The 110,487-nt window shown below is 54.0% G+C and carries 121 protein-coding genes and 11 pseudogenes (2 of these 132 running past the window's edge); 42 read left to right on the top strand and 90 right to left on the bottom strand.

All coding sequences use genetic code 11. The features are described from left to right. The 3 genes in view from RY075_RS11170 to RY075_RS11160 are tightly spaced (each overlapping or abutting the next) and all read right to left on the bottom strand, a layout consistent with a single transcriptional unit that may run on beyond the window. Positions 1–49: the 5' portion of an FAD-dependent oxidoreductase gene (locus tag RY075_RS11170; protein WP_129318644.1), read on the bottom strand. It extends 1,211 nt beyond the left edge of the window; 49 of the gene's 1,260 nt are visible here — the first part of the coding sequence; its start codon is at positions 47–49; its stop codon lies off the left edge, out of view. Then, complete coding sequence (locus RY075_RS11165) at positions 46–765, bottom strand: SDR family NAD(P)-dependent oxidoreductase (RefSeq protein ID WP_023324604.1); 720 nt, start codon at positions 763–765, stop codon at positions 46–48. The genes RY075_RS11170 and RY075_RS11165 overlap by 4 nt, the downstream gene beginning before the upstream one ends. Then, positions 762–1,196 carry a nuclear transport factor 2 family protein gene (locus RY075_RS11160; protein ID WP_003857316.1) on the bottom strand — a complete coding sequence of 145 codons (435 nt, stop codon included), beginning with the start codon at positions 1,194–1,196 and terminating at the stop codon, positions 762–764. Before RY075_RS11160 ends, RY075_RS11165 begins: the two co-directional genes overlap by 4 nt. Positions 1,197–1,454: 258 nt before the next feature. Here RY075_RS11160 and RY075_RS11155 point away from each other — a divergent pair, with 258 nt between their 5' ends. Next, positions 1,455–1,652 (top strand): hypothetical protein, encoded by a 198-nt coding sequence (locus tag RY075_RS11155; RefSeq protein ID WP_003857318.1) that lies wholly within the window; start codon positions 1,455–1,457, stop codon positions 1,650–1,652. Between the two features lies 1 nt (position 1,653). Beyond that, positions 1,654–2,406 (top strand): hypothetical protein, encoded by a 753-nt coding sequence (locus RY075_RS11150; RefSeq protein ID WP_022651152.1) that lies wholly within the window; start codon positions 1,654–1,656, stop codon positions 2,404–2,406. A 56-nt stretch (positions 2,407–2,462) separates the two neighbouring features. Here the strand turns inward: RY075_RS11150 and RY075_RS11145 are convergent, their stop codons facing one another. After that, complete coding sequence (locus RY075_RS11145) at positions 2,463–4,439, bottom strand: alkyl sulfatase dimerization domain-containing protein (RefSeq protein ID WP_032658347.1); 1,977 nt, start codon at positions 4,437–4,439, stop codon at positions 2,463–2,465. A 202-nt stretch (positions 4,440–4,641) separates the two neighbouring features. Here RY075_RS11145 and RY075_RS11140 point away from each other — a divergent pair, with 202 nt between their 5' ends. Continuing rightward, on the top strand, positions 4,642–5,277 hold the full coding sequence (locus tag RY075_RS11140) for a helix-turn-helix domain-containing protein (protein ID WP_032658346.1): 636 nt from the start codon (positions 4,642–4,644) through the stop codon (positions 5,275–5,277). Between the two features lie 42 nt (positions 5,278–5,319). Here the strand turns inward: RY075_RS11140 and paaY are convergent, their stop codons facing one another. From paaY to paaA, 13 genes are all read right to left on the bottom strand, one after another. Next, entirely contained in the window at positions 5,320–5,925 is a 606-nt protein-coding gene (paaY, locus tag RY075_RS11135; RefSeq protein WP_006810541.1) for a phenylacetic acid degradation protein PaaY, read from the bottom strand. A 9-nt stretch (positions 5,926–5,934) separates the two neighbouring features. Further along, entirely contained in the window at positions 5,935–6,870 is a 936-nt protein-coding gene (gene paaX / locus RY075_RS11130; RefSeq protein ID WP_032658344.1) for a phenylacetic acid degradation operon negative regulatory protein PaaX, read from the bottom strand. A gap of 133 nt (positions 6,871–7,003) precedes the next feature. Next, the gene (paaK, locus tag RY075_RS11125; RefSeq protein ID WP_047654567.1) at positions 7,004–8,320 is read right to left on the bottom strand and encodes a phenylacetate--CoA ligase PaaK; all 1,317 of its coding nucleotides are present in this window, start codon (positions 8,318–8,320) and stop codon (positions 7,004–7,006) included. Between the two features lie 26 nt (positions 8,321–8,346). Then, positions 8,347–9,552 (bottom strand): 3-oxoadipyl-CoA thiolase, encoded by a 1,206-nt coding sequence (pcaF, locus tag RY075_RS11120; protein ID WP_338628598.1) that lies wholly within the window; start codon positions 9,550–9,552, stop codon positions 8,347–8,349. Then, complete coding sequence (gene paaI, locus RY075_RS11115; RefSeq protein WP_017693477.1) at positions 9,552–9,974, bottom strand: hydroxyphenylacetyl-CoA thioesterase PaaI; 423 nt, start codon at positions 9,972–9,974, stop codon at positions 9,552–9,554. The genes pcaF and paaI overlap by 1 nt, the downstream gene beginning before the upstream one ends. Then, complete coding sequence (paaH, locus tag RY075_RS11110) at positions 9,964–11,388, bottom strand: 3-hydroxyacyl-CoA dehydrogenase PaaH (protein ID WP_302378547.1); 1,425 nt, start codon at positions 11,386–11,388, stop codon at positions 9,964–9,966. Before paaH ends, paaI begins: the two co-directional genes overlap by 11 nt. A 1-nt stretch (position 11,389) precedes the next feature. Next, complete coding sequence (gene paaG / locus RY075_RS11105; protein ID WP_026080707.1) at positions 11,390–12,178, bottom strand: 2-(1,2-epoxy-1,2-dihydrophenyl)acetyl-CoA isomerase PaaG; 789 nt, start codon at positions 12,176–12,178, stop codon at positions 11,390–11,392. Continuing rightward, positions 12,178–12,945: a 2,3-dehydroadipyl-CoA hydratase PaaF gene (gene paaF, locus RY075_RS11100; protein ID WP_338628597.1), complete on the bottom strand. Its 768-nt coding sequence runs from the start codon at positions 12,943–12,945 to the stop codon at positions 12,178–12,180. The genes paaG and paaF overlap by 1 nt, the downstream gene beginning before the upstream one ends. Then, positions 12,942–14,012, bottom strand: a complete 1,071-nt coding sequence (gene paaE / locus RY075_RS11095) for a 1,2-phenylacetyl-CoA epoxidase subunit PaaE (protein ID WP_045333011.1) — start codon at positions 14,010–14,012, stop codon at positions 12,942–12,944. Before paaE ends, paaF begins: the two co-directional genes overlap by 4 nt. 7 nt (positions 14,013–14,019) lie before the next feature. After that, a complete protein-coding gene (gene paaD, locus RY075_RS11090; protein ID WP_003857347.1) occupies positions 14,020–14,517 on the bottom strand; it encodes a 1,2-phenylacetyl-CoA epoxidase subunit PaaD in 498 nt (165 codons plus the stop codon). A gap of 11 nt (positions 14,518–14,528) precedes the next feature. Beyond that, positions 14,529–15,275, bottom strand: coding sequence for a 1,2-phenylacetyl-CoA epoxidase subunit PaaC (paaC, locus tag RY075_RS11085; RefSeq protein ID WP_302378548.1), 747 nt, complete (start codon positions 15,273–15,275; stop codon positions 14,529–14,531). A gap of 8 nt (positions 15,276–15,283) precedes the next feature. After that, positions 15,284–15,571 (bottom strand): 1,2-phenylacetyl-CoA epoxidase subunit PaaB, encoded by a 288-nt coding sequence (gene paaB / locus RY075_RS11080; protein ID WP_003857353.1) that lies wholly within the window; start codon positions 15,569–15,571, stop codon positions 15,284–15,286. Positions 15,572–15,583: 12 nt separating this feature from the next. After that, on the bottom strand, positions 15,584–16,513 hold the full coding sequence (paaA, locus tag RY075_RS11075) for a 1,2-phenylacetyl-CoA epoxidase subunit PaaA (RefSeq protein ID WP_061856178.1): 930 nt from the start codon (positions 16,511–16,513) through the stop codon (positions 15,584–15,586). Positions 16,514–16,798: 285 nt separating this feature from the next. Here paaA and paaZ point away from each other — a divergent pair, with 285 nt between their 5' ends. The 4 genes and pseudogenes from paaZ (at position 16,799) to RY075_RS11055 (ending at position 24,607) form a co-directional block, all read left to right on the top strand. After that, entirely contained in the window at positions 16,799–18,838 is a 2,040-nt protein-coding gene (gene paaZ, locus RY075_RS11070) for a phenylacetic acid degradation bifunctional protein PaaZ (protein ID WP_338628595.1), read from the top strand. A 196-nt stretch (positions 18,839–19,034) separates the two neighbouring features. Beyond that, entirely contained in the window at positions 19,035–21,308 is a 2,274-nt protein-coding gene (gene tynA / locus RY075_RS11065; RefSeq protein WP_045334809.1) for a primary-amine oxidase, read from the top strand. 168 nt (positions 21,309–21,476) lie between these two features. Continuing rightward, positions 21,477–23,449, top strand: a pseudogene (locus RY075_RS11060) (alkyl sulfatase dimerization domain-containing protein). Between the two features lie 51 nt (positions 23,450–23,500). Beyond that, positions 23,501–24,607, top strand: a complete 1,107-nt coding sequence (locus RY075_RS11055; protein WP_302615454.1) for a GGDEF domain-containing protein — start codon at positions 23,501–23,503, stop codon at positions 24,605–24,607. A gap of 38 nt (positions 24,608–24,645) precedes the next feature. On the opposite strand, the gene RY075_RS11050 is transcribed toward RY075_RS11055, so the two are convergent. Then, a complete protein-coding gene (locus tag RY075_RS11050; RefSeq protein WP_022651146.1) occupies positions 24,646–26,145 on the bottom strand; it encodes an aldehyde dehydrogenase family protein in 1,500 nt (499 codons plus the stop codon). A 241-nt stretch (positions 26,146–26,386) separates the two neighbouring features. Between RY075_RS11050 and feaR the strand changes: the two genes are divergently transcribed. After that, positions 26,387–27,295, top strand: a complete 909-nt coding sequence (feaR, locus tag RY075_RS11045) for a transcriptional regulator FeaR (RefSeq protein ID WP_058659954.1) — start codon at positions 26,387–26,389, stop codon at positions 27,293–27,295. On the opposite strand, the gene RY075_RS11040 is transcribed toward feaR, so the two are convergent. The 3 genes from RY075_RS11040 to RY075_RS11030 are packed head-to-tail and all read right to left on the bottom strand — an operon-like array spanning position 27,296 to position 30,448. Then, a complete protein-coding gene (locus RY075_RS11040; RefSeq protein WP_023324590.1) occupies positions 27,296–27,613 on the bottom strand; it encodes a YdbL family protein in 318 nt (105 codons plus the stop codon). It abuts the gene before it with no gap. Positions 27,614–27,620: 7 nt separating this feature from the next. After that, on the bottom strand, positions 27,621–27,812 hold the full coding sequence (locus tag RY075_RS11035; RefSeq protein ID WP_003857369.1) for a YnbE family lipoprotein: 192 nt from the start codon (positions 27,810–27,812) through the stop codon (positions 27,621–27,623). Continuing rightward, complete coding sequence (locus tag RY075_RS11030) at positions 27,809–30,448, bottom strand: YdbH family protein (protein WP_023314083.1); 2,640 nt, start codon at positions 30,446–30,448, stop codon at positions 27,809–27,811. Before RY075_RS11030 ends, RY075_RS11035 begins: the two co-directional genes overlap by 4 nt. Before the next feature lie 210 nt (positions 30,449–30,658). Here RY075_RS11030 and RY075_RS11025 point away from each other — a divergent pair, with 210 nt between their 5' ends. Together RY075_RS11025 and RY075_RS11020 are read left to right on the top strand one after the other, a co-directional pair. Then, positions 30,659–31,648, top strand: coding sequence for a 2-hydroxyacid dehydrogenase (locus RY075_RS11025; RefSeq protein WP_302378555.1), 990 nt, complete (start codon positions 30,659–30,661; stop codon positions 31,646–31,648). A 659-nt stretch (positions 31,649–32,307) separates the two neighbouring features. Further along, positions 32,308–33,144: an alpha/beta hydrolase gene (locus RY075_RS11020; protein WP_023324588.1), complete on the top strand. Its 837-nt coding sequence runs from the start codon at positions 32,308–32,310 to the stop codon at positions 33,142–33,144. Positions 33,145–33,231: 87 nt separating this feature from the next. Here RY075_RS11020 and RY075_RS11015 read toward each other — a convergent pair whose 3' ends face one another. Next, complete coding sequence (locus RY075_RS11015) at positions 33,232–33,405, bottom strand: addiction module toxin, GnsA/GnsB family (RefSeq protein ID WP_003857379.1); 174 nt, start codon at positions 33,403–33,405, stop codon at positions 33,232–33,234. Between the two features lie 309 nt (positions 33,406–33,714). Further along, on the bottom strand, positions 33,715–33,993 hold the full coding sequence (locus tag RY075_RS11010; protein WP_003857380.1) for a DUF1471 domain-containing protein: 279 nt from the start codon (positions 33,991–33,993) through the stop codon (positions 33,715–33,717). 228 nt (positions 33,994–34,221) lie between these two features. Between RY075_RS11010 and RY075_RS11005 the strand changes: the two genes are divergently transcribed. After that, positions 34,222–34,812, top strand: coding sequence for a DUF4142 domain-containing protein (locus RY075_RS11005; protein ID WP_003857383.1), 591 nt, complete (start codon positions 34,222–34,224; stop codon positions 34,810–34,812). Positions 34,813–34,886: 74 nt separating this feature from the next. Here RY075_RS11005 and RY075_RS11000 read toward each other — a convergent pair whose 3' ends face one another. Both RY075_RS11000 and RY075_RS10995 read right to left on the bottom strand, forming a co-directional pair. Then, positions 34,887–36,983 carry a pyrroloquinoline quinone-dependent dehydrogenase gene (locus tag RY075_RS11000; protein ID WP_058652173.1) on the bottom strand — a complete coding sequence of 699 codons (2,097 nt, stop codon included), beginning with the start codon at positions 36,981–36,983 and terminating at the stop codon, positions 34,887–34,889. Between the two features lie 10 nt (positions 36,984–36,993). Then, positions 36,994–37,359, bottom strand: a complete 366-nt coding sequence (locus RY075_RS10995; RefSeq protein WP_112017979.1) for a hypothetical protein — start codon at positions 37,357–37,359, stop codon at positions 36,994–36,996. A gap of 633 nt (positions 37,360–37,992) precedes the next feature. Between RY075_RS10995 and RY075_RS10990 the strand changes: the two genes are divergently transcribed. From RY075_RS10990 to RY075_RS10980, 3 genes are all read left to right on the top strand, one after another. Then, the gene (locus tag RY075_RS10990; RefSeq protein ID WP_003857388.1) at positions 37,993–39,255 is read left to right on the top strand and encodes an amino acid permease; all 1,263 of its coding nucleotides are present in this window, start codon (positions 37,993–37,995) and stop codon (positions 39,253–39,255) included. Between the two features lie 87 nt (positions 39,256–39,342). Beyond that, a complete protein-coding gene (locus RY075_RS10985) occupies positions 39,343–39,582 on the top strand; it encodes a DinI family protein (RefSeq protein WP_003857390.1) in 240 nt (79 codons plus the stop codon). Positions 39,583–39,731: 149 nt separating this feature from the next. Further along, positions 39,732–40,415: an SOS response-associated peptidase gene (locus RY075_RS10980; protein WP_023324586.1), complete on the top strand. Its 684-nt coding sequence runs from the start codon at positions 39,732–39,734 to the stop codon at positions 40,413–40,415. Between the two features lie 59 nt (positions 40,416–40,474). Here the strand turns inward: RY075_RS10980 and RY075_RS10975 are convergent, their stop codons facing one another. Both RY075_RS10975 and RY075_RS10970 read right to left on the bottom strand, forming a co-directional pair. Then, the gene (locus tag RY075_RS10975; protein ID WP_325773786.1) at positions 40,475–40,966 is read right to left on the bottom strand and encodes a DUF523 domain-containing protein; all 492 of its coding nucleotides are present in this window, start codon (positions 40,964–40,966) and stop codon (positions 40,475–40,477) included. Positions 40,967–41,074: 108 nt separating this feature from the next. Then, positions 41,075–41,878, bottom strand: a complete 804-nt coding sequence (locus RY075_RS10970; RefSeq protein WP_039268873.1) for a helix-turn-helix transcriptional regulator — start codon at positions 41,876–41,878, stop codon at positions 41,075–41,077. Between the two features lie 109 nt (positions 41,879–41,987). Here RY075_RS10970 and RY075_RS10965 point away from each other — a divergent pair, with 109 nt between their 5' ends. Beyond that, a complete protein-coding gene (locus tag RY075_RS10965; RefSeq protein WP_032610216.1) occupies positions 41,988–42,779 on the top strand; it encodes a sulfite exporter TauE/SafE family protein in 792 nt (263 codons plus the stop codon). A 130-nt stretch (positions 42,780–42,909) separates the two neighbouring features. Here the strand turns inward: RY075_RS10965 and RY075_RS10960 are convergent. Beyond that, positions 42,910–43,158: pseudogene (locus RY075_RS10960) on the bottom strand (M3 family metallopeptidase); the annotation flags it as partial. Positions 43,159–43,540: 382 nt separating this feature from the next. Between RY075_RS10960 and RY075_RS10955 the strand changes: the two are divergent. Together RY075_RS10955 and RY075_RS10950 are read left to right on the top strand one after the other, a co-directional pair. Continuing rightward, positions 43,541–43,807, top strand: a pseudogene (locus RY075_RS10955) (SOS response-associated peptidase family protein); the annotation flags it as partial. 600 nt (positions 43,808–44,407) lie between these two features. Beyond that, entirely contained in the window at positions 44,408–45,232 is an 825-nt protein-coding gene (locus RY075_RS10950; RefSeq protein ID WP_072139821.1) for a hypothetical protein, read from the top strand. Positions 45,233–45,469: 237 nt separating this feature from the next. Here RY075_RS10950 and RY075_RS10945 read toward each other — a convergent pair. From RY075_RS10945 to RY075_RS10755, 39 genes and pseudogenes are all read right to left on the bottom strand, one after another. After that, positions 45,470–46,009: pseudogene (locus tag RY075_RS10945) on the bottom strand (DUF4113 domain-containing protein); the annotation flags it as partial. Positions 46,010–46,048: 39 nt separating this feature from the next. Next, positions 46,049–46,371 (bottom strand): annotated as a pseudogene (locus RY075_RS10940) (hypothetical protein). Beyond that, entirely contained in the window at positions 46,371–46,610 is a 240-nt protein-coding gene (locus RY075_RS10935; RefSeq protein ID WP_022650864.1) for a hypothetical protein, read from the bottom strand. Before RY075_RS10935 ends, RY075_RS10940 begins: the two are co-directional and overlap by 1 nt. 82 nt (positions 46,611–46,692) lie before the next feature. Continuing rightward, positions 46,693–47,970, bottom strand: a complete 1,278-nt coding sequence (locus tag RY075_RS10930) for a phage tail protein (RefSeq protein ID WP_338628590.1) — start codon at positions 47,968–47,970, stop codon at positions 46,693–46,695. A gap of 58 nt (positions 47,971–48,028) precedes the next feature. After that, positions 48,029–48,262 carry a cor protein gene (locus RY075_RS10925; RefSeq protein WP_338628589.1) on the bottom strand — a complete coding sequence of 78 codons (234 nt, stop codon included), beginning with the start codon at positions 48,260–48,262 and terminating at the stop codon, positions 48,029–48,031. A 107-nt stretch (positions 48,263–48,369) separates the two neighbouring features. After that, a complete protein-coding gene (locus tag RY075_RS10920; RefSeq protein WP_338628588.1) occupies positions 48,370–49,041 on the bottom strand; it encodes a hypothetical protein in 672 nt (223 codons plus the stop codon). Further along, complete coding sequence (locus RY075_RS10915; RefSeq protein WP_006809146.1) at positions 49,042–49,356, bottom strand: hypothetical protein; 315 nt, start codon at positions 49,354–49,356, stop codon at positions 49,042–49,044. It abuts the gene before it with no gap. A gap of 44 nt (positions 49,357–49,400) precedes the next feature. Further along, positions 49,401–53,264, bottom strand: a complete 3,864-nt coding sequence (locus RY075_RS10910; protein WP_338628586.1) for a DUF1983 domain-containing protein — start codon at positions 53,262–53,264, stop codon at positions 49,401–49,403. A gap of 55 nt (positions 53,265–53,319) precedes the next feature. Beyond that, entirely contained in the window at positions 53,320–53,913 is a 594-nt protein-coding gene (locus tag RY075_RS10905) for a tail assembly protein (RefSeq protein WP_045346858.1), read from the bottom strand. Then, positions 53,901–54,632: a C40 family peptidase gene (locus tag RY075_RS10900; protein WP_332971788.1), complete on the bottom strand. Its 732-nt coding sequence runs from the start codon at positions 54,630–54,632 to the stop codon at positions 53,901–53,903. Before RY075_RS10900 ends, RY075_RS10905 begins: the two co-directional genes overlap by 13 nt. 12 nt (positions 54,633–54,644) lie before the next feature. Next, positions 54,645–55,415, bottom strand: a complete 771-nt coding sequence (locus RY075_RS10895) for a phage minor tail protein L (RefSeq protein ID WP_338628584.1) — start codon at positions 55,413–55,415, stop codon at positions 54,645–54,647. Then, on the bottom strand, positions 55,415–55,765 hold the full coding sequence (locus RY075_RS10890) for a phage tail protein (RefSeq protein ID WP_332971790.1): 351 nt from the start codon (positions 55,763–55,765) through the stop codon (positions 55,415–55,417). The genes RY075_RS10895 and RY075_RS10890 overlap by 1 nt, the downstream gene beginning before the upstream one ends. A gap of 72 nt (positions 55,766–55,837) precedes the next feature. Further along, a complete protein-coding gene (locus RY075_RS10885) occupies positions 55,838–56,134 on the bottom strand; it encodes a DNA translocase FtsK (RefSeq protein WP_181510980.1) in 297 nt (98 codons plus the stop codon). Positions 56,135–56,141: 7 nt separating this feature from the next. Continuing rightward, a complete protein-coding gene (locus tag RY075_RS10880; protein WP_338628583.1) occupies positions 56,142–56,558 on the bottom strand; it encodes a hypothetical protein in 417 nt (138 codons plus the stop codon). A gap of 69 nt (positions 56,559–56,627) precedes the next feature. Then, entirely contained in the window at positions 56,628–59,759 is a 3,132-nt protein-coding gene (locus RY075_RS10875; protein ID WP_338628582.1) for a phage tail tape measure protein, read from the bottom strand. Continuing rightward, complete coding sequence (locus RY075_RS10870) at positions 59,759–60,046, bottom strand: DUF1799 domain-containing protein (protein ID WP_045626282.1); 288 nt, start codon at positions 60,044–60,046, stop codon at positions 59,759–59,761. The genes RY075_RS10875 and RY075_RS10870 overlap by 1 nt, the downstream gene beginning before the upstream one ends. A 17-nt stretch (positions 60,047–60,063) precedes the next feature. Beyond that, positions 60,064–60,402, bottom strand: a complete 339-nt coding sequence (locus RY075_RS10865) for a phage tail assembly chaperone (protein ID WP_058683392.1) — start codon at positions 60,400–60,402, stop codon at positions 60,064–60,066. 65 nt (positions 60,403–60,467) lie between these two features. After that, positions 60,468–61,400 carry a phage tail tube protein gene (locus tag RY075_RS10860; RefSeq protein WP_180252533.1) on the bottom strand — a complete coding sequence of 311 codons (933 nt, stop codon included), beginning with the start codon at positions 61,398–61,400 and terminating at the stop codon, positions 60,468–60,470. Between the two features lie 46 nt (positions 61,401–61,446). Then, a complete protein-coding gene (locus tag RY075_RS10855) occupies positions 61,447–61,893 on the bottom strand; it encodes a phage tail terminator-like protein (protein ID WP_338628580.1) in 447 nt (148 codons plus the stop codon). Next, complete coding sequence (locus tag RY075_RS10850) at positions 61,883–62,482, bottom strand: hypothetical protein (protein ID WP_265185569.1); 600 nt, start codon at positions 62,480–62,482, stop codon at positions 61,883–61,885. The genes RY075_RS10855 and RY075_RS10850 overlap by 11 nt, the downstream gene beginning before the upstream one ends. Positions 62,483–62,484: 2 nt before the next feature. Continuing rightward, positions 62,485–62,838, bottom strand: coding sequence for a hypothetical protein (locus tag RY075_RS10845; protein ID WP_022651630.1), 354 nt, complete (start codon positions 62,836–62,838; stop codon positions 62,485–62,487). Position 62,839: 1 nt separating this feature from the next. Next, on the bottom strand, positions 62,840–63,274 hold the full coding sequence (locus tag RY075_RS10840; protein ID WP_252052527.1) for a DnaT-like ssDNA-binding protein: 435 nt from the start codon (positions 63,272–63,274) through the stop codon (positions 62,840–62,842). A gap of 50 nt (positions 63,275–63,324) precedes the next feature. Next, positions 63,325–63,642 carry a hypothetical protein gene (locus RY075_RS10835; RefSeq protein WP_233132488.1) on the bottom strand — a complete coding sequence of 106 codons (318 nt, stop codon included), beginning with the start codon at positions 63,640–63,642 and terminating at the stop codon, positions 63,325–63,327. A 39-nt stretch (positions 63,643–63,681) separates the two neighbouring features. Beyond that, entirely contained in the window at positions 63,682–64,818 is a 1,137-nt protein-coding gene (locus RY075_RS10830; protein WP_044704670.1) for a P22 phage major capsid protein family protein, read from the bottom strand. A gap of 16 nt (positions 64,819–64,834) precedes the next feature. After that, a complete protein-coding gene (locus tag RY075_RS10825; protein ID WP_338628573.1) occupies positions 64,835–65,587 on the bottom strand; it encodes a DUF6651 domain-containing protein in 753 nt (250 codons plus the stop codon). A gap of 320 nt (positions 65,588–65,907) precedes the next feature. Beyond that, positions 65,908–67,014 carry a hypothetical protein gene (locus tag RY075_RS10820; RefSeq protein WP_338628572.1) on the bottom strand — a complete coding sequence of 369 codons (1,107 nt, stop codon included), beginning with the start codon at positions 67,012–67,014 and terminating at the stop codon, positions 65,908–65,910. Position 67,015: 1 nt separating this feature from the next. Continuing rightward, positions 67,016–67,906: a terminase family protein gene (locus RY075_RS10815; protein WP_338628571.1), complete on the bottom strand. Its 891-nt coding sequence runs from the start codon at positions 67,904–67,906 to the stop codon at positions 67,016–67,018. Next, positions 67,884–68,873 (bottom strand): terminase small subunit, encoded by a 990-nt coding sequence (locus tag RY075_RS10810; RefSeq protein ID WP_338628570.1) that lies wholly within the window; start codon positions 68,871–68,873, stop codon positions 67,884–67,886. The genes RY075_RS10815 and RY075_RS10810 overlap by 23 nt, the downstream gene beginning before the upstream one ends. Before the next feature lie 219 nt (positions 68,874–69,092). Then, positions 69,093–69,323, bottom strand: coding sequence for a hypothetical protein (locus RY075_RS10805; RefSeq protein WP_333013327.1), 231 nt, complete (start codon positions 69,321–69,323; stop codon positions 69,093–69,095). A gap of 1,096 nt (positions 69,324–70,419) precedes the next feature. Then, on the bottom strand, positions 70,420–70,689 hold the full coding sequence (locus RY075_RS10800) for a hypothetical protein (RefSeq protein ID WP_338628566.1): 270 nt from the start codon (positions 70,687–70,689) through the stop codon (positions 70,420–70,422). A 7-nt stretch (positions 70,690–70,696) separates the two neighbouring features. After that, positions 70,697–71,326 (bottom strand): glycoside hydrolase family 19 protein, encoded by a 630-nt coding sequence (locus tag RY075_RS10795; RefSeq protein ID WP_332971798.1) that lies wholly within the window; start codon positions 71,324–71,326, stop codon positions 70,697–70,699. Continuing rightward, positions 71,323–71,604 carry a phage holin family protein gene (locus RY075_RS10790; RefSeq protein ID WP_000220248.1) on the bottom strand — a complete coding sequence of 94 codons (282 nt, stop codon included), beginning with the start codon at positions 71,602–71,604 and terminating at the stop codon, positions 71,323–71,325. Before RY075_RS10790 ends, RY075_RS10795 begins: the two co-directional genes overlap by 4 nt. Continuing rightward, positions 71,601–72,005 carry a putative holin gene (locus tag RY075_RS10785; RefSeq protein ID WP_338628565.1) on the bottom strand — a complete coding sequence of 135 codons (405 nt, stop codon included), beginning with the start codon at positions 72,003–72,005 and terminating at the stop codon, positions 71,601–71,603. Before RY075_RS10785 ends, RY075_RS10790 begins: the two co-directional genes overlap by 4 nt. A 486-nt stretch (positions 72,006–72,491) precedes the next feature. Further along, a complete protein-coding gene (locus tag RY075_RS10780; protein WP_338628564.1) occupies positions 72,492–73,307 on the bottom strand; it encodes an antitermination protein in 816 nt (271 codons plus the stop codon). Then, positions 73,304–73,444 (bottom strand): YlcG family protein, encoded by a 141-nt coding sequence (locus RY075_RS10775; protein WP_338628562.1) that lies wholly within the window; start codon positions 73,442–73,444, stop codon positions 73,304–73,306. Before RY075_RS10775 ends, RY075_RS10780 begins: the two co-directional genes overlap by 4 nt. Continuing rightward, entirely contained in the window at positions 73,441–73,797 is a 357-nt protein-coding gene (locus RY075_RS10770; RefSeq protein ID WP_332971802.1) for a RusA family crossover junction endodeoxyribonuclease, read from the bottom strand. Before RY075_RS10770 ends, RY075_RS10775 begins: the two co-directional genes overlap by 4 nt. After that, a complete protein-coding gene (locus tag RY075_RS10765) occupies positions 73,794–74,075 on the bottom strand; it encodes a hypothetical protein (protein WP_017692886.1) in 282 nt (93 codons plus the stop codon). The genes RY075_RS10770 and RY075_RS10765 overlap by 4 nt, the downstream gene beginning before the upstream one ends. A 2-nt stretch (positions 74,076–74,077) precedes the next feature. Further along, positions 74,078–74,278 carry a hypothetical protein gene (locus RY075_RS10760; protein ID WP_032645668.1) on the bottom strand — a complete coding sequence of 67 codons (201 nt, stop codon included), beginning with the start codon at positions 74,276–74,278 and terminating at the stop codon, positions 74,078–74,080. A gap of 5 nt (positions 74,279–74,283) precedes the next feature. Beyond that, on the bottom strand, positions 74,284–74,883 hold the full coding sequence (locus RY075_RS10755; RefSeq protein ID WP_332971803.1) for a DUF1367 family protein: 600 nt from the start codon (positions 74,881–74,883) through the stop codon (positions 74,284–74,286). A 1,078-nt stretch (positions 74,884–75,961) separates the two neighbouring features. Between RY075_RS10755 and RY075_RS10750 the strand changes: the two genes are divergently transcribed. Then, entirely contained in the window at positions 75,962–76,249 is a 288-nt protein-coding gene (locus RY075_RS10750; protein WP_142977187.1) for a hypothetical protein, read from the top strand. 66 nt (positions 76,250–76,315) lie between these two features. Here the strand turns inward: RY075_RS10750 and RY075_RS10745 are convergent. The 4 genes and pseudogenes from RY075_RS10745 to RY075_RS10730 all read right to left on the bottom strand — a co-directional run. Further along, positions 76,316–76,542: pseudogene (locus RY075_RS10745) on the bottom strand (DNA cytosine methyltransferase); the annotation flags it as partial. Positions 76,543–77,326: 784 nt separating this feature from the next. Further along, positions 77,327–77,545 (bottom strand): hypothetical protein, encoded by a 219-nt coding sequence (locus RY075_RS10740; protein WP_338628556.1) that lies wholly within the window; start codon positions 77,543–77,545, stop codon positions 77,327–77,329. A gap of 235 nt (positions 77,546–77,780) precedes the next feature. Next, entirely contained in the window at positions 77,781–78,053 is a 273-nt protein-coding gene (locus tag RY075_RS10735; RefSeq protein WP_338628554.1) for a hypothetical protein, read from the bottom strand. Beyond that, positions 78,043–78,296 (bottom strand): annotated as a pseudogene (locus RY075_RS10730) (DNA polymerase III subunit theta). The gene RY075_RS10735 and the pseudogene RY075_RS10730 overlap by 11 nt, the downstream one beginning before the upstream one ends. Positions 78,297–78,318: 22 nt before the next feature. Here RY075_RS10730 and RY075_RS10725 point away from each other — a divergent pair. Next, on the top strand, positions 78,319–78,555 hold the full coding sequence (locus RY075_RS10725) for a hypothetical protein (protein WP_332971805.1): 237 nt from the start codon (positions 78,319–78,321) through the stop codon (positions 78,553–78,555). An 18-nt stretch (positions 78,556–78,573) separates the two neighbouring features. Here RY075_RS10725 and RY075_RS10720 read toward each other — a convergent pair whose 3' ends face one another. From RY075_RS10720 to RY075_RS10680, 9 genes are all read right to left on the bottom strand, one after another. After that, the gene (locus tag RY075_RS10720) at positions 78,574–79,293 is read right to left on the bottom strand and encodes a DUF551 domain-containing protein (RefSeq protein WP_338628551.1); all 720 of its coding nucleotides are present in this window, start codon (positions 79,291–79,293) and stop codon (positions 78,574–78,576) included. Next, the gene (locus tag RY075_RS10715) at positions 79,293–79,625 is read right to left on the bottom strand and encodes a hypothetical protein (protein WP_332971807.1); all 333 of its coding nucleotides are present in this window, start codon (positions 79,623–79,625) and stop codon (positions 79,293–79,295) included. The genes RY075_RS10720 and RY075_RS10715 overlap by 1 nt, the downstream gene beginning before the upstream one ends. Further along, positions 79,622–79,882, bottom strand: coding sequence for a DUF977 family protein (locus RY075_RS10710; RefSeq protein ID WP_045629615.1), 261 nt, complete (start codon positions 79,880–79,882; stop codon positions 79,622–79,624). Before RY075_RS10710 ends, RY075_RS10715 begins: the two co-directional genes overlap by 4 nt. Before the next feature lie 3 nt (positions 79,883–79,885). Further along, positions 79,886–80,572: a DUF1627 domain-containing protein gene (locus RY075_RS10705; RefSeq protein ID WP_332971808.1), complete on the bottom strand. Its 687-nt coding sequence runs from the start codon at positions 80,570–80,572 to the stop codon at positions 79,886–79,888. Between the two features lie 11 nt (positions 80,573–80,583). Beyond that, positions 80,584–81,276 carry a replication protein P gene (locus RY075_RS10700; protein ID WP_338628547.1) on the bottom strand — a complete coding sequence of 231 codons (693 nt, stop codon included), beginning with the start codon at positions 81,274–81,276 and terminating at the stop codon, positions 80,584–80,586. Continuing rightward, positions 81,260–82,252 carry a replication protein gene (locus RY075_RS10695; protein WP_332971828.1) on the bottom strand — a complete coding sequence of 331 codons (993 nt, stop codon included), beginning with the start codon at positions 82,250–82,252 and terminating at the stop codon, positions 81,260–81,262. The genes RY075_RS10700 and RY075_RS10695 overlap by 17 nt, the downstream gene beginning before the upstream one ends. Positions 82,253–82,365: 113 nt before the next feature. Continuing rightward, positions 82,366–82,680, bottom strand: coding sequence for a hypothetical protein (locus tag RY075_RS10690; RefSeq protein ID WP_338628545.1), 315 nt, complete (start codon positions 82,678–82,680; stop codon positions 82,366–82,368). Between the two features lie 8 nt (positions 82,681–82,688). Then, a complete protein-coding gene (locus RY075_RS10685; protein ID WP_006811599.1) occupies positions 82,689–83,231 on the bottom strand; it encodes a toxin YdaT domain-containing protein in 543 nt (180 codons plus the stop codon). Positions 83,232–83,233: 2 nt separating this feature from the next. Beyond that, positions 83,234–83,461: a YdaS family helix-turn-helix protein gene (locus RY075_RS10680; protein WP_047654311.1), complete on the bottom strand. Its 228-nt coding sequence runs from the start codon at positions 83,459–83,461 to the stop codon at positions 83,234–83,236. A gap of 104 nt (positions 83,462–83,565) precedes the next feature. Between RY075_RS10680 and RY075_RS10675 the strand changes: the two genes are divergently transcribed. The 11 genes and pseudogenes from RY075_RS10675 (at position 83,566) to RY075_RS10625 (ending at position 90,313) form a co-directional block, all read left to right on the top strand. After that, a complete protein-coding gene (locus RY075_RS10675) occupies positions 83,566–84,000 on the top strand; it encodes a helix-turn-helix domain-containing protein (protein ID WP_080386850.1) in 435 nt (144 codons plus the stop codon). Between the two features lie 114 nt (positions 84,001–84,114). Then, positions 84,115–84,295: pseudogene (locus tag RY075_RS10670) on the top strand (hypothetical protein); the annotation flags it as partial. Then, positions 84,295–84,480, top strand: coding sequence for a DUF1482 family protein (locus RY075_RS10665; protein ID WP_338628542.1), 186 nt, complete (start codon positions 84,295–84,297; stop codon positions 84,478–84,480). The pseudogene RY075_RS10670 and the gene RY075_RS10665, both read left to right, overlap by 1 nt. Before the next feature lie 9 nt (positions 84,481–84,489). Next, entirely contained in the window at positions 84,490–84,648 is a 159-nt protein-coding gene (locus RY075_RS10660) for a YdaE family protein (RefSeq protein ID WP_032654607.1), read from the top strand. A gap of 85 nt (positions 84,649–84,733) precedes the next feature. After that, positions 84,734–85,021: a DNA breaking-rejoining protein gene (locus tag RY075_RS10655; RefSeq protein WP_072140058.1), complete on the top strand. Its 288-nt coding sequence runs from the start codon at positions 84,734–84,736 to the stop codon at positions 85,019–85,021. A 122-nt stretch (positions 85,022–85,143) separates the two neighbouring features. Next, positions 85,144–85,686, top strand: a pseudogene (locus RY075_RS10650) (RecE family exodeoxyribonuclease); the annotation flags it as partial. A gap of 1,425 nt (positions 85,687–87,111) precedes the next feature. Then, positions 87,112–88,077, top strand: a pseudogene (locus tag RY075_RS10645) (RecT family recombinase); the annotation flags it as partial. A 34-nt stretch (positions 88,078–88,111) separates the two neighbouring features. Then, positions 88,112–88,594 carry a hypothetical protein gene (locus tag RY075_RS10640; RefSeq protein ID WP_072140056.1) on the top strand — a complete coding sequence of 161 codons (483 nt, stop codon included), beginning with the start codon at positions 88,112–88,114 and terminating at the stop codon, positions 88,592–88,594. Positions 88,595–88,633: 39 nt separating this feature from the next. Then, positions 88,634–88,876, top strand: a complete 243-nt coding sequence (locus RY075_RS10635; protein ID WP_072140055.1) for a DUF4060 family protein — start codon at positions 88,634–88,636, stop codon at positions 88,874–88,876. A gap of 59 nt (positions 88,877–88,935) precedes the next feature. After that, a complete protein-coding gene (locus tag RY075_RS10630) occupies positions 88,936–89,193 on the top strand; it encodes an excisionase (protein WP_072140054.1) in 258 nt (85 codons plus the stop codon). Next, the gene (locus RY075_RS10625) at positions 89,174–90,313 is read left to right on the top strand and encodes a phage integrase Arm DNA-binding domain-containing protein (RefSeq protein WP_072140053.1); all 1,140 of its coding nucleotides are present in this window, start codon (positions 89,174–89,176) and stop codon (positions 90,311–90,313) included. The genes RY075_RS10630 and RY075_RS10625 overlap by 20 nt, the downstream gene beginning before the upstream one ends. Before the next feature lie 150 nt (positions 90,314–90,463). Here the strand turns inward: RY075_RS10625 and dcp are convergent, their stop codons facing one another. Continuing rightward, the gene (dcp, locus tag RY075_RS10620) at positions 90,464–92,497 is read right to left on the bottom strand and encodes a peptidyl-dipeptidase Dcp (RefSeq protein WP_338628540.1); all 2,034 of its coding nucleotides are present in this window, start codon (positions 92,495–92,497) and stop codon (positions 90,464–90,466) included. Between the two features lie 143 nt (positions 92,498–92,640). Here dcp and ydfG point away from each other — a divergent pair, with 143 nt between their 5' ends. Continuing rightward, complete coding sequence (gene ydfG, locus RY075_RS10615) at positions 92,641–93,387, top strand: bifunctional NADP-dependent 3-hydroxy acid dehydrogenase/3-hydroxypropionate dehydrogenase YdfG (protein ID WP_003857402.1); 747 nt, start codon at positions 92,641–92,643, stop codon at positions 93,385–93,387. Between the two features lie 90 nt (positions 93,388–93,477). Continuing rightward, entirely contained in the window at positions 93,478–94,164 is a 687-nt protein-coding gene (locus tag RY075_RS10610; protein WP_003857403.1) for a GntR family transcriptional regulator, read from the top strand. A gap of 35 nt (positions 94,165–94,199) precedes the next feature. Here RY075_RS10610 and RY075_RS10605 read toward each other — a convergent pair whose 3' ends face one another. Then, positions 94,200–94,631 (bottom strand): universal stress protein, encoded by a 432-nt coding sequence (locus RY075_RS10605; RefSeq protein ID WP_003857404.1) that lies wholly within the window; start codon positions 94,629–94,631, stop codon positions 94,200–94,202. A 287-nt stretch (positions 94,632–94,918) separates the two neighbouring features. On the opposite strand from RY075_RS10605, the gene ydfZ reads away from it, so the two are divergent. Further along, entirely contained in the window at positions 94,919–95,122 is a 204-nt protein-coding gene (ydfZ, locus tag RY075_RS10600; RefSeq protein WP_003857405.1) for a putative selenium delivery protein YdfZ, read from the top strand. A gap of 44 nt (positions 95,123–95,166) precedes the next feature. On the opposite strand, the gene RY075_RS10595 is transcribed toward ydfZ, so the two are convergent. The 5 genes from RY075_RS10595 to RY075_RS10575 form a co-directional block, all read right to left on the bottom strand. Next, on the bottom strand, positions 95,167–96,630 hold the full coding sequence (locus tag RY075_RS10595) for a mannitol dehydrogenase family protein (protein ID WP_003857406.1): 1,464 nt from the start codon (positions 96,628–96,630) through the stop codon (positions 95,167–95,169). A gap of 223 nt (positions 96,631–96,853) precedes the next feature. After that, complete coding sequence (locus RY075_RS10590) at positions 96,854–98,233, bottom strand: MFS transporter (RefSeq protein ID WP_058659950.1); 1,380 nt, start codon at positions 98,231–98,233, stop codon at positions 96,854–96,856. A 73-nt stretch (positions 98,234–98,306) separates the two neighbouring features. Next, on the bottom strand, positions 98,307–99,326 hold the full coding sequence (locus RY075_RS10585; RefSeq protein WP_023314072.1) for a Zn-dependent oxidoreductase: 1,020 nt from the start codon (positions 99,324–99,326) through the stop codon (positions 98,307–98,309). A 14-nt stretch (positions 99,327–99,340) separates the two neighbouring features. Continuing rightward, positions 99,341–100,555, bottom strand: coding sequence for a D-mannonate dehydratase ManD (manD, locus tag RY075_RS10580; RefSeq protein ID WP_023314071.1), 1,215 nt, complete (start codon positions 100,553–100,555; stop codon positions 99,341–99,343). Between the two features lie 111 nt (positions 100,556–100,666). Further along, positions 100,667–100,993 carry a YnfA family protein gene (locus RY075_RS10575; protein WP_003857412.1) on the bottom strand — a complete coding sequence of 109 codons (327 nt, stop codon included), beginning with the start codon at positions 100,991–100,993 and terminating at the stop codon, positions 100,667–100,669. A 150-nt stretch (positions 100,994–101,143) separates the two neighbouring features. Here RY075_RS10575 and RY075_RS10570 point away from each other — a divergent pair, with 150 nt between their 5' ends. Both RY075_RS10570 and speG read left to right on the top strand, forming a co-directional pair. Further along, the gene (locus tag RY075_RS10570; protein WP_023300007.1) at positions 101,144–101,482 is read left to right on the top strand and encodes a DUF1283 family protein; all 339 of its coding nucleotides are present in this window, start codon (positions 101,144–101,146) and stop codon (positions 101,480–101,482) included. Continuing rightward, positions 101,482–102,042 (top strand): spermidine N1-acetyltransferase, encoded by a 561-nt coding sequence (gene speG / locus RY075_RS10565; protein ID WP_003857416.1) that lies wholly within the window; start codon positions 101,482–101,484, stop codon positions 102,040–102,042. Before RY075_RS10570 ends, speG begins: the two co-directional genes overlap by 1 nt. A gap of 17 nt (positions 102,043–102,059) precedes the next feature. Here the strand turns inward: speG and RY075_RS10560 are convergent, their stop codons facing one another. After that, complete coding sequence (locus RY075_RS10560; RefSeq protein WP_003857419.1) at positions 102,060–102,770, bottom strand: YnfC family lipoprotein; 711 nt, start codon at positions 102,768–102,770, stop codon at positions 102,060–102,062. 192 nt (positions 102,771–102,962) lie between these two features. On the opposite strand from RY075_RS10560, the gene RY075_RS10555 reads away from it, so the two are divergent. The 7 genes from RY075_RS10555 to RY075_RS10525 all read left to right on the top strand — a co-directional run bounded on the left by RY075_RS10555 (position 102,963) and on the right by RY075_RS10525 (position 109,358). Then, positions 102,963–103,817: a benzoate transporter gene (locus RY075_RS10555; protein ID WP_109948835.1), complete on the top strand. Its 855-nt coding sequence runs from the start codon at positions 102,963–102,965 to the stop codon at positions 103,815–103,817. Positions 103,818–103,919: 102 nt separating this feature from the next. Beyond that, complete coding sequence (locus RY075_RS10550; RefSeq protein ID WP_003857424.1) at positions 103,920–104,225, top strand: DUF1161 domain-containing protein; 306 nt, start codon at positions 103,920–103,922, stop codon at positions 104,223–104,225. Between the two features lie 130 nt (positions 104,226–104,355). Further along, a complete protein-coding gene (ynfE, locus tag RY075_RS10545) occupies positions 104,356–106,794 on the top strand; it encodes a selenate/tellurate reductase subunit YnfE (protein WP_338628537.1) in 2,439 nt (812 codons plus the stop codon). A 10-nt stretch (positions 106,795–106,804) separates the two neighbouring features. Beyond that, a complete protein-coding gene (locus RY075_RS10540; protein ID WP_017384545.1) occupies positions 106,805–107,422 on the top strand; it encodes a DMSO/selenate family reductase complex B subunit in 618 nt (205 codons plus the stop codon). Between the two features lies 1 nt (position 107,423). Then, complete coding sequence (locus RY075_RS10535; protein WP_022651056.1) at positions 107,424–108,278, top strand: dimethyl sulfoxide reductase anchor subunit family protein; 855 nt, start codon at positions 107,424–107,426, stop codon at positions 108,276–108,278. A 44-nt stretch (positions 108,279–108,322) separates the two neighbouring features. After that, positions 108,323–108,937 carry a Tat proofreading chaperone DmsD gene (dmsD, locus tag RY075_RS10530; RefSeq protein WP_015570619.1) on the top strand — a complete coding sequence of 205 codons (615 nt, stop codon included), beginning with the start codon at positions 108,323–108,325 and terminating at the stop codon, positions 108,935–108,937. 109 nt (positions 108,938–109,046) lie between these two features. Then, positions 109,047–109,358: a YebG family protein gene (locus tag RY075_RS10525; RefSeq protein ID WP_032634159.1), complete on the top strand. Its 312-nt coding sequence runs from the start codon at positions 109,047–109,049 to the stop codon at positions 109,356–109,358. Positions 109,359–109,533: 175 nt separating this feature from the next. Here the strand turns inward: RY075_RS10525 and catA are convergent, their stop codons facing one another. After that, complete coding sequence (gene catA / locus RY075_RS10520; RefSeq protein ID WP_032104928.1) at positions 109,534–110,211, bottom strand: type A chloramphenicol O-acetyltransferase; 678 nt, start codon at positions 110,209–110,211, stop codon at positions 109,534–109,536. A gap of 85 nt (positions 110,212–110,296) precedes the next feature. Beyond that, positions 110,297–110,487: pseudogene (locus RY075_RS10515) on the bottom strand (LysR substrate-binding domain-containing protein); its annotated part runs 229 nt beyond the window's last position; the annotation flags it as partial.

Raw genomic sequence — 110,487 nt, 5'->3', positions numbered from 1 at the left:
AGGCACAGGTTAACCCGGCGATGCCGCTGCCGATAATTGCGATTTTCATGGTCGCACCATCCTGCGCAGCAGTGCGCGCTGAAGTACATCGGGCAGGCCGGAAAGCAGGCGCAGCGCCAGGCTGAACCCGGCGGGAAACGCGATGTGATCCTTCCCTTTTGCCAGACCGCGACGAATGGCGTGGACGGCGTCCCCCACGCTGACCCGGCCCGGCATCGGGAAATCGTTTTTGCGGGTCAGCGGCGTGTCGACAAAACCGGGTGAAACGACCGTGACGGCAATCCCTTTCGGTTCCCAGTCGAGGCGCAGCGTGTCGGCAAACCAGGTTAACGCCGCTTTAGAGGCCCCATAGGCTTCGGCTCGCGGGAAGTGAAGCCAGTGCGCCATCGAACTGACCAGCACCACGCGGTTGCCGGATACCAGCTGCGGCTGCAACGCCGCAAGGCAGTTTACCGGCCCCATGAAATTGGTGGTCATGACCCGCGCCACCAGCTCGGCATCCACCTCGCCGCGGTCGAGATACTCGCAGGTTCCGGCGCAGAGAATCACCGTGTCGGCAGCACAGTCCGCCAGCGCCTGGCGACAGGCGTCCCTGTCTGTCATATCGAACAGGCGCACCGTGATGTTGGGGCTGTGCTGATGCACAGCGGCCAGACGTTGCGCATCGCGCCCGCAGGCAATCACCCGGTAACCATCGTCGGCAAAAGATTTCGCCAGCCCCGCCCCGATGCCCGAGCTTGCGCCGGTGATCAGAACCGTTTTCATGATTTCACTCTCCGCTTCACGCCGCGTACGGCCCAGCCGAGTATCGGGAGATGTTCGTAAATCATCTCTCCGGCATCGTAGTAATCCCGCTGGCGAACAATGCGATCGTCGCGCATGTCTACCACGGAGCAGCCCGGCAGCTGTCGCACTGCACCCCGGGCAATACGCGGGTGCGACCAGTGCATCATCCAGGTGACCACAAAGCGATCGCCCTGCTGCAACGGCGCATCAACGGTAAAGCGACAGTGCTGGACGTTAGCCAGCAAGTGGGTGAAATAGCGCTGGATCGCGAACACCCCGCTATGTTCGCCAAAGGGATCGATAAGCGTGGCATCGGCGCGATAAATCCCCGCCAGCGCCGAAGGTGGCTGGGTATCCAGCGTGGCGTAGTAATCAACGAACCGACTGATGACGGACGGCAACGTGCTCATGGGTCACATCCTGGGTGTAAACAACGTAGCAAATCGCATAATTTAAACTTACACAATTAACGTTATTTGTCCAAGTTTGCGCAGATATATTTTTTATTCTTATTATTTTTCAAAGACCTGAAATGTTAACTCGCGCAACAATTTTGTGCATAAAGTTTAATTTCGCCGCCAGGCTGCCGTTTTTTTAGGGATAACCTTAAGGCAAAGGTGCCATTTATCTTCCAGACTTATCCTTTTAATTCATAAGGATGTCACGCGATGAAACATTTACTGATGACGCTCTTTTCCAGCCCGGAATCCTTGTTGCAGGTCATGAGTCACCAGGAAATTATCGAAGCCGTAGAGGATGGCGACCGCATCATCATCGATCAGGATGGAAACGCCTCGGTTAACTACAAAAGCCACGAGGTGCGGCAGGACTTTCTGCGCCATGTCAACGCGCTGAAGAGGGCCTGAAATGGGAACGGCAATATTCATGGTATTGATGGTATGCGGGTACTGGTACACCAGCCGCGACCTCTCAACACGGTTTAAAATCAAGCGCTCCTTTGGCTGGGACGTCTATTTTCTTGTGGCGCTGTATGGCTGTATTTTTGTTCTTCAGGGAGTGATCGCCACCGGCCTGTTGTGGCTGCTGTTGTTCGCCCTCTCCGCCGCCGATAACACGTTCCATTTCACGTCTGCAAAATATGCCGACTGGCAAATTGATTTTATGAACTGGAGCTTCCTGGGGATTCAGGCCCCGGTGGTGGTAATGCTGACCTTCGCGATCCTGTTCTGTCTCTACCGCTCGAACTGGGCCGGGAGCGCGCGGCTGGACGGCGAAGGCCGAAAAAAGCTCTACAAGCGGCTGGCGCAATCGAGCGGGATTGAACAGCTGCTCTATCAGTGCATGGAGGAAGGTGAACTGGCGCACGTCACGCTGAAATCGCGGCGGATCTATATTGGGATGATCCATACCGCCACGCTGGAGTATGAAAAAACGGCCAATATCGTGCTTATTCCGATGCTGAGCGGCTACCGTGACGGGAAAAACATGCAGCTCTGTATCGAACATAACTACAGCAAATGGTATGCCGAGCATGACATTACGCTCGATTCAGAGCCCAAAAGCGCCATGGATTTTCGCAAAGTGATCATGCTGGATCAGATCGAGAGTATTTCGCTGTTCGATCCGGCAAGCGCCAGCGCGCTGGCAATGCGTGAATAAAAAAATGGCGCCTTATCGCAACAAGGCGCCAGGATTAACCAGGATGAACGCTAAACTTATGGCGTCACAATATTGAACCAGAAGTCAAATGTGTCCATGTAGCTCAGCATCTCTTCCAGCTTCGCCCCGTTTCCGCTCACCTTCACGTCACCCTTATCCATCGCCTGCTTCAGCGTCTCTTTCTTAAGGATGATGTTGTTCAGCGTGGTACGGTCCAGCGTGATGGTTGCGTCAGCATCCTTCGCCTGCGCGTTGGCGGTATGGTTCAGCACGCCGTTTTCCAGCTCCAGCTTGTATTTGCCGCCATCCTTACCGAGATCGACATTGAAGATCGCCTTCGCGTTACCGGCCCGTACCCCGTTGATGTGCACACCCAGGTAGTCGAAGAACATTTCCGGGGTCATCGCCCGCACGGTATCCGGGCTGGCGGTGTTCGGCGTCGGCAGCTTCTTCACGCCATTACGCAGTTCTTGCGCGCCGGTCAGGTAGAAGTTACGCCAGGTGCCCGCTTCCGCCTGGTAACCTAACTGCTCCAGCGCGTCGGCTTCCAGATTACGGGCAGCCTGGTTGTTAGGATCGGCAAAGACCACTTTGCTGACCACCTGAGCAACCCAACGGTAATTACCCTGCTGATAATCCGCTTTGGCTTTCTGCATGATGGCATCAGCGCCGCCCATGTACTGCACGAACTTCTTCGCAGCCAGTTCAGGCGGCAGCTCGTCGAGGGTTGCCGGGTTGCCGTCGAACCATCCGAGATAAAACACGTAGGTGGCTTTGACGTCGTGGCTAACGGAGCCGTAGTAACCGCGGCTCGCCCACTGTTTTTCCAGCGATTCCGGCAGTTTAAACTCGGCGGCGATCTCGTCGCGGGTGAGCCCCTTGTTTGCCATACGAAGGGTCTGGTCGTTGATGTAGCGGTACATATCGCGCTGACCTTTCATCAGCTTGACGATATTCTCGTTACCCCAGGTCGGCCAGTGGTGCTGCGCAATAATCACTTCCGCGTCCGCGCCCCAGCGCTCAATGGCGGCGTTAATGTACTTAGACCAGGCCAGCGGGTCGCGGATTTTCGCGCCGCGCAGGGAGTAGGTGTTGTGCAGAGTATGGGTCACGTCCTCTGCGGCCTCGATCATTTTCTTCTCTTTGACATACCACAGCATCTCCGACGGAGCTTCTGAACCCGGCGCCATCATAAAGTCGTAGGTCAAACCGTCGATCACTTCTTCCTGACCGGTATGGGTAATGTAGTCGGTCGGCGGGATGAGGGTGACAGTACCCGCAGAGGTGGTGGTGCCAAGGCCTGCACCCACCTGGCCTTTTGCATCCGGCTTCAGCAGGTTGCCGTACATATAGCTCGCACGGCGGCTCATCGCGTTTCCGGCCATAATGTTTTCGGAAACCGCCTCTTTCATAAAGCCATCCGGCGCGTAGATTTTCACTTTGCCAGACTTGACGTCAGCTTCGTCAACCACGCCGCGCAGGCCGCCATAGTGGTCAACGTGGCTGTGGGTGATCACCACAGCGACGACCGGTTTCTTGCCGCGGTTTGCATAGTAGAGATCCAGCGCTTCTTTCGCCGGTTCAGCGCTTAACAGCGGGTCGATAACGGTAATGCCCTTCTCGCCCTCAATGATGGTCATGTTGGAGAGATCGAGATTACGGATCTGATACACGCCGTCGGTGACCTTAAACAGCCCGCCAATGTTGATCAACTGTGACTGACGCCACAGGCTCGGGTTTACCGTATCCGGGGCTTTCTCACCCTCTTTCACGAAATCATATTTCGCCGGGTTCCAGATAACGTTCCCCTGCTCGCCTTTAATCATGTTTTGTGGCAGCGGGGCGATAAAACCTTTATGGGCGTTCTCAAAGTCGGTTTTATCGGCAAACGGTAATTTGTTATACAGGGCGTTATTTACCTGCCGGGTCGTGGCAGTGGCATCCTGCGGCTGCACTTCCGCAAACGCGGAAAGCGACAGCGACGTCAACACACCGGCAAGCGCCAGATGTTTAGCAATTAGGGTTAATTTCATTGAATGGCCTCATAGATTAATTGCGCCGCCTGGATATTTACTGTTGGCGGATAATTTTAATGCGAACTCATTGACGACCATTCTAAACAGAATACCTTTCCATCATAGTCCCATATGGGACTGGTTATTTATGGGTTCGTAATTCGGGGCCTATTGCTGCTATACTCGCTACCACGGCAAACGTTGCGGGGAGAGGCTTAGCGTGAATTTTCAGGATATCCATACCTATTATCAGCAACTCAATATTGGGCAATTTTTTCCGCACATGCTTTGTAAAGGCGAGACCTTAACCGTTGCCGCAAATAAAAAACTCACCGTCGAGCATGGCTATATCTATTTTTGCACTGAAGGGTCGCTGACGATATTAATGCCTGATGATGGCCTTAATATTGGCAATACTATCGAGTATATGCCGATAGGGTTAATGGAAAGGTATTGTCCACTGGCGAAGTATGAATATCGCAGCAGTGCGAAGGTGAAGCTGGTGAGAATATCCTGGGTCGACTTCGACCAGATATTTTTCCAGGGCGGGCCTGAGCGCATGCAGGCGCTGGCCACCATACTGACCTACATGTCCATATTTACCATCGACCTGCACAATGAACGCAGGCAGGTCACCAGCTACCAGACCATCAAACCAATGCTGTACCGCTATCTCTATCGGCAGGAGACCCACACGGGAGAGAATGAGGGCCTGGCGCTGTTTATCATCAAGCGCACTAACCTGTCACGAACGCATGTCTTTCGCGTGCTGGCAGATCTAAAAGCCGGGGGCTATATCACCATGAAGCGCGGAAAGCTGGTGTCGATTGACCGGCCCCTGCCGGATGCGTATTGAGCTCATTTTCACGCCTTGATCAACGTGCGGGAGCGAACAGCCTTATTTATCCCGGCCAGCCGACTTGGGCCGTAAATTCTCATCGAAGACCAGCCGTTTGCGTCCTGGCTCTTCTTCCCGCAGCGGCTCCACCTGGTGCAGCGTCTGCTTACAACGGTCCACCAGCACCTGATACTCCCGCGTGCCCTGCTTTTTCCACTCTATTTCCTGCGCACTTAGCTCACGAATCGCTTTCGCCGGACTGCCAAGAATTAAGTGATTCGCAGGCATTTCCGCTTTGGCCTTCACAAACGCCGCCGCCCCGACGATGCTGTTTTCGCCGATCGTCGCCCCGTCCATCACCACCGCATTCATCCCCACCAGCGCATTACGGCGGATAATGCAGCCGTGCAGGATCGCACTGTGGCCGATATGCCCGTCCTCTTCCACCACCGTGTCCTGCTCCGGAAAACCGTGCATCACGCAGTTATCCTGAATGTTCGCGCCGTCTTTCACCACGATCCGGCCAAAATCACCGCGCAGGCTGGCGTTGGGACCCACGTAAACGCCTTTGCCGAGGATCACGTCGCCAATCAGCACCGCGGTCGGGTGAACATAGCTCTCTTCAGGCACGACCGGCGTCAGACCATCAATTTGATAAACAGGCATACCCTCTCCTTATGTGATATTCAGACCACCAAAACGCTGGTGATAAAGCGTGCCGGGAGCGGGCAGCTCGCCCACGGAGGTTTCCCCCTTCTCACTGACAAACGCCAGGGCTCCCGCCGCCACGCGCTGGTAGATGTTAATGCACAGCTGTCGTGCGCTCTGTCCCGCCCAGTGCGCAGGAAGTAACTCCTCCGGCAACAGCGGATCTTTCAGCACCACGCGACGATAAAAATGAATGAGTAACAGCTGGATCTGGAAGCAGCGTTCCGGGGTCAAATCCTCAGGCGGCGCTTCTTTCAGCAGCGGCAACAGCGGACGGAACGAGCTGATAAACGTTTCGTACATCGCGTTTTGTTCGGTCAACTGCCAGCACTCTTCCACGCGGGCTCGTAACGCCGCACGTGATAAGGCCAGCGGTGAATGGGCCTCAAAGAAAATGACGTTTTCCGCCACGCCCGCATCATGCAACAGAGACTGCACGTCCGCCAGGTTCTGCGACGGCGAGGCCATCAGGCTCGGCGCCAGCGTGCCGAACCCTTGCCAGATGAGCTGTTTTTTCACGTCCGCGAGCGTGGTTTTATCCAGCCCCTCGGAGAGCAGCAGCAGCCATTTACCATCCCACGCCGGCAGTTCCGCACGGTAGATTTTATTTTCCGCGCGGCGGGTCAAACGCAGCCCCTTGTCGCTGAGACGGTAAAAGCTGCGGCGGCCAATGCGGGACACATCCAGCCAGCCCTCTTTGTTGAGGCGAAACAGCGCGGTGCGCACAAAGCGCTCGCCAAATCCCATCCCTTCCAGCAGGGCCGCCAGGCTGCCGAGCCAGATCTCTCCGCCGCGGTGCGAAAGCGCGTCGCCATACAGTGAGGAGATAAGCGACGTTCCGCTGACGGGAACAGAGCTGACTGCATGCTGGATAAAGGCTTCAAGTTTATTCATGTGATTCATTCTTTTGTTATTTTTTTCCTGGATGAATCATAGCATACGAATCTGGGGTGTACCCTCACCCTAACCCTCTCCCAAAGGGAGAGGGAACTTAATACACCCTCTCCCTTTGGGAGAGGGCTGGGGTGAGGAGAATTCAACCGTTGGCTGCCACTTTACGCAAATCAAACACCCGGCAAGCTTTACCCTCGGAGCGCGGTATGCTGCCACAGTTAACGATCATCACGTCGGTCGAGATCCCCACCATCGATTTAATCCGATGACGCAGCTGATGGCAGACCTGACAGCGCTGCTCATGGGTCAGCGTTAAGCTGCTCTGTTTCAGCTCGACCTTCACCGAAAGTGAATCAAGATGCCCGCGGCGGTTCACCTCCAGCTGATAGTGTGGCGAAAGATGTTCGAACTTAACGATCTCCTCTTCCAGCTGTGACGGGAAGACGTTCACGCCGCGAATGATGAGCATGTCGTCGCTGCGCCCGCTGATGCGATCCATCCGGCGCATGGTGCGTGCAGTGCCCGGCAGCAGGCGCGTCAGGTCGCGGGTGCGGTAGCGGATCACCGGCAGTGCCTCTTTGGTCAGGGTGGTGAACAGCAGTTCGCCCTGCTCGCCGTCGGCCAGCGGCGTGCCGTCATTCGGGTTGACGATCTCCGGGTAGAAGTGATCTTCCCAGATGGTCGGGCCGTCAGCGGTTTCAAGACACTCCATCGCCACGCCCGGCCCCATCACCTCGGAGAGACCATAGATATCCAGCGCGGTAATGCCCAGCCGTTTTTCAATTTCGCAGCGCATCGCCTGCGTCCACGGCTCGGCGCCAAACACGCCGACGCGCAGGGAACAGGCGCTGGCGTCACCGCCCATCTGACGCTCCAGCTCTTCAATTAAATTCAGGCAGTATGAGGGCGTCACCATGATCATATCCGGCTGAAAATCGCGGATCAGCTGCGCCTGCTTCTCCGTCTGGCCGCCGGACATCGGGATCACCGTCGCACCCAGACGCTCGGCACCGTAGTGCGCCCCCAGCCCGCCGGTGAATAGCCCGTAGCCGTAGGCCACGTGAATTTTATCCTTCGCGCTGCCCCCGGCGGCGCGCAGGGAACGGGCAACTATATTGGCCCAGTTGTCGATATCATTCTGGGTATATCCCACCACGGTCGGCTTTCCGGTGGTGCCCGACGAGGCGTGGATGCGCACCACCTGCTCCATCGGCACCGCAAAGGTATCGAACGGGTAGTTGTCGCGCAGATCCTGCTTGGTGGTGCACGGGAATTTTTGCAGGTCCGCCAGCTCGTTAAAATCGTCAGGGTGAACGCCCGCGGCGTCAAACTTGCGTTTGTACATCGGAACGTTGTTGTAGGCGTGGTTCAGCGTCCACTTCAGGCGCGCGGTCTGCAACGCCTGCAATTCATCAATGGACGCGGTTTCGATCGGATCAAGCTTTGTTGTATTTATCATCGCAGGGTACTCACATTATTGTTCGCTCAAACACGCTCAAGGATCATGGCAATGCCCTGACCCACACCGATGCACATCGTACACAGCGCGTAGCGCCCGCCGCGTCGGTGCAATTCATTGCTCGCGGCCAGCGCCAGTCTGGCACCGCTCATTCCCAGCGGATGACCTAACGCGATCGCCCCGCCATTCGGGTTCACATGCTCCGCGTCATCCGGCAAACCCAGCTGACGCAGCACGCCCAGCGCCTGTGCGGCGAAGGCTTCGTTAAGCTCAATGACGTCCATATCGGTGATACTGAGTCCGGCACGTTCCAGCACCTTACGGGTGGCGGGAACCGGGCCTAATCCCATCAGACGCGGCTCGACGCCCGCGGTCGCCATGGCCACAATGCGGGTGCGCGGGGTTAACCCCTGTGCAAGCGCCATCGGCTCGCTGGCGATAATCAGCGCCGCCGCCCCGTCGTTCACGCCGGAGGCGTTCCCCGCCGTCACCACACCGTTCTTGCGGAACGGAGCTTTCAGCGCGGCAAGCTGTTCAAGGGTGGTTTCGGCGCGCGGATGCTCGTCCACGCACACTTCCGTTACGGCACCTTTTTTCCCCGCCATCTGTACCGGGATAATCTCCTGCGCCAGAACGCCATTCTGCTGCGCCCGCGCGGTGCGCTGCTGGCTGCGCAGGGCAAATGCATCCTGATCGGCACGGCTTATATTTAACAATTCCGCTACATTCTCTGCCGTTTCCGGCATGCTGTCAGTTCCGTATTGCTGATGCATGAGCGGATTCACAAATCGCCAGCCGATGGTGGTGTCGAAGATCTCCGCCTGACGCTGAAACGCCGCGGTGGCTTTGCCCATCACGAACGGCGCACGGGACATGGATTCGACGCCACCGGCGATCAGCAGCTCGCCATCCCCGGCCTTAATGGCGCGTGCCGCAAAGCCAAGGGCATCCAGACCGGAGCCGCACAGGCGGTTAATGGTGGTACCGGAAACGGTCTGAGGCAGCCCGGCCAGCAGCGACGACATGCGCGCTACGTTGCGGTTATCCTCTCCCGCCTGATTTGCGCAGCCGAAGATCACATCATCTATGCGCTCCAGATCGAGCTGCGGGTAACGCGCCAGCAGCGCACGCAGCGGCACGGCCCCTAAGTCATCGGCACGCACGCTGGATAATCCTCCACCGTAGCGACCGATCGGGGTACGCACACCCTCACAAATAAATGCGTCACGCATCAGGCTTCTCCTGTCACACTGCCGCCGGTGCGGTGCGATTTCCCGCGAAAAAGAGCGACGGTTTTCTGGTGTTGGTTCTGAATTTCAATGTCGTATACGCCGGTCAGTTTGCCCTGATGCTTCACCCGCGCGGTAGCGGTCAGCTTATCGCCGGCAAAGCCCGGACGCAGAAAATCGATGGCGCAGCCTGAGGCCACCGCCGCCAGCCCCTGACTGTTGCAGGCGTAGGCAAAGGCGGTATCGGCCAGCGAGAACAGCTGTCCGCCATGGCAGGTTTTATGCCCGTTGAGCATCTGCGGGGTGATGGTCATGGTCACCACCGCGTAGCCCTCGCCCATGTCGATAATGTCCATCCCCATCGCCTGCGCGCAGGCGTCCCGTTCGTACATCGCGCGGGCGTTATGCCAGGCGTTATGACTCATAGCTACTCTCCAGAAGCGCACGCTGGCGCAGCAGTGAACAGGGGCGATAGCGTTCCTCGCCGTAGTGACGTTGCAGGTTCTCCAGCAGCGTTAACAGACGCTGCCAGCCAAGGCGCTCGCCCCAGGCGATGGGCCCGCAGGGATAGTTGACCCCTAAGCGCATGGCGGTATCGATGTCTTGCTCGCTGGCGACCCCTTTTTGCAGGGCGTCCAGCGCTTCGTTGGCAATCATCGCCACCGTGCGCCAGATCAGCAGGCCGGGGTAATCGGCAATCTGTACCACCCGTTTCTGCTGGTGCTGCAACCAGTAAATGGCTTTCTGCGTGGCGGCGTGCGGGTTGCCGGGTGCGGCGGCTATCAAGGCCACATCCCGCTCGATGCGGTCGACCACCACCACCGGGCAGCCGTGGCGCAGCGCCAGCGACTGCGCGGTCTCACCCTGCGTTTCGATCAGCAACAGATCGTCAATTTCCGTGACACCGTCACTTCTTCGCTGTACGCGCATGGGGTTGAAGCTGTCGCTGACCGGGGCGAGCCAGCTGACGGTGGGTTTGTCCTCCAGCCAGCGGTAAACGCCCTGCCCGCTTTTCTTACCCAGACGCCCCGCCAGCACCAGCTCCTGCTGCACCAGCGACGGCAGAAAACGACGCTCCTGCCAGAAGGCATTAAACACGGAGCAGGTCACGGCAAAGTTGACGTCCTGACCAATCATGTCCGTCAGCTCAAGCGGCCCCATCGGGAAGCCTCCGCCGTCTCGCAGGGCGGCGTCAATCACCTCGGGCGTTGCCACCTGCTCTTCCAGCGCGCGCCAGGCTTCCGAGTAGAACGGGCGCGCCACGCGGTTGACGATAAACCCCGGCGTGGACTGGCAGCGTACCGGCTGCTTTCCCCAGCTCAGCGCCAGCTCGCACAGCGCATCGGCCACTTCTGGTGAGGTCGCCAGCCCGCTGACCACCTCCACCAGCTTCATCACCGGGGCAGGATTGAAGAAGTGCAGCCCGGCGACGCGTTCAGGGTGGTTTATCTCCGCCGCAATCGCGGTAACGGAAATGGACGAGGTATTGCTGGCGAGCAGCGTCTGCGGCGGGCAAACCTCTGCCAGCTGGGTAAACAGCGCCTTTTTCACTTCAAGCCGCTCGGAGGCCGCCTCGATCACCAGATCGGCTTTCGCCAGAGCACTGATATTCGTCACCGGCGTCAGGCGGGCGAGGATCTGCTCCCCGGCGTCGGCAGAGAGTTTTCCACGCGCAACGCGTGAGGACAGCCGCTGGCGAATGCCGTCGACGGCGCGGGAAATCGCCGCTGCGTCAATGTCGTACACCAGAACCGGATGACCGTGACTGGCTGCCACTTCGGCAATCCCGGCGCCCATGGTGCCGCTGCCAATGACGGCGACCGTATGGATATTCACCATCTTATTTCCCCGTAAAGTTCGGCGCGCGTTTTGCCAGGAACGCGCTGACGCCTTCCCGGTAGTCGTCGCTGCGTCCGGCCAGGCGTTGATAGTCGCGCTCCAGATCAAGCTGGGCGTCGAGGGTGTTGGTTTCGGCGGCATTGATCGCCTGCTTGATCAAGCCCAGGCCAAAGGTCGGCTGCGAGGCAAAATGCAGCGCCATCTGCTGTGCGGTGGCGGAGAGCTGCTCGTCGTCCACCACCTGCCAGATCATTCCCCAGGCCTGTGCCTGCTCGGCGCTGAGCTTATCGCCCAGCAATGCCAGCCCCATGGCGCGGGCGCGTCCGGCCACGCGCGGCAGCAGCCAGGTGCCGCCGCAGTCCGGGACGAGGCCGAGCTTGCTGAAGGCCATCACAAAACTGGCGGAGCGCGCCGCAATCACCATGTCGCAGCCGAGGGCCAGCGTCGCCCCCGCGCCCGCCGCCACGCCGTTAACCGCGCAAATCACCGGCTTCGGCAGTTTTGCCAGGCGGCGCACCAGCGGGTTGTAAAAAGTCTCAACGGACATGCCCAGATCGGGCGCCGGGCCGTTCGGGTCGACGTTACGGTCGTTAAGATCCTGCCCGGCGCAGAAACCGCGTCCTGCCCCGGTGATCAGCAGGCAGCGGATGGCGTCATCGCGCTCGGCCTGCTTCAGGCATTCGGAAAGCTGCTGGTGCATGACGTCGTTAAAGCTGTTCAGGCGCTCCGGGCGGTTCAGCGTAATGGTCATTACGCCCTGCTCAACATGGCTCAGAATAGATTCCACAATTAGCGTCCTTTAAAGTCTGGGGTGCGTTTTTGTAAAAAGGCGTTGATCACTTCCCGGCGATCGTCGGTGGCCGCGAGCAGCGCAAACAGCTGACGCTCCTGCGCCAGCCCGGCCTGAAGCGGGACTTCCTGCGACTGGCGAAGCGCCTGCTTCGCCGCCTGTAGCGCCAGCGGCGAATGGCGCGCCATCAGCGCTGCCTGCTTCAGGGCGTACTCCAGCGTCAGCGAGGCCGGATAGACGTCGCTGACCAGCCCGGCGCTGTGCGCCTGCACCGCCGTGATGCTTTCGCCCGTCAGCACCATTTTGCTGGCCAGCGATTTGCCTACGCTGCGGATCAGCCGCTGGGTGCCGCCTGCGCCCGGCATGATCCCGAGGGTGATTTCCGGCAGGCCAAAACGGGCGTTATCGCCAGCAATCACGACATCGCAGAGCAGCGCCAGCTCACAGCCTGCCCCCAGCGCGAAGCCGTTTACGGCGGCAATCAGCGGTTTGGTGAAGGCGTTGATCCGCGCCCACAGCTGCGGACGGATATCGTTCAGGGTGGCGGGCAGGTCTTTCTCCGCCATTTCGTTGAGATCGGCCCCGGCGGCAAAGCAGCGTTCGTTGCCGTACATCACGCAGACGGCGATCTCAGCATCCGCGGCGGCGGCCTCAAGCTGCTCCGCGATTTGCAGGAGCAGCGCATTGTTGAGCGCGTTGCGCGCCGCCGGACGGTTAAGCGTTAGCTGCAACACGCGGCCATGACGGGTAACAATCAGTTCGCTCATGCCATCCCCTTCGCATCAAAATCGACGATAACGTCGGCGGTTAACGGCAGCGCCTGACAGCTCAGCACATAGCCTGCGGCCAGCTCGTCCGGCTCCAGGCTGTAGTTGGTCGCCATATCGACTTTCCCACGCAGCACTTTGCATTTGCAGGTGGCGCATACGCCGCCCTTGCAGGCGTAAGGCAGATCCGCCCCCTGACGCAGGGCCGCGTCAAGAATGCTTTCGTCGTCCGCCGTCAGGGTGATCTCCCTGTCGCGCCCGTCCTGACGGACGGTGACCTTCTGGCCATCGGCCTGCACGCTGGCTGTCCGTTTAACGGCGGTACCCGGCGTGTTAAAGCGCTCAAGATGGATCGCTTTTTCCGGCATACCCAGCGCTTTAAGCGCCGCTTCGGCCTCATCCATCATCGCCGACGGGCCACAGATGAAGGCTTCATCGTACTGACGGAAATTCACCAGCGTTTTTGCCAGCGCCTGGAGCTTTTCCCCGTCAATGCGGCCATGGAGCAGATCGCTGTCGAGCGTCTCCTGGCTGAAGATGGCGATCAGCTGTAAACGCTGCGGGTATTTATCTTTCAGGTCCGCCAGCGCCCGGCGGAACATCATGCTCTGGCTGCTGCGGTTGCCGTAAATCAGGGTGAAGTGGCTGTGGGCTTCAGTGGCCAGCGTAGCGGACATAATCGCCAGCATCGGGGTGATCCCGGACCCGGCGGCAATCGCCAGATAGTGGCCTTCGCGTTCGGCCTGCGGCTGGTAGCCAAAATGCCCCTGGGGCACCATCACCTCCAGCGCCATGCCCGGTTTGATCTCGTCCCGGGCATAGCGGGAAAAACGTCCGCCCTCGATGGCTTTGACCGCCACGCTGATCTCACCGCACGCGGTGCTTCGGCAGATGGAGTAGCAGCGGCGCAGTTCATCCCCGCCAGGACTGGCTTTCAGGGTCAGATGCTGACCGGGACGGAAGCGGTACGCCTCCTGTAACGCCTGCGGCACCGCGAAGGTAATGGTCACCGCGTCGCGGGTTTCGGGCTCCACTTTTGCCACTATTAATGAATGAAACGTTGTCATGGCAGCCTCAAATACATTTGAAATAATCGAAGGGCTCACGGCAGGTATTGCAGCGGTAGAGCGCTTTGCAGGCCGTGGATCCAAATTCACTGATAAGCGAGGTATCGGTGCTCGCACAGCGCGGGCAGCTCACCTCCGCGGGAACGTGGGCATGGCAGCTATGACCAACAGGCGGGCTGATGCCATATTCACGCAGGCGCCTGCGGGCATCGTCGGTCATCCAGTCGGTGGTCCAGGCGGGCTCCAGTTGCAGCACAATATGTACCGGGCTAAAGCCGTTTCCGGTCAGGGTTTCGCGGATCGCCCCCAGTAGATGCTCCGTTGCCGGACAGCCCGAATAGGTTGGCGTGAAGCCGATAACCCAGCCTTCCCCCTGTGCCTTCACGCTGCGCACCATGCCCAGGTCGGTGATGGTCAGCACCGGCACTTCCGGGTCGGGGATCTGGCTTAACAGCGCCCAAATCTGCGGGATTTGTGCAGGCGCGATGTCGACGAGGCGTTGCATGGCGTCCTCCTTTACCACTGCTGGCCGGGGTAAACGCGCTGGAGATACTGCATCTCTGCCAGCATCGGCCCGAGGTGTTCGGTATGTAGCCCCTTCTTACCGCCCGTGCGATACGCCACCTCTTCGGGCACGCGGAGGGTGGCTTCCGCCAGGCCAGCAAACACTTCGCGCTCCCACGGGTCCCGCAGGTCGCGCGGATCAACCGCCACGCCGTCATCAATTAGCGCCAGCTCGACCTCGTCAGCGTCGAACAGTTCAGCCGTAAAGCGCCACAGGCTATCCACCGCCTGCTGCATTTTTTGTGCGGAGGTTTCTGTTCCGTCCCCCAGCCGCACCAGCCAGCCGCGGCTAAAGCGCAGGTGATAGCGCGCCTCCTTAATGGCTTTTGCCGCGATGGCGGCAAGCTGACTGTCGCTGCTGTGGATCAGCCGCTCGTAGAGCGCCACGTTCCACGCATCCATCAGATACTGACGGGCAATGGTGTCGGCGAAGCTGCCGTTTGGCTGTTCCACCAGCAGCAAATTGCGGAACTGACGCTCATCGCGGCCATAGGCCAGGGTATCTTCATCACCCTTACCTTCCCGTTCAGCGGCGGAGGTCAGGAAATTGCGCGCTTGCCCGAGCAGATCAAGGCCGATATTGGCGAGCGCCAGGTCAATTTCCAGCTCCGGCGCGTGGCCGCACCAGGCGCCCAGACGCTGTGAGAGCACCAGACCGTTGTCGCCCAGACGCAGGGCATAAGCAGATACGTTGTTCATCCCCAACCTCACATATGCTCGATACCATCAGGGATGGTGTAAAACGTCGGATGGCGGTAGACCTTGCTTTCCGCCGGATCGAAAAACTCCCCGCTCTCTTCCGGCTGGGAAGCGACGATTTCACTCGCCTTCACCACCCAGATAGAACAGCCTTCGCTGCGGCGGGTATAGGCATCGCGCGCGTTTTCCAGCGCCATGCGGTCGTCGGCAGCGTGAAGGCTGCCCACATGCCGGTGCGACAGCCCCTGCTTCGAACGGACAAAAACTTCGTATAACGGCCAGTAAACATTGCTCATGGTTGATTCCTCTTATGCGGCCTGGCGAGCGCGTTGTTTTTCTGCGTGGGCCAGAGCGGCTTCACGCACCCATGCGCCGTCGTCCCAGGCTTTACGTTTTGCGGCCAGACGTTCGTGGTTGCAGATCCCGCGCCCGTTGATCACCTCGTCAAATTCCTGCCAGTCGATTTCGCCGAAGTGGTAGTGACCGCTCTCTTCATCGAAACGCAGGTCGGGATCCGGCACGGTCATGCCGAGCATCTCCACCTGAGGCACCGTGTTGTCCACGAAGCGCTGGCGAAGCTCATCGTTGCCAAAGCGTTTGATCTTCCAGGCCAGACTGCGGGCGCTGTTTGGGGAGTTGTCGTCGTTGGGTCCGAACATCATCAGCGCGGGCCACCAGAAGCGGTTGATGGCGTCCTGCAACATCTGCCGCTGGGCTTCGCTACCCTGCGCCAGCGCCATGCAGGCCTCAAAACCCTGACGCTGGTGAAAGCTCTCTTCTTTACAAATTTTCACCATCGCCCGGGCATACGGGCCGTAAGACGTACGGCACAGCGCCACCTGGTTCACAATGGCCGCCCCGTCCACCAGCCAGCCAATGACCCCGATATCGGCCCAGCTCAGGGTTGGATAGTTGAAGATGGAGGAGTATTTCATCTTGCCGTCGAGCATCTTTTGATAGATGTCCTCCCGGGCGCAGCCCAGCGTTTCCGCCGCGCTGTAAAGGTACAGGCCATGTCCGGCTTCATCCTGCACCTTCGCCAGCAGAATGGCTTTCCGGCGCAGCGTCGGTGCGCGGGTGATCCAGTTCCCTTCCGGCAGCATGCCGACAATCTCAGAGTGGGCGTGCTGTCCAATCTGGCGGATCAGCGTCTTGCGGTAGGCATCCGGCATCCAGTCCTGCGGCTCGATGGCCGTCTCCTGTGCGATGCGTTGCTCAAAGCGTTGTTCTTGCGTCACATAACCACCTTTGTGATTCGTTAAATCACCACAAATAGCAAAATGGTGAATCATTTGGTTTCTTAAAAGTTACACAAAGGTTAAATATAACCCCAAGAAGCGTTTGTTTATTTTGTGACGACGCTCGCAAGCCTTTTCATGAAAGGCCGATGGCGCAAGGCTTTCTGTTGGTCAGGCCAAGCAATACAGATCACAACGTTAACAATTCATTAAAACTCAGCTTGATTTTTATGATTCGAGATCAAACTATTTATAGTGAAATCACGAAACATCTGGAGAGAAGAAATGCAGCAGTTAGCCAGCTTCTTGTCCGGCATCTGGCAATCAGGCCGGGGCCGCGAGCGCACCATCACCCACGCCATCAGCGGGGAAACGCTATATCAAGTCACCAGCGAAGGGCTGGATATGGCGGCCGCGCGCCGTTACGCCATTGAACACGGCGGAGAAGTGCTCCGCGCAATGAGCTTTATCGAGCGCGCCGCCATGCTGAAGGCGATGGCCAAACATCTGCTGAGCCAGAAGGATCGGTTTTATGCCCTGTCAGCCCAGACCGGCGCGACGAAGGCTGACAGCTGGGTGGATATTGAAGGCGGTATCGGCACCCTCTTCACCTACGCAAGCCTCGGCAGCCGTGAGCTGCCGGACGATACCCTGTGGCCGGAGGATGAGCTGATCCCACTGTCGAAGGAAGGCGGCTTTGCGGCACGTCACGTGTTAACGTCGAAATCCGGCGTGGCGGTGCATATCAACGCGTTCAACTTCCCGTGCTGGGGGATGCTGGAAAAGCTCGCGCCCACCTGGCTTGCCGGGATGCCCGCCATCATCAAGCCCGCCACCGCCACCGCGCAGGTGACTCAGGCGATGGTGAAAGCGATCGTGGAGAGCGGACTGGTGCCGGACGGCGCCATCAGCCTGATCTGCGGTGGCGCGGGCGATCTGCTGAACCACCTCGACAGCCAGGACGTGGTGACGTTTACCGGGTCGGCCAGCACCGGGCAGAGCCTGCGCGTCCACCCGAATATCGTCGCACATTCCATTCCGTTTACCATGGAAGCAGATTCTCTTAACTGCTGCGTGCTGGGTGAGGACGTGACGCCGGAACAGCCGGAGTTTACGCTGTTTATCCGCGAAGTGGTGCGCGAGATGACCGCCAAAGCCGGGCAAAAATGTACCGCCATCCGCCGCATCATCGTGCCGGAAGCGCAGGTTGAAGCCGTCAGCCAGGCGCTGATTGCGCGGCTGGAGAACGTGGTCGTCGGCGATCCGGCCCAGGAAGGGGTGAAGATGGGGGCTCTCGTCAACAGTGAGCAACGTGCTGACGTGCAGGAAAAAGTCGATCATCTGCTGGCCTCGGGCTGCCAGATCCGTCTGGGTGGTAAAGCTGATTTGCAGGCGCCTGGCGCATTCTTCCCGCCCACCCTGCTGTTCTGCCCGCAGCCGGACGAAACCCCGGCCGTTCACGCCACCGAAGCCTTTGGCCCCGTCGCAACCCTGATGCCCTGCCGTAACACCGAGCACGCCATGCAGCTGGCGCGGGCGGGCGGCGGCAGCCTGGCGGGAACGCTGGTTACGGCAGATACCCGCGTGGCGCGGCAGTTTATTGCTGGTGCCGCGCGCGCCCACGGACGCATTCAGATCCTCAACCAGGAATCCTCGAAAGAATCTACCGGCCACGGTTCACCGTTGCCGCAGCTGGTGCACGGTGGTCCGGGACGTGCGGGCGGCGGCGAAGAGCTGGGCGGCCTGCGCGCTGTGAAGCACTATCTTCAGCGCACAGCCATTCAGGGCAGCCCGTCCATGCTCGCCGCGATCGGTAAACAGTGGGTCCGTGGCGCGGAGGTGCAGGAAGATCGCGTTCATCCGTTCCGTAAATACTTCGAGGAGTTACAGCCGGGCGACAGCCTGCTGACCCCGCGTCGTACCCTGACGGAAGCGGATATCGTGAATTTTGCCTGCCTGAGCGGGGATCATTTCTACGCCCATATGGACAAAATTGGCGCGGCGGAGTCGATTTTTGGTGAGCGCGTGGTACACGGTTATTTCCTGATTTCCGCCGCGGCGGGGCTGTTTGTCGATGCCGGGGTTGGGCCGGTTATTGCCAACTATGGCATGGAAAACCTGCGCTTTATCGAGCCGGTCAAGCCGGGTGATACCATTCAGGTGCGCCTGACCTGTAAACGTAAAACGCTGAAGAAACAGCGCACTGCCGAGGAAAAACCCACCGGCGTGGTGGAATGGGCTGTGGAGATCTTCAACCAGCACCAGCAGGCCGTGGCGCTCTACTCCATCCTGACGCTGGTGGCGCGCCAGCAGGGTGACTTCTGACACACCTCTTTCTTGCCGGGTGTCGCTCCGCTTACCCGGCCTACAACTACCTGACCGGGGGTGTGATGCACCCCCGCTCTTTTTTAACCTGGCAAGACTGACAAACAACCTGGCAGATGCAGGCAAACGCTTTTCGTGCGCGCCTGTCAGGATAACGCTGACACTACACAATAAACACAACAAGATGAGGTCTGCGATGGGAAGCAATTCTTCTTTTTCTGCCCGTAGAACGGCACTGGCCATGGCCGTTGCGCTCTGTTGCGCCTGGCAATCCCCTGTTTACGCTCACGGCAGCGAGGCGCATATGGTCCCGATGGACAAAACGCTTCAGGCGTTTGGCGCGGACGTGCAGTGGGATGATTACGCCCAGATGTTCACCATCGTCAAAGACGGTGCCTTTGTGAAGGTCAAACCCGGCGCAAATACCGCCATCGTTAACGGCAAACCGCTGACGCTCCAGGTGCCCGTGGTGATGAAGAACAATAAGGCGTTTATCCCGGAGACCTTTATCAACGATGTCTTTCAGTCCGGTCTTGATCAGACATTCCAGGTTGAAAAAAGCCCCCACCCGTTAAACGCGCTGACGGCTGATGAAATCAACCAGGCCGTAGCAATCGTGAAAGCCTCAGCGGATTTTAAACCCAATACCCGCTTTACCCAGATTGCGCTGGCGGAGCCAGAAAAGGCCAAAGTCTGGGACTTTGTGCTTAACGGCACGGCGGTGGATGCGCCCCGCCAGGCCAATATCATCATGCTTGATGGTAAACACATCATCGAAAGCCGGGTGGATCTGAAGGAGAAAAAGATCCTCCGCTGGGAGCCGATCAAAGACGCGCACGGCATGGTGCTGCTGGATGACTTCAATACCGTGCAGCAGATCATCAATGAAAGCCCGGAGTTTGCCGCCGTGCTGAAAAAGCGCGGCATTACCGACCCGAAGAAAGTGATCACCACCCCGCTTACCGTCGGCTTTTTTGACGGCAAGGATGGGCTGAAACAGGAAGACCGCCTGCTGAAAGTGATCAGCTATCTCGACGTGGGCGACGGTAACTACTGGGCGCACCCGATCGAAAACCTGGTTGCGGTGGTGGATCTCGAGCAGAAGAAAATCCAGAAGATTGAGGAAGGCCCGGTCGTGCCGGTGCCGCTCACGCCGCGCCCTTATGATGGCCGTGACCGCGTTGAAACGGTGAAAAAACCGCTGGAGATTATCGAGCCGGAAGGCAAGAACTACACCATCACCGGGGATAGGGTGCACTGGCAGAACTGGGATTTTCATCTGAGCCTGGACTCACGCGTCGGCCCGATAATCTCCACCGTGACCTATAACGACAACGGCAAAAAGCGACAGGTGATGTATCAGGGGTCGCTCGGCGGCATGATTGTGCCGTACGGCGACCCGGATATCGGCTGGTACTTTAAAGCCTACCTGGACTCCGGCGATTACGGCATGGGTACCCTGACCTCCCCGCTGGTGCGCGGCAAGGATGTTCCGTCTAACGCCGTGATGCTCAACGAAACCATCCCGGATTACACCGGCGCGCCAATGGAGATCCCCCGGGCGATCGCCATTTTCGAGCGTTACGCCGGGCCGGAATATAAGCATCAGGAATTAGGAAAACCCAACGTCAGCACCGAACGCCGCGAGCTGGTGGTGCGCTGGGTCAGCACCGTGGGTAACTATGATTACATCTTCGACTGGGTATTCCACGAAAACGGCACTATCGGCATTGATGCAGGGGCCACGGGCATTGAAGCGGTGAAAGGCGTGCAGACGAAAACCATGCATGATGCCACCGCGAAGGATGACACCCGATACGGAACGCTGATCGACCATAATATTGTCGGTACCACCCACCAGCACATCTACAACTTCCGTCTGGATATGGACGTGGACGGCATCAACAACAAGCTGGTGGCCATGGATCCCGACGTCAAACCGAACACCGCTGGCGGACCGCGCACCAGCACCATGCAGGTTAATCAGTATGATATTGATACCGAACAGCAGGCGGCGCAGAAGTTTGACCCGGGCACCATCCGCCTGCTGAGCAATACCAGCAAAGAGAACCGCATGGGCAACCCGGTCTCATATCAGATCATCCCTTACGCGGGCGGTACACACCCGGTAGCGTCCGGCGCGAAGTTTGCCCCGGACGAGTGGATTTATCACCGCCTGAGCTTTATGGATAAACAACTGTGGGTAACGCGTTACCATCCCGACGAGATGTACCCGGAGGGAAAATACCCGAACCGTTCCACGCACGATACCGGCCTCGGCCAGTACAGCAAAGATAACGAGTCGCTGAACGACCAGGATAACGTCATCTGGATGACCACCGGCACCACCCATGTCGCCCGTGCCGAGGAGTGGCCAATAATGCCGACGGAATGGGTGCACACGTTGCTCAAGCCGTGGAATTTCTTTGACGAGACGCCAACGCTCGGCAAGAAAAAAGAGCAGAAATAACCCACCGACCGGGCGTAATGCCCGGTTTTTCATCCGCTTACTTGCTGAATTACTCTCCCCGATTATAGTTATTGTTACCTCGCTTAATCCTTTTGCATTTCTTGACACACTTTCACCAGGATTCGAAGTCTCCACAAACAACGTCACAGTTTACTGAGAGGTTTTAGGATGAGAATCAATGAGATCGTCAGGAGTCTCGCGCTGGCGGGATGTTTTATTTCTACCAGTTCCGCCTGGGCCGCAGAAGCACCTAAGGATGCCAGCGCAGCAACGCAACAGGCCAACAACGCACTCTTCAACCAGCTTCCTTTCTCCGATAACACCGATTTTACCAACGCCCACAAAGGGTTTATTGCCCCGCTGCCTCAGGAAATTATCAAAGGGGAGCAAGGCAACACCGTCTGGGATCCTCAGCAGTACGCTTTTATCAAAGAAGGCGATAAGGCGCCCGACTCGGTTAACCCGAGCTTATGGCGTCAGTCCCAGCTGATCAACATCAGCGGTCTGTTTGAAGTGACCGAAGGCGTCTACCAGATCCGTAACCTCGACCTGTCAAACATGACTATTATTGAAGGTAAAGAAGGCATTACCGTGGTCGACCCGCTGGTGTCGGCAGAAACGGCCAAAGTCGGGATGGATCTTTACTATAAAAATCGCAGTAACAAGCCTGTGGTCGCCGTTATTTACACCCACAGCCACGTTGACCACTATGGCGGCGTGCGCGGCGTGGTGGATGAAGCAGATGTGAAGTCCGGCAAGGTGAAAGTCTACGCGCCCGCCGGATTTATGGAGGCCGCCGTCGCGGAGAATATCATGGCGGGTAACGTCATGAGCCGCCGCGCCAGCTATATGTACGGCAACCTGCTGAAGCCGGATGCGAAGGGCCAGGTCGGCGCGGGTCTCGGCACCACCACCTCCGCCGGGACGGTGACCCTGATCGCCCCGACCAATATCATCGAGAAAGATGGTCAGAAAGAGGTGATCGACGGCCTGACCTATGATTTTATGCTCGCGCCGGGATCGGAAGCGCCTTCTGAGATGCTCTGGTATATCGAAGAGAAAAAGCTGATCGAGTCTGCGGAAGATGTCACCCATACCCTTCACAACACCTACTCCCTGCGCGGTGCGAAAATTCGTGAACCGCTGCCATGGTCGAAATACATCAACCAGGCAATTGTACGCTGGGGTGATAAGGCCGAAGTTATCATGGCGCAGCACCACTGGCCGACCTGGGGCAACGAGAATGTGGTTAACCTGCTAAAAGCCAGCGCGACCTGTATCGCTACATTAACGACCAGACCCTGCGCATGGCGAATGAAGGGCTGACGCGTGACGAGATCGCCGCCAACTTCAAGCTGCCGAACTCCCTGGCCAATACCTGGGCCAACCGAGGCTATTACGGTTCAGTCAGCCATGACGTCAAAGCCACCTACGTGCTCTATTTAGGCTGGTTTGACGGCAACCCCGCGACCCTGGATGAACTGCCGCCTGAAGAAGCCGCGAAGAAATTTGTGGAGTATATGGGAGGCGCGGATGCCATCCTGAGCAAAGCGAAAACCGACTTTGACCAGGGGAACTACCGCTGGGTGGCTCAGGTGGTCAGCAAAGTGGTCTTTGCCGATCCAAATAATCAGGCCGCGCGAAACCTGGAAGCGGATGCGCTGGAGCAGCTGGGTTATCAGGCTGAATCAGGCCCGTGGCGTAACTTCTACCTGACCGGCGCCCAGGAGCTGCGTAACGGCGTGGTGAAAGGACCGACCCCGAACACCGCCAGCCCGGACACCGTGCGCGCGATGACGCCAGAAATGTTCTTTGACTATCTGGCGGTGCACATTAACGGTGAAAAAGCGGCGGATGCAAAATCGGTGTTTAACATCGACCTCGGCAGCGACGGCGGTAAATACAAGCTGGAACTGGAAAATGGCGTGCTGAACCACACGGCGAACGCCGAAGCGAAAGACGCTGACGCGACCGTGACCCTCAACCGCGATACGCTGAATAAAATCATCCTGAAAGAAGTGACGCTTAGACAGGCGCAGGATAATGGCGATATCAAAGTGACCGGCGATGCCGCAAAACTCGATGCCATGCTCGGTTACATGGATAAATTTGAATTCTGGTTTAACATTGTGACCCCGTAAAGGCAGCACTCGCGGGCGGAGGTTCCGCCCGCTCAAGGAAAATTCTCTTCAATGGAAAAAAGACATCCAGCCACACCCGAACCCGCGACATGGCCTACCCGTAAATCAATGGTTGTTCACGGGCTGGCCGTGAACCTGCCGTGGCTCGCCTTTGTGAATGCCAGCTTTGCCCTTATGGTCCTGCTGCGCAATTCGCTGTTCGGCCATATCGATGCCCTCCTGCACATCAGCCCGCCTCTGCGGCAGATGATAGACGCCTCCATGCTGGGCGTGGTGATCCTTTCCGTGGCGCTGGTGATCATGGCCTGGCGCCACATCCGCGGCGTCAGCGCCGTTTTGTTTATGTGCAGTCTGCTGTGGTCGATAAGTTGTTACTGGTTTATCAACGTGTTACATCTTCCGCATCCCTGGACTATATTCGTTACCCTGCTGATGGCCGGTATGACCGCGCTCTATTTTCACCCGGTGGCACTGCTCTGCTTCACCGTTCCGCTATGGATAAGCCTGCCCGTTGCCAGCATGCTGCTGAATCAGGAAATTAATTATCGCTTCGCCGGGCTGTGGGTGGTGTTCACCTTCATTCTCGTGTGCGGGCGCTATATCCTGTTGAGTTGGTTTGAAGAGGCGTGGCGTCGCAACCAGCAGAATCAGCGTTTAATTTCGCGGCTGGATGCGCTGGCCCATCAGGATCCGCTGACGAAAACGGCCAACCGGCGGGCGATGGAGCTGGTGCTGGAAAACGCCGTGGAGCAAGGTAAACGCTTCGCGGTGCTGATGCTGGATGTCGACTACTTCAAACTGTATAACGACACCTATGGTCACCAGGCAGGAGACGCGTGTCTCGCGAGGGTGGCAGAGGTGCTGAACACCTCGGTGCGCACGCCAGAGGATGTGGTTTCGCGCTACGGTGGTGAGGAGTTTGTGGTGATCCTCTTTGACTGTGAAGAAAGCGTTGCTGAGAAAGTCGCCGCGCGGATCCAGGCTGGCCTGCGCACCGCAGCCATTGCGCACAGCGCGTCGAAGGTGAGTGAATGTGTGACGGTGAGTATGGGCATTGCCGGCTATACCGCAGGACTGGCCGGCCCGGAAATCATCGCCCGCGCCGATGCGGCGCTGTACAGGGCAAAGGAGGCCGGGCGGGATCGGTGGTCGCGTTAAATATTGCCGGGTGGCGGCTACGCCTTACCCGGCGTTTTTTAATACCGCACACACACCGACTTGGTTTCACACCAGCCATCCAGCCAGTCGGGGCCGAAATCGCGCCCGGTGCCAGACTGCTTCATGCCGCCGAACGGCAGGTTGGCGTCTATCAGCGTGTGGCTGTTCACCCACACGGTTCCGGCCTGTAACCTGTCGGTGTACGCCAGCGCTTTACTGATGTTCTGCGTCCAGACGCTGGCCGTTAAGCCATATTCAGTGTCGTTCGCCAGCTGAAGCGCCTCTTCCCCGTCGTCCACACGAACCAGGTTCACCACCGGCCCGAAGACCTCTTCACGCGTCAGTCGCAGATGATTATCCGGGTTGACCACCAGCGTTGGCGAAACGTAATAGCCTTTGCCGTCTGGCCCCCGGTTCCCGGCGATCAGCTCCGCATTGTGCGCCTTCGCCTCATCCAGGAACGCCTGAACCTTATCGCAATGGGCGCGCGACACCAGCGGGTTGATAAACGCATCCGGCGACATGCCCGGCCCGACGCTCAGAGATTTCACGGCCTGTTCAAAGCCGCTGACCAGCGTGTCGAACAGCGGAGCCTCAATATAAATACGCGAGCTGGCCGCGCAGACCTGCCCCTGATTCAGGAAGCTGCCGGTCATCAGCCCTTCAATTACCCACGCCGGATCGGCGTCTTTCAGCACGATGGCCGGGTTTTTGCCGCCCAGCTCCAGCGTCACGCCCGTTAGCGTATCCGCAGCCACGCGGGCAATCTGCTTGCCCGTCGCCGTCGAACCGGTAAAGCTTACTTTGGCAATGCGCGGGTGCGAGGTTAGCGCCGCGCCACAGACGGCGCCACTACCGGTCACCACGTTGAACACGCCATCCGGGATCCCCGCCTCGCTCGCCAGTTCCGCCACCCGTAACAGGGTGAGCGGCGTGGTTTCCGAGGGTTTGATCACGATGGAGCAACCTGCCGCCAGCGCGGGCATTACTTTCCACATGCCAATCATCAGCGGGAAGTTCCACGGCACAATCCCCGCCACGACTCCCACCGGCTCTTTACGCGTCCACGCCTGATAACGCGCGCCCTGCGGCAGTGGAATCGAGAGATCGAGGGTTTTACCGGCAATTTTGGTGGTCAACCCTGCCGTGTAGCGCATCCAGTTCAGGGTGCATCCCACCTCGAAGGCGCGGGAGATGTTAATGGATTTCCCCTGCTCCAGGGTTTCGAGCTGTGCCAGCTCTTCGCCATGCTGTTCCACCAAATCGGCAAACCGCAGCAGGATGCGTTCCCGCTCTGCCGGCAGACGCCCTGCCCAGCTTCGGGCGACAAAGGCGCGCCAGCCAGACATCACCGCACGATCGACATCATCGACGCTGGCATCGGCGGTGGAGGCAATAACCTCTCCGGTCGCCGGGTTGTAGACGTTCAGGCGCTTTTCGCTGTCGGATGCCGCCTGACGCCCTTCAATCCACAGGCCGTGCTGGCGATCTAAAAACTGCTGCACGCCTGGCAGGATGGCGACGTGTGATTCGGACATAGGATACTCCTTCGTTATGCTTCGCAGGGTGTGTATGCAGTCTAAGAGGGGAATCGCATTCCTGCTTTTGTCTGTGTGACATTCGCTTTGTCAGCTGTGACAGGCTCCGCAAATCGTGATAATTCCCGCTTATATCGCTATAACCGTTGAGTGTTCTTTCCTATAGTCAGCCTCGTAGCCCTGACAAAATGCAACATAAATGCAACAATGCGAAAACAGTGACGGTGCAGCGAGAACATCAATGGCGTGTGCAAGCGAACAGGACAATTTTCAGCAGTGGCTGGCGCAAATTAACCAGGTTTGTGGGCGCTTTGCGGCACGTCCGTTAGAGGGGGCGTTTCTCGGCGAACTGGAAACCAGCTATACCCAAAGTCTGAAGCTGAGCACGGTGACCGCCGCAGGCGTTAACCTTTTTCGCACCCGTCAGGAGATCAAAAACGGCAACGACGCCTGGTTCTACACCGTGTTTCAGCTGGAAGGCAGCGCCGGAATCGAACAGGACAACCAGCGCGCGATGCTGAAAGCCGGGGATATCACGCTGATTGACGCCTCCCGCCCGTGCTCCATTTACTGGCAGGAGCGTTCCCGCCAGATTTCGCTGCTGCTCCCGCGACAAATCATTGAGCAACACGCGCGTTTTCAGGAAGTGAGGTGCGCGCTGCCCCTCTCCAGCAGTCTGCCTACCGTACAGCTGAGCTACCGACTGCTACAGGAGAGCATGGGCAATGCCGATCTCAGCGCCAGCGAAAGCGAAGCGGCGCTGGAGGCGATGGTGTGTCTGCTGCGTCCGGCCTTCCAGCAGCAACACGAGGTGCTGCCGCGCAAGGAGCGTCAGTTCCGCCACGTTCTGTCCCTGATTGATGATCATATTCAGTCAGAGGCGTTAAGACCGGAGTGGATAGCTTCAGAGAGCGGCATGTCCGTGCGGAGCTTGTACCGCATGTTTGCCGGGAAAGGGCTGGTGGTGGCGCAGTATATTAAGAACCGTCGCCTCGATTTATGCGCTCAGGCGCTGCGTTCCATCAGCGATGACGAAAAGCTCGCGGGCATTGGCTACAGCTGGGGCTTTACCGACCATAGCCATTTTTCCACCGCCTTTAAGCAGCGTTTCGGGGTTTCGCCGGGTGAATACCGTAAGCGTTACCGCTAGTTACTTTTTTAGCCACTTGCCGTTAATCCCCTTCACGTATTCACCCGGCTGGGCGCGCGCCACCAGCTTTTGTCCCGCCATTTTCGCCACTTCGTCGACGGGCAAATTATTGCTGTCAGCTAACTGCTGGTAACTTTCCGTGCGTGCGGCGTTGATACGGCTCACCAGCGCCAGGGTTTCAGCGTCGTGCTGAACGGGCGCAAGATAGCCGCTCAGGGTTTCCCCTACGCGCCCCTGGACACGTGCATCGTTGAGCGTAAGCGTGGCGGCGTGAACGTTCATCCCCAGCGCCAGTAACATCAGAGCTAATCGTTTCATGGCATACTCAGAACAGATCGCTGCGGGATTTCAGCAGGGCTTCAACGTCTTTATCCACCTTGATATGGATTTCATGCTCAATTTTCACGTTCATGTTGATAGTGATCGGCTCTTTGGGCGCCGCCACTTCAATGCGCGGCGTGCAGCCTGACAGCAGCGCGACGACGGCCACGGTGAGTACACCAGCCCTCTTTTTCATTGTTGTTCCTCACTTTCCTTGCCTGTCGAACCGCGGAGAAGGGGTATCGCCGCATGTTGCTCAAACCATGTTTGCAGATTGTCCCCAAAGCGCAGGCTGCGCCAGAGGGTAAAAATGTTCTCTTCATGGGTGTAATTCAGGTTTACGAAACTGCTTTTGCCCTCGACGCGGCTGGTGCCTTTAATGGCCGCCTGCATGGTTAACACGCCCAGATTATCCACATTGAGTTTTGTCCACGACTGCGAAATTTCCATATAGCGGAGCCAGTTGATCGCCGCCCCGGCAACCACGTTGTCTTTCACAATGGCATCCGCCGTGTCCTGGTCGATGCGCAGCGTCATCGGCCCCGGGTTGGTCAGCCAGCCATCTTTAATGATCCATTTTTCATTGTCCAGCCAGAACGGCAGCGCGCCGCTCACCGGGCCGGACATGGCAAACTGCTTCGGATTCACCGCGCTTATCAGTTCGCTGGAGGAAATATTATCCACGCGTAGTAAAGCCGGATCGTGCTGCGGCATTCTCAACTGCTGCATGGTGATTTTCCCGCCGAGCGCTTCCACCTTCACGTTGGTGAGCAGGAGCGGGTTCGCTTCGGTCCAGGGATAATCGCCCTGGAGATCCGCGGTGATATTTCGGGCTGTGACCAGGTTTTTTACCTCGTCGATTCGTAACGTTACCGGCCCGCGCGTGCCCAGCGACCAGGTACCCTGGCTTAAGCGGAACGGCAGAACAAAATCAACGCCGTTGATTTCGTTATCCGGCATCCACGCGCTGCCCGCTTTCAGCACCCCGTGCCCCCCGGCCTCAAACCCCTGATCGGAGGCCGCTGAGAAAGCCACCTGTGCGTACATTTCGCCGCCGCGCAGGGTCAGTTTCCAGTCTGGCGGGATCAGCGGCTGGAACACCGTAAGAGACTGTTTTGGCCACCAGGCCTGACCGCGAAGGCGTTCGCCATCCCAGCGTCCATTCACCTGGACCGGGCCGATGTCGTCCGCATGCAGGTTCCCTTTAAACTGGAACACCGTCGGGTCTGTCCCGTCAACGCTGAAGGTCAAAACGGACGGCGGCAGCACGCTTCCGCCCGAGAAGCTTGTTTGCCCGGCATTGAGCGCGAGCGCGCCGCTAAAGGTGGGGTTATCCGGGTCCCGCGACCAGCGCACCGGGTGATCCAGCACCAGGCGCGGCTTGCTGACCAGCATCGTACCGTACTGCAATTTGTCGAACCCCGTGGAAAGATCGGTCAGTTCGATAACGTTGTCGCGCCACTCCCCGGTTCCCCGGACATCCCAGCGCGCGTTCATCGGCGTGAAATTCCCTTTACCCCAGTAGCGCCACTGCCACAAACCGTTGTCCGGTAAAAAGTCGTTAGCCTGGCCGTCCAGATGCAGTTCAAAATCGCCCATCTCGTTTTCATGCGCCCGCAGAATGGCTTGCAGGCGGCCGTCCACGCCCTTCTGCGTGAGCTTCACGCCTGCCAGCGGCCAGCGGATCTCATCGATATCCAGCGAGTCGATGATGCGCCCGCGCGAGCGCAATAATGCGCCGGGTTCAAACGTAAGCTGCGGATCGTAAAGGCTGCCGGTCAGCTTCGCCGGGAGTCTGGCATACAGGATCAGATCGTTTTGCTTGGCTTCCCCGCTCAGGTGCAGCGGCATAGCGCTGTTTTCCATACTGAGCGAGCCGGGACCGATATTCAGCACCGCGTTGCCCTTCCCCGCATCCCCCTGGGTCAGCACGTTGAGCCGCCCTGTGAAGGTGGCTTTCTCCAGCCCCTGCTGCCAGTTATCCACTTTCAGCCCGACGCGACCGCTCATCGGCATACCGGAGGCTGACCAGTTCCAGCGTCCGTCGCTGACGGTTAACTGCTGAGCGGTGATCTGCCACGGTAAATCGAGCAGTGGATCGGGGTTGTCCCGCGCCATGACCACCAGCTGGCCCTGATTGTCCTCCCAGTCCAGATCGGCATCGACCAGCGAGGATAACTGTGGCACGTTAAAGGTCGCGACCGTATGCCCTTTCACCGGCACGCCGTCCGGTACCAACGGCAGGGTAAATTCACCGATCAGCTTCACGGGCTGCGGCTGATCCGGCAGTTGCACATCGAACTGGCTGATGGAGAGCGTCTGGCCGCGCAACTGCCCCTGAATGCTCACCTGCTCGCCGTTATAAGTGATGTCCTGGCGGGCTGGCGTGAGTGAAGCATGCAGCTCACCCTCCCACTGCTGCCAGGGAGAAAGGGTAAAGCGGTGGATGGTCAGCCAGGTGTTGGGCAGGATGGCCTGCCACTGCGCCAGTGTTTTCGGCGCCACCGTTGAGGACGCTGACTGCGGTAATTTGCTCAGGCAGACAGAGTTAAGTTCAAGTGCGCCAATATCCAGATCCCAACGGCTGGGGTGTGACAGGGTCACGTTTTCCACGCGGGCAATTTCGCACTCTTCTACCAGATAGCGGAGATCGGGGATGATCAGGGCGTGGCGCGTGAGCCGTGGGCTTTCTTCAAACGCGATGCGCGTTCCAACAGGGAGCCAGATCCCGGCGAGCGTGGGTACCCACTGGGCGAGCGTCATCAGCAGCGTCAGCGGCACGAGTAATAGCAGCAGTAATAGCGCGATTGCGGCTTTGTATTTACCCTTCATGGGCAGTTAATATCCTGATTTTGCGAAAAAAATAAGCCGTTCTTGCCGCTCATTGTCGCATGTTTAGCCAGTCAGTTGAAGGTAATGCCATTTTTAAGAGTAGATGCTCTACAATAATTCATAGAACTTATTGATTTCAATGAATTTTGAAAAATTGTAAGATAATTTTAAACATGCTAACGTGGTTCCAAAATCACTGGAGAAAGTCTTATGAAACTCGCGGTATATAGCACAAAGCAGTACGACAAAAAGTATCTGCAACATGTTAACGAGACGTACGGTTTCGATCTTGAATTTTTCGACTTTCTGCTGACTGAAAAGACGGCTAAAACCGCTCACGGCTGCGAAGGCGTGTGTATCTTCGTTAACGACGACGGTAGCCGACCGGTGCTGGAAGAGTTGAAAAAACAGGGCGTGAAATACATTGCCCTGCGCTGCGCGGGCTTTAACAACGTCGATCTCGATGCCGCCAAAGAGCTGGGTCTGGAGGTCGTTCGCGTCCCAGCCTATTCTCCGGAAGCCGTGGCTGAACATGCCGTCGGGATGATGATGTCGCTCAACCGTCGTATTCACCGTGCCTATCAGCGTACCCGTGATGCCAACTTCTCTCTGGAAGGGCTGACCGGCTTTACCATGTATGGTAAAACCGCAGGCGTGATCGGTACCGGCAAAATTGGTGTGGCCGCCCTTCGCATCCTGAAAGGATTTGGCATGCGCCTGCTGGCGTTTGATCCGTACCCTAGCGCCGCTGCGCTGGAGCTGGGCGTGGAGTATGTCGATCTGAAAACGCTCTTCTCGCAGTCTGATGTTATCTCCCTGCACTGTCCGTTGACCCCGGAAAACTATCACCTGCTTAACCAGTCGGCGTTCGACCAGATGAAAGACGGCGTGATGATCATCAATACCAGCCGCGGTGGACTGATCGACTCTCAGGCCGCTATCGAAGCGCTGAAAACGCAAAAAATTGGCGCGTTGGGTATGGACGTGTATGAGAACGAACGCGATCTGTTCTTTGAAGATAAATCTAACGACGTGATTCAGGACGACGTGTTCCGTCGCCTGTCGGCCTGCCACAACGTGTTGTTCACCGGCCACCAGGCGTTTCTGACCGCCGAAGCGCTGATCAGTATATCGGAAACCACGCTGGGGAATTTACAGCAGCTTGATAAGGGCGAAGCGTGCCCTAACGCGATCGTTTAAGACCGTCAGGCCGGGTGGCGGTAACCTCTGCCCGGCCAATAACAAGCCCATCAGAAAAATAAGCACAGGTTAACTATTAAGACGGGTAACGTTCATCGTAAATATAACAATCAAGGATATGACTGTTCCGGTGTGACCATGTCAGAATGAGACTCTGATGAAGGCTGCGTGATTTGCTGCACTATCGTAACCAGTTGTTCAAAAACAGCTCTCATTTGCGTCGGGTAGGTTAAAGACAACCAGGTTGCCAGCACTGCTCCAGCCAAAAAGCCCAACTTCATACACCATCCCTAATAAATTCAGCGAGATACAAGCTTTAACGTATGTGTGGTGCCGGGTGCCTCCCGGTGAGTCGTTGGTCAGCCACCTTGACCCGCTACTGATTGCCTAAGCTACACGTGCTGTTTAGCCCCTCCGCACAGGGGGATTCACCACGCGAGAAAAATAACACAGTGCCCCGACTGGTTTAGGGGATATTTCGTTTAAAAATAAATAATGACCATACAAAATTAATCTATAACTGTTTTCAGGAACCCTTCTACACTTTAAGCGGATATATCAGTAATAAGATTAATATAAGTCAGTTTTATTACGTCCCTAAATGCTGGGCTATTTACTTAGCCTTTACACATGTTGCCATTAGCAGAGGAGTCTGAAATATGGCATTCGTAACAACGAAAGATGGTGTCAGTATTTATTACAAAGACTGGGGTCCGAAGGATGCGCAGCCGATCGTTTTCCATCACGGCTGGCCGCTGAGCGCCGATGACTGGGATAACCAGATGCTCTTTTTCCTTGCAGAAGGTTTCCGCGTCATCGCCCTCGACCGTCGTGGTCATGGTCGTTCCGATCAGGTGAGTGAAGGTCATGATATGGATCATTATGCCTCCGACGCCTCGGCCGTGGTCGAAAGCCTTGATTTGCGTAATGCAGTGCACGTCGGCCACTCCACCGGCGGGGGCCAGGTCGCCAGATACGTTGCGAAGTACGGCCAGCCTCAGGGGCGGGTGGCCAAAGCGGTACTGGTCAGCGCCGTTCCTCCGCTGATGGTAAAATCAGACGCTAACCCCGGCGGAACGCCCATTGAGGTGTTTGACGGCTTCCGCCAGGCGCTGGCCGCTAACCGCGCCCAGTTTTACCTCGACGTCGCCAGCGGTCCTTTCTATGGATTTAACCGAGACGGAGCAGAGGTTTCGCAGGGCACAATTCAGAACTGGTGGCGTCAGGGAATGATCGGTAGCGCCAAAGCCCACTATGAAGGCATTAAGGCGTTTTCAGAGACCGACCAGACGGACGATCTTAAAGCCATTACGGTTCCCGTCCTTGTGTTGCAGGGTGATGACGATCAGGTCGTCCCCTATAAAAATGCCGCCCTTCTACAGGATAAGCTGCTCGCAAACAGCGAACTCAAAATTTATCCAGGCTTCCCGCATGGGATGCATACCACGCATGCAGATACCATAAACGCCGATATACTGACATTTATTCGCTCATAAAGACGATGATTATCCATAATACAACCGGGCATCACGCCCGGTTTTGTATTGCGGCAAGAATTGAGCAACCATTTCAGGAAGAAACGCCTACAGGAGTTTGATTTTTACTTCGTACCCCTCGAGGCCCGTCATGGCCTCACGAGCGATAAACTCTATTTCAGAAACTTCCTGCCCTGTTTTTTTTCGTAACTCTGCAATTTTTTTGGCTATAAGCGCTGAAATCTCTTCCTCTGCCTTTTGTGTCAGTGCGTCAACTTTCATCTTTACCTCTTACGACCGTTAACTGTATCCATTCTCTAAATGGTTTTAACCATAACCCTTTGTAAAGCGTAGACTATCTGCGTTACGTATGCTGCATTAACCTTAAGATGAGCAGCATGATGGAGCCGTCACATTTAAACATGCATTTATGTTGCATTATTTGAACAAGCTGTTATTGTCCCAAAGCCTTAGAGCACATAAACATAAGAAAAGTTTTGACTTAAACTCGCCCCGCATCAGGGGCATTTTTTTTGGCTGTCTGTAAACAAAAAACCCGCCAGAAGCGGGTTTTTGTGGTATTCGAGAAAATTATTTAAAGACTTCTGCGACGGCCTGGAAGTTAGGGCCATGCTCGCGGGCAGCGATAATGACGTAGTACTTCCCGCCCTTCTCGTCTGCCAGTTTTGAGAGTTTTTGATGAAGATCTGAAGGTGAAGAAATTTGTCCACCTGAAGCCCCTACAGATACATTACCAAGGTATTCAAGTTTGAAGTGGTGCGCTTCATCCTTGGAAATCATATCTGCCGCAGATGCGCCGAAGCTTGCTACTGTTAAAGCCAATACACTCCCTAATAGTGCTTTTTTCATATCATTCCTCCTGTTGATGAATCTATATATTTAACATTAGCACCAAATATGTAAATGATCCGTATCAATATTGTAGAAGAATTGAGCATCACGACCAGCCATCACTGACCTGAACGGCGGGTGCAGCAGTTTCATCTACTATACTGACCCTTGTAGTGAGCATTTATCTGTCCGGTTGCGCCTGAAGCAACCGAAACTTACCTGTACCATGACCATCAGGAGAACAATATGCACACGAGTAAAACCCTGAAAAGGCTGCTAGCCGTATCAGCAGTTGCAGCAATGTTCAGCACCGTTGGCGTACAAGCCCAGACGACAAGCGCCGCACAAACTCAAACTGCGGGCAAGGCTCAACCGGACGCCAGACTCAGCTCCGGCGACGAGAAAGCGTTGAAGGACATGGCGCAGGCCAATATCAACGAAGTCGCCGCCGCCAGGCTCGCCCTGGACAAGGCCCAAAGCAGTGAAGTGAAAACATTCGCTCAGAAAATGGTCGACGATCACGGCGCCGCGCTGACCAAAGTCCAGACCGTTGCCCAGAAAAAGGGCGTGGAGCTGCCGACCGAACCAGACGCCGCGCATAAAGCCCTGAACTCAAGGCTGGAAAACCAGCGTGGTGACGCTTTTGACAAAATGTATATGGAATATGCTGGCGTGAAGGACCACGAGAAGGTGCTGTCGAAGCTTAAGAGCGACGCCAGTAAAATCGACGATCCGGATGTGAAGGCTCTGGCCAACGAGCACACGCCGGTCGTTGAGCAGCATCTGAAGTCCGCCGAGCAGATGTCAACCCACTCCGGCGCATCAGCCGATAAATAACGCGTCGGTAAAACGACAATTGCAAAACAAAGTGGGGCCCGCAGGCCCCACGCTTATTTCCCCTTCCTGATGAATTATTCCGGCAAGGCGTAGACCACCACCTGATCGCCCACCTGATCCTTCAGGATCGTATTCCCGCCTGCCACGAAGGCCACATACTGGCGACCTTTATATTCATAGACGGACGGGTTCGCTACTGCCGGCGCTTCTGCCTGATCGGACCACAGCTCTTCACCGCTCTCGACCGAGTAGGCACGCACTTTGGCATCCATTGAAGCACCGATGAAGATCACGCCACCCGCCGTCACTGCCGGGCCACCAATGGTAGGTGAACCCCAGCTCTCCGGCATGAAGAAGCCATACTGCTGGGAGGCACCAACCGGACGACGCCATTTCACATCGCCCGTATGCATGTCCAGCGCCACGATTTCGCCAAACGGCGGCTGCCAGCACGGCATGCCCAGCCAGTTGCTCGCCACCAGCAGACGCATACCGTACGGGGCGCCTTCCTGTGGGGCAAAGCCGCTTTCGTTACCTGAGTCTTTGTCTGCGTTATCGTAATCTTCGCGGCTGTAGAGCTTCACGTACTGGACGATATGCGAGGTGTTGACGATGGCGATCTGTTTTTGCGGATCGAACGCCACCCCACCCCACTGTACGCCGCCAGCGCTATCAGGATAGGTTAGCGTGCCTTCGCCCTTTGTGGTCGGCGGAGTATACATTCCCTCATAGGTCAGGTTATCCCACAGACGGGAGCACTGGCCGCCACCGACGATATCCGCCAGCTTCCAGATTTCCGGTTTTTTCGACTGGTCGAGCAGCGGCGCGGGTTTGGTCGGGAACGGCTGCGTGGGCGAGAGAACTTCACCCTGAACCGAACCATCACCCTGCGGAACCGGACGTTCTTCGATTGGCCATACGTCCTCCCCCGTCAGGCGGTTAACCACGAACAGGAAACCCTGCTTGGTGGCCTGAATCAGCGCCGGGATCTGCTTGCCGTCTACGGTGATGTCCATCAGCGTCGGGGCGGAGTTAATATCGTAATCCCAGACGTCGTGGTGTACCCATTGACGGGACCAGACCACTTTACCGGTGTTGATGTCCAGCGCGGTGGTCGAGGTGCCAAGCGGAATAGCGTCCACGCGGTTGCCGCCCCAATAGTTGGGAGATGGCGATGAAACCGGGAGATAGACCAGCCCGTTGGCCTCATCGGCAGACATGTGCGTCCAGACGTTGGCGGTACCGGTACGCTTGCGAATCTCTGCCGGGATCGCCTCAAAGGTCCATTCAAGCTTACCGGTCTGGGCGTTGACTGAAAATACGGTGCCCGGAGGGGCTTCGGCATAGGCCCAGTCCTTCCCGGCCCAGCCCACCAGCAGATGGTTGCCGACAACGGTTGGCGGTTGCAGGACAGAGAGCGGATACTTCGCGTTAACGGTATTCCACTGGTTCAGATCCAACACGCCGTTATTCGCAAAGCCGCTGCAAGGTTTGCCTGAATCGGCGTCCAGCGCAAAGAGCTTGCCGTCAACGGTGCCCATATAAACCATCTTCTGGCATGCCTCTCCGCTCACCGGATTTTTGGCCTGCCAGTAGGAAACGCCGCGGTTTTTCAGCACTGGCTGGGTCAGCGCCTTGCGCGACGATTTCGTGTCATAATGCCACTTCTCTTTACCCGTCCCCGGATCCAGCGCAATCAGGCGATCGAATGGCGTGCCAATGTAGAGCGTATCGTTGGCGAAAATGGGCGTTGCGGACCAGACGGTAGCTGGCGTATCGCCTTTACCATCCGAGACGTCGCCGGTATGGAATTCCCAGACTTTCGTTAATTTCCCGACATTATCCGCCGTAATTTGGGTCAGGGGGCTGTATTTCTGCGCGTTAAGCTGGCCGTGGAAGCTGTCCCAGGTGGGCGTGCCGGGCACCAGCGGCGTCGCGGGCTGGCTGGCCGAGGCGACTTTCTTTCCGTCACCGCTGCCGGTTGAGGCATCGTCGGTGGTTTTTGTGGTTCCGGGTGCCTGCTGATCGGCGGCATCAATGTTAAGCGATTCATGGGTCCCCTGAGAGGCCTCAGTGGCCTTATCCTGCGCCTGTAGCGCGAGCGGAGCGACCAGCAGCGCCAGCGCCGTCATGCTGACTTTTATGAAGGGATAATGCTTATCGTTGTGCACGGGCGGCTCCTCAGCTTCTGACGCGATGGTTGTAACGGGCGGAATGGCTGCTCAGCATAATCAGACCTATCAGGCCGACCACCATGGCTGCCGTTATGATGTACTGGTGCAGCAGCGCGGCGGCAAAACCAATACCCGCCAACACCACCAGGGTGACAATAATCAGGAAAAAGCGCGCCCCGCGACGCGATGCCGCGCGTAGCATAACGGTCAGGATCGCCAGCACTACGCTGGCAATGACCACGCCCAGTGCGCCAATGGTGCCAGTGACGCCGGTAAGCGGCGTCCACCAGGCGTATAGCGCCACCGCGAAGGCTATTATCGCGGTCAGCAGCAGCAACATGCTGCCGACCCGCGAGGATTGAGAATGCAACATACCAGGAATCCCCCTCTAAAAATGCAAAATTGACCATTATTAAGGCGTTTTCGTGGATATATGCCCCTGCTGCCCGCCGCTATTAAGGCAACGCGACGTGTGGAGCGGCGGCATATTTCACTAAACGTAACTGAGTATAGAAGAGGATTTTTTTATGGGGCGTTTAATAGCAGGCATAAGACGCCTTGTGCCCCTTCGCCACCATAAAGATAGCGTTATGTTACAAGACAGTTCGAAAGCTGCGAGCAGGTTACGTGATTGTCTATATCCTGTTTTTTAATTTGAGGCATAACGGGATAATTTTCCATCCAATAAAATAATTAAATAAGCCCCCCTTCAATATGATGGCGCCTTATGTTACTTAATAAAACAGGGTATTTATTCTTTAATTAACAGACGTGCAGGCAGGGAAAGTCAGTCGTTATTTGTTCGTTAATTTAACAAATCCCCTTCTTAATTAACCGCCTGTTAAAGCATCGTCAAAGAATAACGATAGTTATTGCAGGCATACACATAAGGTTTACGGTATGCGAAATCAAACCCCTCCCACCCGTGGTGTAATGGCGCAGCAACGACTACAGGCAGATAAAAACTAAATAAGTCGTCGCTCCTCTAACAACGCGGTAAAATATGATGAATAAAGCCACCACTCTCTCAGCTAATATTACAACACGCTCTAACTGGCACTGGCAGGATAACATCTGGACGCTGGGCCTCTACGGTACAGCCGTCGGGGCGGGAACGTTGTTCCTGCCCGTGGAAATCGGCACCCGTGGTCCGGTTATTTTCCTGGTCATGCTCCTGCTGGGGCTGCCGTTATCCCTGATCCCCCATTTACTCCTTTGTCGTGTGTATATGCGTGAAGAGAAGACTGAAAACGGCACGTTGCCGATCTTCGGCTCCTTCTTCAGCGGACGGGGTGAAAAGCTGATCACCCTGTTCTATTGTGTGACCTTCTTCCCGGTAACCCTGGTTTACGGGGTGGCGCTGATTAATGCGCTGAGTAATTTACTGGTGGAGCATCTGCATATTACCGCCCTCAGCCGTGGGCCATTGTCGTTTATCGTGGTTGCTGCGCTGTATGTGGTGCTTAGCAAGGGCCGGGACAGAGTCGTGGCCATTATGAGCGCACTGGCGCTGCCGTTCGCGGCATCTGTACTGCTGATCGCCGTATCACTTATCCCGGGATGGCATCTGTCTAACCTGACCGATACGGCCGCTGAAATGAACGCCACGCCGCTGCCGGTAACGCTGAAAAATATCTGGCTGACGCTGCCGCTTATTACCTTCTCGTTTTGCTGTGCGCCTATGGTCTCCCCGCTGAGCTCTTACTACCGGGAGAGGAAAGCGGAGGGCGAGAAAAAGGCACTGTTCGTGATCCGCATCGCCTATTTAGCCATCTTCGCCAGTATCCTCTTTTTCGTGCTGAGCTGCGTGCTGGGGATCCCGCATGACAACTTTGTACGGGCGAAGGCGGAAAACCTGAATGTGCTGTCCGTGATGAAAGGAAACGGTGATTTCAGCCTGATTTACCACATTGCCCCGCTCATCGCTATCATCGGTATGACGAAATCCTTTCTCGGCGTAGGCCTGTCGGTCGCACAAACGTTTGGCCAGCTGGCTGCCAGCGTATCCGGCAAAAAGGCCAGCGCCAGCAAGCGGCTGGCCTCTCTGGCGCTGTTCCTGCTGACCTATGGCATTGTTTATGCCAATCCGGATGTGCTCAGCCTGATTGAAATGTTCTGCGGACCACTGATCGCGGTGATCCTGTTCCTTATCCCTGCGTACCTCATATACACCCGCCCCTCGCTGGCGGAGCTTCGCGGCGTGACGGTGTTTCTGGTTGTTCTGGGCGGACTGGCAACGCTGTCTGCATTGCTCTGGACAATGCTTTAGGCTGAACGCCGTTTGACTGTACCCATATACAGTAGTATTTTACGTTCAGGCTGAATCACATGCGTAATATCCATAAGGTAAACAATCATGTTTGTGGAACTGGTTTATGACAAGCGAAACGTACAGGGGCTGGAGGGAGCCAGGGAAATCATCCTGGCCGAGCTGACTAAACGCGTGCACCGGATTTTTCCTGATGCCAGCGTGACGGTTAAGCCAATGCAAGCGAACGGCCTGAACAGCGACGCCAGCAAAAGCGACCGTGAAAAGCTCAACCGCATGCTCGAGGAGATGTTCGAAGAGTCGGATATGTGGTTGATACAAGAGTAACCGGGCGCAAAGCCCGGCTCTGTTTTCAACTAACAATACCCCTGTGTATTCAGGCCGCGATTTTCCAGCATCGGTTCAATCTCAGAAGCATGCCCACGCGACTTTTTCTCCCTGCCCTATACTTTCAGTCTGACTGACTGGAGGTTTCTATGTGTGGACGTTTTGCACAAGCCCAAACCCGTGAAGAATATCTGGCTTACCTGGCCGACGAAGGCGAACGCGATATCGCATATGACCCTGAACCCATTGGCCGCTACAACGTTGCGCCCGGTACCAAAGTGCTGCTGTTAAGCGAACGTGACGAACAACTGCACCTCGATCCGGTATTCTGGGGCTACGCGCCTGGATGGTGGGACAAAGCACCACTGATTAACGCGCGTGTAGAAACCGCAGCCACCAGCAGAATGTTTAAACCTCTTTGGCAGCATGGCCGGGCGATCTGCTTTGCCGATGGGTGGTTCGAATGGAAAAAGGAAGGCGACAAGAAACAGCCGTATTTTATTCATCGGGCCGACGGGCAGCCGATATTCATGGCGGCGATCGGCAGTACGCCGTTTGAGCGCGGCGATGAAGCCGAGGGATTTCTCATAGTGACCTCTGCTGCGGATAAAGGCCTCATTGATATACACGATCGACGGCCGCTGGTTCTGTCGCCAGAAGCAGCAAGAGAATGGATGCGACAGGATGTTGGCGGGAAAAAAGCGGAAGAGATCATTGCCGACGGTACAGTACCCGCCGACGAGTTTATTTGGCATGCTGTAACTCGCGCCGTGGGGAACGTGAAGAATCAGGGGGCGGAGTTAATCGAGGTGGCTCATAAAATGGAAAAATGAGCTGCATACCCATTATGACCAGGAAGCAATGCCGCTCGGCGTTAATCCTGGAGAATCGTTCATTCCCTTTCTTCAATCCAGTTCACAAGCTCCGCAAACTGAGTTTCTGAAAATACCGCAATACCATGCTCGGAGAGTAATGACGCTGCCACTCCCATACCCGATTTACGCTGATTACTGAAAGAACCGTTGTAGATAAACTGAGTTCCGCACGTTGGACTACCATCAGTTAACAAAGCAGCAGTACATCCTGCTTCTTGTGCTGCTCGCAGAGCCAGCCAGGCTGCAAGTTGATAATGCCCGGTAACATCTGTTCCGGTGTTTTCAATTATACTGGCTTGTCCACGCATTACGTCTTTACCCTCAGCAGACATAATCTCAGCGGGTGGTCTCGGAACAGGTAGCCCCGCAGCCAACTCAGGGCAGTGGATCACCAGTCGCTGCTCCTGTTGCCAGCGAGCAAGTTGATGAGTCATCTGCGCTTTCTCTTTCCCGTTATAACGGACTTTAAGGCCCATCAGGCAGGCACTGACCAGTATTTTATTTATCATTATTTAATAGTATTAAGATCCAAAACGCCTACGATTTTAACACCTTAACCCTTCTCATGAATTAAAGAATTTGACGTGGCAGCCTCTTTAGCTGGTACATAGCTGACGCTATGATCGGTGCCCTGTCCCGTGGAACTTTTTGAATAATGCCGGGTGATAATACGAAGGTGGCTGTCCTGTGACACGGCGGAACATCGTTGCGAAGGATGATGCATTATCGTATCCAAGAGTCAAGGCTACTTCATTTACGGGTTTTCCCGTTATCAACAATGCCAGCGCGCTAACCACGCATGCTCGTTGGCGCCAGACAGAAAATGACATGCCCATTTGCTTAAGGAAATGGCGACGAAAGGTGCTGTCGCTCATGAACAGCGCATTTGCCCAGCGCTCTGCTGGATCATGGATTGAGGGATTGAGTAAAAACGCCTGACAAAGAGCCAGTAGGGCCGGATGTCGCGGCAGCGGAATATCGAATTCGCGAACCGGCATAGCCGCCAGCTCCAATATCATCAGATTTATCAGTGCACGGTCACGCGTGCTTTCATACAGTGGCGGTAAATCCACTGACTCAAGCAATAGCTGACGTAATAATGGCGATACGCTAATAACTTCACAACGAGGATATTTTAAGAAGGCATTCACGAAATCTGGTTCTATATACAGACTGCGAGTGGTCACGCCAACAAATTTGACGGCGTGCATAGTTTCGGGTGGGATCCAAACAGCATGTTGTGGAGGAACAATCCACTCTCCATCCTGGGTTATGACATGCATTAATCCGGTCGCGCCATATAGCAGCTGCGCGCGGCGATGTTTGTGCTGTGGCAGCATAAATCCCTGCACATAGTCATTGCCTATCGCTACCACTTCACGATCTAGCTGCTCGACCTCTTCAATCTTTACGTTGCGCACACCCGTCTCCTTATGACCGATTTACAAAGGTAATTGAGCGCGGCGCTAATGGGAAGCAGGACGCTACCGGTATAAGCTGCGAAATCATTTTCAGGTCGAGGGTATGATTTTGAATGATATCGCAATCATTGCGTTGGCAGGCTTTACTACCGGTATTACCACCGTGCTTTTTGGCTTTGGCGGCGGCTTTGTCGTAGTACCATTCGTTTATCAACTAATGCTACGGCAGACCGAACTGGCACTAAACGCCATGCATATCGCGGTTGCTACCTCTACATCGGTGATGATATTTAACGCGGGCTGGGTCACCTATCGAAACTGGCGAGCTTGCGAGCTTTCATCGCAAATGTTATTCCCGTTACTATGGTTTATAGCCATTGGGGCTATCGTGGGTTCCTGTCTGGCAGGAATATTTAGTGAGAGTGTTGTTCGCGCGCTGTTCATTTTCTACATGCTGGCAACAATCAGCGATTGTTTGTTGCGTAAGGGTTTTCTCGGAGGAAGTTCTCTGCGTCGCTTGTCATTTCCTGTAGTAACGGGCGGCGGAGTGACCATTGGTATGATAGCCGCATTGCTTGGCGTGGGCGGAAGCGTAATGACGGTACCCCTGTTACGGCGCCATGGTTATGCGATGCGTGAATGCATTAGTGCTTCTAATCCGCTTTCCCTGCCCGTCGCGCTATGTGGTGCCGTGACGTATGCAGTTATTGGCTGGCAAACTATTCCTGTGAATGGATTTCTCGGTTTTATCAACCTGAAAATTTTAGGTATGTTGGTACTAACAGGCTGGGCAGGAATAGTTTTTAGCCGTCGGGTTATACCTGCTGTACCTGATATTTGGCACGCACGAATCTATGTCATGCTGCTGTTCCTGGTGTTACTGGCGATGCTATTTCAGTAACCCTCTTTTATCGCAGCGACTAATGGCCCGTAATTATACCTGTCTCAATGTACCTTTCAGACACAAAGCGGACCAAAGCGTACAAAAAACCGGGCCTCGCGCCCGGTTCTGTTTACACACTAAAAAAGCCTTACGCACTCAATCCGCGATTCTCCAGCATCGGTTCGATCTTCGGATCGTGCCCGCGCCAGTTCCGGTAAAGTTCAGCTAGATCAGTGCTGTTGCCGCGGGACAAAATCGCCTCGCGGAATGTCTGTCCGTTTTCGCGGGTCAAACCACCCTGCTCGACAAACCACTGATAGCCATCGTCCGCCAGCATTTGCGTCCACAGGTAAGCGTAATACCCCGCCGCGTACCCGCCGCCGAAGATATGGGCGAAGCATACTATCCAAATATCGTTTTTATTCTTTCTAAACAATAAGTTAACTTGTAATTAAGGCATTGATTTGCACCATTTTCACTACTAATAAAACCTCATGCTATTCAGTAGGTTGTGTATCGTTTTGGGGAAGAATCTCTCTCAAAAATGCCCCTTCACCCACTCTAAACATTCGCATTTCGTTCAATTAACGAACGACAACCGCTTCGGGACGTAAATAGCCCAACACTTTAACATTGCCTAGCTCCTTGCAGTTTCTCAACGACCAGCTTTACCGTCTACCTGACTTCCAACGTGCCCCTGTTTCAAAATCATAATGTTTCGGTGCGCACCTCTTTTTCTCCCTGGCCTATACTTTCAGTCTGACTGACTGGAGGTTTCTATGTGTGGACGTTTTGCACAAGCCCAAACCCGTGAAGAATATCTGGCCTACCTGGCCGATGAAGGCGATAGTGACATTGCCTATGACCCGGAACCTATCGGCCGTTACAACGTGGCGCCAGGCACAATAATTCTGTTGCTTAGCGAACGCGATGAGCAGTTACATCTCGATCCGGTGTTCTGGGGCTACGCGCCCGGTTGGTGGGATAAGGCCCCGCTGATAAACGCGCGCGTCGAGACTGCGGCCACAAGCAGAGCGTTCAAACCTCATGGGCAATAAGAATAGCCCTACTACATCGAGCGGACTTTATTCACGGCATCTATCGTCAATCAGCCATTCTAAGGGTACAATTCATATTCAGTATTTTCTGAATGTGACATCAATAAAATGTTTGTGTAAATATTAACCACTTCGAGTAAAAAAACACCTCGTAACAAAAGAACAATGAAATTGATTCACAATGTTATATTCAGACATTTTCACTTGAAATTGATAGTTCGCGATAGAGACTCCATTTATCATTACTTTCGCTTTCCTTAAATGAAGTTCACATGATCACCCTCATATCTATCGACCAACATTTATTCAATAGGTTTTATAATCACAGGTGTATTCAGCTCTAAACTGTATAATGTAAGCTACTGTACCAACAAAAATTTAGTAAGTTTTTTTAGTTATTTAACTTGCCCATGCAATGAATAGTAGCTTCAAATGAAAATATCACAAAACATCTAATTAAAATAGCAACGAATATCCTTACACTAACTGAGGTATAAAATCCTTTAAAAAACAAAAGTATTACTCATTAATTGACAAACCAAAAACTCCAATTAAACTTACATACTAAATTTAATTAATGGTTGTCAAATGCTCACATATATTGAAAAGACTCTTATAAAAAAAGAAATTCTTAAAGGTCACTCAACATTTAAATTTAGAGTTAAAAGATTCAGCCTTGCAAATGAATTGGCTTATAATTCCAACCCGTCTTTTTATAACTATTGCACAAAGCAAAAAAGACTAGATGCAATAACATTACTTTGCCGTGGTTTCTTTATAGGAAAAGATGAAACCTTATCCATCACAAAAAAAACATGCAATGATAATTTTGGCATCAGTGAGAACAGCATCACCTCAATAATCAACACATTAAGCGTAAAAAAAAGCATCACTATTTCAAGAAAATATCATGATAGGAGAGAATTGTTAATTGAACCCACTAATAAAGGGATAACAGAAATGTTTTTGTTCTTTATAAGAGTGTCGTTTCCAAGAGTAAAGAGAAGTGATTATGAGGATCTAGTTGCAATTAAAAGTGGGAATATATATAATAAAGGACTCATTAATGTAATTAGTAATTACTCATCTCATCTGGTTCTTGGCTACTCGATTACTTCTTTTGTGCCCTTAACGAAAGTTTTCCTAGAAAGAGTCGGTGGCCGCATAATCATGTTCCATCTTTATAATCAGATTATTGGTTACCATTCCAGTCTGTATAAAACTAATTGCACACGCTCATCCTTATACTCTAAACTTAAGATCTCCAGACCTCAAATTAACAGGATTTTATCTTCTGCTGAGGAAAATAAGCTTTTATCAATTGACAACTCAGGCCATATTTTTTTGAACAACAGCTTCGTCAACCTTATTGATGATTATTTTGCGGCACTAATGTCACTTAATCAATATTAGTTGAGGTCATATTAACATCAGACCTCATCGTTTACTATGATAGATTACGTTTTATGATACGAGAATATTTAAATTATAAATATCATCAAATGTAATTTTGTCCGGTTTCGCATCGCGGATCTTTCCAAATATATCTTCCTTGCACGACTTTAATCTCAATCTAAGATTATTCAATTAAGTTACTCGGATAGAAATCATATTGATGATTCGAACTATTGAAATAAGTATAGCTTAAAATCAACGCACTTTCAGAAGGTCGGTGAACCTGGTGGTGTAGCGCGGAGAAAGCATTTCACGCTTCATCTGCCATTGCTGCTGAATGCCCTGGCCGGCAAAATAAAGAGTTCCTTTCCCATCTTTCGCGTTCAAGTGATCCAGCACTTCCATTAACTTCTCGCTACCAGCTCGAGGCGCTCTGTCGTCGAACAGGTTGAGCTGGGCCACACCCTAGCTGAAGAAGTCGCCCAGCATAATACCTGCCTTCTGGTACCGGTTTCCGTCTTTCCAGATTTTGTCCAGGCACTTTACCGCGGCGTTGATGATGTCTCTGCTGTCCTGCGTTGGCGTGAGCAGCCTTACCGATGCGCTGTTTCCGTAATATGGCTCATTAAGGGCAAATGGTGAGGTCTTAACGAAAGCGGATATAAAACGGCAGTACTGATGCTCACCACGTAGCTTTTCAGCTCCACGGGCCACATAGCTGCAAATCGCCTGTCGCATTTGCTCATAGTCAGTAATGCGTTCGCCAAACGATCGGCTGCATATGATCTCCTGTTCATCGAGTGATAACGAGTGGCTACGGTTAAGCAATGTAAATTAAATTGTTGGGCAGTCATCATCACCCAGCGCGCGGTTGATGAAGAACGTCACCCTACCCAGCACTTCCACTCCTTCAAGCGCTGATTCCTCAATCGCTTCACCATCATCCGTAATGAGCGCCATGCCCATGAGATTGCAAATTGTGTGTGGCCGTCGCACAAAATTAACAACACATCTCCTGGCCTTTTTTTCGTGGCTGGCTCAATGACTGCAAACCCAACATCTGTTTCAAGCACCCTGCTTTCGGCCCCTATGTTGCACAGAACGGATGGAGAAAGTTGGCGTTCGACGTAATCGGTAGCAGGTGATGCAAATCCCATTAGAGAACTCTCCCCATGTTGCGCAGGATCCAGTATCTGTTATCACTGCCGTCTGTCGTCTTGTCAGCGAAGCCTGGCTGATTGCGCTCTATCCATGCATTGGCGTCGGCTCGGGTGAAGTGCCAGTTAAAACCACGCAACTTTTCTATAAAGCTGTCTGTTCTCAGGTAGCGGTAGCCCTTTGGGTTAAGCTCTATGGCCGCAATAAAGGCGGCCTGAATATCTGAAATTCGGGGCATAATCTGCACTCCCTTTATTACTGTGTTTATATACAGTAGTTTCAAATGGAATGCAGATCAATTTGGGTTCGCCTATTAATTTTTAAGGCTGAATGTCCTCAGGCTGCTCTGTCAGTTCAAGAGAAGCTTCGGAAGCTCTTGTTTTCCAGATGCTATCCTCTGGCATATCGAGGCGAACGTCGATCCAGCTATTGGCAGGAACATCTATAAGAGCCCCTTTCGTTTTAACAATTTCGCCTTCTTCGTTGAGTATGTATTTCCGCTTAAAAAGCCGAATCGTCAGCCCACCGCTTTCTGTCTGCTCTGCTTCAACAACACCCAGCTCCCCCATGCCGCCAGGGTCCATAGGCGGGAGGAGTTGCCAGCCAGAAGAAGCCAGACCGGCTGAACCGGTAAGCGTATAAACACCTACATCAAGACGAGAAATACTGATTCCTTCAGCTTCTGCATTCGCCGTACCGCATCCGCACCAGATAAAATCATTTTCATCAATATCTGTGCGCTGATTCTCGTTCTGAGATTTCACGATTCTGGCCACCGGCGAAGCTGCTTTCAGCGTGCCATCGGAGGCTTTAGTGGTATTTTCAGAAGTGTAAACAACTGAGCCTGGCTTCACGGACAGCATTGTTGAGAATGCATCGGTGCCATTATTTCTTCCTGCGATTTGGTAAGAGACGGCACCACCAATGCCTGCAACACCTGCCCTGAAGCGAGGAGTACCGTTAACCATCACTGTATGAGCCCATACACTACCAACAGTTGAAAGTCCTTCAACGGTGAAAGCGTAAGGGTTACCGGCAATACCGGCGATATTCAGGGCATTTGTTAACGTACCACCGCTAAGACTAAGAGCACCAAGTGCTGTTAGTGCGTCATTAGCTGTTTTCGCTCCCGTACCGCCCTGATCGATGCTGAGAGCAGTTGTTAATCCGCTCAGGCTGGTAATGTCTTTGTTTGCACCTTTCTTCGCCAGCGATTTTTGACCCGGTACGGTAACGGCAGTGCCATTGATAGTTATGGTGACATCAGATGTCCCGTTCATTACATCAGCGAACCCGCTCATGTAGCGCTGGTACATCGTGAAGGTTTCAGCGATATCCTGCGCCAGACCATCCACGCTCAGACTGTCACTCAGAAGAATGGCAAATCGGGTTCCGGCGGGAACTGCTGGGTTAGCCGCTGGCGTTACGGTGAGACTTGTTGCGCTGCCAATGGTGGTAATCTGAAATACCTGCACAGGGCTGGTCATTGCAATAACGGTACATCCGTTACGAATAAGAGATCCAGCAGCAGTGAAGTTTGTGCCGGTACCTGTAAGTGTGTTTCCGCTGATGGCGATAGTGCCAGTAGTATAAATCATGTTTTCTCCAGGCAATAAAAAACCCCGCCGGAGCGGGGTTTGTTCAAAACTGAATGGGTTAGTGGCAGGTGGTGCTGGTGAACGTGTTGGCGCTCACCCATGACCAGTTAAAGGGATAACCAGCTCGGTACTGCGTCTGATTGTTTTGTTTACGGACTCCGTAGATCTGGACGCCGCTTTCCTGTCCGCCGACCAGGGCTGTTCCGGTGCATACGGGTTGCTGCTTCTCAATAACGCCAGCGCAACCGGAGAGCAATACCGCTACCGCCAGGCAAAGAATCATATTTTTCATAGGGGTTATATCCCAGGGCATTCATGGAGCTACACAATAACAATATGAATCAACGGGATATAATTGATTTGGTAGATCAATTATTCGAAATTGATCGCTCAAAACGATCAATCATAATTGGCGCAGTTAATGGCCATAATCACGTTCCTCAGATTCGAATACGCGACGTTTTGAAGGTTGCCGCCGGGGGTTGTCTGCGGCCTGGCGAATATCCGCGTATTGCTTCCCTCAAGTTTTGCCATGCTCTTGTATATGGCCGAGTATGGCTGCGGCTGACCGCCAGCCGATATAACCCCGGTAATTAGCCCCAGCATGGCAGGCATACAGGCCCACTTCCCCGCCAGAGTTGTATTGATGTTGTATCCTGAGCTGGCATCCACCCCGGCGGTACCGAGGGTGACAACATCGCTCAGCGTGCGCGTTTCGTTTGTTAAAATCAGCGTCCCTGATGCATCCCACACAGCCAGCCCGTAGTCTGGCTTTGTCTGCGGGAAAATAGAGAAAAAATAAACGTACGCTGTGCCGGTTGCATTCGGTCTGAGAAAATCAATCGTGATGGTGTTCCCGCTTATCGTCTGAGTGATTTCGACCTCTACCGTGCAATGAACGAAGGCGACAACAGGCTGACCTGCGGGGAATGTGTGCGTCACTCTGGTATTAAACCCCGATGTTCCCTGAAGTGCCGCTGTCTTTCGTTCCTGTAGAGCGATTGGCGAGCTGTTCGCGGTCACCCATACTTCCCCGCTGGTCGTCGTCAGTAAAACGCCATACTCCGCCATTTATGCCCTCTCGATCTGGAAAATGAGATAAGCCGCTGCCGCAGGCTCAGTCCCTGCTGAGTAGTCGGTATCGCCTGCTGCTGACACTGTTGCGGTTCCCCCTGAAATGGTGATCTTCCTCCGACTCGTACCAAACTGATCGCCGTTCATGCTCTGAAAATAGGTCAGCCTGCAACCCGGTGGAAGCGCTACGGTGTAAGAGCCTGTTTTCTGGTTCTGGGCCAGCTGGAGATAGCCACAAACGCTGACAGGCTTAACGCCATAGTTATTTACATTGCCTGAGGCGTCCCATGTCTGAACCCCATATTCCGCCATCCAGTCCTCCTGAAAAAAAAAGAGGCCCCGTAAGAGGCCTCCCGTTACCATGTTCCCGTGATTCTCCCGATCTGCACCCTCAACACATTGTTGGCATCCTTGACACTGATCGTTTGATTAGTCTGCTTCATGGCTCCCTCACCAGCTGTCGAACCGTAGTTCTCAAACGTACCTCCCTTATCCAGCCTCCATCCGACTGAGCCAGCGACATAGTTATTGGACTGGATGTAGTTGCCGATCTTGGCGTTGCTGATGGTGCCCTCACCTATCAGCGCGTCTCTGATGAACACCTGCCCGTTCTGAATAACGAACGGAAGCGTAACGGTCGCTCCGGCCTGGTGAGTAACGGCGAAGCGGTCAGCCAGGAAGATAACCTGCGACTGCATGCCGGACGGCGTATTCTCCACGCCGATCCCCATCCCTGCCGCGTAAAGCTGACCATTGCTGGATAACCCGACCTTGATGCTGTACATCGCCTTCAGGTCGCCGTTGACGTTCGCAATGGCCTGCGCGTTGGTGGTGATCGCTGAAGTGTGCCCGTTGATGGTCGCCGTGATGCCGTTTATCTGCGTCGCGGTGGCCTGCTGGTAATCGGAGAACGTCTGATTCAGGCTGTTGATGGATGCCTTGTTGCCGTTCACGTCAGTCTGCAAACTTAGCAGCGAACGTGCTGTTGCCTCCCTGTCGCTTGCCATGACGTTATCAATACGATCGATGCCGGCCTTGCTGTCACCGTACTGCGCACTGAGTCTCACCCGCTGATCAACCTGCGCCAGCGTACTCGTTATTAGCGCGATAGCGTTATTCTGGATGCCGCCGCTGGCAGTATCGGTTCTTGCTCCCAGCTCCTCCAGGCGGGATGCCATTGATGAAGTCGTGTCTGTGACAACCTGTCGCAACGTGGTGATATCAGCAGTGTTTTGTGAGCTGGCTTGTTCAGCCGCATCTGCCTTACCTGATGCAGCGTCAGCTTTACTCGAAGCCGAATCAGCTTTATCAGAAATGACCTGAGTGCTCGCAGTGAGCTGATCAACAGCAGTAGCCCTCGCCTGAGCTTCATCTGACAGAGCCTGCCTTACCTCGGTAACTCCCGCCTCGTTCTGCGCAGTTTTTGCCTCAAGACGGGTAACATCCGTTACGCGCGCCTCCGTTTCAGTAGCGATCACCTCCCGGAGCTGTTCGAATGTCGCAGAGTTAGCGCCCTGTTGGGCTGTCTGGCGCACGACAACATCGGCAATAGCCAGCGCGTTTCCGATGATTGCTTCAGCGGTCTGCTTGTTCGAGCCAACCGCAGCAGCAAGGCCGTCCGCGTTCTCTTTGATTGCATCAGCCAGTTCTGCCAGTTTTCCGCTGCTGTCCACCGCGTTCTCGATCAAGTCTTTGAACGTATCGGAGCCTTTCATGTCCTCCAGGATTGCATCGGTGATATCGGATACATCGATGCTGGCCTGCCCGCGCACCCAGTCGGTCCATCCGCTCTGATTCCCGATCCTGTCGACAAGCCGCGCCTGGTACCAGAATTCCTGCCCCGCCTTCAGCCCCATCTGCTGATAAAGTTTCTGCGGATACGGTACAGATGCCAAAAGCATCGGATTCGAACCGTCAGCGGCAATGCTGTATTGCAGCTCAGTGCTCAGGGTGTCGCCGGTATTAGTCGGGAATCCCCAGGTGACGTTGATTCCGAATACGACGTCTTCGGAGGCCTTAAGCCCGACAGGTTTGGGTACCTCACCCGCGCGTCCCTTCAGGTGTGTAAGCGCGGAAGTTGCCCAGAGACTCGATGCACCGCCGGAGTTGATCGCGCGCACACGGACCAGATAATCACCCGCGAAGATGCCAGGCACTTCGATATTGCGAAGACCGGTCTCCGGTACGTTAACCCACTCATTGTCGCCGCGCTTCCACTGCACCCGATAGGCTATGACATCCGCCTGTGGTTTGCCGTTCTTGTCGACCGGCGCATCCCAGGATGCCGTCAGGGTAGTCACTCGCTGCCCCTGGCGCACTGCGTCATAGTTCGCTACCACGATATTGGTCGGCTGGTTGACGAGGCCGGTTGGTATCAGACTAATTGGCGGCGTGTCCAGGCGGGCATTGTTATCGACCGCATCATATTTTGATGCGTTATATTCGGCCCCGGTGATTGTGAAGGTGTTTTCTTCATCATCAAATCTCAGGTTCGTAACGCGGAAGTATTGCAGGCGCAACTGCCCGGCATCGATGACGAATACAGCGTTGGGTAACGGCTCTGCCGTGAAAGGCGTGGCGACCACCAGCTGCGTGCCGTTTACGGCCTGGATCACCCTGCTCTCAACGGTACCGCCCTGTGTGCGGATCATCAGTGTGTCACCCGCAACGGCACTGGTTCCCCGATCGGTTGTCACAGCCTTCAACCCGGCGTTATATCTGGTTATACGCCCGCCATAAACACGCCCTGAAAGGCGTTCGTCAGCAAATGCAAACACGGTACCCGGCACGTAGACATAGCCATCAAGCCCGGTCTGTAGCGTAATAATCCGGTCGAGTGAGTTGGAATACACCGCCCACCCGCCACGGCGCTGTGCTTCGCTCTCGCGCGTACAGCCGATTGCGGTGATCTGCGTCTGCTTAAACTTGAACTGCTTAACCAGGTCCGGGAACATCACCGCTGTTGTGCGGTCCTGATAGTGATTGTCAGGGTCGCTGAAGTTAATCAGCGCGCTGGAGAAGCGGGTCTTTTCACTGCCGCTCGAGTAAACCGGTTTGCCCACCACCGAGGCGCGGGTAAGGATTTGCAGCTTCGACGTATCCGCCGGCATGTCCGAGACAACATTAAACATGTTGTTGCCCCAGAACGTCATGCCATTGAACCCTGCGGCGATGTCTTTGATTACCTGCCACGCATCTGCCTGCGACTGGATGTAGACATCAAACATGAAGCGCGGCTCGGTACCGTCACCACCCTTCCCGTCAGGTACTTTTTGATCGCAACGCTGGGCAATACGGTAAAGCTCCCACTTATCCAGCATCTGCGCCGTGACGCGTCGGCCAAGACCGAAACGCGGCTCAGTGAGCACATCGAACCAGATCCATGCTGGGTTATTCGTCCAGCCCCACTTAAACGTCCCGTCCCATGTGCCGCTATAGGTTCTGGCTATCGGATCGTAATTCGAAGGGATGCGGATAATGCGCCCCTTAGGCTTACAGGAAACCTTCGGGATATTGTTGAACGATTTGGCGTTGAACGACACATACAGCAGCGCCGTATGGGGATAACGCAGGCGCGCATCAATCACCTCAGTGATTGCCTGTACCTGCGTTTTATTCTGCAACATCTGGCTGGTGCTGTCGTCGGTGTCGCGTACCACGCGGATCTGCCAGCCTGTACTGGCTTTCGGAAGATTAATGCGATGGGTCAGTTCATAGAGAGAACTGAGTTTCTCTGTCACGGTTCTTGTCATGACCGTAGAGAACGCACCACCATCTACAGCAAGATCGATATGGTACTTTACGGTAGTGCCGACAATATCCCCGTCGTTTTCCTGCTGCTGCAAACCCGGAATACCAATGCGAACGAGCACAGCGTCAATCTGGGTGTTACTCAGCGCGCGCGTCCAGGGCGTGGCTTTTGTCAGCGATACGCCAACCGTAGTTTCGTTCTCCACTGCGGGAAAACCCGGAATCGGCGTCTGGGTCTGTGTTCCCGGCCGAAATGCCCAGGAAACGTTTTCAAAGTTCATCGTTCCGTCGGCGTTTCCCAGCGGCGTACCGTCCAGGAAAATGCTGGTCGCATCCAGACCACCAGCAAACTCACCTTCCCCGAGCGCCAGCAGCATGCGGCAGCGCGCCATTGACTGCGCCGAATCAGGCTGTTCTACAGGTGTGTGCTGCTTCTGGCTGCCACCCTTTGCACCAGTGATCGCTTCCATATTACATCCATAAAAAAAGCACCCGACTGGGTGCTTGATATTCAGAAAGGTGTTATCAGATGTCTTCAGCGACTATGCCTGCACTGATGATGGCGCCGCCGATCTCTCGCTCACCATAAAGAAGCGCGACCGGGTTTCCCATCGCAAGGGTATTCACTGAACCACCGAAGGCATAAGAGGGTTTATTGTCAGGATCGTCTCGCCCCTGTAACCCTTTGGGCTGGGGAGAAAGCATCTGGTAGATGCCGCCGGCCATCATACCGATGCCAGCAGAAATCATGGCTCCGCCTACTGGTGTAGCCCAGCTGTACGAAAGGCCTGTCACCACGATACCCGCGACGACCATTACAGCGCCAAGGATCGTCTGGAATAATCCTGCTTTTTTTGCCCCCTCCATTACAGGAGCAATACGAATATCGCTGTCACCACCCAGCTCCTTGAAATCCTGTTCTCCGATGTTGCGTTTGCCACGAAACACCGCGAAGGTCATGCCGTTTTTTTTGGCATTCATCAGAAAGCTTTCCAGTCCGTCGAAGTTGATACACAGAGCTTTGACAGCTTCGGCAGATGTCTGCACTGCCAGCCGGTGAACGCGCCCAAACCGGGCGCCCAGTGCGCCATACAATCGAATCGTGGTTAAACGCGCCATGGCTTTATCTCCTGCGGCAAGTTTTTGTGACGAACGCAGATCATCGTGCGGTCTTTGAAATAGCCTCGGGCATACGGGGTAATGCAGGAAGGCTGGCCGTAAAGGTGGTGGAGCAGTTCACCTTCTTCAGTGATGATGCCCGCGTGGTTCCACTTATCAGAATCAATCTGCATGATGACCATGCAGCCTGGTGCCGGATCGCACTCGACGAACCCTTCCCGCTCCCAGTTTTCGAAATAAAGGTTGTCCGGGTACTGGCTTTCCCACCACGGGTAATCGACGCGAAAATCGTTCAGCGTGACGCCCTGGATGGCGTGCCAGTCCATAATCAGCCCCCAGCAGTCATTCGAGCCCAGGATAAACGGACGCCCAATAAGCGGCACCGCCTCCGGCATTATCTCGGCGTATTCATCGCTGTCAGGTGAGTAGATCCCCCAGATCACGCCGGAGTTGTTGCACTGCTGGCGATCCAGATCGGACGGAATAGGCCGGGCACCGTCGCCCGGGTGGGAGTGGATGACGCGAATAATCGTCCCGATATCTTCGGCGTTAGCCCAGTGCTCGCCGTCGATGCGAAAATGCTCTGTCGGATTTTCGTGCGTATTCGGAACAGGAATGTAGCGCTGGCAACGGCCAGACTGAATAATGAAGCCACAGCACTCACGCGGAGATTCCTCCAGTGCATGCGCCCGGATAGCTGCCATTATGGTTTTATTCATTGGTACGTCCGGTTATCGGGTGAAGAGAACGGTTGCCGGGAAGCCACCAAAATCGAGGATTGCAGAGTTGGGATCGGTCAGGCCAGCGCCAAATCGTTTACGGCAGTCACTGAGGCAACCGCCACATACATCAAGGGCAGGATCTGATACCTGATTCCCTTTCGCGTCGAAATACGCAGTGCCGTTATAGGTGCATCCATCGCCGCTGCGATACTGACCGCGCAGCGCCCATTCACAAAGCGATGTGATTTGTCGGGTGGGGATCACAAGGCTCTGCAAATCGGCTGGGCTGCTGAGTGCCCAGGTAACCACCTCATCATCTTCGGAGGTTTTGGTGTCAAGCCAGAAGGTCTGAAGTGTAAACATTGACGAATCAGCTGTAGGGTTTACGCCACCAGGGTAATTTACGGCATCGAGATAGACCGCATAGGTATCGATAATGCTCACTTTGGCGTTAACCATGTCCTTATATTGCAGGCACAGCGCAGTGATATGGCCGTCAAGGTTTGAGACGCTTAGGGTGGGCTCCGCCGCCTGGTCTGTTGAAAGCTCCAGGCCTGAAACCTGAAACGGCCAAAAATCGTAGGTGTTGCCACCGAAGACGATTGGCTTGGGTCCGAGCTTTTGTTCATCTCCATTGGCAACATCGATCTCTTCGGGTGTATGGGGGAAAGGTGCGTAGTGGAATCGGTGGATCCCGCCACTGAACTCTGAGGCGTCAACTTCAACCAGGCGGACCCTGCCACCCGGCGCCAGCATAGCCGCCTGATCGACTAATGCCATTATGCGTACACTCCGTAAGCCCGTTTGATAGTGAACGTCAACTCAGCATATTTGCTGCTGATCTGCGTTTTACGAACCGAATCGGCTACGACGCGGTAAAGTCCCTTCTCTTCACCTGGCGGCGTAATGATGAAAGCCTTCACGGTATGAGCAAGGAGGAAATCACGAATCCTGTCCACTTCTGACTCGGTGCTTGTGTGCTTCATGGGCACCTGAATAGCCGTGGAGTTAATCCCGTTATCGGCCACCTGCTCATAGCCATCACCGAACTGCGCTGCGCGTACGGCCTGGCTATATTCAATCGCGCCAGCACCGAGCTGCGAGCGCCAGCTATATGTTTCAACTGCCATATATACTCCATAAAAAAAAGCCCCGCATTTGCGAGGCTGTAATTCTGTTTGGTTACCGTGAGGGGGCTAGGTTCATTTCTTACCAGGAAATAAGATTACATTTGTCATGTCAGGCTCTTCATCAACAGCGTCTTTATATTGCCTGAATAATGTAAGCCCGCTTTCAAGTTCTGAGCAGAGCACTGTGCGATTACCATCAAATCCTTGAGGTGATACAAGGCCGATGTTTTCCATTAGTTCAACGAGTTGTCCTGCCCGGTTGTAACCTATTCGAAAATTTCGCTGAATGCCCGATATGGAAACCTTCTGATTGATAACAACCCACTCAATTGCGGGTTCGATCAAAGGATCATCAAAGTAATTATCCATAACCAAATTACTCCGAAGGGGTTGGGCCGCAGCGGCTGACATAAGAGTTTCCGTCGAGATCTATCCACGATTCATCTCTTCCATCGGAATAAATAGCTTTCTCTCCTACTTCATAACTCACGCCTTTGGAAAACATCCCTTTCGAGGTCATCTTTAGATGAACATAAAAAGGATGATAACCTGCATACGCACCAAACCCATTTTTACCAGAGACTCTGCCACATACGAAACCACTGACAACATCCCCGGACTCCTGGTTTTGGTCCATGTTGAACCTTACCATTTTAAACTTGGCGCTATCCGGGTCCATCAACCCATTCGCAATTTCTTGCTGCCCAAGTTGTAGTGCTTTTTCCTCGGAAGGTTTACACGCAACAAGTGCGATGCAGGCTAAGCTTAAACAAAGAATTTTTTTCACAATCATCCCCTGAGTATCATATTTTTTTTCTAATAATAACCAGGGGATATGAGAATGTAACGCGATGAGATGATATTACTTTTTCACAAAGCGCCCACCGATAGCACCATCATCCCTGATGGCTCGGATGATGCCTTCCTGTACGTATTGCTTCATCCTCTCCGCTAACGCCCGGGCTGCCGCATCGCCCCCCCCGCTAGTATTTGCTGTCGCGTTACCTTTGTTATCGACATAGATATCCACGTTGATTTGATGCCCAGAACCACCAGCGCCATCCGCCCTCACACCGAGACGCCCGGCAGAATCCCGAGTTAGCGGCATGATAGCTTCTTCACCAGCCTCTGCGAATACACCGCCTTTCGCAAATTTCGATGCGCCCTGGAAGGTGAAATACTGAGGCGTATCGTAAACACCGTTAACATATTTACTGAGACCTGGGGAATCATAGACGCCACCTTTAGCGTTGAAGGTTACCCCAGCAGCGGCGTTTGCATATGCACCACCAGGCGTACTGCCACCACCACTGCCACCGCTTATCCAGCCCATTGCTGCCTGTACAGCATAGGCGACCAGCAGCCGGTTAGTCACTTCGGCGATCATCTTCAACATGGATTTGGTGAATTCTTTGAAGCTGGCTGTACCAGTTGTGACCAAACTGGTTAGCATGTCGGAAAGGCCACTGAATGTGGATCCAGCCACGTTACGCATTGCTTCGAATGTGTTAGTTGCAGAATCCGCATAATCAGCCCATCCGCGCTTTGCTCCAGCCTGCCAATTACTGCGAAGTTCGTCTTCTTTCCGGTATGTCTCTTCCTGCTGAGCCAAAACTTTTTTTTGCGCGTCAGGATTGAAGGCATAGGTCTCAGACAAACGCTGACGTGTTGCCGCCCGCTCCGCCTCTCTGGTTGATGTCCCTTTAGCCGCTGCGTCAATTTCCGCTTGCTTAGCTGCCTGCTGCTGAGCAAATTTTGTTGCCTGATCGGCAAGGGTGTTCAGTTTCTGCTGTTTGGCAATCTGATCGCCCAGTGCGGCATTAATATCAGCCTGAGCGAGAAGTTTATCCTTATTGGCGAGAAGTGACTTCTCATCAATGGTAAGCGCACGGCCTTTTGGATCATTTGCCGTTGACTCGAGAATACTGATTTTGGAAATCAGTTCCCATTGCTGCTTACGCTGCTGGCTAATCACATCGTTGATATCACGATGTTCCTGGAGCGTTTTTAGCTGCGCTTGCAGAGCTAAAGTCTCAGCATTGTAAGTGTCGGTTGAGCGATCACCAGCAGACACCTTAACGGCTGGAGTTTTGGGCGTTTTATTTGGGTGAAACTGTTTGTTTATCGCGTCGACTGCCTGTTGGCGTTGTTGATCACTCCATTTATCAGGAGCAAGTGCGACATTTTTCCACAATTCAGAAAGGGCTTTACTACGTTTCTCTTGCCAAGTGGCAGATTGCTCGAGGATGCGGTTTCTATAAATCAGCGCATCGGTGCGCTTATTATCAACCTCTATACCTTTTTGAACAGAAACATTGATATCTTCCTGAAGCTGTGCGGCTTGCTGAAGTGGCCCTATCTGCGCCTTCAAAGCGCTTATCGCAGATAATTGTGCCTTCCTACGAGCGTCATATTCCTTATCATTACTGCTCGTATCATAGCTGTACCCATAGCCTTTGCGCTGCCGTTCTGGAAGCAGCGCCTTTTCTCGCTCAGCCAACTCTGCCTGCATTTTCCGAAGCATATCATTTGGAGCATCAGGGCGACCGATATTCAGAAGCTCGTCCCACATCCCCTTGAGTGCTTTACTGACGCTGCCAGCGGCCCTCTCGATTAATCCCATATTGTCGAGGATTTGCTGGCTGCGCCTCTGCTCAGCCTGGCTGTAGGCTTTGGCTGCCGCTTCCGCTGCGTCCTCTTTTTCACCGCGCCGCTCCAGTGATGATATGTAGTCGTATTGCGAAGATGTCAGAAAGTGAAGGGTCGAATTAAGATCTTCTGCCGCCTTGGTTGGGCTGGCATATAGCTTTTGGAAGTTCTTAATAGTGGTATCTACAGACTGGCCGGTGGCCTCCTGCATAGCCAATGCCGCTCTTGTGACTGTTTCGAGCTGATCGGTTTTAAACGTACCGGCCCCAACCACCTCTGCGAGCGTACGAGCAGCTGCGGCTACTTTACCGCTTGAACCACCAATTTTTTGGGCCAGGTCTGCCAGTTGGCTCGCCGATCTAGCAGAATAATTCCCGGTTAATATGAGCTGCTTATTAAACTCCCCAGCTTCTTGACTGCCTTTGTACCAAGCTACAGCTATTGCTCCAAGGCCAACCACTAGGCCGCCAATACCCACTGTCACCGGATTAATGAAACCAATCAGAGTGCGTAAATAATCGCCTACACCAGTCAGCGCGCCTTTCACTCCACCAAACTGGTCTTTAATCTGCCCGCCCTGTTGCAGCAGGATCAGGAACGGCGACTGACCGCCAGCCAGTTGCGTGGCGATATCGGTGAACTGTGCCGGAAGCGTACGCATCGCTGCGCTGTACTGGCCAACGGAGATTCCAGCGCGCCGGGCAGCAGCTTCCTGCCGGGATAGCGCCTCCGGCAGAACGTCAGCGACACCAGAGAGGCGTTCACGCGTCTGGTTAAGGATTGTGTTGAAGTGCTCAAACTGAGCGCCGTTGATACGCCCGGCTTCGAAATGTGCCACCAGCTGTGCGTACTGTTCATCCAGTGAGTTGAACGCACGGACTGTCGGGTCGATGGAACCCAGCAGGTTCTTTAACGCTGCGGACTGCTTCTCTGCCGCCTGGGTAGCGGCTAATTCGGCCTGAGCGCGCGCCGCGGCTTCTCCGGTATCGGTCAGCTTGAGACGGGTGTCGTCCAGGATTTTGTTGTAAGCCTGAAAGGTCTCGGTATCCAGGAAACCTTTGGCCTGAAATTTCCGCAGTGATTCTTGCTGCTCATCCAGGCGGTTTAAGGCCTTGGTAACCGGGTCGATATTCTCGAGCAGCCCTTTGAGCGCGTTCTGCTGCTCTTTCAGCCCTTCGCTGCCCTGCTTCGCAGATTCAGCCCCAGCGCGGAATACGCTATTCAGGTCATCGGCTTTATCTACGGCACCAGCAGCCGCCTCGCCGAGCCTATCCAGTTCATTGCTGGCTGTTTTCAGGTCGGATACATCGGCCCGCAAAGTAATCGAGGCGATTTGGTCAGTCATTATTTCGTCTCCTTATGCATTACCTTGAGAGCCTCGCTTTCCATAATCTGAAGGTCAGCCATGCAGGCCGCCGCATCCTCAACCCCGTGTAACTCGAACATCCAGGGGAGAACGTTATAATCAAGGCCGGTCGCCCCGCTCGCGCCGACGCGCCACTGGGTTGCCAGGGCAGAGAAGATGGTGAAAGACTTCCACACAGAGGGCAGGATCCCCACCTCTTCCTCCACGTCCTCAGGCGTCAAACCAAAAGCGCTCAGCTCCGCGAGCGTCGGTCCCGGCGTGTACAACGCTGCGGCGACCTGCCTCAGTTTTTTTCGCGGATACCCATCAGCTCTTTGGTGTATGCCAGACCGATGCTGTCGAACGCGCGTGGATAGTTCCGCAGGAGGACAATAACGTTCTCGCGGTTAAACTCGTCCGGCAGCGCCCACCCCTCGACAATTTCCATGAGGTAGTCGGCCTGCGGCTCGATAGCAGCCTTTTTACCTTCAGCATCCTTTTGCAGCTTTTCGTCCATAGAGCGCAGCTCTTCAAGCGTTTTATGGCGGAAAGTGAACGTCAGCTTGCCGTCTTCGGCACCAGCGCGTGGAATGCTCGCGGTCACAGAAAAAGTTGGGTTGGGGATCAGAGAAAATTTGGTCATTACGGTTCCTAAAAAAGACTTTGGTTTCAGTAGCGAAGAAAGCCCGGCGTACCGGGCCTGATTGGTTAGCTGACCGTGACGGCGCAAGCAGCAGAGGTGATAGTTTTACCCGCCGCGTCAGTGACTTCGCAGGTGTAAGAACCAGCATCACCGGATACCACAGATGGAATGTTGAACGTCGAGGCGGTTTTGCCCGGAATAGCGGTGCTGCCTTTCTTCCAAACGTAGGTGTAAGGTGCTGAGCCGCCCTTCATTACCACCGCCAGATCCAGCGCTGCGCCTGTGGCAACCGATTTGGTGGCCGGCAGGTCGGTCAGGAACGCCAGCGGCGTCACGGATGAATCGGCGATCGGGTAAATCTGCATGTCCGATTCGAAGTTCATGCGCGCCTCGTTACTTTCCACGGCGTTGATTTCCGTGCGCGGTACGCGCTGGAACGATACTTTGGCTGAGTAGAAACGATCGGCTTTGCCGCGTGGGTTATGGAACCAGACCGCCGTTGTGTCGCTGGAGTCATCCAGGTCAATGAGGCGTTTGTAGATCGCCAGTTGAGGGTCGTGTGCAAAGGTGTAAACCTGAACCACCGCGTTTTTAAACGTTGGGATGGTTCGCGCTTTGTCATCTTCCAGGAACTGCACGCTGATGGTCTGCTGGTCACCACCTTCAGTTGATAGTGTCATCACCTGAGGCATGGTGATCCATGAGTCGATTTTGCGCAGCGTGCCCGCGCCAGTGCCTGCCGGGAATTTGGTGGTGTCGGTAGTATCGAATGCTTCCAGCACGATTTTATTACTGGTCACCGATTTTACGCGCAGCACCATGTTATCAAGCTTTAACCAGCCGGAACTCACCTGAACTACGTCACCGGCCAGAATGCCGGAGGCCGATGCAACGGTCAGTTCGCATTCCGTCGCGTTAGAGGCTGCGGTAAAGGTGATTGGGGCTTGATAGGCCTTGGCCACGTTCACACGCGAGCCGTTAGGGATTGCGAATGCCATAGCACTCTCCTGAATTTAGGTAATAAAAAACCCGCCATCTGGCGGGTCAGTAGTCAGCGCGGTACTGCATGCTGACGGGAATGGTGTAGGTTATGGAGCCACTGGACCCGTTGGGCGCCGAGGTTGGCCGGTCCTGGATGGGTTGTCTCACCTGCGGCGGCCCGTTGATGTAAACCGTCAGATCACCGTCCACCAGCGGCAGTCCTTCAGGGAATGCATCTGCCACCGACTGGGCAAGCCCTCTCGCCTGGCTCACGCCTGAGCCTGCGGGAGTAATGATGTTTACCTGCAAGATCCCCTGATAGGTACGCATCAGACCTTCTATGTCCTGACCTACAGTTTGTGCAGGTAAAACATAAACACAGGCGTATGGCGCATCCGGTGGATCGAATACAATATTCGGCCAGGCGATCGGCAAGCCGAGAGAAGCCGTGATTATGGCTACCCGGCTCTCCAGCAGGTCAGCTATTCGCATGGACTGATCACCGACCATTGCGTACCTCGCTCATTGCCTCTCGGAAATATTGCGCAGCATCCAATGCGGTCAGTCCGACCATGCCGCCGGGCGCCTGATTCGAATGACCATTCTCCAGCGCCGGGGCATATGGCAGGTTATTGGTGAAGTAAATCGAGTTCACCTGCCCCACCCGGAACACTTCGAGCACCGCCAGCCCGCGGGAGTTGGAACCCTGCCCGGAAGCATCTGGGGTATCGTTCGTCTCTGTAGGCTGGCTGTCGAGACCCACATACCAGTTATTTTTGAATCGCCCGCCGACATAACCCTCTGGCTTTTTGATGTCCATCGAATCGTTGACACGCAGGCCTCGCCTGAGCCGACCTGCTTTTGTAAGGTTGGCCGGATCATCACGCAGCGCCGCGTTATGCTCTCGCACCGCGGTGTTATAGGCTGATGCCGTCTGGTTTACCTGCCAGATTTCTGGCTGCCCGACAGGTGACATGTCCACCAACCGCCCGAGGATTTTGATACCCGTCCGGCGTACCGCCTCCTCAATCTCCTGCTTTGAACCATCTACGAACAGCTGAATGGCAGCCAGGAACGGCTGATTTGCAGAACTGGTCATAATCAGGTCCTCAGTTGGATGTTGTAGGAGATCAGCACATCTGCGGGCTTAACCGGATTCGGCTGAACCACGCGCCACTTTTTGCCGTCGATATCAATGAGGTCGCCAATGCGCACTTCCGTTTCAAACGTGGCCGCCAGTTTCTTATCGCCCGTAGCAATCAGTGAACCGTCGATTTCACGCGTGGAGTATTCGGTGATAACGCCGGTAACGGTCGCAGTAATAGGCTCGGTGATAACCTCCTTCCCGTACTGATCGCGTGTGGTGGTTCCGCCGCGAGTCAGTTGGTAGGCTTTGCCGTTCTCCGTCAGGAGCCGCGTTGCCGTAGCGCGCATGCGGCGATAGTCGATTGCCATGCTACCCCCTTTCGATCCGGACCTGGTTGCCGCCCACCACAAGCCCGCGCAGCGAGGAATAGAACCAGGGGAATGATGGAGTGGACTTATTCGTTCCCGGCTCGTACTGCACAGAGACGGCCCCCTGTACGCTCTCAGCTATGACCGCGCCGCCACCGGAGACCGACGGCGTGAGATCAATCTCCTGCGACTCGATAGCCAGGCGGCATTGGGCATCAATCAGGCGCTGTGGAATAGCATCATCCGGCAGGTCCACACCATCGAAGCGTACGCCGGAGCGCGGCCAGGATAGAGGCTGAGATGCGCTGGAGCGCTGACCACGCCAGGACCTGCCTTCCAGAAAGTCCATCGACTGCATCAGCATCTGGCTACACTCGCCATCTTCGGCAGGTACGGTGTATCCGCGCGCCGCTGCAAAGACCCGCAGGTCGGACACGCTGGCGTAGCTGTTAAAGTCCGGCGAGTGGGGATCGGCAACCAGCATGGTTATTCCTCCAGACGCCAGTCCAGCGCCAACCAGTTATTCACTTCGTCAGGGTGAACATCTGCGCGCAGCGGGCCGCCTGGGAATTCTGGGGTGTCGCGAACCATGACCACCAGCTCAATACCCTGCTGTTCCTGCTGCTGTTCCTGCTGCTGTTCCTGCTGCTGTTCCTGCTGCTGTTCCTGCTGCTGTTCCTGCTGCTGTTCCTGCTGCTGTTCCTGCTGCTGTTCCTGCTGGGCAGGGTTATTATCAGCGGTCTGCTGAGCTGCAAGCTTTTCCGCTTCACGCTGCGCGCGCTGTTCTTTTGTTAATCCGGCCATCAGGCCTCCTGAATAACAAAGGGGCCGAAGCCCCCTAGGTTAACCCATGATGATGGTGGAATGTTCAGGCTGAACGGAGGCCACACCCCACGCCACACCAACCTCGTAACGCACCTGACGGTACTGGCGGTACAGCGCGATCTGGAAGGTAATACCAGAGACCGGATCGGTTACGTTCATCACGTCATCAGCGGTATCGCCGCCTTTTGGCATGGCCGGAGTACGGCAAGCCAGCAGGAATGCGTTACGGTCAAAGGCAACGTTTGGCACGAACTCGCTCAGCACAGTGACAGTTGCCTGATCTGCCAGATCCTGACGCAGGCCAGGTGCGCCGATGGTGATAGTCGAAGAGGTTGCCGCTACGACCATGTACTGGTTGTCATCGCCATCGAACTTCACTGCGGTCCCGGCAGCAATACCGCCAGTGCCAGCAGAGATAGCAATAATGATGTCGCCCTCTTTCTTCTCGCCATTGACCTTATAGCCCGCCGCCGTGCTTTTCGCGGTGCGCTTGATGTTGGCGGATTCGTGCAGGTTAAAGCCCATCACACGACCAATGATGCCTTCACGCAGCAGCTGATCGGTACCGGCTTCGTTCGCTTTGAACAGTACGGACTGTTTACCACGGATTGACGCCATCGCTTCGCCGCCCAGTACCATGCGCAGGTCAGTGGTTGGTGCGCCGTTATCAGTCAGCACCTGACGAGCGTTCGCCGCATCAGACAGGTCGTCTTTGACACTGAACGGTGTATCTTTTGGAGCACCAACAGCGCGGGAAGACTTATAAGCCAGCGATGCCAGGTCAGCATCCATTTCGTTGCTCAGTGCGCGGAACGCCTGAGAAAACTGGTCAGCCAGGACAATGTCATAAGTGCCTGATGGTCCGATGGCAAGCTGCTCTTCACCATTCCATTTGACCGGGGCCATTTTGGATTTGGTGATTTTCACGTCCACGGTACCAATGTTCTGATCCCCGTCGTTTGGCGCGGTTGCCGCCGGAGTGATATCAACGGTAGTGGTTTTTGGTGCTACCGGTGCGGTCACGGTTTGGTCTTTGGCCGCGGCATCGGCTTTAGCGTTACGGGCCACCGCCGGGATAAAGCCCACCTGCTCACGGGATACGCGGTTCAGTGCCGTGTAGATGGTCGGGATCAGGCCAGTCAAAGTGTTGGACATTTATTTTTCCTTTCGATTAATCAACGATGCTCGTGCCGCCGCCAATCGCAGCCTGTTGTTCAGCTGGTGGCAGGGCGTCAAAAGCAGCGCGTTTCATGGTTTTCTGCCCAGCCTGATGCTGCGACTGGTGAGAACCACCGCCGCTGTTGCCGGACGCTTTGAGGATGTAGTCTTTCTGCGGGTGCGACTCGACCAGAGATTCCAGCGCTTCATCGAAGCTGGCCAGCTCGCCGGGCTTGGTGCGGGAGAACACCTTATTGCCCTGGCCGTCATAGGCCACAACCTTGCCGTCTTCGATTTTGAAGTTCTGCCCGAAGTACGAACGCACGAACTCACTGGGGATCGCCATCTTCTCGGAGATGAATTTGGAGCCACCAAAGCGGCCGCCGATCATCTCGTCGTAGAGTTGAGTTTCCAGTTGCTGGGTCTTGCTGTTCGCCTCTTCGAGTTGCTGTTGGAATACTTTGGTAATCTCCGCCTTTACCTGGTCAACGGCACCAGCATCGATCAGTTTTTTCTGGTCGATTTTGGTCATCATTTCCAGGGCTTCGAGCGCCTTGGCCGGGTCGGTGATGCCAGAGAATTTCGAGAGATTGGCTTCCGCCGCTTCCTTCGCTTCACGGTGAGTTTTCGCCTCACCATTCAGGGAGGTGATTTTGGTCATCGCTGCGACCGCATCGAACGGGATTTCTTTGCCATCATCATGGATGTACACAGGCATACCGTTTTCAACGACCACATTTCCGTTAGCATCAAGTTTCAGTTTCATTATTTTTGCTCCAGCCTTCCGGCCATACGTAATGGGTCATCCGACCCGGGCACCGCGTCGCATCCGCTCAGCGGCAGGCATAAAAAAAGCTGCCCGGAGGCAGCCTGTTAGATAAATTCGATGGTTATGTAACCGCGCAGCTTGCGGGAGTAAATTTCACCCCGCTTTCGCTTGTGGATCCGTAACGGGTGTGGATGAATACAGGCTATACCACGTTTGACATCAGCCCATACACAGCTCTTTATCTCATTGCCATTAACGAACACCCTTCGCCTTCCACGACCATCTCCAACGTAGTGAAAATCTTCGTTACGCATACCCTATTCCTCAAACGCCGACGCATCCACGCGGCGCAGTTCGTCCAGGGTCAGAAACTCCCCGGCATCATTGAACATCTCAGGCACGGTGATTTTGCCGTCACGCAGCATCCGCGCGCGAGTAACGCCCAGCACCTGCTCCTGCCGTGCGTACGGTTGCCTGACGAGCCATTCGGCATAGCTGGTATGCGATGGCACCTGTCCATCCATCGAAGCGCGTGTGGCGCTGCTCAGTTCGCCAGAGGCTATCTGCAATTCCTCCCACGATTTAGTGATCAGAATTTCGCATGAGCGACAGCAGAAATGAATTTTGCCGGGCCCGCGCAGATATGGGATTGCATGGCCCAGCGGCTTACCATCGAGCGAATAGAGTTTGCGATCTCGGATGATGCACCACTGGCTGGTATGGGTGTCCAGCGTCGAAGACCACTGCTTGGCCTTTACGATATCGCTGTTGGCCAGTGCAAATTCCTGGCGCGCTGTAGCGGCCACATGGTTCACCGCCGTGCGGGTTACTACTGCAAGGTCACGACGTGAAACATTTATAACCCCGTCCTGGCGGTGGAGTTGCGGCGTGCCGGCGACCCGCTTCACAATCTGCTCGACGGTTTCACCCTGAAGAAATCCGGTGCGCACGGCACTGGTAATTTTTTCCAGACGATCCGATTCGAGTTTCTTGCCCCACTCTTTCAGCAACCTCCCCTGGAACGGCTGCGCCACCGCAGCAGCGTAGACCTGTTCCGGGACAATGCTTTGCAGCGGGACGTGCTTAAGCACCTGACCGGGAATGAGGCTGCTGAACAGGTCAAACTGATACCCGGTCTCATAATCAGCGTAACGCGTCAGTTCGCGCATCAGAGCAGCATTGACCGGTTCGTAGGCCTGCTGGTTTAGCTCCCGCACACCAGCCAGTAGCGATGCAAGGCGGCGCGCGCTGTAGGTGTCGGCACGCTTACCCTCCAGCAGCACCAGCAGCCGGGCAGCCATCTCAGCATCCATTCTGTTTAGAAGCGCCACCATTCGCCGGGCAACGCCAGTACCGTAGCGCGTCACGTAAAGCCCATGAGCTATTGTCTCATCCTGCAACCTGTCGTTTACCGAGCGAGCCATATCACACCTCGCCAGGTGGCGGTTCAGTTAAAGATGCTGACTCAGCAAGCAACTCGCTCAGAACCACATCGGGATCCGCGTCGGCATCAATCAGGTTGAGTTTTTGCAGGGCTTTGATTGCATCGATACGGCGAAGGTCGCCTGCCTGTTCTTCATCGGTGCAGTTATTCAGGCGTCGATCGAACTGGTGATAGATAGTGCCGCTGGTCAGGTTGGTGAAGCGCCCCCTCAGATACGCCTTAATCAACTCCGGAGGGTAGGAATTCATCAGCGAAGGGATGTAATCCGCGGGCAGGTTCTTCGCGTTATCGAAGGTGCTGGCCTGTATCAGACCGTACAGGGCCGAGAGCTCTGGTTTTTCACGCACCGCCTTCACGAACTGCTGGTAGACGAATTTAAACCCTTCCGGCGTGGTCGTGACGTCAATACCGTTACGCAGCCCATCAACCTTATAACGCATACGGGCAATAATTTTTCGCCACGCCTGCTGCGCTTTGGCAGCCGCCATAACGTCCAGCTCATCCACCATCGCGTTACCGATTTTGAAACCAACTATCGAGCCGGGCTTCTCCATTGAGCGGCAGATTGTGGTCCCGCGGTATCGTCGACCCTCGTAAAAGTGAACCTCTTTGTTCCCCTCATTGATTTTGACGCTCAGCCCCCAGTCAAAGGCCACCTCTTCGATCGTCGGATAGAAGATGTCACGAATCTGCGGGTAAGTTGGCGCGAAGTAGCCCTGGTTGATTTTCGGGTGCTCCCACATGCCCTTACAGATGCCGCCACAACCCACCCACGTCTTACCGGACCCGAACCCGGCAACGTAGGCTTTGAATTTGTGCTGCATCGCGAGGAAACGCGCCTGAGGAATGTTAAGTGTCGGGCTGATCCCCATCTTCCGCCCTCGCGTCCACTACGTTGATATTAATCTGCACTGGAGTCGGTTCGTCATCATCACCATCACCAGCCAGCTCTTTGCGGAGTTTTTCCACCTCCAGCTGCCGGCGGTCGATTTCGATTTGCTGGAGACGCTGAGCGAACTCGCTATCGGCCAGGCCCAGGCGCTTCATTATGGCTTCGTACATCCGTTCGCGGCTGATTGCCGTTATCTCGACACCATTCTTCCCCAGCTTGACGCCGGAATATGCCAAAGCAGCGTCAGGGGAGAGTTTCCTGGTATCAGCGAAGTAAGGCTGGCCTATTCCGTCACCATTGCAGCGCGGGCAGGCAGGATTAGGCTCTCGGTTGTGGTCGTAACCGTACCCGCCCCTATCATTTGGCTCTTTACCTTTTTTCGCTAAAGCCTCTGCAAGCTTTTCTTCAAACTCCACGGCATCGCGCCATTGATATTGATGGCCGAAGCCCCAGCAGTAACGACACGCACCTCGGCGATACTGTGAAAGCTGGTTTGCATCGAAGGTGGCGAGCTGCCAAATCTGCGCGAGGACTTCATCGGCACCGCCAAGCGTGCGCGCAATGGAGGCTTTCTGCTGATGCGCAATGGCCTGCGCAACGTTAGGATTCGTTATGAGCTGACGGCCGTAGTTTGGGTCACTATAACCAGCACGTGCAGCGGCAGCGGTGGCGTTGTTGTCCTTCAGGTATTCTGCGACAAATAAGCGCTGCTGAGCGGTAAGCCCATCATCATCCACCAGCTCATTTGCACTTTTATCTTTCTGCGCAGTGCGCATTTTTTTCTGCGCAGGTTTTTGCGCAGTTTGCGCAGAAGGTTTTTTGATATATCGACGTGCGGTAGCGTAGTTCAGTCCCTGCGCTTCACACCATTCCTTTGGTGATACGCCGGTTGCGGCATGTTCGGACAGGAACCGTTGCTGAAGCTCTCCCCAGTCCGGTTTTGCCATTATTCACTCCAATAAAAAAAGCCACCAGCGAGTGCCAGTGGCTTGAATGTGGTAATCAGAAATGGGTTCGAACCGTTGGGACAAACAATATTAAGCGCTCACTCGCTGGATTAAAGTAGCATCACGCTTCGTCTGGCCGATATGAACTCCTGTATCACTCTACTGACGTATAGAACCAAGCATGCCCCATCCTACTGCTACGCGCCAGTCTCGCTGCTTTCAACCAATCAGAGCATCATAAGCCTCGATAATTTCTTTCCTGCTCACGTATCTGTCGGCTGCCACCAATATGGCTCCACTTTCGCCTTTCAGAAAAGTTGAAAAAAAAATCACCACATCCAAACACCTCACCTCATCATTAGCATACAGATAAAGAATCTTGCTCCGATAACTTCGAATTTTCAGAAACTTAGCAGGCTCATCATCAGCAAAAATCAATAGCTGTGCCATAAAATCTCCTTCTACACATAATTCCTTACAATAGAAGATTGTTAGTCCCATGAACACTCAATCACATTGACGAATCTTTTGCCTGTGATTTACGTTACCTTTAATAGCCCAAAAGTCTTTTTTAACTCATACACCTGAATTCAATTCTGAAAGAAGTGAAAATGGCAGCAAACAAATCACCAGGAGTTTAACTTTCTTTAATTAGTTATAGTGCAGAATGCTTAACCCTGTATATAGAGTTCGCTTCTTCGCACTTTTCTTTCAAGTATATGAACCGGGTGGATACTTCACTGTTTGAGCAGTTCGTCACAATGCAGTAACCCTCTACCCATGCCTTTTCATCCTTTTCGGCAAACAAACTTTCGAAAATGGCAGCCCAAGTGCTGTTAGGCATGCGTTCCAGTTCAAAATACTTCATTGTCCCTCCCTCACGAAGGGTTCTGTACTCATCCAATCCTAAGATTTTCATACTGCATCTCACGGTCTTTTTAATGTTATGATTTCTAGCATCATATCCAGGCTTTTCCTACCCCAAAATCCATGGGACTCTGCAATTTATCATCATTAGCAACCAGCAGATGAGCTTTGTAATAGATGAAGAATGCGCATAAGAAAACCATAGCTATTCATGTGACATGCCTGTCCTCAGTATTGGATTTAGGTTACCTTCTGGATAAAAACTTACCCATCAACATTAAAAATACAACGATTCCAACAGGCACTCCAACAATAGGTGTAGCGAACGCGCTTACTCCCACGGCGGCAACCATACCTCCCAAAGTACTAAACATGATGGGTATGATTAACATAATGATAGCCTGGGGGAATTCCTGCCTTCCAGAGGAGTAACACCATAATGACAACAAAGAACACCATGAGAAAAGGCATTGTTTGCCCCCTTAATTAAACACACTCTCTATATAACGACCATTTGGAAAATTTATTTAGTTATCTTTCAATTAAGGCCTACTTGCAGTTCGCCTGCCACGCTTTGTTATGCGCCAGGATGTCGCGCTTCGTCTGCCTGTCCAGTACATCCCAGTCGTGCGCTGTGCAGTAGATGGGTTTAACCCAGTCGCAAGACGTATCGGCTACCTCAACCCTTACGGGTCCAGTTGTCCCGCAGCTCGCGATCAACATCGTCATCAGGCATGTGGTTAACAGTCTGCTGTACATTGCTGGCCTCTTTAGTTGCTTCTACCCGGCGTTCGGCTACTGCTTCAGTGGCTGCGGCCTTTTCTTCGTTGCGCTGCTGGTCGGCTTTCGCTTCCGCTTTGCTGGTGCCGCGAATATGGCCCAGACCAAAGGCACCGGCGATAGCGGAAATCACCAGTGCGGCCAGCCCAATTATCGTTTCGATACCCACACTCACCTCACACCAGAACGGATTTCGCCAGGTTAAACAGCGCGCGGCGTTTATCAAGACCATTACGTCCACCGTTAATAAGCAGCGTAACGCGCTCAACATCGCCGGAATGAAGCAGGCAACCGCGGGACGAATAGAACCATGCGGCTGAGCGCGCGGCGTATTCATCCTGTTCAAGCAACTCCGGGTGGGTAACAAGATCCAGTTTCAACGCGTGGCCACAACTGCGGTAGTTGCTCAGGCCGGTAACCTGTTTCAGCCCGCGACCGCGATATTTCCAGCCATCACCGGCAAACTGATTGCCCAGGTGTTCTTTACCCCACTCTCCACCGTATACCAGATTAGCGATTGCTTTCTGATTAGCCGGGTGCGCTGCCGTTCTGCCAAGCGCGGCGGCCTGCTGTGGAGTGATGCGGTGGCTGCCGAACGTCGGTACCAGGTTTTCAGCCGCATAATTCAGGTTTTCCACCAGCCGGGTAAATCTGGTGCTTTCATGCCCCATCTGGGCAATAAACATGGCCTGGTCAAGCGGTGCTGTGATGCCGTATTCCTTCATGGCGGCGTCGATATGCGGAAACCAGCGCGCAGCTAACCCGGCGCTTATACCTGCCGCCTTTTGAAATTGTGTTTGGTTCACGTTGTGCTTTCCCCTGCGATTCTTGCGATGTTGCCCCGTGCTCGCCATACGGCTATGCAGACAACCAGATTGACGACCAACTCTCCATAATCAACCTGCACGTAATCACCATGCCAGATTCGGAAAGCAGTAAACGCTGGTGCGAGAATCAGCCCATAAGCCAGGAACTCCATCAGACGGCGTCGGCGTAGACTCCGCTTTCTGAAGAACATCAGGCGTATGGTTATCAGGATGCATGCAACAGCGTTAATGTTCAGGATCAGTGTTTGCCACGTCATTCTTCCCCCTTCAATCCGGGTAAGTCTCCTGTCTTCGAGCGCTTAACAACGCGAAGCAGGACGGTGACAGAAACCGTTGAGGCCGCCAGCGCGCCAATGGCTGGAGATACTTTCACGGCAACTGGCGGAGAAAGGTGACTTAATGCCGCATTGATAAGCGCTGCGATGATTTCAGATGCTGTCCCGGCGCAGTAAACCCCACCGATAAACGAGATAAGCGCAAACAATATCTGCTTCCAGAGCTTGTGATCTTCACTACTAAGGACGTAAAGAGCGGCCCCAGCAAGTGAGCAAAGCATTACGGCTGGGGTAGCTTCTGGAAACATCGTGGCGAAGGTTATTCCGGTAGTGCCGGCGGCCACGCCTGCCGTTACCGTTGCAGATATCGGTTCTGCGGACATTTTGCCCCCTCTTATTGCTGTGAATCCTCTCAGTAAGTTTGAGGGGAAATAAAAAAGCCCCGCATATGCGAGGCTCTAAAAATTCTTTGCCACTTCCCGGAGTGGCCACGCTCATGCCCTTGAGTTGCTGTCGCTTCATCGCCGCTCATGACCGGTGCGCGTCTGGCGTTCGCGCTGCTTTACCGGCATACCCTTTCCTCGATTAACCCTCACCAGCGGTATGTCGCAGTTCGGACCTGCGTCTGGCTCTCTACGCGGAGACTCGGGGCAGCATCATGACTGCTGCATTACCTTTCGGTTACGGCCTACCCGCCTAAATGTGCATTTTCTTCCCCTCCAGAAATGCAAAAGCCCCACGGTGTAAACCGCAGGGCTTGTTTGTGTTACTACTCAACGAATGCAGTAACCCATCGTTAGAGAGAAATTAACACAGATTCCGGAAATGTAAATAGCCCACTATGAATTAATGCGCTATTTTCTTGAGCGCTATCTGGTAATTTGCTTGAGTTGCGCCTCCGCCCACGCTTCCTCAATGTCGAATTTAGTGATCAGCTGGTCGTAGAACCGCTTAACGGACTTCTCCCAGGTGGCAACGGATATCGCATCGGTAATACGGCAAACAGCCGCATATGCCTCAGTCGAGGGGATACGCTCATATCCACGTCCGCCACAACGCTTACAGTCGGCCAGAACCGGCACGCCCTGCTTTTCAGTGAGGTCCTGATTCACTGCTTTACCGCGCCCGTGGCAGTCTTTGCAGGCGCAACTGACAACTTTCTTACCTTTGCAGGCCGAACACAGAACCCGCACCACCTCTTTCACCTTGCGTTTAACCTCGAAATCACTCGGAGATTGCTTAAGGTCTTTTGCCCACTGCGGTAGCCTCATGGTGTAGTGCGATTTCATCGTGAAAACATCAGCCTCAATGAATCCCTGCCCCGAGCAGCAATCACACTGTTTCACGCTTGCGGCGCTGCGGGAATAATCCTCAAAAGCGAAGGTGGCCAGCTGCCGCATTACCAGTGGCTTAACGGCATCGTCCAGCTTGCGCAGCGCGGCAACCTTATCGCATTTGGTTAACGCGTACTCAGCCAGCAACTCAATCGCCCTCTCCCGATCGTTGTTGCTGATGCCCATCTTTCCAAGAAAGGCACTGTAGCCCATGGCGGCGCGTTCCTGGGTCATGCCCATGGCAGCCATAACATCAGTCCCGGTCAGTGAATCTGAAGCAGTGGCGCGAGGAGAATCGCTAATAAGCGTCGATTTGGCGAAGTGGTATTTCACGGTGTTTTCGAGGTTCATGCTGCGGCTCCTGCTATCTGGTAAATGCGAAAAAGGTTTCTAAGAATGCGGTAATCCACCAGCACGGAACCCGGGCGGCGGTAAAATCGCAGGCGCAGCCAGCGCGCGCGGAGTACCTCAAGCGTTTCTGGCTTCATGTGGCCTCCCCGATGATAATTTGCCCGGTTTCTCCCCAGATTTTGGTAACCCGCCCGTCCCAGACATGGCTATCTTCGTCAAACACCGCATCCAGTAGAGCCTTTTCCAGGTTGTCTTTGTCAGGCTTTTGCTGGTGAGGCCGGCCGACATATTGCTCCCGCTTTGTCTTACTCCAGCTCTTCGGCATGGGGATGACGAACGTGACGTGATATCCGGACTCAGGCAGGCGGATGCCCAGCAACCGGACCTGTTCTTTGTATGCCCAGTAAGCTGCTGTTGCTGGTCGTTTATGCCATCGATCACGCTGAGTCATTCGGGGCTTGCCAATCGGCGTAATTTCGTAAATTTTCATGCGGGTACCACCAGCCCGCGGCGGGCAACTTCAATCACTGTCAGAACAATCGCACGGTCCATAAGCTGCCGACGCTCATCTCTGTTCAGCTTATTTCCGTTATCAATGCTGTCATGACAGCAAACGCAGAGCGCAGCTGTCGCACAGTCATCGGTTTTTAATCCCATGCCTTTCCCTTCGTTCCGGTGTGCCACCTGCGTCCCCCATGCTCCACAAAGAACACAACGCTCGATCTGGCCGACGGCGGCGAGCCATTTTTTGCTGCGATAAATAGCCATGCTCACCCCCATATCCGGTTTTGCCACCGGCGATTTATACGCGGTGGTTTATTACCTTCAGGCAGCCGGGCGCTGACGGTCCAGGTGAGATAATCTGAGTTCAGGTTGCGCTCTACCTTCACGCCGCGGCGCTGGTATTCCGCCATGAGTTCTTCGGCCTGCTGGGTTGTGCAATCGGTATGATGGAACCAGGTCTTCTTCATACCCGTCACCCCGCGAAGCTCATGAGTTGCGCAGCGGCGTTCTCCGCCTCGCCCTGGTCCCTGAATGCTTTGGATAATATCCAGCGCCAGAGGACGTCAAGCGCGGCCTTGTACAGCTGCTGGAACTCAATTTCGTCCATGTTGGCGAATGAAATACTGCGTGGGTGCTTCTGAAGTGTGCCATCAGGAAGTTTGATAGCGTCGTAATGCCCGGCCTGAATAGTCACCCAGGCGCGGTATGCATCGAAGGATTTACAGAGGCTGATCCCGTTTGTTACGCGGCGGCTCGCAACCTGCTCAAGATAGTGCTCAGCGGCATCGAGCAGGGCGCCTTCGTTTCCGCCATAGGAAGCCAGGAATTTAGCGTAGCCGGTAACCAGCTTGCGCTCGTTGGAGGAGATTGCGCCGCCGGTAGGCTCCCAGGATTCGAAGCCCAGATTCAGCAAAGCGAAGAAGCGGCGATGAAACGCTGGATTGCGTACCTGTTTGAAGTCGGCCACCAGCACGGCGCCGAGCTTTATTTTTGATTGCAGTAAATCGCTGCTCTCCGGCGTAGCCGGGATCAGGATCCCTGAGGACTGTTTGATGAGTTGTAACTGCGCCATGGACGTTTTCTCCGTGGCGCATCGTAGTCAGGTTACCGGTTGTTCAGGCCGATGGAATCATTATGCTATTCAGGTACTAAAAAGGTCAATTGCGGGTTGATAACTCTCTCACAATCTCGGCCAGCACTTCTCGTGATGTGACGCGCTCATCCGCAAGGAGGTGTTTATGGACAACCTCTGAGCCGAGCCCAGAGAGGAGGACGCGATCCCCGGGCCTGAGATGAAACGAGCATACCGCTTTTCCATCGGACCGCACCACCTGGTATAAATACCAACCTCCATCAGAACATACCTCAGCCACGTCACCCCCCTCACTTTGCTATCACCAAATACCCTCTCCCGGCGGGGAGAAATCCACTCCACAGAGCCAAAATAACAAATGGCGCAAATTTCCTAATAGATTCGCCGGAAGAAAAATTCATTTTTCTCTGTAGCACTTTAACCATACAACAAAATACTGTATGCATAAACAGTATTTATTCGTTTCGCTTAAGTATGCACATGAAATACATGCCTGCGCAAGACCATTCATCTCATTGATTTAAATAAATTTTTCCGCTACTTCCGTGTAAAAACCGACCTTATTTTTTAACACTTTCGCGGCGTAGAGAGTGATGAGGTAAATAACTGATTAGAAAACCCCCACCCCCTATGGGAGAAGGGTGAAGCTGCTTTTGTGGGTATATTACTGGGGTGACACTTTTTGTCAGGTTGATAATTTTTTGCCGGTCACCGGTTATTAACTGATCGATTTCATAGATCAATATTCTTGTATCGATCGGTATTATCGATCATGTGCAGGTCGCCTATTCACCGGGCGTGTAAAAGGCCTCCGGAGAGGCCCTGGCTGTCGATATGGGGATTCCCATATCGCTTGTATGGTCTGTTTGCGGCCTGGCCTGATGCGACTACGCCCACTAAAAATGGGGATTGTAAGGCCCAGATGCTTCTGTAAAAGTGAAGGCTACGCCCAAGGAAGGCGAAAAGAAGCTAATCACAACATGGAACTATATAAAAACTAAAAAAATATGAAGTAGACGGTTTTATTGTTGTTTCACTACCTTAAAAAGGTGTTTCTATGGCTACCTGCCCAAATTGTTTCAGAACTATCACCAATAACCATTGCCCTGACTGCGAAGAAAATGAGCGCGCCAAAACAAGGCATGGTTCTTCGAGCAGCTACATGAGCACATACACCCCACCACCATCGAGTACTCCCTATTCAAGCGGCTACAGTGGAGGGACTGGATATGGCGGGAAGAAACTACCAGCTACGCCTGGTGAAATCGTTTTCAATGTCATTGCCGCGATTGTAATCATCAGTATTGGTTTGTTTGTTACTTATCAAATAATGATTTCGGCGTAAAAAAAAGCATCGTCTCACCTAAAACGCCGGGAATTACCCCGGCGTTTTCATTCTCGCCTTAAACCATTAAGCTGCCCTCTCTCTTGCTTCGCACATCTCCGGCATGTTCGCCCTCACCAGCGCCTCAGCGAATGGCGGAGGAACTGTATTTCCACAACGTGCCACCTGCCATCCTTCGCGTACCTCATGCCCCGGAAATCCTGGTCGATGATGTACCACTCCTGGAAGCCCTGCGCCCGGTATAGCTCATGAGGTTGCAGCATGCGCATGCCAATATCGACTATGCGATAATCTAGGACTTTGATAAGCAGTTAGGGCCGCACTGTTTGCGCAGAAATTCTTAGTCCTGCTGTGGGCGCTGCTCGTTGTCCCCATACACAGCCATCAATGTTTTCCCTTTACCTTCGTGCGCCCCGCCTGCGATACAGTCGCCATTTGCTGGTAGATGCGCTGCCCATCCCGGCAAATCAAAAGTAGTTTCTTTAGATAAGATATGATCGATGCGTGGCGATTGTTGAAGGGCATGCTGTTGACAAATTATCAACAGACTCTCATAGAGAGTGAAAACTTTGAATTACACGACTCAAAGAACTTGGAAAAGGGTGTCAACGGTTAAGGATGTTAACTATATGTTACACGCAACTTAAAAATAAACACCTGTCGTTGACGATTCTTACGCAGATTGCGCGATATCATGTTGCGCAATTCTGACCTTTCATTGAAGAAATCATCACTCGATCAAATTTTGAATTTTTTTTCTGGATTATTGACATGTGTTCCAGGCCTTACGGTACGAGGACTTAGCCTTTTTTACCCTTTCACAACCTCAATTTAACGTCAAAATCAACCCTTGTGCTGAAAAGATTACTTACTAGAATACTCATCATATAGCGCAATTATTTTTTGCAAGCCCTATATGTAGTATTTAAACATTTAAATTTTTACGGCCTGCCGGAAATGAAAAAACCCGGCTGATTAGACCGGGTTCTTCAATCGGTAACTGGAGGTGAGAACTCCACTTACCGTGCCAAATGTATCTGGCGACTGGAGTTAGCTTAAACAAATGAACTGAATTCTTCAAGCGAGGGGACGGAACAAGAACGCTTCCGGACACTTCAGAGAACCTTGAAGATTGATATACAAGTAAAATTTTTTTGCCAGGGTTTTTGGTGATTCTTGAACCCCACCCAACCCAAAATCGTGCTGAATGTATCTGGCGACTACTGATACAGCAACTGCAAAGGCAAGCCCAAGGGTATTTGCGGCGAGGCGCGATGAACAAATAGGAAGCTGCATGGCATTGTTCCTGTTGATCTTAAAACTCGCGCCCCCGGTGACGGCCATCATTACGGCCCTGCGGGGATACTTCAAAGACCGCTAACCCTAAGCCCAGGAGGCTATTATGGTTGCATTGCTGTTGAAAATCGTACCGCCGATGTTCGTGATCATTAACGCGATCATTGAGTACGTAAACCAGCGTCCTTAAGCCTGGTTTTGAAAAGGCCCGGAGTATTGGGCCTTATTAACTTCGTTACAGCAGCTCATCTGGGATTGGTTTCACACCTGAGCTTTCAATGAACTGGATTATCTCCTGCCCAGTTGCGCTACGACCAATGGCTACCGCGTATACGTGCCCGTTATGCTGAATATGGTCAACCTCAAACGTTTTGAGGGGAGTGCCATTGTTTCCACAACCAGCAGCCTGAACGGTAACTTCTCCTAGAAGCAACTTTTGTTTGGGATAATCGTCCATCTTGATCTTCCCATCGAGACCGCGACCAATCAATAGATATTCAACTTTCACCTAGCATCCTCCTGCTTCTGATAACCGGTTCGTTGCCTTTCGGCAAAATGATAGAACGTTCCCGATAATATCTTAGACACTCAATAAAATACTCTCGGTACTGCTCAGGTTGTTCTCAGGCCATCTGCTCCGCGATGACGGGTATATTCAAACGCTCTTTGTAAACAACGCTGAGGCGGAAAGATCAACGTTAACTTTGTCGCGATCTTCCTGCGGTTTTGCAGCTATATTGAAGCTTGGCATAGTAATTTAACTTAGAGTCAGTATGGATAAGAAAAACTACTTAAGGATAGTTGCAGCTTTTATTATTGCACTTATGTTTATAATTGTTCCAGCAGATAAAATGGTTAATGACCAGTCATTTGACTTAACTTACAAATTCATTTGGAATCTTGGGGTTCCTGAAGGTGACATATTCCCCTATGTCATTAATGTTCCGCTCATATCTGCGCAAATTTTTGGCGTCCTTGCCATAGTATGGTTACTCAATAGAGTTAAGTAACCCCACCTTTCACTTCACCTACTGCTGCGGCGCTGCTGGCAACGGCGTCCAGTGGGTTACGGTTATTGGATGGTATTCAATGCCGTAGTTCTGCTCGTAAACCTGCGCGTACCATCCCTTATCTCTTTTATCGAATTTAACGTATTGAGCAACATGCAACTCAACACCGAAATCAGGACGAGGCCAGATATAAACGAAGTCATCGTTATCCGGCATCCGCTCACTGCAAGCCACCCAACCATCAGGACAGTTACCATCGGCCTTGGCCTGAAAATTGGCATGCTGCAACTCGACGCCTTTTGTTGAGGAATTCAATAATGGCGCGGCTTTGACGGCGTGCAGCGACTCGGCGTTTTCGTCACCCTGAAGCATGGCGGCGCGGTGGGCTTTCCAGCCGCCACGGAAAGTGTCGTCAAAGTCGTCATCTTCCATGAACCGACGCTTGTACTCTTCTCGTGTCAGCTCGTCCGGCACAAATACCGGCGCTGGCTGAGCGGTGTAAACAGGCATAACGTCGCTTTGCCCTTTATTGCTCTCGTCAGTCAAAGACCAGAACAGCCTGCCTGCCGGATGCTTGAAGATGTACGCCACCGGCTCCGCTTCGAGCGATGCCAGCGCTAACTTCATCGCTTCGAGCGCCATTGCCGCATCTTCGTTTACTGCTCCGGGAGTTGCATCGCGCTCTTCTTCAAGCTCTGCGATAGTCTGATTTAGCCATTCTTTTAGGGGAGTATTCATCACTTCAAACCCTCCAACATTGGCAGCCGGTACACAGGTACCGCTTTGTATTCCTCTCCCGGTGATTCTGCCATTTCGTTGAGGGCACTAATTTCTGAGACTAAGGGGGCCTCGCCATAAGCAACGCAGAACTCATCTAAATGAGCCTCACCTTCAGAATCAGCTATGGCATACAGGAATGGCTCGGCCTTCAACACAGCCTGCGCGATTTTAGCCAAGCATTTATCCATCTGCGCCAGCTTGCTCTCAGGGAATCCGGCAACCATAGCGAGTCGCATTTCTGTGCGCGCAATCAACTGCTCTTTGGTGAATTCTTTGGTAATTTTGCTCATGCTGCCGCCTTGTTATGTGAAAAACGTTTCAGGTCAAAGTCGATTGTTGCCCGCTGGTCACGGAAGATTCCGCAGCGCCCGTGGCGAACCAGGCCACCCTGCTCCACCGCTACGCGGAGATATTTCTCCGCTGTGGTCCGGTGCAGGCCGAACATCGCAACGACGTCATTCGTGGTGATGCGCCCCTGCTCCTTCACCAGTTCGATAATCCGGTTGATGATCAGGGCGCGTTCTTTGTCGGTTTTCTTTCTGGCCATCGGTTATTCCCTCCCTGTCAGCTGCTGCACGAGATTTCTGTGGCTACTAATAACACGAACCGCGTCACGCAGTTTGGTCAGTTGCTCCAGCTTGTTTCTGGTACGGCGGATTTCGCGAGAAATGTCCCGCACCGCTGGTACCGCTTCAACTGCGGCGAACCCTTCGGTGAACGAGGGGATTTCACTCACGATCAGTTCGACCGGTTTTGCTTCTTCCGGCGCGGCAGGTGCCTCCGGTACCGGTTCTTGCTTAACGGGTTCTGTCACACCAGCAAGGGACCAGGTAACGCCTTTGCCCTTCCCGTTCTTCACCACAACGCCCTGGCGCTCCAGCGCGCGAAGAACAGAGACCATTCCGCGGGCATTGCGATTGACGGCCGCGGCCAGCGAAACGGTCGTCATTGCCCCCTGCTCACGCAGGTGCTGTCGGACGACGGCAGGATCAACGGGTTCCGGCTCCTCACCTTTCAGACGCGGCGCCGGATGAACAGGTGCCTTTGGCATTGACTGCTGAGGCTGACCTGTCACGGTACCGAGGAACCAGCCGCCATCGCCAAAATCGCACAACCCCTGATCACGCTGCTCACGTAACATGGTGAGCGCATCAACCGGGTCGATATCAAGACGGGCAGCAACTTCGCGGTATGTCGCCCGGCCCATTTTTTCCAGTGCTTGAATTACGGTTTCCATGTGATTGCCTCTCAAATCAGTCCAGCGTCTTTTCGCTGTTTGTATTTCGCCATCAGCATCTGCGCCGGAGTCGGGCCTCGATCCTGAGCTGGTGCGGTTAGTGCCCGGCGTACTGGTGGAACAGGTTTTCCATCAAGAACACGCATTTCCCAGTCGTGGAGTAGATCACCAGCAACGCGAACAAGTTCTTTCTCGCTGAGCTGGCCGTCAGTACCGCGTCTGCGAAGTTCAAGGCAAATGTGATAGAGCACGGGCTGGCTCCACGGATATTGCTCACTGGTCGGGTAGCGAAAAACCAGCTTTCGCCAGCGCCAGTATTCAGACATGACATCGTCCACGGTGATACCGAGGGTGCCATGACCTTCCCGGCACCATGCGATGAACTGACCTGGCGACGGCAGGAACGGACGTTCCTGGCGACGTGCAATGCGCAGCCCGGCGTTCACTTGTTCCATGGTGGTGATCCCGTTTTCACGAAATGCCAGAGCCCACTGGCGGCGCAGTTCGTCAAACTCAGACTGGTCGCTGAAGCTATGCACGCTGGCCGGGAATGCTGCACGCAAGGCGCTAAACAGCGCGTTGAAGATTTCAGCGGTCTGCTCGGCGGGCGTGTCCTGCACATCCGGCAATTCAGGCATGCCGCGTGCTATGCGCGCAAAATTTTCACGGTCTATGCTGACCATCTGCTCAGAAAGACTTTTCATCGAACACCCCGTTGATCCAGTCTGTGTTGTTGAAGTCGACCTTGCCCTTCGCAGTGGTCTTCGTTGGCTGTCCACCGCTGCGCAGGCGCTTGGTAGTTAGGTCGTCCCACTTCCTGCGCAGGCTTGACGGACTCAGGATGTTGTCTTTCCAGAAATCATCCTTGTTGGCCCACTTGAACAGATCGCAAATCTCGAAGTGCGTACGTTTGTCCTGGACGCGCATCAGGCGGATTGTGTTAGCCCATTCGACCCATTTCGGTTCGCTCAGGCTGGCATTGACGGTCAGGCGCAGAGAATGAATCCAGCGAGCGGCTTTGAGATCGTCAGCAGTTCCCCATGATTTACCTGCCGGGGTGTAAATTCCGTCAGCAGCTTCAGGGTGACGAGAGAGGAATTTTTGAGTCGCCTCGTTTCGGGATTCTTCAGAATTCCGAGACGAAGAGATCTTATTATTTATATTGTTGTTATTATATTGTTGTTCATGATGCGCGGGGAATTGCGCGGTGTTATGCGCGGGTAAATGCGCGGCATGTCCCTCGAAAGCCGCGCCACTACTGGCTTCGTCATGCGCGGTGAAATGCTCGCCGTTATGCGCGGGGAATTGCGCGGGTAAATCGTCTATTTTTTGAGCATATTGCTCATAATTTGTGATGGTTATCACAGTGCCTTTTCGCTTCTCTCCAGAACGAGAAATCATTCCTTCGCGCTCGAAAACATCAAGCATCCTGTCCACGGCGTGGCGACTACTCGGCTTCCCTTCCCGGTCGCATAATTTCAGCCCCAAATCGGCCGTTGTGGTTACCAGTTGTCCGGTTTGTAAGGGCCATTGACGGCCTTTAAAGTTCGCCGTGTAGGGCTGACGTGCAGCACCCAAAAGAAGGTTCTCCCACAACGTGCGCAGGAACACATCTTTCGCCCAGGGCTTCTTCAGTACGCTCCGGTACAACGGGATGAATCCGGTCTTCTGGTTCTCCATCCGGTTGCTCCTGATGGCACTACGTGCCGCAAAATCGGCATAAGCGACATTTGACATGCTATGCCCCTTTAGCCTGGTGTTTAGTACATGCGTTTGTCATAATGACCTCGCAATTACGTCCCGTTTTTGCACCCGAAAGCCGTTGGTGACCCCTCACCGCGGCTTTCACCCTTTAAGAACAGACCCTGCTGCTTCTCGCGCTTGATGCGCTTCGATTCAAACCGGTCTGCTGGCAACGTCTGTTTCTCTGCCCATAACTTTGCGTGACGCAAAACATCATCGAAAATCCTCCCCTTACGACTTGCCTGAGACATTCGCTTGTACATATCGACGGCCTGAAATGCCCCCCCCTGCGCGACAGCTGCGGTGAAGCCCTGCCGGATAAGTTCTTCGCGAACGTGCTTTTCAATAAACTCGACATGATTCACTGCGCACCTCACATGACACCCGGGCCCATGACTGCGAGACCACTCAGAACCTGAACAACAGCCTCGCCAGGCAGAAGCGCCAGCAGGTGTTCAATGCCCTCCCTCACCTCTTTCACCAGCTGGTGCTGCGGCGCCCTCAGAATCACCGCGCGTTTCGCTTCCCCGATCTCCTTCTCCATCGCTGCATAACGCGTCATAAAGCAGTCCTGAGGTACCAGGCGGCCACGGAACTCAAGCGGTAGAACGGCGATGATCGCGGGCGACAGCTGGCTGATGTTTTTGCGCGCATACTCCGTATCACCATCGAGCCAGCGGAAGAGTTTCTGACGCTTACGGCTCAGGTCTTCGGGAAATTCCAGCCCGGCGCCGCCCTGTCGTTCCCACTCCTCAACGATGATCCCGGCAACGACATCCTGGTTATCCAGTGACGCGGCCCAGGCACGAACGGCATCGCGGATCTGTTCGTGCTTATCTGCCGCGCCTGGCTGATTGCGATTTATCATCGCAACCGGAGTTAATCCGGTATTTTGTTGATATGAAATGGCATGCATGGTCATAACTCCTGCTGCGGAAGGCCGTCTGTAGGGTTGGGATAGATATCACCGCGCATCTGATGTGGGGTGACCTTCCATCCGAGAGCCTCACATACTGGAATTACGCGATGTGCAGGAGTCTCGCTATTCAGCCAAAGGCTAACTGTTTGCGGAGTTGTTCCGAGTCGTTTAGCCAGCTCGGTCTGGCTCATGATTGAGCAGATAATGGTTTTAAGATTCGAATTCATAGAGCCTCCTTGGAAATACAAGAAAACATTACATCACCGAATCACCTTTAACAAGTTTTTCTTGTGTCAATCTTGCAATGTCTTCTACAAGCGAGGCTTGTAAAATGATGATTATGAAAACAGAACAGCATGAAAACTTTGTCCGCAGGCTTCAGCTCATCCAGGATCAAACCGGCTGGAACCTATCTGAGATTGCCAGGAGAGTTACTGTTTCTCCTCAGGCTGTTCAGCAATGGGCTAAAGGTGAGACAACTCCTCGTGGTGAGCGCCTTAAAAGACTTGCAGCTGTAACTGGTAAACCTGAGCATTGGTTTTTCATGCCGCCAGACGAAGATGGTGATAATGATTTTTTACAGACAGAACCTGTAGCGCCAGGGCGGAATGAGTTAGATGACAAAGAGAAAGCCCTTTTAGCTCTCTTCAACCAGATGCCAGAAGCCGAGAAGAACAGACTTATAGTCCATGCAAAAGCCACTTTAAAAGAACTCGATCTCCTAAAGGATGACGTTCTCAGCATCATCAAAAATATTAACGATTAAATTCATATAATTAGCAGCTATTCATCTCGAATAGCTGCTTTCACACGCCCTCAATAACAATTTTTTCTTGTATTTAATCTTGTAAAAAGCAAATTTACCTTGTAACTTTAAGCCATCGACAACAAGCGCATCGTTGTCAGGTGATAAACGTTCCGCTGGCCGGCGACAAGGCAAAGAGGATGAGATGATTGATTTTGCACGCAAACCAGCACAGCCGCAGGCCGTTCGCCTCAACTGGATTACAGTCAGAATCCGCCAGCTTTGTTACTTACTGGCTCAAAAGGGTACTCCGTAATGAACACTTTATTCGCACTGGTTCTGACAGTTATCTCCATTAACGGTGAATCGCAGGATGTCGTTATCGATGTTTATGACAACCAGCAACAGTGCCATGCAGCTGCTGTTGAGCAAAACGTGAATGGTGAGTGCTGGCCTGTCGAAGGAATTATTCGTAACGGCGAGATCCCGGCAAGCCTCTAAGGAGCGGAAATGAAGAAAGAATGCGGATACTGCCGCAAGCCTTTTGAAGCGGGGAAAGAAGTTAAACGCACCTTGCTTTATTTTTGTGGCAATAATCTTGCCCGTAAAGAAAAAGAGTATTGCTCAAAACAGTGTGCTGAAAAAGACCAGATGGCACACGAAGCGTAATTAGCAGCCCTGTAATTTGAAATAAAAATTCGCCATTTATTTGGCGTGGATTCTTACACCCTGAATAAACCAAAAGGAACATTTTATGGAAATCGTAAAAGTCGAATTAAATCTGAAAGCAATTAACAAAAGCATCGCTTTATTCAACTGCGACAAGAAAGTATCTGGCCTGATTCATACCACTGAAAACGGTGAAACCATCGTCGTACTTGATGGGGGTTATGTTCTTGACTCGTTCGACTGTCCGCACTGCGCTATCGAGGCTATCAGCCTGTTGGCCGTGAAAATTAACGATGGTGAAAGGAACGGGCACGGCAGCTATCACCAGCACAAGCGCAACTTCATGGAGCGTGCATTCATCACTGTCCATTAAAAAGCCCACCGAAGTGGGCCTGCCTGTCCGGTCTCACCGACCAAAGCGAACCGGACATCCCCAGGTAAATACGAGGTGTCTTTCAGGCACCTCCAGTCTACACGATAAGAGGATTATGTGTCATGACTAACACGAACCCAGTATTTCTTGTTCGAAGAGCAAAAAAACAGTCTGGTCAGCCTGATGCAGTTTTATGGTGCAGCGAAGACTTTGAAACCGCTAATGCCACCCTGGATTATTTACTGCTTAAGTCCGGCCGCAAATTTAAAGACTATTACAAAGCTGTCGCAACTAATTTCCCTGTTGTTAACGAACTTCCACCGGAAGGCGAAATCAGTTTTACCTTCTGTGATTATTATCAGCTCGATAAAGGCAAAATGAACTGGGAGCAGATCCCTGGGGTTTCTCTGCCCGAGCATCCTGCAACACAAAAAGCGGAAATGGCCGAAGCCACGGTCGTTAATGGCGTTGACACCTCTACTGGTGAAATCGTCGACGAACAGGCTTTTAACGAGGCTGATGCATTTCCTCCGACCGATTCTGATCTGAAGATTGACGAAGGCGACGACGAAAACACGCGCTACCCAATCGTGCAGATGTCGTTCCGCAAGCAGCTGCTGTCGCAGCTTACGTCGGATGAACTTCGCTATCACCTCACGCAGGCGGAGTATCAGGAAATAAGCACGCTGGAAATGGACACTGATAACGGGTACGTCCAGAACCTGCTGCTGGCAGCCGCAAGCGTAGAAAAGATCCAGACTCTGGATATGCCATTTCTGTGGAAATACACCAGAGCCGTCAGAGACGTTTTCGATATGGAGAAACGTCACGAGCTATCTCTGGTTTTGAAGTTCACGCAAGTTTGGGCAGAAACGTCACATCTCGATCGCGGAATTTTGACAAAAGAATGGGCCAAAGGTAACCGCATCAGCGCTGTGCAGCGTACTGACTCAGGTACTAATGCCGACGGCGGCTATGTTACCGACCGCGGCGAAGGTGCACACCATACGCTTGACACTCTCGATCTGGAGATCGCTTGCGCCCTGCTGCCGATGGATTTCAACCCACACGAAATACCAGGCAGCGTGCTGCGCCGCGCGAAGGAAATCGTCGCTAAAAAAGAGGAACCATGGAAATCGTGGAGCAACATCCTGCGCAATCAACCGGGGGTACTGGCGGTTAACCGCACAGCAATCTTCAATCTCGTGCGTATCGCTCCTGAGAACATCCATAAGACGCCAGCTGCTCATCTGGAATTTGTTAACCGGACAATGACCACAAATTTCAATTCCACAACCGAGTTAATGCCGCTGCCTTCTGCCGCCCCAGTTATTTCACGTGAAGACGTGGACAAGCAGCTGGCAGCTGAACGTGGAGAATTTGTCGAGGGTATTAGCGACCCAACAGATCCAAAATGGGAAACAACCCACCGTATGGCCACCACTACTCACGAAGAGAATTTACAACGGATTCGTGAAGAAGGTGCGCGCCGCCGCGCTGAGGAAGTGAAAGAGCAGCCGGAAATCACAAGTATGGGCAACGGCATGTTTTCCATTGAAGGCCTGCTCAACCAGAGCGCCTCAAATGAAGCAGAAAAAACGGAAGTGGAGACCACCAGCAATGTGCAGGTTCAAGAGAATAACAGTAATGAAGAACCGACTTGTGATGCGCTGTCACCGGGCAAAGTCGTATTGCAGCCAGGTGAAAGCAGTGCTGACACTGGTGAGGAACCAGCTACCGTAGAGCCGTCTGCCGCTGAGATTCTGGCCACCAGCGCGCCGAGTCTCGCCAGCCAGGACAGGGATGATGCAACCCAAATTCCTGATTCAGTAGACCAGAACGAACCAGAATCGGCACAAAACGAACCAGAAGTGCATCAGGAAGAACCAGCTGTTGAATATCCTGCTTATTTCGAGCCAGGCCGCTATGAAGGTCTTCCGAACGAGGTTTATCACGCCGCTAACGGCATCAGCTCTACCCAGGTAAAAGATGCGCGCGTGTCGCTGATGTACTTCAATGCGCGCCACGTTGAAAAAACCATCGTCAAACAGCGCTCCGCAGTTCTGGACATGGGCAACTTAGTGCATGCGCTGGCGTTGCAGCCTGCGGATTGCATGGCGATTGTTATGCAAGCCATGCAGTGGGGCATGAACCCTTACGCGGTGGCGCAAAAAACTCACTTGGTCAACGGCCAGTTGGGTTACGAAGCGCAGCTTGTTAACGCCGTAATTACCAGTTCCAGTGCCATTCATGGCCGTTTTCATTATCGCTACGGCGGCGACTGGGAACGTTGCACCAAAACCAAAGAAGTGACCCGTGAAAAAATGGGTAAGAACGGTAAGTACACTGTTGCCGAACGCGTTCGCGACTGGACTGATGAAGACGAAGAAGGTCTCTATGTTCAAGTCGGAGCAATTCTTCGTGGGGAAAGTGAAATCACCTGGGATAAACCTCTTTACCTGTCGCAGGTGGTTACACGAAATTCGCCGCTGTGGGTTTCAAAGCCCGACCAGCAAATAGCCTACCTCGGCGTGAAATATTGGGCGCGCTTGTACTGCCCACACGTGATTCTAGGCGTTTACACGCCTGATGAGATTGAGCAGCCCACCGAAAGGGAAATTAATCCGGCACCGGTTCAGAAAATGAGCCTGGCTGATATCAAAGGTGAAAATGTAGTAAACGCGCAGGATCCTCAGGAGCCATCTGTAAATATCGACACCCTGGCCCAGGATTTCCGCGACCGCATTGAGGCCGCTCAGGATGTGGATAGCGCCAAAGCGGTCCGTGCCGACATTGAAACGGCTAAAGCGACGCTTGGATCCGCACTGTTCACCGAGCTGAAAAACAAAGCCGTTAAGCGGTACTACCTGGTAGATGCACGTAACAAGGTTGAGGCGGCTATCAACTCCCTACCTTCTCCGGAAGAACCGGACGCGGCAGAGCGATTCGCGGAAGCCGAACGTGTGCTCGCATCTTCAAAGCGTCACCTGGGCGACGAACTGCACGATCAGTTCAACATCACCCTGGCGGATATGAAACCGGAATACGTGGACTAAGGGAGGCGGGAGGGGCCGCCCTCCCGGTAACGAGATGACGAAAATTACTGAAGGCAAAGAATATTGTTACCGCTATTTCGACGGGCATGACAGCGAAGGGAGACCGACCGTTAGTCTGTGGAAGCGAGTCATTATCCGTGAAACCGAAAAGACCTTTTGGCACGTCGAAGATATGCCCAACATGACGTTTGAACAGTTAGTCCAGTACCGCACCGGTGGACGCAGGGAGAATCAAAAATACCACGTTAAGCGTTGCCTGAAAGGCGCTGACCGTTCCCGTTATCACTATACGCGCGAAGAGGCGCTACGCGCCTTTGTGTACCGGAAAATGTACCAACTGGAAAAAGTCCAGCTTACCGCTGAGACAGTGCAGATGTGCCTTGCCGGTATGCGTGAAGCCGGAATGATTACCGGCGGGTACCGCTGCACAGTCGAAAAATTGCCGGATGATGCGGGCTTTCTCGCTGCATCAGTTCCCGGGCCAGTCGCTTCAACCTATAGCTGGGGAGAGTACTGATGTTCAAATCATCTACTTGGTTAATTTCAGGAGGCGACCATGCGACTGATTAACCGCGGAAGTGAGCAATCTCCGTTAGCGCGCCGGGCTTGCGATCTTGCTCTGGCTGCCTATGCAGAACGCTACGGCGAATATGGGCGCAGCAAGATGAAAGAGACGTATACGGTGAGGGTTGAAGGCGTGAAGGTATGGGTGGAGATCGTGAACAGGAAAGCGAGCTATGTGGCCACCGCGATGACCGGCATGCGCCGACTCCGTTCCCTGCCCGGGCAAGTCGCCTGATATTGAAATATCACCCTATCGGGCTTTGATGGCTCATATTAATCAAACTGGAGGTTTTCATGGGACAACTCGTTAGCCTGGAGGACTGGGCTTCCGGTCCGAACGGCTTTAAGCAACCACCATCCAGAGCGTCGCTGCACAGAATTGCAAAGACAGGACAAACAATCCCAAGGGCGCTGAAACAAGGCCGGCGGTGGGTTATCGATGAAGAGGCCAAATTCATTGGCTTGCTCGCATCGCCGGTTCTACCACCACGCATGCCGAAAGCGGTGAAGACGCTTATGGAGCGAGTTATTAATGGCAGCCAGACCACGTAATCACAGGGTTGATATCCCAAATCTCTATTGCAAGCTGGATAAGCGCAACAGCAAAACCTACTGGCAATACCGGCATCCTTTAACCGGTCAATTTATCGGTTTCGGTACCGATCAGGAGGCGGCCAAACTGGCCGCCACTGAGTTGAATAGACTGCTGGCGCAGCAGGAAGCTGCCCAGTCGTTCGCCCTGATCGATATGGTCAGCCATAAGAAGGTTAACTCAAAGAAATCGATGCGGATGAGCTTATGGATCGAACGATATTTGAAAATACAGGAAGAACGACTCATCAATAAGGAGATAAAAAATAATACGCTTAAATCCAGAAAGACCTGCACAAACGTACTGGTTGAAAGGATGCCTGACATTGGCATTCAGGAAGTCACCACCAAAATGCTGGCAGCCATCACAGACGAATATAAAGCCAGAGGCAAAGCACGAATGGCGCAAACGCTCCGCAGCGTCTGGATTGACCTGTTCAAAGAGGCGCAGCACGCAGGCGAAGTTGAGCCGGGATATAACCCGGCACTGGCCACACGAAAAGTCGTTGTACGGGTGAGTCGCTCTCGACTGAACCTTGAGATGTGGAAGGCAATATTTGAAGCGGCGGACAAAATGGCCCCCTACGTCCAGAACTCAATGCTTTTGGCAGTGGTCACCGGGCAAAGGCGCAGTGATATCGCTAAAATGAAGTTCTCTGATGTTTGGGATGGCCATCTCCACGTTGAGCAGCAAAAGACCGGGGCGAAACTGGCTATACCGCTCTCGCTACGCTGTGAGATGTTGGATATTACACTGGCGCAGGTGATCAAGCGATGTAGGGATCGGGTCGTAAGCCCTTGGCTTCTCCATCACGTGACCACAAGCGGTAATGTGAAAGCAGGCGATCAGGTTGGCGAGAACAGCCTTAGCGTCTCCTTCAAACTTGCGATCGATAGTACTGGCATTTCCGTAGAGGATGGGAAAACAATGCCGACTTTTCACGAGCAGCGTTCTCTATCGGAGCGTCTGTATGAGGGGCAAGGCATCAATACCCAGCAGCTTCTAGGTCACTCATCAGACAGGATGACAGCGCAGTATCATAACGATCGCGGTCTCGAATGGGTGAAAGTGAAGGTGTAGCTACGTGAATAATTGGACCGAATCCCCCTGCAAATTGCGCAGAATTTAAGAATTCATTTTGGGGAGGAATTTTGGAGGAGTTTTGGGGAAGAAAAAATCGGGCAAAAACCGGGCAGCACGCCCGGTTCTGCTTCCGGCCTGAAAAACCCCTTAAGCACTCAGCCCGCGATTCTCCAGCATCGGTTCAATCCTCGGATCGTGCCCGCGCCACTGGCGATAAAGTTCAGCTAAATCAGTGCTGTTGCCGCGGGACAAAATCGCCTCGCGGAATTTCTGTCCGTTTTCGCGCGTCAAACCGCCCTGCTCGACAAACCACTGGTAGCCATCGTCCGCCAGCATCTGCGTCCAGAGATAGGCGTAATACCCTGCCGCGTAGCCGCCGCCGAAGATATGGGCGAAATAGCTGCTGCGATAGCGCGGCGGTACGGCTGGAAGATCCAACCCCTCTTTTTTCAACGCGGCGGCTTCAAAGGCTTCCACGTCTTCAACGGGCTCCTGAATGCCGTGCCAGTTCATATCCAGCAGCGCGGCGCTCAATAGCTCCGTCATGTCATAACCCTTGTTAAACTGGGTCGCATTGAGCATTTTTTCCCGCAGCGCATCCGGCATCGGTTCGCCGGTTTGATAATGACGAGCAAAGTGCGCAAACACCTGCGGATGGCTGGCCCAGTGTTCATTGATCTGCGACGGAAATTCAACGAAATCACGCGGCGTGTTGGTGCCTGAAAGCGTGGCATAGCGCTGGCTGGCAAACAGACCATGCAGGGTATGGCCAAACTCGTGGAACAGGGTAATCACATCATCCCAGGAGATCAGCGCGGTTTGCCCGTTCGCCGGTTTTTGATAGTTGCAGACGTTATAAATCACCGGACGCGCAGCAAACTCGTAAGACTGCTCAACAAAATTCCCCATCCACGCACCGCCCGCTTTGGAATCACGCGCGAAAAAGTCGCCATAGAACAGCGCCATGCCTTCACCCGTATGGTCGAAAATCTCCCACACGCGAACATCCGGGTGATAAACCGGAATATCGAAACGCTCGACAAAACGGATACCGAACAGCTGCGTGGCGGTCCAGAATACGCCATCTTCAAGCACGGTATTGAGCGCGAAATAGGGTTTGATCTGCGACTCATCCAGCGCGTATTTCGCTGAGCGCACGCGTTCGGCATAAAACGCCCAGTCCCAGGCCTGCACCGTAAAACCGCCCTGCTCGTCGTCGATGACTTTCTGAATATCCGCCTGCTCCAGCGCAGCCCTGCCGCGCGCCGCAGGCACTATTCCGCGCATGAATTCGAGCGCGGCTTCCGGCGTTTTCGCCATTTGATCGGCAATGCTCCAGCTCGCATAGTTGTCAAAGCCGAGCAGCTGCGCCTGTCTTGCCCGTAACGCGGTAAGCCGACGGATCAGCTCGCGCGTATCGTTTTCGTCGCCTTTCTGAGTGCGTTCCCAGCCCGCGCTGAACAACTTTTTACGGGTCTCGCGCAACGCCAGCGCCGCCAGCGCGGGCTGTTGCGTGGTATTCAAAAGCGGGATCAGCCAGCGTTCCTTCAGCCCTTTTTCTGCGGCAGCGTGAGCCGCGGCAGCCATCTCCTCCGCACTGAGCCCGTCAAGCTGGCGAACATCGTCCACCACCAGCCCTCCCGCCTTATTCGCCGCGAGCAGGCGCTGGTTGAACTGGCTGGTCAGGGTGGCGGCTTCGGTATTCAGAGATTTCAGCTCGGCTTTTTCATCGGCGTTCAGACGCGCGCCCGCAAGAACAAAGTGCTGATACGTCTCCTCCGTCAGTCGGCGGGATTCGGCATCCAGCGCCTCGCGATCCTGCCAGACGGCTTCCACGCGGGCGAAAAGCGTATCGTTTAGCCAGATATCGTTCGCCAGCCCGGCCAGTTCGGTGGAGAACTGCTCGTCCAGCGCCTGAAGATCATCGTTAGTGTGTGCGGACGTCATGGCGAAGAATACGCTGCTCACGCGCGACAGCATGGCCCCGCTTTTTTCAAGCGCCAGCACGGTGTTATCGAAGTCCGGCGCGGCGCGCTGCGCGATAATCGCGTCAATGTCTGCACGCTTCAGGCGCATTGCTTCATCAAACGCCGGGCGATAATGGCTGTCGTTGATCGCATCAAAACGTGGCGCCTGATAAGGCAACAGGCTAATTTCAAAAAAAGGATTGTTGACCGACATCGTTTACTCCTGTGCACGGTATTTCTCCCCAGAGTAGGCCAGCCTGCGCCAGCCTGCAATGGCGTCATACAAATGTTGCCTTAACGACGTGCCGGAGAGCGTGCTATGTTAGTACAACACAAAAAGCGTTGAGGAACAGTGAGATGATTATTTTAGTTACCGGGGCGACAGCGGGTTTTGGTGAAAGCATCACGCGTCGCTTCGTCGCCAACGGACACAAAGTGATTGCAACGGGGCGTCGTCAGGAGCGTTTGCAGGAGCTAAAAGACGAGCTGGGTGACAGCATTCTGACCGCACAGCTGGACGTCCGCAACCGCGCCGTCATTGAAGAGATGATTGCCAACCTGCCTGCCGAATGGCGTGAAATTGACGTGCTGGTCAATAACGCTGGCCTGGCGCTGGGTATGGAGCCTGCTCACAAAGCCAGCGTGGAAGACTGGGAGAACATGATCGACACCAACAACAAAGGCCTGGTGTACATGACCCGCGCCGTGCTGCCGGGCATGGTTGAACGTAACCGTGGTCATATCATTAACATCGGTTCCACCGCCGGAAGCTGGCCTTACGCGGGCGGCAACGTCTATGGCGCGACCAAAGCCTTTGTCCGCCAGTTCAGTCTGAACCTGCGCACCGACCTGCACGGAACCGCGATCCGCGTGACCGATGTTGAGCCGGGTCTGGTAGGCGGAACCGAATTCTCCAACGTGCGTTTCAAAGGCGATGACGCGAAAGCGGATAAAACCTATGAAAACGCGAATGCGCTGACGCCGGAAGATATCACCGAAACCGTCTGGTGGGTCGCGAATTTGCCGAAGCATGTCAACATCAACACGGTTGAGATGATGCCCGTCAGCCAGACCTATGCCGGACTCAGCGTGCATCGCGGGTAATTCACCCTTCCCGGCCTGCGGGCCGGGTATGTGATGGCAGGGAAAAGAATGGTAGTATGTTCAGGTTAACTCTCTGAGAAATCATAACCCATGGCCGCTGAATCGCAACTTAATCCTACCCAGCCCGTTAATCAGCAAATATATCGCATCTTACGCCGTGATATTGTTCGCTGCCTGATCCCACCAGGAACGCCACTCTCAGAAAAAGAGGTTTCGGTACGTTTTGACGTTTCCCGTCAGCCCGTGCGCGAGGCGTTTATTAAACTCGCAGAAAACGGACTTATTCAGATCCGCCCACAGCGCGGCAGCTATGTAAATAAAATTTCGCTTTCGCAGGTACGGAATGGCTGTTTTGTTCGCCAGGCCATCGAGTGCGCCGTGGTGCGTCGCGCCGCGTCGCTCATCAACGATAACCAGTGCTACCTGCTGGAGCAAAACCTGCATCAGCAACGAATCGCCATCGACCGCAAACAGTTAAACGACTTTTTCCAGCTGGACGACGAGTTTCACCAGAAACTGGCGCAGATCGCCGAGTGCCAGCTCGCGTGGGATACCGTTGAAAACATCAAAGCGACCATCGACCGCGTGCGCTACATGAGCCTCGACCATGTTTCTCCGCCAGAGATGTTGCTGCGCCAGCATCATGATATTTTCAGCGCGCTGGAAAAACGCGACGTGGAAGCCGTAGATAAAGCGATGACGCTTCACCTTCAGGAAATTAGTGAGTCAGTTCAGTTAATTCGTCAGGAAAACCGCGAGTGGTTCAGCGAAGAATAAAACCTCGCCGCCCCCTTTCGGTTGCGGCGAAGTAATTAGCGGACCACTAATACTGGAATAGTGGCGTAGCGCAGGATAGTTTCAGCATTTGAACCCAGCAGATGGGTTGTCATGCTCGGGTTTCTTGATCCAATAACAATAACGTCATATTTCCCCTCTTTGCTGAGCTTGATGATTTCATCCCGTACGTTGCCGAAGCGAACTTCACAATCAATATTTTCCGGGGACATATCAAAGAGCCGTTTCAGCGCCTTCATCTTCTTATCAGACTCGGCGGTCATATACTCTTCGAACTTCTTAATATCGGCATTGAACCCCCGCAGTAACGAACGGCTGCTGTTAGGGAGAATGTTGACCAGGGTGATCGTCGCGCCTTCCGCCTTCGCGAGGTTGACCGCATGGCGTACCGCTTTATCGCTCAAATCCATTTCAAACACGTCAACAGGCATCAAAATTTTCTTATACATAAGCCTGACTCCTTTTCCGATGAAGGGTTATTTTCTGTCTCCAGAATGACATTGTGGATATAAACAAAGCCTAAACACTTGCATCCGGAAACTATCAATTAAGGAAAATAACTGTCCGCTTTGTAAAGTGGTGTCCTGAACCGTCAACGCCTGCATGAAATAAGAAAAAAGTGTGAGCTTGATCAAAAGCAAATAATTTCGTTAAAGAGAGGCGTATTAATAGTGCCCCGTGAACGGCAGCCGTCGAATTAGCGCCGTAGCGGATAAGTACGAGAGGAGAAAATACCATGATGACATACGACCGTAACCGAAATGCAATCACCACTGGCAGCCGCGTCATGATTAGCGGCACAGGTCAGTTCGGCGTGATTAAAGCGATCCACAGCGACGGCCTTAATGCCGAGCAGGTGCGTCGTGGTAAAACGGTTGAAGTGGAAGGATGCGAAGGTAAGTTCGAACCGATTGAGCTGATTCGCCTGGGGATGCACTAAGCTGCGCCCCGACATGCCGCCGCGGACGGCGGCATGTCATAGCGTTAAAGCCGGGTGGCGTACTCAGCAACCGTGGCCTTCGCGCCTTTTTGCAGCAACGTCTGATAAGCCTGCATGACCGACGCCACAAACACCGCGTCCTTCGGCAGCTCGTTACCGAAAATAGCCTCAATGCCCAACAGCGCATTAACGCGGCTTTCGCCTTCAGCGCTACCGTTTACCGCCGCCTGAATCACCGCCAGCTGCGGGTCACTCACCTCAATCGGGTTACCCTGCTCATCCACACCGCCGACATAACGCATCCAGCCCGCCACACCGAGGGCCAGCAGCGGGAAGGGTTTCTGGTGGACCAGGTGCCAGCGCACGGAATCGAGCATCCGCTGCGGCAATTTCTGGCTACCGTCCATGGCGATTTGCCAGGTGCGGTGACGCAGGGCCGGATTGCTGTAGCGCGCGATCAACAGGTCAGCATAGTGAGCTAAATCCACCCCCTTCACTTTCAGAGTCGGCGCCTGCTCTTTCAGCATCAGCGCATGCGCGGCTGCGCGATAATGTTCATCTTCCATGCAGTCGTTAATGTGCTGATAACCGGCAAGGTAGCCGAGATAGGCCAGGAACGAGTGGCTGCCGTTAAGCATTCGCAGCTTCATCTCTTCAAACGGAATGACATCAGAAACCAGTTCCGCACCGGCCTTTTCCCACTTTGGACGTCCGGCGACGAAATTATCTTCCACCACCCACTGGCGGAACGGCTCGCAGGCGACACCTGCCGGATCGCGTACGCCGGTCAGCTGTTCGATTTTATCCAGCGTGTCAGCCGTGACGGCGGGCACAATACGGTCCACCATGGTTGACGGGAAGGTGACGTTCGCTTCAATCCAGTCGGCCAGTTCGCCGTCAACAGCGCGCGCGTAGGCGCAGGTGACATTGCGCATCACGTGGCCGTTCTCCGGCATGTTATCGCATGACATCACGCTGAATGCTGGCAGCCCCGCCGCCTTACGCCGCGCCAGCGCTTCAACCACGACGCCCGGCGCAGATTTCGGCTGATGGGGGTTTTGCAGGTCGGCAACGATTAACGGATGATCGAACATCAGTTGTCCTGTTGCCGGGGAATGGCAATACCCTTTCTCGGTGATGGTCAGGGAAACAATGGCGACCTGTGGCTCGCACAGCGCCGCCAACACGGTTTCCAGCCCGTCGACCTGCGCATGCAGCGCGTTTTTGACGACGCCGACCACGCGCGCTGTCCACGCATCGGCAGACATCTCTGCCACGGTATAAAGGTTATCCTGTGCCTTCAGATCGGCGATCTGCTGTTCGCCGCCAATCAGGTTAACTTCGCAGTAACCCCAGTCGCTGCCCTGTTCTGCGGCGAGTATATCAGTGTACACCGCCTGGTGCGCGCGGTGAAACGCGCCAAACCCTAAATGAACAATGCGTGCCTTGAGGCTGTCGCGATCGTACTGAGGACGCGTTGCCTTCGCCTGTAATAACTGGTTTTCCATGATTGAGACTCGTTAATTAATGAAAGCTGTGATCCGCTGCCGCTTCCTTTTAAGAGCGGCAGCGCCTGCTGACTACACCAACTAGAATGGCAGTCGGAGTCAAAAAACGCTGCCATTAACCATACTGATACGTCGTTTTCAGATCTTGATTTACATTAACTTTTCGCCATGTGGAGTGACATCAGTAAAAAGTTGTGTGACAGGTAGCGCAAGATATAAACCACTAGCGGCGTGAAGAGAGCGCGCCGTAGGCTACCGCTTCTTTATGCGGCGCTTCGGCTGCATCTTCGGCTTCACTCAGATCGCGGTCGCGCACTTCCGGCATCAGCAAAGCGGAGACCAGCCCAATCAGCGAGTACGCCACCAGCATCGCCACAATTGGCCACCAGGACCCGGTCATATTGCAGAAGATCCCCGCCAGCACCGGACCAAAGCCTACGGCCACCAGCCCTCCCGCCTCTTTCGAGATTGCCATGCGGGTAAAGCGGTTCCGCGAACCAAACATCTCTGCCATGGTGATGTTTTCCAGCGCAAACAGCCCGAGGACCGCAAAGTTATGAATAACGATGATAGAGAGCATAATCACGCCCGGCGCGTAACTCTTATCGACGATAATCGACAGCATCGGGTAAGCCAGAATAATGGCTGAAATGTTAAGGAGAATATACGGCAGACGGCGCCCCACTTTATCGGACAGCCAGCCCAGCAGCGGGATGGTGAGGAAGCCGAGAATCGAACTGATCATCAGCGCATCGGTTGGGATCGCCTTATCAAATAACAGCGTCTGCACCAGATACCCGGCAAGGAAGGTCTGGATAAGCCCAGAGTTACCGGCCTGGCCAAAGCGCAGCCCCGTCGCCAGCCAGAACGATTTGCTCTTAAACATCGCGCCTAATGAGGTATCCTGCGCCGCCGCTGGCGCAACGGTTTCGGCGTCGTTAACCTTCTCAAACACCGGGCTCTCTTTAAGGTTCATACGCAGCCAGATGGCGAAGATCATCACCACCACGCTGGCGAGGAATGGCACGCGCCAGCCCCAGGCAATAAGTTCTTCACGATCGAGGGCAAAGAACATCACGGCCCAGATCGCCGTGGCGCTCAGCGTTCCGCAGTTGGTGCCCATGGCCACCAGCGAGGAGATGATGCCGCGTTTACCCTTCGGCGCGTACTCCGCCAGCATGGTGCCCGCACCGGAGATTTCTGCCCCCGCGCCAAGCCCCTGAATAATACGCAGCGTCACCAGCAGCACCGGTGCGAAAATCCCGATCTGCGCGTAGGTCGGCAGCACGCCGATTAAGGTGGTGCAGATCCCCATCATGGTGATGGTGATAAACAGCACTTTTTTACGGCCAATTCTGTCGCCCATTCTGCCGAAAATAAATGCCCCGACGATACGCGCGATGTAGCCTGCGCCGTAGGTGCCCATCGCCAGGATCAGCGCCATGGCCGCCGATTGCTCAGGGAAGAAAATTTCATGAAACACCAGCGCGGCGCCAAGGGAGTAGAGCTGGAAATCCATAAATTCCAGGGCGGTGCCCAGCCAGCCAGATACGGCGGCTTTCACCAAATCTGACGTACTTCTTTGAGGTTGTGCTTGAGTCATAATGGCTATCTCTGAAAGGTAAGATGCGTACCACTTAGAGCCTGTCTTCGCAGGCTCTTAACCGCGTGAATTATTATTGGTCGAACGTGAGCAAGACTTTGCAGCACTGCCGCTGGTCTTTTTCAAACAGTTCGATGGCGTCTGTAACGTGGTGATAGTCAAATGTATGGGTGACCAGTTTTTCAGGGTCGATCAGCCCTTTTTCCAGCCAGTCAATGACCACCGGGAATTTGTTGGCATTCAGGCGCGAAGAGAAGATCGACAGCTCTTTGCCGGTGATCCCCTGCTGCACGATCTGGCTCGGGTCGCTGGAAAATCCCATCAGCACGATGCGCGCCGCCGGAGACGCCAGCGTAATCGCTTCCTGCAAAATGGACGGATGACAGGCAGCATCGATGATTAATGTCGGCTTGATGCCTTTTTCATCCAGCGCAGTCTGTAACGACTGCTCGCCGTTGTTGAAGACCCAGTCTGCGCCGCTGCGTTGCGCCATCTCCAGCCGCTCATCAATGCGGTCTACCACGATGACCTGCTTCACCTTGTAAACGCCCTTCAGCGCCTGCACGGTGACCAGCCCCATCGGGCCTGCGCCGTAGATCAGCGCCACGTCCTGTTCGGTGGGTTTCGCCTGCCCCGTCACGTTGGCGGCAATGGTGAATGGCTCAACCATCACCGCGTGTTTGTCAGGGATCGCATCCGGAATGTGCCAGGCATTTTTCGCCGGCACGACGGCGTATTCGCTGAAACCACCGTCGCGATGGACGCCCAGCACCACCAGCGAGGTGCAAACGTTCGGTTTACCAACGGAACAGGGGTAGCAGTGCCCGCAGCTGATCACCGGATCCACCGAAACGCGCTGACCCAGTCGGGTGCCCTCCACGCCTTCGCCAACCGCGTCTATTTCGCCAAAGAATTCGTGACCGATTACCCGCGGATATTTTGCAAACGGGTTATGCCCGCGATAGATATGGCTGTCTGAACCGCAGATACCGGCGAGTTTAATTTTGACGCGGACGTCGCCTGCCCCCGGCAACGGGAGAGGACGCTCCGCAATCTCCAGCGCATTCGGCTCTTGGATCACTACGCTTTTCATCATTCGCTCCTCGTTTACCAGTTCCAGAGAGTGCCGTCTTCCAGACGGGCCACCGGCAGATAAGCCGGATCGTACGGGTATTTCGCTGCCAGCTTCTCATCAAACTCAATGCCCAGCCCTGGCTTGTCGCCCGGGTGCATATAGCCGTTATCGAAGCGCCAGCTGTGCGGGAACACTTCCAGCATCTGCTCTGAATAACCCATATACTCCTGCACACCAAAGTTCGGTACCCACAGGTCAAAATGCAGCGCCGCGGCGTGGCAAATCGGCGACAGATCCGACGGGCCGTGTGAGCCGGTACGCACCTGGTAGAGTGAGGCAAAGTCCGCAATGCGACGCATCCCGGTGATGCCGCCCGCATGGGTTATGGTGGCGCGGATATAGTCAATGAGCTGCTCTTCAATCAGCTGCTTGCAGTCCCAGATGCTGTTGAACACTTCCCCCACCGCAATTGGCGTGACGGTGTGCTGGCGGATCAGGCGGAAACACTCCTGGTTTTCAGCGGGAGTCGGATCTTCCATCCAGAACAGGCGGTAATCTTCAATACTTTTGCCGAACCGCGCCGCTTCGATGGGCGTCAGACGGTGGTGCATGTCGTGAAGGAGATGTTCACTGAAACCGAACTGGCTGCGCACTGCGTCGAACAGTTTGGGCGTGAAGTCGAGGTATTTCTCGGTGGACCACAGCTGCTCTTCCGGCCAGGCGCCCTTGGTCGCAGGTTCATACGCCAGCCCTTTGCCTTTGGCCATGCCGTAGGTGGTTTTCATTCCCGGCACGCCGCACTGCACGCGAATTGCCTTGAAGCCCATCTCTTTATGACGGGCATAATCTTCCAGCACGTCGTCAATGGTGTGCCCGGTGGTGTGACAATAAACCATCACCCCTTCCCGGGAAGCCCCGCCCAGAAGCTGATAGAGCGGCATGTTCGCGGCTTTCGCCTTAATGTCCCATAGCGCCATATCCACGGCAGAAATCGCTGACATGGTGACCGGACCACGACGCCAGTAAGCGCCTTTATAGAAGAACTGCCAGATATCTTCGATGCGGTGCGCATCGCGGCCAATCAGCTGAGGGCACAGGTGATCTTTCAGGTAAGAGGCAACGGAAAGTTCGCGTCCGTTCAGCGTGGCATCACCCAGGCCGACAATGCCCTCATCGGTCGTAATTTTAAGGGTGACAAAGTTACGCCCCGGGCAGGTGACAAATACTTCAGCCCCGACAATCTTCATAATCCATTTCCTTACATCGCTCGTTGTGATGCAGGAAATTTACGCAACTACACTACTTCCATACAAGTATAATGATCGTAAAATCAGCGGGCGATCACACTATAAGGACGCTTATGCGCGTCCCCAACCGGCCACGATGATCAACATGCCGCACAGGGCAATCAGCGCGCCTGCCCAGTCATACAGGCTTAGCCGGACGCCATCGACAACGCGCAGCCACAGCAGCGCGGTACAGACGTACACTCCGCCGTAGGCCGCATATACCCTCCCGCTGGCGGCCGGATGCAGGGTGAGCAGCCAGACAAAAAGGGCCAGGGACACACCCGCCGGGATCAGCAGCAGCGCGGAAGCGCCCCGCTTTAGCCAGAGCCACGGCAAAAAGCATCCGATGATTTCGCACAGCGCGGTCGCGAAAAAAAGCAGCGTCGTTTTGAACATTTTTCTCGTTTCGTGAGGATTGATTTAGACATCATACGCGATAATGTTCACATCGTTCCCATACCTGCCGCGCGGGTATGACACCCTTTCGGATTGGTGTAGAATCCAACGGGGTAATCCGATTGTCTGCACCCGTTTAAAGGAAACGCTATGACTACATTAAGCAAACGCCTTTGTCTGACAGCCGCACTGGCACTGTCCTCGTTCGCCTTCGCCGCAACGGCATCAGCCGAAACCAGCAAACTCATCATTGAGTCTGGTGACAGCGCGCAAAGCCGCCAGAATGCTGCCATGGACAAAGAACAATGGAATGACACCCGCAGCCTGCGTCAGAAAGTGAATAAGCGCGTGGAGAAAGAGTGGGATAAAGAAGACGTCGCGTTTGATGCCCGCGACAAATGCCAGCAAAGTGCCAACGTCAACGCTTACTGGGAGCCTAACACCCTGCGCTGTCTCGATCGTCGCACTGGCCGCACGGTAGCACCGTAATGTCGACGCCGTGTGACGTTAAGCTCCGTCCGCTGGAGCGCGAAGATTTACGCTTTGTTCACCAGCTCGACAACAATGCCAGCGTGATGCGCTACTGGTTTGAAGAGCCTTATGAGGCGTTTGTCGAGCTGTCCGATCTCTACGATAAGCATATCCACGATCAGAGTGAACGCCGGTTTGTGGTGGAGTGCGAAGGTGAAAAAGCCGGGCTGGTTGAACTGGTTGAGATCAACCACGTTCACCGTCGGGCGGAATTTCAGATCATTATCTCACCGGAGCACCAGGGGAAAGGTCTTGCGTCGCGAGCGGCAAAGCTGGCGATGGATTACGGGTTTAACGTCCTGAATCTCTACAAGCTTTACCTTATCGTCGACAAAGAGAACGAAAAAGCGATTCATATCTACCGTAAGCTGGGCTTTATGGTGGAAGGTGAACTGATCCATGAGTTCTTTATTAACGGCGAATACCGTAACACCATACGCATGTGCATTTTCCAGCATCAGCATCTGGCCGGGCATAAGTCCTCCTCCGCCAGCCTGCTTAAACCCACCGCGCAGTAACCTGCGCGGTTTTATTCTCAATAATATTCAATGCTGTTTTTGATGGTGTACTTGCGCTCAACGGCAGGTTTGACGCTGTCATCTGTTATCACCAGCTCACAGTTCACCGGGTTGTTGTGGCGATCGTAATCACAGCTCTGCTTTACATTGCCCATCGGTTTATCGTTCAACAGGCTTACCGCCGTATAATCCATGCGCTTGCGCAGATCTTTCGAAGGCACCGACTTGACCGATAAACGCTGGTCGCCGGAAACCGTAGTTTTACCCAGCGGGTAGCCGTCGGCGTCATACTGGTACTTCACTTCCATCTCTTTACTGTGCGCTGCAACCACAAACCCGTTATCGTCGGTGTCCCACGTCAGGCCGGCAGACGGCAGTTCCGCCAGCTGGCATTTCCCCTGCAACTTTACCTTCTGCTGCTGGGTTTCCGCATCGACGTAGTAGTTAGCATCCAGCACCAGCGCAACGCCCGTATTCGCTTCGAGATCGTGCAGTTCAAGCGTATCGAAACACCCTTCCGTTGACATCGTGCCGGTCACACGTTTAGAGACTTCACCCTTATCGTTGAATAGCGTCTGGGTAAAATCCTTCACCGGCCCGCGCAGAGGATCAAAGTCAAACTCGTTCGAAAAGCTCGCCATCTCTGGCGTAAATGACAGCGGCGCGGTGTTGTTGTCGCATCCCACCAGTACCGTTGCCAGTAGCGTTATCGCTGCGTATTTGTTCACATCATTTACCGTTCAGAGAGAGATACAATCATATTAGCAAATACAGCAACTTACATAACAGCACTTCATTTGACTCTTCGCGCTTTATAAATCCGTCGTTTGCATTGACGAGACCTGCCAAAGTGGCTACTTTGGGCGCGGAAGATTCCACACTATTATAAAATTAGATTCTTAAATTTTCGGGTTAACATCATGATTTACGACTGTTTTTTATACTATGACGAAGATATGTTGCTCGACATCAGATTACATACTCTCGCTGATGTCGTTGACCATTTTGTCATTGTAGAAGCAACACACTCTTTTACGGGCATACCGCGAGAATTGCATTTCGATATTACGAAGTTTGCCAAATTCAAAGACAAAATCATTTACGTGCCTTTTGACGCGCAGCCTATTTTAAACCGGGCGGATAATAACCAGGTTGATGCATGGGCAAATGAAGCAGCGCTTCGCAACTCCATTATGAACGGGTTAAAAGACGCGGCAGACGACGATCTGATTCTGGTGTCAGACGTTGACGAAATCTTCTCTCCCGACACGGTCAGGGCCATTAATCCGCGCGCGCTCTGCACGAGTATTCATCAAAACGTATTCAACTATCAGTTTAATCTCCAGGTTCACAACACGGATGGTACGCCGAGAAAATGTACTTTGCCGCGCGCGACGTCCTATTATAACCTTAAGCATTTCTTCCACGGTGAGCCTGAATCTTTCCGAAACTGGAAGCGTGCGCGCAAAGATAAAAACTGGTCATGGTTTAAATGGAACTGGCTAAAAATCAATAATAAGATTGTGAAAGATGGCGGCTGGCATTTCTCCTGGGTAATGACCCCAGAAAGAATTTCTGAAAAAATGTCTACCATTTCTCATACCGAATACGATCTGCCGGAATTCAATAACCCGGAACATATTATGAAGGTTATCACCAACGCCGAAGATATCTGGGGACGAGACCGAAAACTGGTCAGGCAAGAGGTATCAAAACGCACCCTGCCTTCTTATCTGGTAGACAATCAGCACCATTATTCGCAATTTATTTTATGACGCAGGCAGGGCTCCAGGACAATTCAGAAAGACAGACCCAAAAACAAAAGCTTACCCTAGCCCTGCTATGCTTACAGTCTACACAGTGAAAAGGAGCTACAGATGAAACGGTTACCCTGGATTACCGCCCTGCTGTTAATGAGTGCTTCACCCGCTCTTCTTGCGGCCCCGGATTCCTGCGAGCGCGTGAAAAGCGACATTCAGCAGAAGATTATCAACAACGGCGTACCGGAGTCTGGCTTTACCCTGAACATCGTCCCGAACGATCAGGCCGATCAGCCGGATGCGCAGGTCGTTGGGCATTGTGCCAACGATACTTTCAAAATTTTGTATACCCGCACCAGTAGCGGCAACTACCCGGTGAGCGGCGCAGGTACGCAGGAGAATGCGCCCGCTGAGCCGCAATGATTTTCCCACTCAATTCCCCTGATTTGACGAGGATTAATATTTAATACCTCTAAATAAGTAACACTCCCCCCATCATTAGCCCGGTTGTAGTCACGGGTGAAAATAATTATTAACAATGATGGGGTGAGTCATGTCCGAAGTTGAACATCACGGCGGGATAAGCCGTCGAACTCTGGTTAAATCTACTGCCATAGGATCTCTGGCGCTTGCCGCTGGTGGGATCGCATTACCTTTTGGTCTGAAAAGCGCCGCCGCCGCTGTGCAGTCCGCTATTCAGCCCGCAGAAGACAAAGTCGTCTGGGGCGCCTGCTCGGTAAACTGCGGTAGCCGCTGCGCGCTGCGTCTGCACGTTCGCGATGACGAAGTCTACTGGGTTGAAACGGATAATACCGGCGAGGATGTTTACGGCAACCATCAGGTTCGCGCCTGCCTGCGAGGCCGTTCAATTCGCCGTCGCATCAATCACCCAGACCGTCTGAACTATCCGATGAAACGCGTGGACAAACGCGGAGAAGGCAAGTTTGAGCGTATCACCTGGGAAGAAGCGCTGGACACCATCGCCGCGAGTCTGAAAAGCGTGGTCGAAAAATACGGCAACGAAGCGGTCTACATTAACTACTCCTCCGGAATTGTAGGCGGCAACATCACCCGTTCCTCCCCTTACGCCTCGCTGGTCGCGCGCCTGATGAACTGCTACGGCGGCTTCCTCAGCCACTACGGCACCTACAGCACCGCGCAGATCGCCTGCGCAATGCCCTACACCTACGGCAGCAACGACGGCAACAGCACATCGGATATCGAAAACACCAAACTGGTGGTGATGTTCGGCAATAATCCGGCGGAAACGCGCATGAGCGGCGGCGGGATCACATACTTCCTTGAGCAGGCGCGCGAACGGTCAAACGCGCGGATGATCGTTATCGATCCGCGTTATACCGACACTGCCGCAGGGCGTGAAGACGAGTGGATCCCGATTCGTCCGGGCACCGATGCCGCGCTGGTGGCAGGTATTGCGTGGGTGCTGATTAATGAAAATCTGGTCGATCAACCTTTCCTCGATAAATACTGCGTGGGTTATGACGAAAAAACCCTGCCGGAAGGCGCACCAGCTAATGGTCATTACAAAGCCTATATTCTCGGCCAGGGTGATGACAAAACCGCGAAAACTCCGGATTGGGCGTCTCGCATAACGGGCATCCCTGCCGAACGCATCATTAAGCTGGCCCGTGAAATCGGTTCGGCGAAACCGGCCTACATTTGCCAGGGCTGGGGCCCGCAGCGTCAGGCAAACGGGGAGCAAACGTCCCGCGCCATCGCCATGCTGCCGATCCTGACCGGCAACGTCGGCATTAACGGCGGTAACAGCGGCGCACGCGAATCGACCTACACCATCACCATCGAACGCATGCCGCTGCCGGAAAATCCGGTGAAAACGCAAATCTCCTGCTTCAGCTGGACGGATGCCATCGTGCGTGGACCGGAGATGACCGCCCTGCGCGACGGCGTACGCGGCAAAGATAAGCTCGATGTGCCGATCAAGTTCATCTGGAACTACGCGGGTAATACCATCATCAACCAGCACTCCGATATCAACAAAACTCACGACATTTTGCAGGATGAGAGCAAGTGCGAAACGATCGTCGTCATTGATAACTTCATGACCTCGTCTGCGAAGTATGCCGATATTGTTCTGCCGGATCTGATGACCGTCGAGCAGGAAGATATCATCCCCAACGATTACGCCGGCAACATGGGATACCTGATTTTCCTCCAGCCGGTTACCGCCCCGAAGTTCGAGCGCAAGCCCATTTACTGGATCATGAGCGAAGTGGCGAAACGCCTCGGACCGGATATCCATCAGAAATTCACCGAAGGCCGTACGCAGGAGCAGTGGCTGCGCTACCTGTACGCCAAAATGGTCGCCAAAGATCCGCTGCTGCCGTCCTACGACGCGCTGAAAAAAATGGGTATTTATAAGCGCAAAGATCCAAATGGACATTTTGTGGCCTATAAAAAATTCCGTGACGATCCGGATGCCAATCCGCTGAAAACCCCGTCGGGCAAAATCGAGATCTACTCCAGCAAGCTGGCGGATATTGCGGCAACCTGGGAACTGCAAAAAGACGAAACCATCACCCCGCTGCCGGTCTATACCTCAACCTTTGAAGGCTGGGACGCGCCCGAGCGCAGCAAATTCCCGCTGCAACTGTTCGGTTTCCACTTTAAAGCCCGTACCCACTCCAGTTACGGCAACGTAGATGTGCTCCAGGCCGCCTGTCGCCAGGAGGTGTGGCTTAACCCTGTGGATGCAGAGCAACGAGGTATCAAAAATGGGGATATGGTGCGCGTCTTCAACGACCGCGGCGAAGTGCGCATTGCTGCGAAAGTCACCCCGCGCATCATGCCCGGCGTAAGCGCGATGGGCCAGGGCGCCTGGCATGACGCCAACATGAACGGCGATCGTGTCGATCACGGCTCCTGCATCAATACCCTGACCACGCACCGCCCGTCACCGCTGGCGAAAGGCAACCCGCAGCACACGAACCTGGTGCAGATCGAGAAGGCATAAGGATTAACCGATGACAACCCAGTATGGATTTTTTATTGATTCCAGCCGCTGCACCGGGTGCAAAACCTGCGAGCTGGCCTGCAAGGATTACAAAGACCTGACCCCGGACGTTAGCTTCCGTCGTATTTATGAATATGCGGGCGGCGACTGGCAGGAGGATAACGGCGTCTGGCATCAGAATGTCTTCGCCTATTACCTGTCGATTGCCTGCAACCACTGCGAAGATCCGGCCTGCACCAAGGTCTGCCCGAGCGGGGCAATGCACAAGCGCGACGACGGTTTTGTGGTGGTGGACGAGGATGTCTGCATCGGCTGTCGCTACTGCCACATGGCCTGCCCGTACGGCGCGCCGCAGTACAATGCCGCCAAAGGCCACATGACCAAGTGCGACGGCTGCCACAGCCGGGTGGCGGACGGCAAAAAGCCCATCTGCGTCGAATCCTGCCCGCTGCGCGCGCTGGACTTTGGCCCGATTGAGGAGCTGCGCAAAAAACACGGCCAGCTTGCTGCCGTCGCGCCGCTGCCGTCTGCGCACTTCACAAAGCCGAGTATTGTGATTAAACCTAACGCCAACAGCCGTCCGACGGGTGACACCACCGGCTACCTGGCAAACCCGAAGGAGGTGTGAGATGGGAAGTGGATGGCATGAATGGCCGCTGGTGATCTTCACCGTTTTCGGGCAGTGCGTGGCCGGCGCGTTAATCGTGATGGGCTTCGTCTGGCTTAAGGAAAATGATGACAAGGCCAGAATGCGCATCGTGCGCAGCCTGTTTTTTCTCTGGCTGGTAATGGGTATTGGGTTTATGGCTTCGGTGCTGCATCTTGGCTCCCCGCTGCGTGCCTTCAACTCGCTTAACCGCGTGGGCGCGTCAGCGCTGAGTAATGAGATCGCGGCGGGTTCGATCTTCTTTGCCGTGGGCGGTTTCTGGTGGCTGGTGTCGGTTATCGGTAAAATGCCTCCAGCTTTGGGCAAAATCTGGCTGGTTGTCAGCCAGCTTCTGGGTATCGTTTTTGTCTGGGCGATGACCCGGGTCTATCAGATAGAGACTGTCCCGACCTGGTATACGGGTTACACCACGCTGAGCTTCTTCCTGACGATGGTCCTTGCTGGTCCTCTGCTGGCCGCGCTGCTGCTACGCGTCGCAAACGTGACATTCAAAGGTACTCTTGCCGCGTCTGTCAGCGTACTGGCAATTATCGTCTGCGTGGCGGTCGTCGTGTTGCAAAGCAATACGCTGGGGACGATACAGAGTTCCATCCAGCAGGCCAGCGCCCTGCTGCCAGATTATGGCTCGCTTCAGGTGTGGCGCATCGCGTTGCTGGCGGCGGGTTTAGGCTGCTGGATCTGCCCGCTTATTCGTCGTCAGGAGCAAAAAACGCTCGGCCTGTTTGCAGGTGTCGTTCTGGTGGTGCTGGGTGAACTGATTGGCCGTGGGCTATTTTATGGTCTGCATATGACCGCAGGGTTAGCAATTGCAGGTTAACACAGGTGCGCGGGGCTACCCGCGCGCAAGTAAGGAAAGTTGTAATGAATGATGTCTCACACCGCGAATCGTTCGCGTTCAGCGCCCGGGTACTGGGCGCGCTGTTTTATTTCGCCCCAGACAGCGAGCAGACCGCGCCGCTGGTGAGTGCCCTGACCGCAGGTGACTGGGTTCAGGACTGGCCGCTGGCGGAGGAAAACCTGCTGCCTGTCGCCAGTATGTTTAAGACCCCATCGGATGAAGCGTTGAAAGACGCCTGGCAGCGTCTGTTTATTGGCCCGTATGCCCTGCCCGCCCCCCCGTGGGGCTCGGTCTGGCTTGATCGCGAGTCAGTGCTGTTTGGCGATTCGACCCTCGCGTTGCGTCAGTGGATGCGTGAAAACCATATCGCCTTTGAGATGCAGCAGAATGAGCCTGAAGATCATTTCGGAACGTTGCTGATGCTGGCGGCATGGCTTGCCGAGAACGGTCGCGAAACAGAACGCGACCAGCTTCTGGCCTGGCATCTGCTGCCATGGAGCACGCGTTTCCTTAGCGTATTCGTTGAAAACGCGGCCCATCCGTTCTACACCGCGCTGGGTAAACTTGCCCAGCTGACGCTGGCGGAATGGCAGTCCACTTTGCTGATCCCGATTGCCGAAAAAACGCTGTACCGATAACAGCACCTGGCTTGTCCACCCGTTGTGCAGGCCAGGCTCGCACATTTTTGCTGCAACACAACGTCACAACTGCTATACTGTATATAATTACAGTATATGGGGGTGCGCAATGGCTGTTGAAACAAAATTTGTTGTCGTAAGAAAAGGTGAAGAGAAAATGACATTTGCCAGTAAGAAAGAGGCTGACGCTCACGACAAACTGCTCGATATGGCAGAAGCGTTCACTGACTGGCTGTTGCAAAGCGGAATGCAGATGGATGAAACGCAGGCGGAGAACCTTGGTCTGTATCTCGCCGAGCAGAAAGAGTCCGTGCAGCATATCCTGCGTACCAGCAAGCTTCCCGAGCTCAATGCTGCAACGGATAAAACAGCATCAGATGCGGATAGCAGCAAAAAAATCCGGGCCGTCAAAGCCGCCTGATCGTCAGAACGACTCATCACCTGTCATGCCGCCGCGGGCCGGAAACGGCTCGCGGCTTAATCATGCATTATTTCGATCTTCTCGAAAACAATGCGGTTAATCATTTCAATCTGTTCTGGCGTAAAATTCGGTTCCATTATTTCCCCTCGTCAGGCGTATGTTAAAAACACGTGAATCACACGTTGAGCGCCTCTGAATGGTGCGGTAAATTATCACACAACTCTTGTAACTCGTTGATCAGCCTGGCCACATGGAAACCGTCACAGACAGAATGATGGACCTGAACGGCGAAAGGCAACAAGACCTTTCCATCCTGGTTATAGTATTTTCCAAACGTGAACATGGGCGCAAAAAAATTCCGCATGTTAGCGACGTTGACGTTAAAACTGCTAAAACTGACCCACGGAATATCAGATATGAAAAATATATTCTCCCGGGACTCTTCCTTAGGCCAGTAAGCAAGGATATTGCCATAGCGGGCAACATCTTCTGCATAAACGCGCTGAAAATGGTGAATATTTCCATCGTAATGACTCCACAACGATGAAAACGTTTCCGTTTCTTTATGGAAAAGGGTATAGCTTGGATGAACCTCATTCCATATTACAAGCTCATCATCCTTCATGGCCATACGGAATTCCGGATGCCGGTTTACGACGTGAGAAATAAGGGAAATAATCGCAGGATAAAATTTCCAGCCAACCTCTTTGATATGCTTTAGCAGCACGGTAATGTCCAGCTGAACCGTTTGGTTAAATGTAGATTGAGCAAAGCCCTGAAATACTTCAAAGTGTTCCTTTCTTGCCCAACGTGATAAGTCAACTACCGTATATTCTGGCGTTATTTTTGTCATTTCAGAGCCTTAGTTGAGCTGCGCTATATAAAATAGTAGCGTATCACAAACGCAGGGGCTGTATAGACCGTAGCGCAGAGGCACCCTAAATTTTCAGCGTATCAATCACCGCTCTCAGCGCCGGGGATACGTTGCGGTGTGGATAATAGAGGTACAGTCCGTCCATCCGCAGGCTGTAGCGCTGTAAAACGCGTATAAGCGTGCCACGCTCCGGATCGTCACCCATCAGCTCAACCGGGACATAGGCCAGCCCGAGTCCCAGCCGGGCCGCTTCGG

The organism is Enterobacter sp. JJBC (genome assembly GCF_036936505.1).
GTDB classification, from domain to species: Bacteria; Pseudomonadota; Gammaproteobacteria; order Enterobacterales; family Enterobacteriaceae; genus Enterobacter; species Enterobacter hormaechei_C.
The sequence above is the reverse complement of the archived record's forward strand: the minus strand, read 5'-3'. Positions and strand labels throughout refer to the sequence as shown.

What these genes read in the sequence shown, in the direction of transcription:
- RY075_RS11165 (WP_023324604.1), bottom strand. Translation starts at nt 765, where the DNA reads ATGAAAACGGTTCTGATCACCGGCGCAAGCTCGGGCATCGGGGCGGGG.
- RY075_RS11160 (WP_003857316.1), bottom strand. Translation starts at nt 1,196, where the DNA reads ATGAGCACGTTGCCGTCCGTCATCAGTCGGTTCGTTGATTACTACGCC.
- RY075_RS11155 (WP_003857318.1), top strand. Translation starts at nt 1,455, where the DNA reads ATGAAACATTTACTGATGACGCTCTTTTCCAGCCCGGAATCCTTGTTG.
- RY075_RS11150 (WP_022651152.1), top strand. Translation starts at nt 1,654, where the DNA reads ATGGGAACGGCAATATTCATGGTATTGATGGTATGCGGGTACTGGTAC.
- RY075_RS11145 (WP_032658347.1), bottom strand. Translation starts at nt 4,439, where the DNA reads ATGAAATTAACCCTAATTGCTAAACATCTGGCGCTTGCCGGTGTGTTG.
- paaY (WP_006810541.1), bottom strand. Translation starts at nt 5,925, where the DNA reads ATGCCTGTTTATCAAATTGATGGTCTGACGCCGGTCGTGCCTGAAGAG.
- paaX (WP_032658344.1), bottom strand. Translation starts at nt 6,870, where the DNA reads ATGAATCACATGAATAAACTTGAAGCCTTTATCCAGCATGCAGTCAGC.
- paaK (WP_047654567.1), bottom strand. Translation starts at nt 8,320, where the DNA reads ATGATAAATACAACAAAGCTTGATCCGATCGAAACCGCGTCCATTGAT.
- pcaF (WP_338628598.1), bottom strand. Translation starts at nt 9,552, where the DNA reads ATGCGTGACGCATTTATTTGTGAGGGTGTGCGTACCCCGATCGGTCGC.
- paaI (WP_017693477.1), bottom strand. Translation starts at nt 9,974, where the DNA reads ATGAGTCATAACGCCTGGCATAACGCCCGCGCGATGTACGAACGGGAC.
- paaH (WP_302378547.1), bottom strand. Translation starts at nt 11,388, where the DNA reads ATGGTGAATATCCATACGGTCGCCGTCATTGGCAGCGGCACCATGGGC.
- paaF (WP_338628597.1), bottom strand. Translation starts at nt 12,945, where the DNA reads ATGAGCGAACTGATTGTTACCCGTCATGGCCGCGTGTTGCAGCTAACG.
- paaE (WP_045333011.1), bottom strand. Translation starts at nt 14,012, where the DNA reads ATGACAACGTTTCATTCATTAATAGTGGCAAAAGTGGAGCCCGAAACC.
- paaD (WP_003857347.1), bottom strand. Translation starts at nt 14,517, where the DNA reads ATGCAACGCCTCGTCGACATCGCGCCTGCACAAATCCCGCAGATTTGG.
- paaC (WP_302378548.1), bottom strand. Translation starts at nt 15,275, where the DNA reads ATGAACAACGTATCTGCTTATGCCCTGCGTCTGGGCGACAACGGTCTG.
- paaB (WP_003857353.1), bottom strand. Translation starts at nt 15,571, where the DNA reads ATGAGCAATGTTTACTGGCCGTTATACGAAGTTTTTGTCCGTTCGAAG.
- paaZ (WP_338628595.1), top strand. Translation starts at nt 16,799, where the DNA reads ATGCAGCAGTTAGCCAGCTTCTTGTCCGGCATCTGGCAATCAGGCCGG.
- tynA (WP_045334809.1), top strand. Translation starts at nt 19,035, where the DNA reads ATGGGAAGCAATTCTTCTTTTTCTGCCCGTAGAACGGCACTGGCCATG.
- RY075_RS11055 (WP_302615454.1), top strand. Translation starts at nt 23,501, where the DNA reads ATGGAAAAAAGACATCCAGCCACACCCGAACCCGCGACATGGCCTACC.
- RY075_RS11050 (WP_022651146.1), bottom strand. Translation starts at nt 26,145, where the DNA reads ATGTCCGAATCACACGTCGCCATCCTGCCAGGCGTGCAGCAGTTTTTA.
- feaR (WP_058659954.1), top strand. Translation starts at nt 26,387, where the DNA reads ATGGCGTGTGCAAGCGAACAGGACAATTTTCAGCAGTGGCTGGCGCAA.
- RY075_RS11040 (WP_023324590.1), bottom strand. Translation starts at nt 27,613, where the DNA reads ATGAAACGATTAGCTCTGATGTTACTGGCGCTGGGGATGAACGTTCAC.
- RY075_RS11035 (WP_003857369.1), bottom strand. Translation starts at nt 27,812, where the DNA reads ATGAAAAAGAGGGCTGGTGTACTCACCGTGGCCGTCGTCGCGCTGCTG.
- RY075_RS11030 (WP_023314083.1), bottom strand. Translation starts at nt 30,448, where the DNA reads ATGAAGGGTAAATACAAAGCCGCAATCGCGCTATTACTGCTGCTATTA.
- RY075_RS11025 (WP_302378555.1), top strand. Translation starts at nt 30,659, where the DNA reads ATGAAACTCGCGGTATATAGCACAAAGCAGTACGACAAAAAGTATCTG.
- RY075_RS11020 (WP_023324588.1), top strand. Translation starts at nt 32,308, where the DNA reads ATGGCATTCGTAACAACGAAAGATGGTGTCAGTATTTATTACAAAGAC.
- RY075_RS11015 (WP_003857379.1), bottom strand. Translation starts at nt 33,405, where the DNA reads ATGAAAGTTGACGCACTGACACAAAAGGCAGAGGAAGAGATTTCAGCG.
- RY075_RS11010 (WP_003857380.1), bottom strand. Translation starts at nt 33,993, where the DNA reads ATGAAAAAAGCACTATTAGGGAGTGTATTGGCTTTAACAGTAGCAAGC.
- RY075_RS11005 (WP_003857383.1), top strand. Translation starts at nt 34,222, where the DNA reads ATGCACACGAGTAAAACCCTGAAAAGGCTGCTAGCCGTATCAGCAGTT.
- RY075_RS10995 (WP_112017979.1), bottom strand. Translation starts at nt 37,359, where the DNA reads ATGTTGCATTCTCAATCCTCGCGGGTCGGCAGCATGTTGCTGCTGCTG.
- RY075_RS10990 (WP_003857388.1), top strand. Translation starts at nt 37,993, where the DNA reads ATGAATAAAGCCACCACTCTCTCAGCTAATATTACAACACGCTCTAAC.
- RY075_RS10985 (WP_003857390.1), top strand. Translation starts at nt 39,343, where the DNA reads ATGTTTGTGGAACTGGTTTATGACAAGCGAAACGTACAGGGGCTGGAG.
- RY075_RS10980 (WP_023324586.1), top strand. Translation starts at nt 39,732, where the DNA reads ATGTGTGGACGTTTTGCACAAGCCCAAACCCGTGAAGAATATCTGGCT.
- RY075_RS10975 (WP_325773786.1), bottom strand. Translation starts at nt 40,966, where the DNA reads ATGATAAATAAAATACTGGTCAGTGCCTGCCTGATGGGCCTTAAAGTC.
- RY075_RS10950 (WP_072139821.1), top strand. Translation starts at nt 44,408, where the DNA reads ATGCTCACATATATTGAAAAGACTCTTATAAAAAAAGAAATTCTTAAA.
- RY075_RS10935 (WP_022650864.1), bottom strand. Translation starts at nt 46,610, where the DNA reads ATGCCCCGAATTTCAGATATTCAGGCCGCCTTTATTGCGGCCATAGAG.
- RY075_RS10930 (WP_338628590.1), bottom strand. Translation starts at nt 47,970, where the DNA reads ATGATTTATACTACTGGCACTATCGCCATCAGCGGAAACACACTTACA.
- RY075_RS10925 (WP_338628589.1), bottom strand. Translation starts at nt 48,262, where the DNA reads ATGAAAAATATGATTCTTTGCCTGGCGGTAGCGGTATTGCTCTCCGGT.
- RY075_RS10920 (WP_338628588.1), bottom strand. Translation starts at nt 49,041, where the DNA reads ATGGCGGAGTATGGCGTTTTACTGACGACGACCAGCGGGGAAGTATGG.
- RY075_RS10915 (WP_006809146.1), bottom strand. Translation starts at nt 49,356, where the DNA reads ATGGCGGAATATGGGGTTCAGACATGGGACGCCTCAGGCAATGTAAAT.
- RY075_RS10910 (WP_338628586.1), bottom strand. Translation starts at nt 53,264, where the DNA reads ATGGAAGCGATCACTGGTGCAAAGGGTGGCAGCCAGAAGCAGCACACA.
- RY075_RS10905 (WP_045346858.1), bottom strand. Translation starts at nt 53,913, where the DNA reads ATGGCGCGTTTAACCACGATTCGATTGTATGGCGCACTGGGCGCCCGG.
- RY075_RS10900 (WP_332971788.1), bottom strand. Translation starts at nt 54,632, where the DNA reads ATGAATAAAACCATAATGGCAGCTATCCGGGCGCATGCACTGGAGGAA.
- RY075_RS10895 (WP_338628584.1), bottom strand. Translation starts at nt 55,415, where the DNA reads ATGGCATTAGTCGATCAGGCGGCTATGCTGGCGCCGGGTGGCAGGGTC.
- RY075_RS10890 (WP_332971790.1), bottom strand. Translation starts at nt 55,765, where the DNA reads ATGGCAGTTGAAACATATAGCTGGCGCTCGCAGCTCGGTGCTGGCGCG.
- RY075_RS10885 (WP_181510980.1), bottom strand. Translation starts at nt 56,134, where the DNA reads ATGGATAATTACTTTGATGATCCTTTGATCGAACCCGCAATTGAGTGG.
- RY075_RS10880 (WP_338628583.1), bottom strand. Translation starts at nt 56,558, where the DNA reads ATGATTGTGAAAAAAATTCTTTGTTTAAGCTTAGCCTGCATCGCACTT.
- RY075_RS10875 (WP_338628582.1), bottom strand. Translation starts at nt 59,759, where the DNA reads ATGACTGACCAAATCGCCTCGATTACTTTGCGGGCCGATGTATCCGAC.
- RY075_RS10865 (WP_058683392.1), bottom strand. Translation starts at nt 60,402, where the DNA reads ATGACCAAATTTTCTCTGATCCCCAACCCAACTTTTTCTGTGACCGCG.
- RY075_RS10860 (WP_180252533.1), bottom strand. Translation starts at nt 61,400, where the DNA reads ATGGCATTCGCAATCCCTAACGGCTCGCGTGTGAACGTGGCCAAGGCC.
- RY075_RS10855 (WP_338628580.1), bottom strand. Translation starts at nt 61,893, where the DNA reads ATGGTCGGTGATCAGTCCATGCGAATAGCTGACCTGCTGGAGAGCCGG.
- RY075_RS10850 (WP_265185569.1), bottom strand. Translation starts at nt 62,482, where the DNA reads ATGACCAGTTCTGCAAATCAGCCGTTCCTGGCTGCCATTCAGCTGTTC.
- RY075_RS10845 (WP_022651630.1), bottom strand. Translation starts at nt 62,838, where the DNA reads ATGGCAATCGACTATCGCCGCATGCGCGCTACGGCAACGCGGCTCCTG.
- RY075_RS10835 (WP_233132488.1), bottom strand. Translation starts at nt 63,642, where the DNA reads ATGGCCGGATTAACAAAAGAACAGCGCGCGCAGCGTGAAGCGGAAAAG.
- RY075_RS10830 (WP_044704670.1), bottom strand. Translation starts at nt 64,818, where the DNA reads ATGTCCAACACTTTGACTGGCCTGATCCCGACCATCTACACGGCACTG.
- RY075_RS10825 (WP_338628573.1), bottom strand. Translation starts at nt 65,587, where the DNA reads ATGAAACTGAAACTTGATGCTAACGGAAATGTGGTCGTTGAAAACGGT.
- RY075_RS10820 (WP_338628572.1), bottom strand. Translation starts at nt 67,014, where the DNA reads ATGGCTCGCTCGGTAAACGACAGGTTGCAGGATGAGACAATAGCTCAT.
- RY075_RS10815 (WP_338628571.1), bottom strand. Translation starts at nt 67,906, where the DNA reads ATGGGGATCAGCCCGACACTTAACATTCCTCAGGCGCGTTTCCTCGCG.
- RY075_RS10810 (WP_338628570.1), bottom strand. Translation starts at nt 68,873, where the DNA reads ATGGCAAAACCGGACTGGGGAGAGCTTCAGCAACGGTTCCTGTCCGAA.
- RY075_RS10805 (WP_333013327.1), bottom strand. Translation starts at nt 69,323, where the DNA reads ATGGCACAGCTATTGATTTTTGCTGATGATGAGCCTGCTAAGTTTCTG.
- RY075_RS10790 (WP_000220248.1), bottom strand. Translation starts at nt 71,604, where the DNA reads ATGACGTGGCAAACACTGATCCTGAACATTAACGCTGTTGCATGCATC.
- RY075_RS10785 (WP_338628565.1), bottom strand. Translation starts at nt 72,005, where the DNA reads ATGTCCGCAGAACCGATATCTGCAACGGTAACGGCAGGCGTGGCCGCC.
- RY075_RS10780 (WP_338628564.1), bottom strand. Translation starts at nt 73,307, where the DNA reads ATGAACCTCGAAAACACCGTGAAATACCACTTCGCCAAATCGACGCTT.
- RY075_RS10775 (WP_338628562.1), bottom strand. Translation starts at nt 73,444, where the DNA reads ATGAAGCCAGAAACGCTTGAGGTACTCCGCGCGCGCTGGCTGCGCCTG.
- RY075_RS10770 (WP_332971802.1), bottom strand. Translation starts at nt 73,797, where the DNA reads ATGAAAATTTACGAAATTACGCCGATTGGCAAGCCCCGAATGACTCAG.
- RY075_RS10765 (WP_017692886.1), bottom strand. Translation starts at nt 74,075, where the DNA reads ATGGCTATTTATCGCAGCAAAAAATGGCTCGCCGCCGTCGGCCAGATC.
- RY075_RS10760 (WP_032645668.1), bottom strand. Translation starts at nt 74,278, where the DNA reads ATGAAGAAGACCTGGTTCCATCATACCGATTGCACAACCCAGCAGGCC.
- RY075_RS10755 (WP_332971803.1), bottom strand. Translation starts at nt 74,883, where the DNA reads ATGGCGCAGTTACAACTCATCAAACAGTCCTCAGGGATCCTGATCCCG.
- RY075_RS10750 (WP_142977187.1), top strand. Translation starts at nt 75,962, where the DNA reads ATGGCTACCTGCCCAAATTGTTTCAGAACTATCACCAATAACCATTGC.
- RY075_RS10740 (WP_338628556.1), bottom strand. Translation starts at nt 77,545, where the DNA reads ATGCAGCTTCCTATTTGTTCATCGCGCCTCGCCGCAAATACCCTTGGG.
- RY075_RS10725 (WP_332971805.1), top strand. Translation starts at nt 78,319, where the DNA reads ATGGATAAGAAAAACTACTTAAGGATAGTTGCAGCTTTTATTATTGCA.
- RY075_RS10720 (WP_338628551.1), bottom strand. Translation starts at nt 79,293, where the DNA reads ATGAATACTCCCCTAAAAGAATGGCTAAATCAGACTATCGCAGAGCTT.
- RY075_RS10715 (WP_332971807.1), bottom strand. Translation starts at nt 79,625, where the DNA reads ATGAGCAAAATTACCAAAGAATTCACCAAAGAGCAGTTGATTGCGCGC.
- RY075_RS10710 (WP_045629615.1), bottom strand. Translation starts at nt 79,882, where the DNA reads ATGGCCAGAAAGAAAACCGACAAAGAACGCGCCCTGATCATCAACCGG.
- RY075_RS10705 (WP_332971808.1), bottom strand. Translation starts at nt 80,572, where the DNA reads ATGGAAACCGTAATTCAAGCACTGGAAAAAATGGGCCGGGCGACATAC.
- RY075_RS10700 (WP_338628547.1), bottom strand. Translation starts at nt 81,276, where the DNA reads ATGAAAAGTCTTTCTGAGCAGATGGTCAGCATAGACCGTGAAAATTTT.
- RY075_RS10695 (WP_332971828.1), bottom strand. Translation starts at nt 82,252, where the DNA reads ATGGAGAACCAGAAGACCGGATTCATCCCGTTGTACCGGAGCGTACTG.
- RY075_RS10685 (WP_006811599.1), bottom strand. Translation starts at nt 83,231, where the DNA reads ATGCATGCCATTTCATATCAACAAAATACCGGATTAACTCCGGTTGCG.
- RY075_RS10680 (WP_047654311.1), bottom strand. Translation starts at nt 83,461, where the DNA reads ATGAATTCGAATCTTAAAACCATTATCTGCTCAATCATGAGCCAGACC.
- RY075_RS10675 (WP_080386850.1), top strand. Translation starts at nt 83,566, where the DNA reads ATGATGATTATGAAAACAGAACAGCATGAAAACTTTGTCCGCAGGCTT.
- RY075_RS10665 (WP_338628542.1), top strand. Translation starts at nt 84,295, where the DNA reads ATGAACACTTTATTCGCACTGGTTCTGACAGTTATCTCCATTAACGGT.
- RY075_RS10660 (WP_032654607.1), top strand. Translation starts at nt 84,490, where the DNA reads ATGAAGAAAGAATGCGGATACTGCCGCAAGCCTTTTGAAGCGGGGAAA.
- RY075_RS10655 (WP_072140058.1), top strand. Translation starts at nt 84,734, where the DNA reads ATGGAAATCGTAAAAGTCGAATTAAATCTGAAAGCAATTAACAAAAGC.
- RY075_RS10640 (WP_072140056.1), top strand. Translation starts at nt 88,112, where the DNA reads ATGACGAAAATTACTGAAGGCAAAGAATATTGTTACCGCTATTTCGAC.
- RY075_RS10635 (WP_072140055.1), top strand. Translation starts at nt 88,634, where the DNA reads ATGCGACTGATTAACCGCGGAAGTGAGCAATCTCCGTTAGCGCGCCGG.
- RY075_RS10630 (WP_072140054.1), top strand. Translation starts at nt 88,936, where the DNA reads ATGGGACAACTCGTTAGCCTGGAGGACTGGGCTTCCGGTCCGAACGGC.
- RY075_RS10625 (WP_072140053.1), top strand. Translation starts at nt 89,174, where the DNA reads ATGGCAGCCAGACCACGTAATCACAGGGTTGATATCCCAAATCTCTAT.
- dcp (WP_338628540.1), bottom strand. Translation starts at nt 92,497, where the DNA reads ATGTCGGTCAACAATCCTTTTTTTGAAATTAGCCTGTTGCCTTATCAG.
- ydfG (WP_003857402.1), top strand. Translation starts at nt 92,641, where the DNA reads ATGATTATTTTAGTTACCGGGGCGACAGCGGGTTTTGGTGAAAGCATC.
- RY075_RS10610 (WP_003857403.1), top strand. Translation starts at nt 93,478, where the DNA reads ATGGCCGCTGAATCGCAACTTAATCCTACCCAGCCCGTTAATCAGCAA.
- RY075_RS10605 (WP_003857404.1), bottom strand. Translation starts at nt 94,631, where the DNA reads ATGTATAAGAAAATTTTGATGCCTGTTGACGTGTTTGAAATGGATTTG.
- ydfZ (WP_003857405.1), top strand. Translation starts at nt 94,919, where the DNA reads ATGATGACATACGACCGTAACCGAAATGCAATCACCACTGGCAGCCGC.
- RY075_RS10595 (WP_003857406.1), bottom strand. Translation starts at nt 96,630, where the DNA reads ATGGAAAACCAGTTATTACAGGCGAAGGCAACGCGTCCTCAGTACGAT.
- RY075_RS10590 (WP_058659950.1), bottom strand. Translation starts at nt 98,233, where the DNA reads ATGACTCAAGCACAACCTCAAAGAAGTACGTCAGATTTGGTGAAAGCC.
- RY075_RS10585 (WP_023314072.1), bottom strand. Translation starts at nt 99,326, where the DNA reads ATGAAAAGCGTAGTGATCCAAGAGCCGAATGCGCTGGAGATTGCGGAG.
- manD (WP_023314071.1), bottom strand. Translation starts at nt 100,555, where the DNA reads ATGAAGATTGTCGGGGCTGAAGTATTTGTCACCTGCCCGGGGCGTAAC.
- RY075_RS10575 (WP_003857412.1), bottom strand. Translation starts at nt 100,993, where the DNA reads ATGTTCAAAACGACGCTGCTTTTTTTCGCGACCGCGCTGTGCGAAATC.
- RY075_RS10570 (WP_023300007.1), top strand. Translation starts at nt 101,144, where the DNA reads ATGACTACATTAAGCAAACGCCTTTGTCTGACAGCCGCACTGGCACTG.
- speG (WP_003857416.1), top strand. Translation starts at nt 101,482, where the DNA reads ATGTCGACGCCGTGTGACGTTAAGCTCCGTCCGCTGGAGCGCGAAGAT.
- RY075_RS10555 (WP_109948835.1), top strand. Translation starts at nt 102,963, where the DNA reads ATGATTTACGACTGTTTTTTATACTATGACGAAGATATGTTGCTCGAC.
- RY075_RS10550 (WP_003857424.1), top strand. Translation starts at nt 103,920, where the DNA reads ATGAAACGGTTACCCTGGATTACCGCCCTGCTGTTAATGAGTGCTTCA.
- ynfE (WP_338628537.1), top strand. Translation starts at nt 104,356, where the DNA reads ATGTCCGAAGTTGAACATCACGGCGGGATAAGCCGTCGAACTCTGGTT.
- RY075_RS10540 (WP_017384545.1), top strand. Translation starts at nt 106,805, where the DNA reads ATGACAACCCAGTATGGATTTTTTATTGATTCCAGCCGCTGCACCGGG.
- RY075_RS10535 (WP_022651056.1), top strand. Translation starts at nt 107,424, where the DNA reads ATGGGAAGTGGATGGCATGAATGGCCGCTGGTGATCTTCACCGTTTTC.
- dmsD (WP_015570619.1), top strand. Translation starts at nt 108,323, where the DNA reads ATGAATGATGTCTCACACCGCGAATCGTTCGCGTTCAGCGCCCGGGTA.
- RY075_RS10525 (WP_032634159.1), top strand. Translation starts at nt 109,047, where the DNA reads ATGGCTGTTGAAACAAAATTTGTTGTCGTAAGAAAAGGTGAAGAGAAA.
- catA (WP_032104928.1), bottom strand. Translation starts at nt 110,211, where the DNA reads ATGACAAAAATAACGCCAGAATATACGGTAGTTGACTTATCACGTTGG.